Below are 115,343 nucleotides of genomic sequence, written 5' to 3'. Positions count from 1 at the left end.
GGTGTATTGGGCATCACCCGAACCAGACCGGGCCAGGGTTTGCCATCAGCTCCCAGCCAATCACACAGCGATTGCGTATTCAGACCTGCGGCAATACTGATCACCAGCGTACCTGGCTGCAAATGAATTTTGCTGCCCTCAATGGCTTCATGCATGTTTTGCGGCTTAACCGCGTAAATCCATATATTGCATTGCGCAAGTTCTGAGGTTGCCTGACTGCTTACCTGAACACCTTTGCCAAGCCAGCGCTCATGCCCCGCGGTGTTGATATCTATCACCAGAATATCTTTGGCCTGACACACAGTGCCAATCATGCCACTGGCCATGGCCATGGCCATATTGCCTCCGCCAATAAAGGCGATTTTGGTATTTTGTTTCATGAAAAATTTTATTTAATGAGAAAAGCCCGGTTTAAAAAGAGACCAAACCTGAACCAAAACAGTGACCGAGCATGGGAAGATGCCGTGATTTTATTACCAATTCAGGAAGGAATTCACAATCCTGCCATTTTAGTTTGATTTTATAAGGGTTGCAAAACTTCCATATTGGTTATATAAATTCACAATACCGTAATAAACAGGTCATAATATCTTTGCTTTACTTCAGAAGTAACTATTCCAAAAGAATGCAGTTATAACAACCGGAGAAAGTAACATGCAAATCAAGAAATCTGCAATGATCCTGGGCAGTATTTTTGCCCTGACCAGTTTTAGCACCCATGCCGCAACCGAAATCACTTTCTGGCACTCTATGGAAGGTCCCCTTGGGGAGCGGGTTAACGAAATCGTCAATGATTTCAACCAAAAACAAACCGACTACAAAATAAAACCCACCTACAAAGGCGCATACGGCGAATCCATGAATGCAGGTATTGCCGCATACCGTGCCGGCCAGGCTCCGGATATCATTCAAGTCTTCGAGGTGGGTACAGCCACCATGATGTTCTCCAAAGGCGCCATCAAACCCATCCAGGAAATGTCTGAAGAGGCAGGCAATCCGATTGACCCGAAAAACTTTGTGCCCGGCATTGCAGGTTATTACTCCGAGCCAAACGGTAAACTGGCTTCCATGCCCTTTAACAGCTCTACACCGGTATTTTATTACAACAAGGACATGTTTGAAAAAGCCGGACTTGACCCTAATTCTCCTCCTAAAACCTATGCCCAAATTCATGAGGCAGCCAAAAAACTCAAGGAAGCCGGCATTGAATGTGGCTATACAACCGCCTGGCCATCATGGGTATTGGTTGAAAACTTCTCTGCCCTGCATAATTTGCCCTATGCCACCAAAAACAACGGCTTTGATGGCCTTGACGCCCGCATTGAGTTAAACAAAGAAGGCTTTGTTAAACATTTCAAATTCCTCAACGAAATGGCTAAAGACGGTACATTTACTTACGGTGGCCGTGGTGATGCCGCCAACGCCCTGTTTTCTTCAGGCAAATGTGCCATGTTTACCGGCTCAAGCGGTTCACGCGCCAACTTCAGCAAAAACGCACCCTTCAAGTTTGGTATTTCCACCCTGCCTTACTATGACGACGTACCCGGTGCACCTCAAAACAGCGTTATTGGTGGTGCCTCACTGTGGGTCTTCAATAACAAATCACCCGAGGTCAATAAAGGCATTACCGAATTTTTCCAATATATCTCCTCACCTGAAGTGGCTGCCAAATGGCACCAGGACACCGGTTATGTGCCTGTGGTCAAGGCAGCCTATGACCTTACCAAAGAGTCCGGTTTTTATGACAAGAACCCAGGTACCGACGTGCCTTTCATTCAGTTAAACGTTGAAACCACTGATGAATCCCGTGGTGTGCGCTTGGGCTTCCTGCCGCAAATCCGCGATATCCAGGACGCTGAGATGGAAAACATCTTTGCCCAGAAAGTGTCTGTGGAAGAAGGCTTGGAAAACATGCAAAAACGCGCCAATGAACTGCTGCAGCGTTTCGAAAACAGCAATAAGTAATCCATACTTACCCGCGTAAACAGCGAGCAGACAAAGTCCGGATGCTCGCTGTTCTTCACTCCCATAAATGTTAAGACCAAGAGGCATAATGGAAAAACGCGTCGTTTTCAATCATAAGATATTGCCCTATCTCCTGCTTGCCCCCCAACTTCTCATTACGGTGATATTTTTTTTCCTGCCTGCCGGCCAGGCAATCTGGCAATCATTTTTCATAGAATCCGCTTTCGGTGGAGACCGGCAATTTGTCGGTCTCGACAATTACACAGCGCTCTTTGATAACCCTTATTACTTTGACTCTTTTAAGGTCACCTTTGTTTTTTCAATAGCGGTTGCCGTTACCGGTTTATCTGTTTCGCTGCTGCTGGCCATTATGGCCGACCGGGTCATTAAAGGGGCTATGCTTTATAAAACCATGCTGATCTGGCCTTATGCCGTCGCACCTGCTGTAGTGGGCGTGCTTTGGGCATTCCTGTTTTCACCCGCTGTCGGCACACTGGCGGTTTATCTGACGCAAATGGGACTGGACTGGAACCCGCGACTGGACTCGACGGATGCAATGATCCTGGTCGTCATGGCGGCTGTGTGGAAACAGATTTCCTACAATTTCCTGTTCTTCCTGGCCGGCCTGCAATCCATTCCCAAATCACTCATTGAGGCAGCCGCCATTGATGGCGCCTCACCTGCCAGACGCTTCTGGACAATTATTTTCCCACTACTGTCGCCAACGACCTTTTTTCTATTGGTCATTAACATGGTTTACGCATTTTTTGAAACCTTCGCCATTATTGACACCACCACACAAGGCGGCCCCGGCAGCTCAACCAACATTCTGGTCTACAACGTCTACAAAACGGCTTTCAAATCATTTGATTACGGCTCTTCCGGCGCGCAATCCGTCATTCTTATGTTTATTGTCATTTTGCTGACGATCGTTCAATTTCGATACGTTGACCGCAAGGTGCAATACTAATCAAGCCCAATAAAGGAATTCATCATGATTGAACGTCGCCCCTGGCTTGATCTACTGGCACATCTGATCCTGGTTTTGGGTTTGGTTATTGTTGCCTTTCCGCTTTACGTTGCCTTTGTGGCTTCTACCCAGACAGCCCGTGAAGTGGCCAATGCACCGATTTCCCTGCTTCCTGGCACACATTTTATTGAAAACTACACCCAGGTGCTCTTTACCGGCAGCTCGGTGCAAACCACCCCTGTTGGCAATATGTTATGGGTGTCTTTTGTCATTGCCATGATCATCTCCATTGGCAAAATCAGCATTTCCATGTTATCGGCGTTTGCCGTGGTGTATTTTCGTTTCCCTTTTAGAATGCTTTGTTTCTGGATGATTTTCATCACCCTGATGCTCCCCGTGGAAGTACGTATTTCCCCCACCTTCGAAGTAGTTGCCGGCTTGGGGCTGACCAACTCATACGCAGGACTTACCCTGCCCCTTATTGCCTCCGCAACCGCCACATTTCTGTTCAGGCAATTTTTTCTTACTGTCCCTGACGAGCTGGTAGAGGCTGCCCGTATTGATGGGGCAGGCCCCATCCGTTTTTTCAAGGATATTCTGTTTCCCTTATCCAAAACCAGTATTGCCGCCCTTTTTGTGATTCAGTTCACCTATGGCTGGAACCAGTATTTATGGCCACTGGTCATGAAAACCTCTGAAAACATGACGCCAATTGTGGTGGGTATTAAAACCATGATTGGAGGTGGTGACAGCGTCACCGAATGGAACCTGGTCATGGCAACTGCCCTGCTCGCCATGATCCCTCCCGGACTGGTGGTTGTACTCATGCAAAAATGGTTTGTCAAAGGCCTGGTAGACTCGGAAAAATAAATAAGGATTATTCACCATGGCAACACTCTGCTTTAAAAATGTCAAAAAAACCTATCCGGGCAACGTCGCGGTTATCCACGGTATCAGCATGGATATCAAAGATGGAGAGTTTATTGTTATTGTCGGCCCCTCCGGATGCGGAAAATCAACCCTGATGCGCATGGTGGCAGGTCTTGAGACCGTTACCGAAGGTGATATTCAGATCGATGCACAAAGCATCAACCATCTTGAACCGGCACAACGGGATATTGCCATGGTGTTTCAAAACTACGCGCTTTATCCGCATATGTCGGTATTTGACAATATGGCCTATGGTCTGAAAATACGTAAAATGACCAAAGAGCAAATCAGGGAACGGGTTCAGCAAACAGCGGAAACACTCGAGCTTTCCCACTTACTTGACCGCCGCCCCAAACAATTATCAGGCGGACAGCGTCAACGGGTTGCCATGGGCAGGGCCATTGTGCGAGAACCAAAGGTTTTCCTGTTTGATGAACCCCTGTCCAACCTGGATGCCAAATTGCGTGTCCAGATGCGGCTTGAAATCCAAAAGCTGCACCGCCGCCTTGAAACCACGAGCCTGTATGTCACGCACGACCAGGTGGAAGCCATGACCCTGGCGCAACGCATGATTGTCATGAACAAAGGCATTGCTGAGCAAATCGGCACCCCCATGGAAGTCTTCGAACGCCCTGCCTCAACCTTTGTGGCCAGTTTCATTGGCTCTCCTCCCATGAATCTGCTTAATGTCGCGATCAGTCACGACGGGAAAATAACCACGGAAGAAGGTCATGTTTTACCCATCAATCCCGACTGGATTCCTGCTTCGCTAAAAGGCAAGACACAGGCCATCATGGGTTTCAGACCTGAAAATTGCCAGCTTCAGGAGACCGGCATACCCGTCAATATTGAAATGGTTGAAATCCTGGGATCCGAACAACTGATTCATGGACTGATCGGACAGACAAATATTGTTATCCGGCAAAACATTCATGGAAATGCGCAAGAACAGGCACATTTAAAGCCAGGCCAAGTTATTCATATAGCCCCTGATGGAAATCATGCGCTCCATTGGTTTGACACTGAAACCACACGTCGCCTGAATTGAACAAACCGGCAGCTTTATAAAAACCAACGCAAAAATAGTATTAATTTCAAAAAACGCTTTAAATCCATAGCCTGTCATTAAAAAACGCTACCTTTTCGGGTAGCGTTTTTTATGATTAAAGTGAAAAATCCGGATTATTGAACCGCGGTTTTGCTGCCGTCTTTATGCCAGGTATAAATGTCAAATTTAAAATCTTTAAGGTCGCCCTGATCATTCCAGCTCAGATCACCAATAACGGTTGGCACCGAATTGGCATGCAGATATTCAGCCACTTTTTCTGGATCGGTACTTTTGGTTGCAAGCATGGCGTTGATAATAGCCTGTGTAGCTGCATAAGAAGTCAACTGGAACGCACCGGAAGCATTACGACCTTTTTCTGTAAAGGCTTTCACGATTTCCTGGTTTTCTGGCAGGCTGGAGTAATCAGCAGGCAAGGTTAACAGCATGCCCTCAACGGCATCACCGGCAATCGCGTTAATTTCAGGGTTACCGGCACCTTCCGGTCCCATAAACTTGACATTCAGACCCTGTTCAGCTGCCTGGCGCATTAACAGACCCATCTCGGGATGGTAACCACCATAATAAACAAAATCAACCCCTTGGGATTTCATTTTGGTAATAATTGAAGAGTAATCGGACTCACCGGCATTGATGCCCTCAAACAGGACAACGTCTATACCGGCCTTTTTAAGATTATCCTGAACCGCGCTGGCAATACCCTGACCATATGATTGCTTGTCATGCAACACAGCCACTTTTTTGGGTTTGACCGAGTCAATAATGTATTTGGCTGCCGCAGGACCTTGCTGATCGTCGCGTCCGATAGTACGGAAAACAAATGTGAAATTTTTGCCATCCGTTACGTTGGGAGCAGTAGCTGAAGGCGTAACCATCACCACGCCCTGCTCATCATAAACTGCAGCTCCGCCTACTGTTGCACCCGAGCAAACCGGACCAACCACAAAACCGATTTTCTGGTTAACAACACTGTTTGCAGCAATAGGGCCCTGCTTGGGCTCGCAGGCATCATCAACCTCAACCAGTTCAATTTGTTTGCCATCAACACCACCTGCGGCATTGGTCATTTCAACTGCAGTTCTGACACCCTCACGCACCATATCACCGTATTGTGTAACAGGACCGGTTAGTGGCCCCACCACGGCAATCTTGATGTTTTCTGCCTGAGCAACACCCATACCCATTGCAATACCCATGGCGCTTGCCAACAAAGTAAAACGGAATGATTTATTCATTTCTTTAATCTCCAATTAACAGAATAATCGCCTGTAAAGCATACACTGAACCAGGTGGTTTTGTATATGGCATAAACCCGCAAAATCCAGACCAAAAAACGGCAGATAAAAAATCACCCCCTTAACAAACAGGGGGTGATTCCAAAGCGGCTGTCAGAAACGGAAACTTGAAACGTCAAGCACCTACAACGCCACCATCTTCACGCCAGATCACAACAGTTGCGGCACGAGGACGGCCACCGCCACCTTCTTTGTCCTCATTGTCATCCATAGGCCACTTGGAAAATGCCAGTGGATCCTCCTGAGGCGTCACCTTTGGTGCCCGTGGATGTTTGCCGTACTCACCAGGGTGCTGTATGTTAACAAAAACAGTTTTGTAATCAGGTGTCCAGGTAATACCGGTCACTTCGCTGCCTGAAGGTCCCACCAGGAAACGACGGATTTCACCTTTACCCGTTTCTGTTTCAGGGATGGCAACCAGCATCTGGTTGTTTCCATTACCGGCAAAGTTGCCCGCATCGGAAAAGTTGCCGTCTGTCTGGATCCACAAACGGCCATCCTTGTCAAAAGCCAGTCCATCGGGGCTATTAAACAGATTCTTGGCTGACACGTTTTGCGTACCGGCCATTAAGTTACCCGGCTCTTTGTGCACCTCAGGGTTGCCAGCCAATACAAACACGTCCCAGTCAAATTCACTGGCAGCTGCATCCTTGCCTGACTCATTCCAGCGAACAATCTGGCCATACGGATTTTTTGCACGCGGATTGGCATCGTCAATACCTGGATGTTTCAGGCCATTGGTTCCTTTGCGCTCTTTGTCACTGCCGCGATCCGAGTTATTGGTTAAGGTAACGTACACTGCCTGGGTATGAGGATTAACGGCAATCCACTCGGGGCGATCCATTGGGGTTGCACCCACGGCATCTGCGGCAAGGCGGGTTTTAACCAGCAACTCGCCCTGATCCTTGAACAGCTCTCCCAATTTTTTGCCATCCAGGCCTACCGTATCAAGGGTTAAGGGAATCCATTTGCCTTTTCCTTTCAGGTCACCCACCTGTTCGCCATCAGTAAACCGGGCAACATACAAAGTGCCATTATCCAGCAAAGAACGGTTGGCGGCTTTGTTGGCCGGGTCAAACTTGCCGTCAGAGACAAATTTATAAATATATTCACTGCGCTGGTCATCGCCCATATAAACTACAACACGCTTGTCGGCAGCCAAGGTCATGGCGGCGTTTTCATGTTTGAAGTGACCCAGGGCAGTCAGTTTGCGCGGCTTTGATTGCGGATCAAAAGGATCAATTTCAACGATCCAGCCGTGACGCATCCATTCGTTGGGCTCTTCAGCCACATCAAAGCGTTTGTCATGAGTCTCCCAGCGATAGCTCTCGTCTGACGCTTTGGTTGTAACGCCATAACGCTGCATCAGGGTATTGCTTTCAACACCTTCTTTCAGGCTACCAAAGTAATCGGTAACGTTTTCCTCACAGGTAAGATAGGTATCCCACAAGGTATAACCGTTACCACAGTTGCCAAAAGTACCAAACACCACTGTACCGCTTGGGTCCGCGTTGGTTTTCAACAAATCATGGCCGGCAGCGGGCCCTGTAAAAACCATTTCCGTATCAAGGGCATTAATGCTGCGGTTAAAGTTGGAGTCAAGGACTGTTTTCCAGTTCTGCCCATCATAACGAATATGTTTTACGCTAACACCTTGTGCCCGCTGTGATTTTTTAACCCAGTCCTCATTCCAGTTTTCACCGGCAACGCGAACATTGGCAGGAAAAAAATAGTCTGGGTTGATGTATTCGTGATTGGTAACTAAAAGACCTTCGGTGTTGCTGCCATCAATGGGAAAATAATGCATGCCATCATGATTGTCACCCGTTTGCATGGCTTGTGCAGCAGAATCATCAGTGGCATCGCCCTTCCATTTTGGGGAATTGGCAAATAAAGGGTCACCCCAGCGGTTAATAACCGCATAACGGTAGCCTTCCGGAACCACGATTTTATCACCTGTGCTTGCAGCAACGGCCTTGAAACTCATGGAGGGAACTGCAGCGGCTGAACCCGGGACCGAAGGCTGCGCGCTGGCAGCAGTCGTCTTAAGGGAAAGTCCAAAAAACGCCATGGTACTGGCACCCGCACTGGCTTTTAAAAAACCACGGCGGGCCTGCTGTTTTCCTAATATCTCATTAAATGATTCAACTTTGCTGTTGTTACTTGGAATATCGTCACGATCCAGATCGCTCATCGGGTAAATCCTTTATTGACAAGTTACATAAAAATATGTCACTAGCGTAATAAAGAACTATGTCAGGCATTTGACAAACCCGGCAATCGTTGACAAAACTGTATTAATTATGCTGAAAATTCAGACAATTTCTGTGTTTTTTCATCGGGCAACATGGTGACGCCCGGCAAATCACAAGAAAAAACAGCCTTTGCCAGGGCTTCAATCGCTGCTGCCCGTGTAAAACTTTTACGCCATGCCAGCACAATACGACGATTGGGAACCGGTTTTTTGATGGGAATATATTTAACCAGGTCTTTTTCCGTTACCGGTTGACTGATTACGGCACTAATGGGCAATAAGGTAATCCCAAGGCCAGCGGCCACCATATGCCGGATGGTTTCCAGCGATGAACCTTCAAAAGAGCGCTGTATCCCATCATCTGCCGCAGAAAAGCGGGACATTTCAGGACAAACCTCAAGAACCTGATCACGAAAACAATGACCAGACCCGAGCAAAAGCATGGTTTCCTGTTTAAGGTCATCGGTCGCCAGTGCTTTTTCATTGGCCCATTTATGGTTGGCAGGTACCGCAACGACAAAATCCTCATCATACAAGGGTTTCATTTCAAGCCCGGCATCGGGTAGCGGCAATGCCATAATGGCACAATCGAGTTCTCCCTGGCGTAACAGTTCCAGCAGGCGAACTGTGAAGTTTTCCTGAAGAATAAGTGGCATTTGTGGTGTTTGCCGGATTTGCAAAGGAATAAGCCTGGGCAAAAGATAAGGGCCAATGGTATGAATAATGCCCACTTTAAGCGGACCCGCCAAAGGATCATGACCCTGTCTGGCAATTTCTTTTAAATTGGCGCTTTCCTCGAGCACTTTTTGTGCCTGGGAAATAATACGCATGCCAATTGGCGTAATCCCCACCTCACTGCCACCACGCTCGAAAATGGTAACGCCCAGTTCCTCTTCCAGCTTTTTAATGGCTACCGAAAGAGTAGGCTGACTTACGAAACATGCTTCAGCAGCACGTCCAAAATGTCGCTCTCTTGCAACCGCAATGATGTATTTCAGTTCAGTAAGTGTCACGCGCAGATCCCTGGTAATAGATTTTGACTATTATTTTATCAAATAAAAACTATCGGCAATGTCATAAAACTGAAACCCTCCAAAACCAAATACTAAAATTCCATAAATCAATGCAATAAGCACTTATCTATTAGGTTCTAATATAATCTTCTTTTCCTCGCATCCAGCGATGAAGGTGACGGGCCACGGCATCCGGGTAGTTTTCACGCAATTCCCTGGCTGCCTCCCTGGCTTTTTCCACAATCAGGTAATCGGCCTCTATATCGGCAAATCGCATCAGGGCCAATCCCGACTGCTTCACCCCCAGAAACTCGCCCGGGCCTCTTTGTTCAAGATCGCGCCGGGCAATTTCAAACCCATCGGTCGTTTCATACATGGCTTTAAGTCGCTGCGCGGCAACCTTGGATAAGGGCTGTTGATATAACAATACACAAACGGAATTGGCCTGGCCTCTTCCCACCCTGCCCCGTAACTGATGCAACTGGGCCAAACCGAAACGCTCGGCATGCTCAATAATCATTAAAGATGCGTTGGGCACATCCACACCCACTTCAATAACTGTGGTGGCCACCAACAGATCAAGATCGTGTCGGACAAAATCTCCCATCACCTTGGCTTTTTCCTGGGTATTCAACCTGCCATGCAGCAGACCACTGCGCACATCAGTCAACTCTTCCTGCAAACGAGCATGCGTGTCTACCGCCGTTTGCAACTGCAACACCTCACTTTCTTCAACCAGGGGGCAAACCCAATATACCTGCCGGCCTTTTTTAACTTCATGCCTGACATGCGCAAGCAATTCATCCCGCCGGTTATCGGAAAACAGCTTGGTAATGACCGGCGTACGACCAGGGGGAAGTTCGTCAATCACCGACACTTCAAGATCGGCCAGAAAAGTCATGGCCAATGAGCGCGGAATGGGTGTTGCACTCATATTAAGTTGATGAGGCACCATATATTGGTTTTGCAGCAAGTGCTCACCTTTGCGACTTAAGCTTAAGCGCTGGCCAACCCCGAAACGGTGCTGTTCATCGACAATCATCAAACCCAGAAGCTGAAAATCAACGTTTTTCTGGATTAAGGCCTGGGTTCCAATGACCAGTCGCGCTTTGCCATTGGCAATACTATCAACCGCTTCCTGCTTGGCTTTAGCCCGCAAACTGCCACTTAACCAGGCCACTTCAATACCCAGCGGATCGAACCACTTTTTCATCTTGATGAAATGCTGTTCAGCCAGGATCTCGGTCGGTGCCATAATCGCCACCTGAAAACCGTTTTCCAGTGCGGTGGCCGCCGCCATGGCCGCCACAACTGTTTTCCCACTACCCACATCCCCCTGCAGCAAGCGATGCATGGGATAAGCCTGCTGCAAATCATGATTGATTTCCTCAATGACTTTTTTTTGGGCAGCCGTTAATGAAAACTCAAGCCCTGCCAGCAGGCTGGCCGCCAGTTTGTCCGGCTTAAGCGACATGGGAAAGGATTTTTTCTGTTGTCTGGCCGCCCTTGCCGCAGCCAGCGCCAGTTGCTGGGCCAGGAGCTCATCAAACTTGATTCTCAACCAGGCCGGATGCAATTTTTGGGTTAAGGACTCGGGATCGGTACCGACAGCCGGATGATGCAACGCCTGAATGGCCTGCGCAAAATCGGGCAATTGATATTTTTGTTGGATAACCTCGGGCAAAGTGTCGTCAAGAACGGTTCGTGACAACGCTGCCAGAACCGCCTTCCTGATACTGGGCTGGGCCAATCCTTCGGTAGTGGGATAAACCGGTGTGAGGGTTTTTGGCAAGGCTTCACCGGCCTTGCTTATTTTGGGATGAATTAATTCAAAGCCCCACATGCTACTGCCGCGTACTTCACCGCGAATACGGATAAGCCCGCCTTTTTCAAGCATTTTTTGCTGGCTTGGATAGAAGTGTATCCAACGCAGGGAGATTTGCCCGGTATCATCCTTGAACGTGGCCAGCAGTTGTTTTCTGGGCTTGAAAATCACTTCGGAATGGGTTACCACTCCTTCAAGCTGCACGCTCATGCCGGGATAAATCTGGCTTATTTTATGTATAGCGGTTTCATCTTCATAGCGCAATGGCAAATGAAGGACAAAATCAAAATCATACTCCAGGCCCAATGACTTGAATTTCTTATCCAATAGCCCGGGCCTGGATGATTGGGAAACTACGTTTGCAGGCACCTTGACTACTTACCCATTCTGAAAAGCGGGATTACACAATAATAATGGCTTCAACTTCAAATTGGGCATTTTTTGGCAAGGCACTGACCTCTACCGTAGAGCGGGCAGGAAAAGGCTGTGGAATAAGTTCGGACATAACTGAATTGACAATACCGAAATTACGGATGTCGGTCACAAACAGGGTGAGTTTGACAATACTGTTCAGGGAGCCACCCGCTGCATGAATGATGGCAGTCATATTGGCAAAGGCCTGTCTGACCTGCTCTTCGCAATTTTCAGACACCAGATCACCTGTTGCCGGATCCAGGCCGATTTGACCTGATAAATAAACCGTGCTGCCAACCGGAACAACAACCGCTTGGGAATATGGGCCAATCGCGGCAGGTGCTTTATCTGTTTGAATAATTTGCTTACTCATGTAAACCCCTTTCTTTTATTAAACCAATGACTTATTTCTTACTTAAAACAGGTACCAATAAATAATACTGTAAATATATCAGCAAGGATAGAAATTATTTACTTTAAAAAAAATTGAATGTATGGTTTAATTTTTAGCCAATCTATTTAATAATCATTCTCATTAATATTCAGGGATTATCTCTTATGATTTCCAGAAAAAACCTAGTGAAAAAAAGCTTATTCACAATGAGCGCACTGACAGTCAGCCTGTCAGCCTTTGCCTCCGGTGAAGTCAATCTCTATACCACCCGTGAACCCCGGCTCATTCAACCTCTTCTGGAAGCCTTTGAAAAGGATACAGGCATTAAAACCAACACGGTTTTCATCAAGGATGGATTGCCCGAACGCATCAAGTCTGAAGGCGAGCGTTCACCTGCCGATGTCCTGATGACCGTAGACATTGGAAAGCTGCTGGATGTCGTAGACCAGGATCTGGTGCAGCCGGTCGATTCCAAAACACTCAAAGAAATCATCCCTGAAAACCTGCGAGCCGCTGATGACAGATGGTTTGCCTTTTCATTACGTGACCGGGTTCTTTATGCCGCCAAAGAGCTGGATCTGGACACCTTCACCTATGAGGACCTGGCTGATCCAAAATGGAAAAACAGAGTCTGCATCCGCTCTGGTCAACATCCTTACAACACCAGCCTGATTGCCGCCATGATTGCCCATAACGGCCCTGAAAAAACAGAAGAATGGCTTAAAGGCGTAAAAAACAACCTGGCCCGCAAAGCTGCTGGCGGTGATCGTGAAGTCGCCCGTGACATTCTGGGTGGCATTTGTGATATTGGCATTGGTAACGCCTACTATGTCGGACGCATGAAAAACGCCGAACCCGGCAGTGAGCAATACCAATGGGGTGAGGCCATCAAAGTTATTCGTCCTACTTTTGCAAATCCTGAAGGCAGCGGCACTCACGTGAACATTACCGGTGCAGCGATTGCCAAACACTCACCCAACCATGACAATGCAGTCAAACTGCTCGAATACCTGGTTTCCGACCAGGCGCAGCAACTTTACTCAAAAACCAACTACGAATATCCCATCCGCGAAGGGGTTGAAATGGATCCGGTCATGACAGCGATTGGTGAACTCAAGGTAGACAGCCTTCCAGTCACTGAAATTGCCAAATTCCGCAAGCAGGCCAGCGAACTCGTTGATAAAGTAGGTTTTGACAACTAAACCCATAACTGTTTTACAATAAGGGCGATGCGTTGCATACGTATCGCCCTTTACTATTATTTAAAGCATGTCAGAAAACACCCTGCAACAACCGCCCTTAAAAAAAACACAATCAATCAATGCTTCGACCTATCTTGCTCTTGGTGTTGCTTTCTGTGTGCTTGCTCCCGTGCTCACCCTCTTATGGCATGCCTTTTCCGGTGACTTCCAGCACTGGAGCGGTCTGCTGCAAAACGTGATCCCCAACTCACTGGGTAACACGCTGGTTCTGCTGGCAGGTGTTGCCTTCATGGTAGCCTGCCTGGGCACCGGCAGTGCCTGGCTGACCACCGCGTACCAGTTCCCTACCCGCAATATACTCATGTGGGCGCTGCTGCTGCCACTGGCGGTTCCTACCTACATCATGGCGTTTGCCTACCTGGATGTAATGCATCCGCTGGGGCCCATACAATCTGTTATTCGCGATCTGCTGGGTTATACCTCGCCACGCCAATTCCGGCTGCCAGACATCCGCTCCATGGGGGGAGCCATTATTTTGCTTGGCTTTGTACTGTACCCCTATGTCTATTTAAGTACCCGCGTCATGTTCATGACGCAGGCGGCCAACCTGATAGAAGCGGCCAGAACACTGGGATGCAGCCGTCGCGAAGCTTTCTTCAGGGTGGTCATTCCGATGGCACGTCCGGCCATTGCCGTGGGCATCAGCCTGGCGCTGCTTGAGACCCTGAATGATATCGGTGCTTCCGAGTTTCTAGGGATACAAACCCTGACTGTTTCAGTCTACACTACCTGGATATCGCGCTCCAATCTTGCCGGGGCCGCGCAAATTGCCATTTTCATGCTAATTGTGGTCACCACATTAATATGGCTGGAACGTCATGGCCGCCAGCGTCAGCGCTATGCAAACACACAACGCATGCACCCTATCCAGCCGCAAAAACTGCGAGGCATCCAGGCACTTATCGCCATGGCATTAGGTTGGTTTCCCGTCATTTGCGGTTTCATCATACCTGCCATTTATCTGGTTGCGGAAAGCGTAGAGCGCCTGGAAGCGACAGGAACCGTCTCCAACGACCTGATCAGAGGCACCATCAATACCATTACCGTGGCCGCTATCGCCACCTTTATTACCGTAGTCTGTGGTCTGTTAATTGCATGGGTGGTAAGAAACCCCCGCTTTAAAATGGGCAAATTCATTGTGCGTGCCAGCAGCCTGGGTTACGCCATTCCCGGCACAGTGCTGGCCATTGGCCTGCTTACTCCTTACGCCTTAATAGATACCTTCATTTCAGACAGCCTGTCATTTTTGTTTCAGTTACCCCCCCAACTCTATATCATGGGCAGCATGAGCGGCATTATTATTGCCTATGTCATCCGCTTTCTGGCCATTTCCGTTGGCGGCATAGAAGCCGGTCTTTCACGCATTCCTCCCTCACTGGAAAATGCTTCCCGCATACTGGGACAGACATCACGGCAAACCTTCTTTAAAATTCATCTTCCCCTGCTAAAGCCTGCCATTGGTGCCGCTTCCTTGCTTATTTTTGTCGATGCCATGAAAGAGCTTTCCGCCACCTTGCTGCTGCGCCCGCTGAATTTTGAAACGCTTTCTACCTGGCTTTATGCTGAGGCTGCCAGGGGCACCTATGAGGAAGGGGCTATTGCCGCACTCATTATCGTTCTGGCAGGTCTGTTGCCAGTGATCATACTGGCCAAATCACAAACAAAATCCAACTATTAACCCTATGAATCAGCTTCTCGAACTGGATAAGATCAAACTGGCCTATCCACAACAAAAACAGTTAAAGGTCGTTGTTGAAAATTTTTCCCTTTCCCTGCAGGAAGGCGAGATTGGTTGCCTGCTGGGGCCTTCCGGCTGCGGAAAAACCACAGTCTTGAGATCGATTGCCGGCTTTGAACCGGTTTATGCAGGTGAAATAAAACTGGCTAATGTGGTGTTATCCGCCCCTGGCAAGATGGTAGAGCCGGAAAATCGCCATATCGGCATGATGTTCCAGGACTATGCCTTATTTCCGCATTTAACCATTGAACAAAACATTGCTTTTGGCCTGAAGAAAAAAGACAAGGCTTACATTAAAAGCCGCACGGCTGAAATGCTCAGCCTGATCAATCTGGCTGATACCCGCAAACGTTACCCACACGAACTGTCTGGCGGGCAGCAACAGCGGGTAGCGCTGGCGCGTGCGATTGCGCCCTCCCCAAAAATCCTCTTGCTTGATGAACCATTCTCAAACCTGGATACCGACAGCCGTGAAAAACTGGCCTTTGAGGTGCGGGAAATTCTTAAGGAAAACAAGCTGAGTGCCATCCTGGTTACCCATAATCAAGCCGAAGCCTTTGCGATTGCAGATAAAATCGGCATCATGAGCCATGGCAAACTGCTTCAATGGTCCAGTCCCAACGAGATCATGCATAACCCGAACAGCAAGGAAGTCAGTGACTTCATTCGCCGGGACAGCCTGTCCGCCTTGCGTGAGCAGGCTTTCATGCGCTAGCGCATACGATTATTCGTCAGCAAAACCCAGCAATTTCAGCTTGCGTGTAACCGTATTACGACCAATGCCCAATCGGGTGGCGGCCTCAGAGCGATGTCCTCTGCAATAGGCAAGCGTGGTACTCAACACCTTCTTTTCGAACTCGGTAGTCAGATTATCCATAATGCCCGAGGTGCCGAGCATGAGCTGTCTAAGCACTTCTTTTTCCAAAAGCATCAACCAGCCTTCGCTGCCCTGCTCGGACACGGATGAAGCCATGGTTGGCGTATTGTCTGCGAAACGCTGTGATTCAGCGTATTGTAACTGAGCCTCAGACTCACTCATGAAAGACTGATTGACCGGCTGCGCTGCTTGAGATGCGGAAGCGGGTACAGATGAAAAGCTTATATCTTCCGCCACATTGGATTGTCCCGCACCGGCATCAGCAGGTAAATAATGAGTCAGACTGCTTAACAGCTCTGGCGGCAAATCCGACTTTCCAATGACATTGGCCGGTGACATGACGGTTAGCCAATGACAGAAATTCTCCAATTGCCTGACATTGCCCGGAAAATCAAAATCCTGCAACACCTGCATGGCATCCGGACTAAGACGTTTGGTTGCAACCCCCAAGCCTGCAGCAGAAAGCTGCAGGAAATGCCTGACCAGACGAGGAATATCTTCTTTTCGTTCACGTAAAGGCGGTACCCTTAATCGAATAACGTTCAGTCGATGAAACAAATCCTCACGAAAACTGCCTTGTGCCACTCTGGTTTCCAACGGCTGATGAGTCGCGGCAATAATTCGCACATCCACATTAACGGGCTGGGTACCACCAATCCGGTAAAAACTGCCCTCGGCCAGCACCCGCAACAAACGGGTTTGCAAATCCAAAGGCATGTCCCCGATCTCATCTAAAAACAGGGTGCCTCCATTGGCTTCTTCAAACCGCCCCTTACGCAAATGACTGGCGCCGGTAAAAGCCCCCCGTTCATGACCAAACAATTCCGCTTCCAGCAAATCCTTGGGGATCGCAGCGGCATTCAGTGCCACAAAGGGCTTATTGACACGCGCCCCATGCTTATGCAAGGCCCGTGCAATCAACTCTTTACCTGTCCCGGATTCGCCAGTAATCAGAACCGTCACTTTGGATGGTGCCAGCCTGCCAATGGCCCGAAAAATATCCTGCATCGCGCGTGACGATGACTTGCTCATCATCTTATCGACAGAATCATTGTCAATGCTTGAGATAGCCGTATCGGCACCAGCCGTGTTCTGGCTTTGTTCGAGAGCCCTTGTAATGAGGGCCAAGGCCTCATTAAGGTCAAAAGGCTTGACCAGATAATCAAAAGCCCCCTCCTGAAATGCAATCACCGTGCTATCCAGATCGGTAAACGCCGTCATGACAATCACGTTAAGATCGGGGTACTGCATCTTGACCTGCCGCAGCAACTCAAGGCCCGAAATATCAGGCATCCGGATATCTGTTACCAGCACATCGGGGCGTTCGGCCTGTAAAGCCTGCCACAGATCACCCACCCGCTCAAAACAACGGGGCTGCATGCCTGCTTTTTGCAAGGCCTTGTCCAATACCCAACGAATGGCCTGATCGTCATCAATGACCCAAATTTTTTTCATGTGGCATCCAATGGTAGCAATATCCTGAATTCTGTTCTGCCCGGCACCGAATCAAACTCGATAAGTCCACCATGCTGGCGAACATACTCTTGTGCCAGGCTAAGTCCCAGTCCTGTTCCATCCGGCCGGCCGGTTACCAGGGGATGAAAAACACGATCATGCAATGCTTCCGGTACGCCCGCACCATTATCAATCACAGACACCACCACAACCAGACGATGCATTTTATTCAACAATAAATGCCTGTTAAGGACACGGGTTCTTAACGTAATACGTGGACTGTCTTTAATATTGCTCGACAATAGGGACTGAGCGGCATTTTTACCAATATTGAGATAGGCCTGAAGCAACTTGGCCATATCCGCATTCATGTCAGGAACCGACGCATCGTAATCACGTGCAATCGTGATCTGGTCACGATACTCGGCTTTCAGCAAGGCGTGCACACGCTCACAAACCTCATGAATATTAATCAGGGATAGGTTCAGGTTAGTTTGCCCTGGCCTGATCAAGCGATCAACCAGTTCCTGCAAACGATCCGCCTCGGCAATAATGACCCGTGTGTACTCCTGCAAGGCAGGATCAGACAATTCCATTTCAAGCAGTTGTGCGGCCCCTCTTAGCCCTCCCAGCGGGTTTTTGACTTCGTGACCCAGATTACGGAAAGTTTCCTGATGAATTTCAAGCTCTTTAATCAGGCGTTCATTACGCTCGGCCAGTGTGTGCTGTTCAATTTCACGCACCTCGAGAATCACACTCCAGGCCTGCTGTTCAAGTCGTTGCATGGTCGCACTCACCAGCAATTTTTCCTGACCCAGGTTTTGGATAATGCACCCCATCAAGCCAAATGAGCTGAACTCCTCATGTAAAATGGCTTCAAAGGCATGTTCAAATGCACGAACATCCTCAAACAGGTTCTTGACAGCCATACCCTCCAAAGATCGGCTTGAACGCTTTAACAGATGTTGACCGGCATTATTTACCCACCGAATCAGACCATCCTGGTCTAACATGAAAACAGTAGTTGCCAGCAGATCAAGCGCCTTGCAATCCTGAAGGGTGACAGGAAAAGATCCGTTTTTGTTCATCAACTTCTCCTGTCATGGCCTGTTTACTATCGTTGAATTACAGCGAATAATACAAATCATACTCAACAGGGTGCGTAGTCATGCGCAAACGAGTCACTTCCTGCATTTTCAATTCCAGATAGGCATCCAGCATTTCATTGCTGAACACTCCACCCCGTGTCAGGAACTCACGATCTGCATCCAGGGCTTCCAAAGCTTCTTCCAGTGACGCGGCCACGGTTGGAATTTTTTTATCCTCTTCCGGTGGCAGATCGTACAGGTTTTTATCTGCAGGATCACCAGGGTGGATCTTGTTTTGAACACCGTCCAGGCCTGCCATCATCAGGGCAGAAAACGCCAGGTAAGGATTGGCCAAAGGATCGGGGAAACGGGCCTCTACACGACGGGCCTTGGGATTGCCCACATAAGGAATACGGATGGAAGCCGAACGGTTACGTGCGGAGTATGCCAGTTTGACCGGTGCCTCGAAGTGAGGAACCAGACGTTTGTACGAGTTGGTGCCTGGATTGGTAATCGCATTCAAAGCACGTGCATGCTTGATGATACCGCCAATGTAGTACAGGGCAAACTCGGACAGACCTGCGTAACCATTACCGGCAAACAAGTTTTGACCATCTTTCCAGATAGACTGGTGAACGTGCATGCCAGAACCGTTATCACCTACGACTGGTTTGGGCATGAAGGTTGCGGTTTTACCATAAACGTGGGCAACGTTATGAACGGTATATTTAAGGATCTGGTTCCAGTCGGCACGCTCTACCAGGGTGCTGAATTTAGTACCAATTTCAAGCTGACCGGCACCGGCCACTTCATGGTGATGGATTTCCACCGGCACACCTTGCTGCTCCAGCAAAAGACACATTTCAGAACGCATGTCAGCAAAAGAATCCACGGGTGAAACAGGCACATAACCGCCTTTAACGCGAGGACGATGACCATGATTGCCCTGCTCGGAATCTTCACTGCGAGACCAGTAAGCCTCATCAGATTTGATTTTGTATGAACAGCCGGACATGTCATCAGACCAGGTAATGCCATCAAACACGAAAAATTCAGGTTCCGGACCAAAATAAGCGGTATCGCCCAAGCCACTGGCTTTCAGATAGGCTTCGGCGCGTTTGGCCAGGGAGCGGGGATCACGATCATAGCCTTTCAGATCGGAAGGCTCAACCACATCACAAGTCAGAATCAGGGTGGGTTCTTCACGGAACGGATCAAGACGGGCTGTATTGGCATCGGGAATCAGCAACATATCCGATGCTTCAATTCCTTTCCAGCCGGCAATGGAAGAACCATCAAAGGCCTGGCCTGACTCAAACTTGTCTTCATCAACCATTTTGGAAGGAACAGTCATGTGATGTTCTTTACCAAGCGTATCGGTAAAACGAAAATCAACAAAAGTGACTTCACGTTCACTCATCAACTTCAGAATATCTTGTGGGGTTGTCATGTTTTCTCCAGGAAAAGCGTAATAGCAAGCCATTCAGGCCGTTCGATATAAGTAAAGCAATAATCATGCCAACTATTTTTGCACGAAAATCTGTCACTATGGTCATGATTGCTGCATTTTGGTGCGGCAATCATGAATTATTTTGCACCCGATTGGTGCGCTTAAAATAAAACGCGCCAGTATGGTGCATTATAAAAACAAACCTTGTAAATCATTCAGAAAACGCCAGCCAAGCGGTGACGCCTTGATGCGCATGGGATCGGCATCTAACAGACCCTTTTTAAGTGCCTCTTCCAGCGGTCGGCTAATACCTGCCAAAGAAAGACTGGTGCGCTCTTCGTAACGGGATACGGGCACCCCCTCTTTCAATCGAAGTGCATTAAGCATGAATTCAAATGGCAAATCACTGCTTTGCAGTTCACGTTCTTCAGCCAGATGAGAACCATCATGTAATACGGCCTTTTCCATCCAGGACTCGGGGTTACGTACTTTGGCAGTTCGCACAATACGATCATGAAAACTGAGCTTGCCATGCGCACCGGGACCAATGCCAATGTAATCGCCAAACTCCCAGTAATTCACATTATGTTTTGCCCTTGCACCGGGTCGCGCATAAGCCGAAACCTCGTACTGTTCCAACCCATGCAAAGCCGTCAGCTCTATCAGCATGTCCTGCAAGGCGGCACTGGTATCGTCATCGGGCAGATCGGAGGGTGGATACTTGGCAAAAACGGTATTAGGCTCCATGGTCAAGTGGTACAAAGACAAATGCTCGGTGCCAAAAGACAAGGCGGTTTCTATCTCCTTCTGACAAGACGCCAGCGTTTGACCTGGCAAAGCATACATCAAGTCAAGATTGATGCGACTCACCGCCTTTTGGGCCATTTCAATCGCTTCAATGGCCTGGCTGCTGTCATGAATACGCCCCAAAATGCCCAAAGCCCTATCATCAAAACTTTGTATGCCCAATGAAATGCGATTAATACCGGATTCTGCATACTGTTTGAAACGCAAAGCCTCTGCCGTGCCCGGATTGGCTTCCAGGGTGACTTCGGTATCGGGCCAGAGATTTAAATAATTGCGCAGCATGGCCATTAGGCGCTCCACCGCTTGCGCGGAAAGCAGGCTGGGCGTCCCTCCACCAATAAACACCGTATGAATTTGCCGCCCCCATATAAGCGGCAGGGTTTGTTCCAGATCGGCCGCCAAGGCGTTCAGATAACGCTCTTCGGGCAACTCGCCTTTTTGTGCATGGGAGTTGAAATCACAATACGGACATTTTTTTACGCACCAGGGTACATGGATATATAAAGACAGTGGCGGCAAGCCATGGGTAAATGAAACAGCCCGGTTGACCATTCCACCCACCTGTTTTTTGCTACGGGAAAGCGCTGGAAAAACAGGGATAATTTCTTTCATGATGGTTTAATTGGCCTGTAAATCGGCAAGCAGTTTTTTCAGGGCAATTGCCCGGTGACTTTGACGGTTCTTTACCTCGGGGGCGAGCTCGGCGGCGGTACAGCCCAATTCGGGCAAATAAAAATACGGATCGTAGCCAAAGCCATTGCTGCCTGCCGCCTGCATGGCAATTTCACCTTTCCAGACCCCTTGGGCAATAATGGGACATGGGTCAGCGGCGGACCTTACAAACACCAGCAAAGCGATATAGGCGGCAGAACGGTCGGTTTCATTTTCCAGTTGTTTTAACAAACGCAGATTATTGTTCTGGTCTGATTTTTCTTCACCGAACAAAGTGGCGTAACGCGCTGACAATACGCCTGGCGCGCCAGCCAGTGCATTAACGGTCAGACCGGAATCATCGGCAATCGCAGGCAGTCCGGTATACTTGCTGGCATGACGCGCCTTGGCCAGGGCATTTTCCACAAACGTGTCAAAAGGCTCTTCGGCCTCGGGCACAGCCAGCTCTCCCTGGGGAACCAGCTCTATGCCCAGAGGCTCGAACAATGCCTTGAACTCTTTCAGCTTACCCTGGTTATTGGAAGCCAGTACCACTTTTCCCTTGAAACTCACCACATTACGTCCTGATTGTTGTTACTTGATAATGATTAAACCGGCCATGCATCTTGTTGAACGCGCAACAAACCGGCAATTCCCTTTTCAGCCAGCATCAGCAGGCTATCCAGCTCCTGACGACTGAAAGGATGCCCTTCCGCGGTACCCTGAACCTCGACAAACTGGCCGCTACCCGTCATGACAACATTCATGTCGGCATCGCAGTTGGAGTCCTCTTCGTAATCAAGATCCAGAACCGGATAGCCCTTGTACATGCCTACGGAAATAGCCGCCACCCGGTCTTTAAGCGGGTTTTCGGTAATTTGCCCGGTTTTGAGCAGGTGTGAAACCGCATCAGCCAGGGCAATCCAGGCTCCGGTGATACTGGCACAACGGGTACCGCCATCAGCCTGGATCACGTCGCAATCAAGATGAATGGTGCGTTCTCCCAGTTTTTCAAGATCTATAATGGCACGCAGGCTGCGACCAATAAGACGCTGGATTTCCTGGGTGCGGCCACTTTGCTTGCCACGCGCCGCTTCGCGATCACTGCGGGTATGGGTAGACCGGGGTAACATGCCATATTCAGCCGTTACCCAACCTTTTCCCTGCCCCTTTAAAAAGGGCGGCACTTTGTCCAAGACGCTGGCATTGCACAACACATGCGTGTTACCCATCTTGATTAATACAGACCCTTCTGCATAAGGAGTGTAAGAACGCTCAACCTGCACTTTTCGCAAGCCATTGGGTTCTCTGTCTGAAGGTCGTTTGAAGTCTATTGTCAGATCATTGCCTGGCATGCTTTCACCTATGTAATTAACGTTGGTAACATTGTAGTATGAGGACATTGAAAAATGGAGTTTTCCTTATTTTCCGATGTGGATTAACATACCACAGCAACAAAATTCACCAACATATACTTTGGAAATATTTATGATTCAAAGCATGACTGCTTTTGGCAGCGCCCAGACCGAATCGGAATTGGGCACGATTACCGTCGAACTTAAAAGTGTTAACAGCCGCTATCTGGATTTGAATTTTCGCATTCCCGATGAATTGCGACAAACGGAAAACGGCCTGCGTGAACTGCTAACCGGTAAAATCAACCGTGGAAAACTGGAAGCCCGGGTTTCCTTCATAAAAAACCAGGATGCAGCTACGCTTTCAGTTGATCCCGCCCTGCTTCAGGCTATTGCCACCCTGCTGGCAGACGTGCGTGCCGTTATTCCCGACACCGAGGCCCCCAAACTGTCCGAACTGGTAAGCTGGCCCAGCCAGAAAGCCAAACCCGATGCCAACACCGAATGGCACAAACAGTGCCTGGAAACCGCCCGGCTGGCCATTGAAGAATTTATTACTGCGCGTAATCGCGAAGGCGAACGTCTTGCCAGCGCCATGCGATCCTACGCCACAGCCATGACCGGGATTGTTGACACGGTTGAAGCCCTTTTGCCCGAAGTACATGCCGAGTACCGCACAAAACTGGCCACCAAACTGCAGGAAACCCTGGAAGCGGCCTGCCCCAATGGCCTGCAACACCTGAGTGCAGAAGAACTGTCTGCCCGCATCGCCAGCGAATCGGCGCTATTTTCATTACGCATTGATGTGGAAGAAGAAATCACCCGCCTGCGTTCCCATATCAAAGAACTGCAATTGTTGCTGGATGGCAAAACCAACAGCAAACAAAGCACCGGCAAACGGCTGGATTTCCTGTTTCAGGAAATGAACCGGGAAGTAAATACCCTGGGTTCAAAATCCAGCTCGCTCGACGTTACCCAGGCTGTGATAAACCTGAAGCTTTATGTAGAACAGCTGCGCGAACAGTCGCAGAATATTGAATAGGCCCGATCAGCGCCTGCATGCCCTGCCAAACCAAAACATCACCCCATAATTGGCAGGGTTAATATTCCTTCAAAATTCAACAGATATTCAATTTAACAAAAAATTGATACACTCTAACCGACTGCCTGATCGATACCGATTCTGGCTTTACAACAAAGACATCTCAATCATCAATCACAATTAAAACATCCATCAAAAAAAGGGGCTGGATTCGTAAGGGGGCTGAATTCGTGAAAAAGAAACTACTTGCCATGACACTCATCATGGGTGTTTCAGGTGTCGCACAGGCACAACTCTCCGTAACTCTATATGGAACTTTAGATAGTGGCTTCGGGTACAAATCCGTAAAGAACAAAAACACCGGCACCAGAGACAAACAAGACGGCATGTTTAGCGGTGTATGGTCCAGCAACTCCTGGGGAATGAAAGGCAGTGAGGATCTGGGGAATGGCCTGCACGCCACCTTCAAACTGGAAAGCGGCTTTAACCTGGAAAATGGTGAAGGCTCCAGCAATCATTTCTTCAAAACCACCACCCTGGGACTGAGCAGTGAAAAATGGGGCAGCCTGACGTTTGGCCGTATAGGCAATTCCGTACAGGGTTATGCCGGCTTTATAGCCGGCCCGGATGATGAAGAAGGCTTGTCCGACATCAGCAACACCTTCAGTGCAGCGGGTTCAAATAAAGCAAACAACACGATCGTTTACACCTCGCCCAATTTCAATGGCCTTGACTTCTCGATTGGCTATTCCTCCAATACGCAAGGCGAACAAAGCACGGATAGTGACGATGACATCAAACTGATAACCTCGGCACTGGGCTACAACAAAGGTCCCTTGTCGCTGGCCCTGGGTTACGACCGCCTGAAAGCGGATAGCTGGCAAAAACCCGTGCATTCCTGGATCGTGGCCGGCAGCTATGACTTTAATGTACTGACACTTGCCGTGGCAGTCGGCCAGGATATCAATGGTCGTCAGTCCGGGTTGGGTTCTTTTGCGACCTCACCGGATTTCAAATACTGGAATTCCGGCTATACCAAAAACTTCAAAACAACAGGTTTTACCATCAACGCAACCGTGCCTGTCAACGCTGCTTCCAGTGCAATCGTGGGCTGGAGCACATCGCGCGCCAGCAAGGCTTTCAACGATACGTATAACCTGGATAAACGACAGCAAAACATCTATAGCGCAGGCTATAGCTATAACCTGTCCAAACGTACGTCACTGTATGCACTGGGTGCCTATGTCACCGGTTTCTCATACCAAAACGTAAGTGGAAAACAAATCATGGTGGGTCTGGACCATAGTTTTTAATTTTCCAGCTGTCGGTTCAATATATTTTTCAGGGGTTGGCCCAAAAAAACAAACCGACCCCCAATCAAGATCAGGAGCAGGCTGTGTCGAGATCGAATCAAAATAGTTTTTCCCGTCGGGACTTTATCAAACTGGGCACAGCAGGAGGTATTACCCTTCTTCTGGGCCGTTTACCAACAGCCCAGGCGCTAGAGGTGAACTCTGGACCAAGCACGACCGAATGGATAGGTCGTAATGGCAAACCCAAATTCCGCTGGGACGCCATACGCAAAGTCACGGGTCAAAAAAACTTTTCATTTGACTACCGTTCATGGGATTTGCCGGGCTGGCCCAAAGAACAGGGCTATGCGTTTATGCTGAAAGCCAGCGATGCCGAACATCGTTTTGAAGGCATAGACCTTAGCGTACTGGGCGATACCCTGCAGCCCGACACCCTGTTAATGCAAAAAGATTTGGCCAGCAAGGAACTGGAAGCCCCCACCAGCATGGGCAGCGGTTTCTATGGCAAACATATTTTGCTGCCGGTTGGTGAAACGGCTCCCCTGCTGGGACATCCGGTTGCCATTTTATTTTACAAAGACTTTGACCGCTTTGAGCAAGCCAAACGCAAACTCAGCTTTGAGAAAAACGCCGTCAAATACGGAGAGTTCACCGGCCCCAAACCCCCAGCCAATTACGGTGCCGGCCGATTCGTTCGAATAGGAGGCAAAAGCCCCTACGATCCCCCATTGTTCGCCCCTTTCCAGAATGGTTCCATCAAGGGTGGCTTTCATGGCAATGAGGTGATATGGCCCCCCTTTGAACCCGATCCTGAACTGTTCATCCCCGAGGTCATTAAAAGAAAACGGGGTAGCGGTTTCGAGGACTCCCTTCATGCATCCACACTGGACCCAAGCATACCGGCCCAGGCCATGGATGCCGCCATGGTAATTGCCGATGAAATTGAAAAAGCTCGCAGCAATCCGGATAAAATCGTATTGGAACGTCATGGCTTTTCGCAATCCATCGATCCCTGTGCCATGGAGCCCGACAACTGTACCGCCTGGTATGATGCAAGCACCCGCAGCCTGCACATCATTACCGCCACGCAATCACCGGCAGGTGTGGCCAGTGCGGCAGCGGCCATGGTCAAAGACAATACCCAGGCGCCGGTTGAACGCATCATCCTGTTAACGGGTTCTACCGTGGGCTATGGTTCCAAAGACTATTCAGTCTTCCCGTACTACGCCATTGCCGCGTGCCTGTACAGCGCAGGCATGCCCGTTCGTGTCGCCAATAATCGCTATGAGCAATTCCAGCTTGGTATGAAACGCCATTCTTTCGACATGAACGTCACCATTACGGCAGACCGCAAGACCGGTAAGTTCGACATCCTGAAAGGCCTGTATACATGTAATGGTGGCGGTCGCGAAAACCTGTCAGTGGCCGTTTCACACGTTGGCGCACGCGGCGCACAGTCTATTTACTATTTCCCCAAATCCGACCTGGCAACGGTAGCCATGGCATCCCGGGCCGTTGAAGCTGGCTCCATGCGTGGTTTTGGCTCTTTGCAAACCATGAGCATTACCGAAATCATGGTGGATGAAATCGCCAATGAATTAAAGATTGACCCCATTGAACTGCGCCGCCGCAATGCCCTGCTTGAAGGCGTACAAAACACACAAGGTGGTGTACAGGCCGGAGACCCACGCCTTTTGGAAATGCTGGACCTGGCCGCCAAACATCCCTTATGGACCAACCGCGACAAAACCAAGGCTGAATTTGATGCTGCCAACCCCGGCAAGCGATATGGCGTGGGCTTTGCCCAGGTGCAACAAGTGTATGGTTCAAGCGGTGATCCCAGCATCCTGGTGCTGGAATTTGACAGCAATGGCAAATTAAGCATGCGCCATTGCGCCCAGGAAATCGGTACCGGTGCAACCACTGCACAACAAGTCATGGTGTGGCAGGCCTTGGGCAAGGCACCCGATGACGTTGAATTTGGGGTGACGGAATTTCCGGAGCTGCCACTCAGGAGTGCCTGGGCCGACCAAAAACTGCAGGACGAATTTTCTAAAAACGACCCTTACTGGGTGCCATCCATCATCCCTGACATGAGTTCATCGGCCAGTGTTTATTACATTGGCTTTGCAACACGCCAGGCGGCCCGCTTCTTGCTGGAATTCACTCTCTGGCCGGCAGCACGCGCCATCTGGAGCCAAGGTGCCGGTGGCGGACCCATTTCCAGTTTTAATGTAGAGTTTTCCGACCTGCGCATCGGACCCGATGGTCTGGGCGGTGGCGGCATGAAGCCCATCCCCTTCGAAGTGCTGGCCCGCAAAGCCCATGAAATGGGCCTGATCACCGGAGTGGCGGTGCATACTTTCAGCCGTTGGGAGTGGGCACGTGCCGAATTTGACATTCCGGGCGTGGGCGTACGTAATCTCCCCATCGATGCACTGGCATTACGCTATGGTGATGGTGCGCCCGAACCCCTGAAAAAACGCATGACAACAGCGGGCTATGACTTCATCAAACGCATCAGTGCCACTTACCCCCCCGCCAAACGCAGCAGCGCCGGACCCACCACCTATACACCCGCCGCCTGCCTGGTTGAACTCAATGTGAACACATTTGACGGTCGGGTGCAAATCATGCGCCACCATTCACTGATGGATCCGGGCACCATGATTGTGCCCGAGCTGGTATCGGGTCAATTACAAGGTGGAACCGCCATGGGCATCGGTCATGCCTTAATGGAAGAACTGCCGCTTTATGAGGACGGTCCCGGTAACGGCACCTGGAACTTCAACCGGTATACATTGCCACGCGCCAAAGATGTGGCAGTATGGACCCAAACAGCCGACTACCTGCCACCTTTATCGGAAACTTCGCCTCCCAAAGGTCTGGCCGAACTGGGCATGATTCCCATCGTTGCCGCCATCAGCAATGCCATTACACATGCCATTGACAAACGTTTTTACGAATTTCCCATTACCCCTGACAAAATCAAGGAAGCGCTGGTATGAGCCTAGAAAAACGCCCCCTCACGCTCACGATCAATGGCAAAAAAATCGGGCCGGTTGAGGTACCGCTGGATATGCCCATGATCGACTTTCTACATGAGTACTTAAACCTGACGGGCACCCGGTTTGGTTGCGGCCAAGGCGTATGTCATGCCTGCACGGTCATGGAGGTCCATCCCGATGGCGCTTTATCAGAAACCCGCACTTGTGTATTCAGCGCCCACTACTTCAATAATAAATCCATTACCACCATTGAAGGCCAGGCCAAATACGATCCGCAAGGCAATCTGGAATCCCTCAGCCCCGTACAGCAAGCCTTTATCGACCATTTTTCTTTCCAATGCGGTTACTGCGCGCCCGGTTTTGTAGCAGGTGCCACCGTATTTATAGAAGGCCTCAAACGCCAGCCCGTCAAGCGGGCCAATTTGGAAAGCGCCATCGAAGAGGCCTTAAACGAGCATATCTGTCGTTGTACAGGCTATGTACGCTACTACGAAGCCGTCAAGGAAGTTGCCCTGGCAACGCCCGGCTGCGTCAAGGACTAAGGAGACACCATGCTACGCAAAATCATTCTCGCCATGATTCTCATCGTGGCCGTTGTTTGCATCGCTATTTTGTTGGGGACGTTTCGCAGCACCAGCGTTGCACCAGGTGTGGACACACCGCTTAGCGCAGAAAAGATGCAACAATTGATTCCACGTGGCCGTGAGCTGGCGATGGCCGGTGACTGTTTCGGCTGCCACTCACAACCCGAAGGACCTAAAGCGGCAGGAGGCGTTGCCATTGACACACCTTTTGGCACATTGTATTCCACCAATATCACCCCCGACCCCATCCACGGGATAGGCAAATACACGCGTGCTGACTTCCATCGCGTTTTACGTGACGGTCTTGCCCCTGACAACCGCAATCTGTATCCGGCCATGCCTTATATTTTCACGCATATCACCACGCCTGAAGATATTGATGCCCTGTATGCCTACTTCATGAGCATCCCTCCCATCGCTGTGGCCAATAAAAGCAATAGCGGAGTATTCTCCTTGCCTGTTCGCCCTTTCATGAACTTCTGGAACTTGCTGAACTTCCCTGACCGGAGTGTACCCGAACACCCCGGACGCTCGGATCAATGGCTGCGTGGCGCCTATTTGGTACAAGGCGTCGGGCACTGCGCCAGCTGTCACACCCCGCAAAATTTCATGATGGGCGTTGACTTTTCCCGTGATTTCCAGGGCGGTGAAATTAACGGCTGGGCCATTCCCAACATCACGCCCAACGCCCTGGCCAAGCACGGCTTTGATGTACCGACGCTCACGCAGTATTTAAGTACCGGCATCGCGCCGCAAGGCACCTCATTTGCCGACATGCAGACGGTCACGCACTTTTCCACCAGCGCCATGGACATCAATGATGTTCAGGCTATTGCGGTTTACCTGCTTACCGGCCCTGATGGCAAAATAGTACCTGCATCTGCACCTCCCCAACCTTTGGCCCAGGCAGAGCACCCCACACCTGAAAGTGAGATGGCAATCGGTAAGCGCACCTATCTGGCAGCCTGCGCCGGCTGTCATGGCAGTAACGGTGAAGGCATTCCCAATGTGACCCCTGCCATGCACGGCAATGCCACGCTGGCCATGGAGTCGGCCCGGGATCTTATTCGCGTCGTCCTTAATGGCATTCCCACCCGGACTTTCACAGGCAACCAGCGCATGTATGCCATGCCACCGTTTGCACATGAACTGGATGATAAAGAAATTGCGGACTTGGCTACCTGGATGCGTGCCGAATGGGGTGGCCAGGCCACTGCTGTCAATGTAGAAGAGATTCAGAAAATTTCACGCGCTGTTGACTGACACCGCACCCAACACTTGGGCAGTAAGCTGCCCTATCCGCAAAACCAACGTCGCCAGTGGTTGATATCCGCCACTGGCGACTTTTTTCTGCCATATACTTTTTGTTATGACAAGCAATAAGATTTCATTTCAAATTGAATCGCTACTCATTCATAATAGCGTTTGATAAAAATCAACTTACAACAACAGGCAGACATACTCCACCTCAAGACAGGCGTTCCAGCAAACCCGGATAGCTATAAAGCAACTTACAAAAAAACAAAATCATGTCGCCACATTAAAACCCACATTAAAAAATCCACTTTAAAGACAAGCATTTATACATTTTGGCATCAGGAGACCCCATGTTATTTTTCAAGAAAACCACATTCATCGCCGCAGCATTATCTTTTGCCTGCCTGGGCAATGCCGCCCAGGCCAACAGCGATTTCCCACAAAAAACAGTGACCCTGTACAGTGCGTTTTCGGTAGGCAGTGGCCCGGATGTTGTCTTGCGCATACTAAGCCAGGAGCTGGGCAAAATCTGGGGCCAACCGGTAATTGTAGAAAACCGTCCCGGTGGTGGTGGCTTCATTGCGCTGGAAGCCGTTAGCAAGCGCCCTGCCGATGGTTATTCTTTACTGCAACTGGACAGCGAGCATGTTTCTGCCCTGCCACACCTGTACAAATCGCGCAACTACTACCCACGTGAAAAGTTTGAACTGGTCGCCCCCTTGTTTTACACGCCTTTCATGATTGCCGTAAGCGACAAATCACCCTGGAAAAACATGACAGACCTTATTGAGGCTGCCAAAACCAAACCCGACAGCGTCACCTACGGTTCCTGGTTTGTAGGCAGCCCCGGTCACCTGGGTGGTGAATGGATAGACTCACTTACCGGCACAAAAATGCTGCATATTCCCTACAAGGAAGTCAGCCAGCTGTATACGGCCGTTGCCAACAGCGAAGTGGACTGGGCCTATGGCACAATTCCTTCCACCCGTCCGGTCTATGACAGCGGCAAACTGCGTTACCTTGCCATTGCCGCGCCCAAGCGACACCCCCTGTTCCCAGATGTCCCTACCGTTGCTGAAGCCGGTGGCCCCGCCGAACTGGATGTCAATTCAATTGTTTCTCTGCTGGCCCCCAAAGGCATTCCAGAAGAGGTACGTGACAAAATCCAGACCGATGTGGCCAAGGTGCTGTCCGATCCTGAAGTGATCAAACGCTTTGACTCTTTCGCTTTTGACCCGCTGACCTGGCCATTGAGCGAATTGGGACAACGCCTGGATCAGAAAGAGGAGACTTATAAGGGATTAATTCAAAAAGCGAATATCAGTTTGGATTGATACAAAGCCAAAATTGCCATCAGTCCGTTGTATATAAAAAGCATGATTTCGTGAGTTTTGTGATAATGTTATACCAAATGACAGCCATGCTTATGAAAGCTTCAATCAAAGCATTTATTCAATACCGAAGCACGAAATCTGCTTAATAACAATGAGAGTGATGTCGTATGTTACGTCGATTCATGATTGCTTTAACCCTGAGTTTATGTGCTTCGCCAGGAAACAGCGCTACAGCACAACCAAAGTCAGACTATCAAGCCATTTTCCAGAAAGCCAATCAAGGCAATGTAGAAGCCCAGTTTAACCTGGGTACCATGTACTACCAAGGTAACGGTGTCCCTCAGGATTATGAAAAAGCGCTCCATTGGTATCTAAAAGCCGCCGCACAAGGCGACGAAGATGCCCAGTATAATCTGGGCCTCATGTACACTTTTGGTAAAGGCGCCCCTCAAAATTATCCCAACGCCTATTACTGGTATAAAAAAGCTGCTGACAAAGGCTTGGCACCTGCCCAGGCAAATCTGGGCACCCTGTACGCCAATGGTCATGGTGTCCGTAAAAACCATACCAAGGCAAAAGAGTGGTTTGCCAAATCGTGTAACGAAGGTTTGCAAGATGGCTGTGATGCTTATCGAAACCTAAATTAAAAAAGGTCATTGAATGCTGGGCATTCCTTGCCCGTATTCCACCTAACCCACAGCTAACTTAGCAGCCTGATGCCACATAAATGGTGGCATGGGTGTTTTTAAACGCCAAGTAATGTTCATGGGCTGAGACCCGATGTGTGAAACATACTCGACCTCACCAAAATTCACGAACCCCATTGTTCGATTGTATTCATCTTTGGTTTGTTCTCGAACAAATAAAAATAACCGTTTTTTTAGTTGCCTGTGCTGAATATATGCCGCTCCCTTTCCACGATCTGGTCGTGCACTGTTTTGTGATTGCCAATGGAAAAGATGCTGATTAATTGCATAATCATGGTACATCGTTGTTGGCGAGAATTGTTTTTCATTTTTATTCAACGTCACAAACAATAATTCTATATTCTGATCTTTTAACTCAAGCACCCCTTCTCTGGCGGGTGCCTGCCGATCAAAGGTAGAGGCACCAAAAGCCACTAATATTTGTTCTCGCGCATATCGAGCATGAAGACTTAAAGGGATCCCGGGCAAACCAGGCATCTTATTTTGTTCATACTGAATTTTATTAAGTAAAAGCGTTAAAAAATCTGATAACTCATTTTTTAATGCTGGAATATTAAATACTTGCAAACTTTCTTGTAATTCTGAAAAGCCAATTTCAGCACCCGCTTTCTGCCAAAAATCATAGTGGCACATTAAAGCCATACGCGGGTTCATTTCTTCTTTCAACTTAAAGTCATGCTGACACAAGGTTCTTAAAAAATACAAATACTCATAAGCATCAGTACATAAAAACCGCGTTTTAATTGCTCTTTCAAAATGATTTAAAACAGATTGATTGATATTTTCGTCTGCATCAAGTTGATTTGACTTCAGTAATAAACCTGTAAAGCTTCCTAATTTATACAAATCATTCAGATCAATAAAAGGATAGATCTTTAAAAAATTAGCTAATGTTAATGGCAATGTTGTTTGCGATGGATACTGTCGGATCAAGCCCAAGAATCTGTTGGCGTTTAAACTAGCTTGACGGATATTTTTTAATACAATTTCCTGAGTGCGTTTAGTTAGCTCAATGCTACAGCCCAATGGAACATGTGGGAAACCGTGTTTGATTTCCTCTACAATCGACTTATTTGTTTTCCCCACCAAGGCACGAAACTTATTTGAGAAATCGTATTCAGGCCTTGAGTTCCCAATAAAATCCAGTACCGTGCAGCACTCTTTATCATCAGCCAATCGCAATCCACGCCCTAACTGCTGTAGAAAAACAGTCAAACTTTCAGTCGGACGTAAAAACAGTAAGGTATCAATTTCAGGTATATCTACCCCCTCATTAAAAATATCGATAACACAAAGTACATTAATTTGTCCAGATCGAAGTGCTTGTTGTTTCTGCTGGCGCTCATGACGATTATCACTGGTGAGTACATCACTAGGAATGCCTTTTAGCAAGAATTGTTGACACATATAATTAGCATGCTCTTTACTCACACAAAAAGCCAATGCTTTCATCTTGCTTGTGTCAGTAATAATTTCCCGCAAACTCCTGACAATCATATTCACGCGTTGTTGATTATGAGTATAAACATTGCTTAATTGTGCAATATCATACCGACCGCGACTCCAACTGATATTTCTTAAGTCGGTATCATCATCCACCGCAAAATATTGAAAGGGACTAAGATGACGTTGATTAATGGCTTCTGGCAATCGAATTTCGGCCGCAATCACACCACAAAAATCAGACAATATATCTATGCCATCATGTCTTTCTGGTGTCGCCGTTAAGCCAAGTAAAATATCTGGTTTAAAGTAGTCAATGACAGATCGATAACTACTAGCGGCAATATGATGAACTTCATCAATCACAATATAGTCGTAATAATCAGAGCTTAAGCATAAAGTAGATATCTGATTGTTTAATGTCTGAATCGAAGCAAATAGTTGGTGATAGTGCGCAGGTTGATAACCACCTACCCATATTTCTCCAAAATGACTGTTTTTAAGTATACCTCTATAAGCCTGTCTGGCTTGCTTCAAAATTTCTTCACGATGTGCAATAAACAAAAACTTCGCCTCAGGTTTTTGTTTTAAAAATCGCGCAAAGTCAAAGGCAGAAATCAATGTTTTTCCGGTGCCCGTTGCCGCTACAACCAAGTTCCTAAATCGTTGATGAAGCTTACGTTCCACCGACAACTGTTCTAAAATTTCTTGTTGATGTACAAAAGGTTTTATATCAAAAAAATGCTGCTCAACGTTACTCTGTATTCCACGAGCTTGTGTTAAGGCCTGCTTTAATTTACCAATACTTTCAGCTTGCCCATCAAACACCTCAAAGTCATTAGATGCCCAATACGTTTCAAACGTGCTGATTGACTTATTAATAATATGTGGAATTTCCTGAGAGGTAATCTTTAGATTCCATTCAAGGCCATTGGTTAACGCTGAGTGTGATAAGTTTGAAGAGCCTATATATCCCGTATTGAAGCCCGTCTCCCTTAAAAAAAGATAACTTTTAGCGTGCAAACGCTCACGCTGGGTGTTGTAGCTAAGCTTAACCTCGGTATTGGGCAAACTGGCCAAAAATTCAACTGCCTTGGCATCGGTGGCACCCATATAAGAAGTCGTGATTACTTTCAATTCTCGACCACTTCTCGTGAATGCCTCCAACTCCTTGCTAAAAATACGGATACCCGTCCACTTTATAAATGAAACAAGCCAATAAATCTTATCTGAAGACAGGATTTCTCTTTTGATTTCAGACTCTAACGACAATCCTGCATTACTACCGCTAAACAACTCACTTTGACTTAAACCTGTCAAAGGGAATATATCATCGATATATTTTTTATAATCTGCAGCAATCGGGTTCTCTTTCTCAAATAGCGCAGTAAGGATTTTTCCCTGACAATCAAGCAAATTATCCTCAATGAAGTCATCATCATTAAGCTTTTCTTTCAACCAAAGCAACAGCTCATTGGATAATAAAACTTGCTGCTGCACTTGATTTTCACCAGCAGGAATTGACGAAATAGCATACTCAAAAATATGACATAAAAACCGGGAAAGCCACATTGACGCTTCAGCAGGCTCAAGCGCTCGCTCCCCAATATAAAATCTGTCTCGATTTAAACGTCTTGTAATAAGTTGGGTAATAAGCTGCTCATAAATCCCGATCTGTTGCATATTATGTTTTGCTCTTTGCTAAAAGAAATCCATTGGAGTAAATCAAACAGTATATTCACCGCAAGCCATCATGTTTTCAGACCTCAGTGGCTTGCTTATGCCACAACTGTTCGATTCACCAAACGGCTTAAAGTCTACCCACGCCCCACAAACGGCATCTTCGTGGCCATAATCGTCACAAACTGCACGTTGGTTTCCAGCGGGAAATCAGCCATGGTACGAACGGTTTGGGCCACATGCGCCACGTCCATAATCGGCTCGGGCATGATTTCACCATTGGCCTGCAAAATGCCTTTCTTCATTCTTTCCGTCATATCGGTGCCGGCATTGCCAATATCTATCTGGCCGCAGGCAATATTATAGGCACGGCCGTCCAGCGAAATGCTTTTGGTCAGGCCGGTAACGGCATGCTTGGTGGCTGTATAAGCGATAGACATGGGGCGTGGTGCCGTGGCTGAGATAGAACCGTTATTAATGATCCGGCCCCCTTGCGGCTCCTGGTAGCGCATCACATGAAAAGCGGCCTGGGCACACAGGAACATGCCGGTCAGGTTCACATCCACAATCTCACGCCATTCCTGGGCCGAAAACTCGTCAATGGGTACCGCTGCACCACTTTTTCCAGCGTTATTGAACAATACATCCACCCGGCCATATTCGCGCTGGGTTTGTTCAAACAAGGCTTTTACTTCGTTTTCTTTGGTCACGTCGGTGGGGACTACCAGGGCCCTTACCGCATCCAGTCCGGCTGCGGTACGTGTTTGCTCCAGAACCTCCTGTCGTCTTCCTGCCAACACCACCCGATAACCCGCACTTAGCAATTCCAGAGCAACCGCCCTGCCAATACCGGAGCCCGCTCCCGTTACCACCGCCACTTTATGGTTTGAAATGCTCATTGTTATATTCTCCAATGTGTTTTATTTGGCATATGCTACCAAGAATGAAGCGGGCTGGCACCACTTGAGGGTATTTAACGCGGACTTTTTTCTGTTTATTTATTAATAGCACTTAATTTTTTGTTATCCTTGCTACTTCTAAAAAAATGGACTCGTCACCATGAAGAAATATCCCGGTAATGTATTTATGATTATCGCTCCCAGCGGTGCCGGAAAATCCAGCCTGGTCAATGCCCTTCTGAAAGAAGATACCGGTATTGAACTATCTGTTTCCTGCACAACCCGTCCCCCCAGACCGGGTGAGGAAAACGGGCGTGAATATCATTTCATCAGTGTGGAAGAATTCCAGGCACTTAAAGAAAACGATGACTTGTTGGAATGGGCAGAGGTGCACGGCAACTTTTACGGCACACCCAAAACCCTGATCAAGAAGGCCATAGCAGATGGCAAGGATATTTTGCTGGAAATCGACTGGCAAGGCGCCCGTCAGGTAAGACAGCAGTTTTCCGATGTCACCGACATCTTTATTTTGCCCCCCTCGATTGAAGAACTGAGAGTCAGGTTAACCCGTCGCGGTCAAGATGAACCAGACGTGATTGCCCGTCGCTTATTAGCGGCCGGCAGCGAAATTGCGCACGCGCCAGAGTGTGAATATGTTATCATTAACAATGATTTCGAGGTCGCCCTTCATGAGCTGAAGCAAATTATTGCTACGGCTCGTTTGCGCTATACAGCGCAAGCTGCAAGACACGAAAAGCTATTCGCCGATCTGGGTATTTCAAAAGCCTCTTCCCAGTAGGCCCACTATCATTTTTTCCAATATTTTTCAGGTTATCAAATGGCACGAATTACCGTTGAAGACTGTTTAAAACAAATTCCAAACCGCTTTAGCCTGACGCTGGCGGCCACTTACCGTGCACGCGAACTGGCCCAGGGTCATGAGCCTCGCCTGGAAAGCAACAAAGACAAACCCACCGTACTCGCATTGCGTGAAATCGCAAGCGGTGTCACCGGTCTTGAAATGTTGCGTAAAGTACCTACCTGAATCAACAACTGGCAAGGATCCACACTATGACTTTAAAAGGGATTAAAGGCGCATCCTCAACGATATTGCATGCGTTGCGTGCCGGGTCTCCCTTTAAAAGAAAACAGAAAGAATCCACCCAGTCAGCTGAATCAACTCAACTGACCACAGGCAAGGCCACACCGGCCAATGATCCGACCATAGCTTCATTGGCCACGCTTACCGAAATGCTGTCCAGCTACATGGACAGTAAAGACATTGAAAAAGTCCGCGAGGCTTACCGCTTTGCAGACCAGGCCCACTTGGGTCAATTCCGTTCCAGTGGTGCTCCCTACATTACCCATCCCATTGCAGTCACCGAAATATGTGCCGGATGGAAGCTTGACGTCAATGCCCTTATGGCTGCCCTGTTACACGATGTCATCGAAGATCAGGGGGTTCTGAAGTCAGAACTGGCTGAAAAATTCAACCCCGATGTGGCCAATCTGGTCGATGGCCTTACCAAACTTGAAAAGCTCAATTTTGCCACCAAGGCCGAACAGCAGGCGGAAAGTTTCCGCAAAATGCTGTTGGCCATGGCCAAAGACGTCCGGGTTATTTTAATCAAGCTGGCCGACCGCCTGCACAATATGCGAACCCTGGATGCGGTAGATCCAGCCAAACGCCGGCGGGTGGCCAACGAAACCCTGGAAATTTATACGCCTATTGCACATCGCCTGGGCCTTAACTCCCTGGTTCGTGAACTGCAAGACCTGTGTTTTGAGGCCAGCTCGCCCAACCGTTATTCCGTCCTGCACAAAGCCGTCATGGCAGCCCGGGGTAATCGCCGTGAGGTGCTTACCAAAATCACCGACAACATCACTACCGCCCTGCCAGCTCAAGGTATCGAAGCCGAAATTTCCGGTCGTGAGAAATCCCTGTTCAGTATTTATAAAAAAATGCGTGAACAAAAAAAATCCTTTTCCGATGTCTTGGATATCTACGGCTTCCGTATTATTGTTCATACCCTGCCTGAATGTTATTTGGCCTTGGGCGTGATTCATCAGCTGTATCGGCCGGTACCCGGTAAATTCAAAGATTACATTGCCATTCCCAAGCTTAATGGCTACCAATCTTTGCACACCACCTTGGTGGGCCCTTATGGCACCCCCATCGAATTCCAGATTCGTACCCGTGATATGGACCACATTGCCGAAAAAGGTGTGGCTTCTCACTGGATATACAAAAATGATGATCTCTCTCTCAACGACCTGCAAAAGCAAACCCATCGCTGGCTACAGTCGCTGCTGGATATCCAAAGTCAAACCGGTGACTCAGGTGAATTCCTTGAACACGTCAAGGTAGACCTGTTCCCCGATGCCGTTTATGTGCTAACGCCCAAAGGTAAAATCATCTCATTGCCACGTGGCGCAACACCTATTGATTTTGCCTATCTTATTCATACCGATATTGGCAATCATGCGGTTTCAGCCAAAATCAATGGTGAATTTGTACCTCTCAAGACTGAACTCAGCAGTGGCGACAGGATTGAAATCATCACTTCTCCGGCCTCTGTACCCAGCGCCCAATGGCTTAACTATGTACGTACCGGCAAAGCCCGTTCTGAAATTCGCCATTTCCTGAAAACGGTCAAATACAGCGAATCCATTCAGTTTGGTGAAAAGCAGCTTTTGCATGCCTTGCAAGAACTGAATATCCCCATGCCCCCCAAAGATGATCCGCAATGGGAAAAACTGGCCAAAAGTACCGGTGCCAGCTCGGTTGATGAAATTCTGGCCGATATCGGCCTGGGACGTCGTCTGGCTGCGGTTGTTGCACGTCGGTTCATTATCGATAACGAAATCCTGGCAACCAGTGCCGCCGTTATTGATGAAATGTCCGTTGCCAAAACAGGCACTATTTTCATTCAGGGTAACGAAGGTCAGGCGGCTCAACTTTCAAGCTGCTGCTGCCCCATACCTGGTGACCCTCTCATCGCCTGTATTCGTCCCGGTCATGGCTTGGTCGTTCATACCGAAGACTGTCCTACGGCCCTTCGCCAGCGCACCCGCGAACCCGAACGCTGGGTCTCTTCGGTCAACTGGGACAAGGAAACCGCCAAGCACTTGCCCACCCGTCTTGAAGTTACTCTCAAGAGTGAAAAAGGCGTATTGGGACGTATCGCGGCTCAAATCGCCACGGCTGACTCCAACATTATCCAGATGTCCATGAATGAAGAGGCCCTTGAAACCGCCACCATCCAAATTACCATTCAGGTCGATGACCGCAAGCATCTGGCCCGTGTAATCCGGCTGATACGGCACGTCCCACAGGTTACCAAGATCGTCAGGGTCAAAAGCTAGGCAACCACCTTGCCCGCCTGCAATACCAGCTGTTGCTGACAACGGCTGGCCAGCACCCCATCATGGGTGACCAAAACCAGGGTGCTTCTTTTTTCCTGATGCAACGCAAACATCAAATCCATAATATGGGTGCCGGTTGCAGCATCCAGGCTACCGGTAGGCTCATCGGCAAATAATATGGCCGGTTCAACCACAAAGGCCCGTGCCAGAGCCACACGCTGACGCTCTCCGCCAGACAACGTTTTGGGATAGTGATGAGAACGCCCGGAAAGGCCCACACGCTCTAACATGGCCCATGCCGGCTCTTTGGCCCGTTTGCCTTGCAGCTCCAAAGGAAGCATGACATTTTCCAGCGCTGTCAGATTAGGCAGCAACTGAAAAGACTGAAACACAAATCCCACATGATACGCCCGCAACTGGGCACGCTGATCCTCATCAAGTGAAAACAGGTCCTGTCCCATCAAGTGCACACTACCCTGACTGGGCACATCGAGCCCGGCCAGAATGCCCAGCAGGGTAGATTTGCCAGAACCAGAACTTCCGGTAATGGCCAGTGTCTTACCTTTTTCAAGCGAAAAGGAAATATCCTCTAAAATACGAAGCTGGCCATTGGCATCTTCCACTACTTTATTCAGACCATCAACTTCCAGGGCAAATATGTTTTTCATAAATCAACTACTCAAATTATGTCTGACGCTATTCATGTGTACCGCTGCTTTTCAAATGGCGAATGCACAAAACACCAGCAACAAAACGCTACTGGTTATAGGAGACAGTTTATCAGCAGAATATGGCATTGAAAGGGGCAAAGGTTGGGTGGAAATAATTAAATCCGATTTTCTGGGCGATGATGACAATTATGAAGTCGTCAATGCCAGTATAAGCGGCGATACAACCAGCGGTGGCCTTGCCCGTCTTCCCGCCCTGCTGGCGCAACACACACCCTCTGTGGTAGTTGTGGAATTGGGCTCAAATGATGCGCTGCGCGGTCTGTCACTGGAAGCGTCCAAAAGCAATCTGGCTAAAATGAGCGAATTGAGCAGGCAGGCACAGGCCAAAGTAATCATAGTCGGCATGCAAATTCCGCCCAACTTCGGACCTGTGTATTCACAACAGTTCAAGGAAATGTTTGCCCAGGTGGCGCAGGAACAGGATGCCCTGCTGGTGCCCTTCCTGTTTGAACATTTTGCGCTGGATAAAAACATGTTTCAGGACGATGGCATCCACCCGAACGAAGCCGCACAAAAAACCATGGCGGAAAATGTGTGGGCCGTATTGCAACAGGCCATTAACTGAGCAAGGTGAACCAGAAAACGCCCACCATCACTTGGAGGGGCTTGCAACACCCCTCACCAATACTTGATGACCCACAATAGAAAAACCCCATAAAACCGGAATACATCCAGCTTTATGGGGTTTATTCATGACAGCCCGGATTAAAGGCCTATGCTTTAAAAAAGCGCCTGACCGGTTTATTCACCCAAAATCACCTTCTCGGCTTCAGGGAAGATCTGTACCTCATGGTCTGCACGCAGAATACTGGTCACACCTTGGGCAATCTCGGCTGCCACACCTGTTTCCAGACCGGGTTGCAAGAATTGCGTAAAAAGCGTTTTCATTTCAGAGTTGCCTTCGGACACCTTTTCAATTTGTGCAATGACAAAACCATTAGGCGTAGTGGTACCCACAAAGGAAGGCAATTTATCGGTAGGTGCATTCATGATGGTATTGAGCATTGTCTCGGGCAATTGATTGCCCATCAAACGACTGATTGTTGTCTCGGCACCAAAGCCAACCGATGAAGGTTCACCGTTTTCCTGAAGCATTTTAAGCGCTTGCTCACCGGCCAGTTTGGCCTGCTCAAAGGCTTTTTCATCCCTTACCATTTTTTCCACCTCGGCCCTAACGGCATCCAGTGGGGGGATCGCGGCAGGCACTTCCTGCACTGCACGAACCACCAGCAACTCAGAGGGTGAAATTTCTATCACGCCAGAATTGAGTTTTTGTTTCAACACCTCATCGGAGAACAGGACCTCACGCACCCTGGGGGCCTCGAAGTATTTGGCATCGGGACTGGCTGAAGCAGCATTCTCTCCCACTTGCTCTGCGGTCAGCAGCAGGTCACGGGCCACACCATTGACCGTTTTCAGTTCCAGCTGAAGATTATCGGCAACGCCTTGCAATGATGAACGATCATCATTGACCTGCTGGACCAGGCCGGTAGCCAGATCGGCAAATTTTTCCGATGCCAGCTGCAAGCGGATTTCTTCCAGCACCTGACTCTTGACAGCAGACAATGGCTGAACAGAGCCTGCATCGATACTGGCTACCTGAATAATATGATAAGAATTGCCCACTTTGACCGGATCGGTCACGCCTGGTGCTGTCAATGAGAAAATGGCCTCATCAAGAACGGGAATATCACCCCTGGCCAACAGACCCAGGCTGCCGTCCAGGTTTTTAGTACCTGCGTCATCTGAATACTGTTTTGCCAATGCTGAAAATTTTGCGGGCTCTGCCTTGGCCTGTGCCGCCACATCCTGGGCTTTTTTCAGGATTTCTTCCTGGGTCGCGGCATCAGCCCCTTCAGGCACCTTGATTTGAATATGATTAACGACCCGACGTTCCTGTTTAGTGTACTTGCCAATATTGGATTGATAGTAGGATTCAATATCAGCTTCTGAAACTTCGGGTACCGATTTTAATGCCGCATCCTGGTTAAGGATAATGTACTGGGCATCCACATAGCGGGGAACTTCGAGGGTTTTACTGTTTTTATCGTACCACTGTTTGATGTCCTCATCGGAAACCGTGACATCTGGCAGGTATGTGGAAATCTCAAATTCTTTCAGGCGAACGGCACGCTCCTGAACCATGGCCGATTGTAATAGCTCAAGCGTTTTTTCAGGCATCGACACCGATTGCGCAATAGGCTCAAGCACCTGTGCATAAGCCAGATTCTGACGGACATAAGCTTCATAATCGATGTCTCTGATGCCGTTTCTGACTAAAAATTCGGTGTATTTTTGAGGAGAGTACACACCGTTCTCATGGAACTGGGGATTGGAGCCAATGGCATTGCGAACCATATTGTCAGTGGCGTTGAAATGACCGTCGATCATTTCCTGCTGCAGCACCTGGGCATTGATAAGCTGATTCAGCCAGGCTCTCCGGTTGGCAGGCGTATCTACCTTGGCAACATCAAAATTTGCACCAGACTGCATTCTCATTTCGTCCAAACGATTGCGCCAGGATTGGTTAAACTGCTCTTGGGTAATATTGGCTTCTTTAATAGCTACCAGTTTTACATCGTTGGAAACGAAACTTTGGTAATCGGCCACGCCAAAAAAAACAAATGACGGAACCACCAAAATAATTAACGCGGCCAATACGATACGTTGGTGTGTACGGATAAATTCAAACATTAAGCTCTCAACTCAGACTGCGAAAATCAGAATATACATTATAAATGTCGCGGTTGGAAAAAGGGGTTTCCCATTTTAGTCTTTTTCACTTTTAAAATAGACAATTCAGCCCTATTTTATAAAAAGTCGCTTTCAAAGCGACTTATATCTTCCTACAATACAACAATAAACTTTATTCTTGAAATCCACCCTTTTATTCCAATGCCAGCAAAAAATACTTTCGAGTGGTGCTATCCGCGCCTGATTGCCCATCGTGGCGGTGGCTTCCTGGCCCCTGAAAACACCCTTGCGGCCATGCGCTGCGGCCATGAACACGGTTTTTCCATGGTTGAGTTCGATGTCAAGCTCAGCCAGGACAACGTACTTGTCTTAATGCATGATGATACGGTCAACCGCACCTCAAACGGAAGAGGACTGGCGGCCAGCAAAACGTTCAGGGAGTTGTCCGAACTGGATTTCGGTGGATGGCATTCGTCTTTTTATACCGGAGAGCCCATCCCCACGTTTCGTTCTGTTGCCCGTTTCACCCAGGAAAACAATATTTTCTGCAACATAGAAATCAAGCCCTGCCCGAACCGTGAAACCGAAACCGGAACCCTGGCAGCCCAAGCGGCACAACAATGGTGGCATCATTCCGATCTGCCCCCACTAATTTCGTCTTTCTCCCTGGAAGCACTGGCTGCCGCAAAACAGGCCGCCCCCGAATTGCCACGCGCCTTTTTAACCGAAGACCTGCCTGATAATTTCACCGAGATTCTGGAAGAACTGGACTGCGTCGCCATTAACCTGAAGCAAAGCCTGCTGAACCAGGAAAAAATAGAACGCATTCATCAGGCCGGCTACCGGGTTTGCGCCTGGACCGTGAATGACTATCAACGTGCCAAACAACTATTGCATTGGGGTTGCGATGCCCTGTTTACCGATGAACTGCTTCGCATAAACCCCAATTTGGCTTAACCGCCCGTACTCACCACAAGGATATATTTTGTTCAGTTACCGCCACGCCTTTCATGCAGGCAATCATGCTGATGTTTTAAAGCACTCCGTTTTGTTGCATATTTTGCACTATCTTAACAAAAAGGAAACGCCTTACTGGATCATTGACACCCACGCCGGTGCCGGCATTTACGATCTTGAAGATGCCTGGGCAGAGAAAACCGCGGAATTCAAAGAAGGTATCGCCCGTCTGTGGGACAACACCGACTTGCCTGAGGATCTGCAGCTCTATATTGACCATATCCGCAACCTGAACGATGACCAGGATCTGGTGTATTACCCCGGATCCCCCTGGATTTCCCTGGAATTGATGCGACCCAAAGATCGCCTGCATTTGTTTGAGTTACACCCGACTGAAATTGAAGTACTGAGCGACAACATTGAGCAGCAAGGCCGGGAAATTACACGGCAAGTGACGATTTTCGAAAAGGACGGTTTTTCGGGTCTGAAATCACAACTGCCGCCCGTACCCAGACGAGGCCTGATCCTGATTGATCCTTCCTATGAGGACAAAGCCGATTACCGACATACATTAATGGCTGTTAAAGATGGCCTTAAACGCTTTGCCACCGGCTGTTATGCAATTTGGTACCCGCTGGTCAACCGCAAGGAAGTGCATGACATGATCAGGCAGCTTGAAAAACTGCCCGGCATCCAATGGCTTAACGCCTCGCTAACCGTCAAAAAACCGGCTGCGGATGGTTACGGCCTGCACGGCAGTGGCATGTTTATTATCAACCCGCCATATACCCTGCATGCCGCCCTGGAAAAAAGCCTGCCCTATCTGGCCAAACATCTTGCCCAGGACAGCTCGGCAACCTTCAGCCTTACTCGTCAGGGTAATTAACCTCAAGAATTTCCAGCTCATCCATGCCTGAAGGCGTACGCAAGCTGACCGTATCGCCTTCCCTGGCCTTGATCAGGGCCCTTGCAACAGGGGAAATCCAACTGATTTTCCCCTGCAATGGCTCTGCCTCATCCACCCCAACAATAGTGACCGTGTGCACTTCGCCGGCCTTGTCGATATAGACAACCGTGGCGCCTAAAAACACCTGGTCTTTATTGGGCTGGATGGAAGGGTCCACGACTTCGGCAATTTCCAGCCTTTTGGTCAGAAAGCGGATGCGACGGTCTATCTCGCGCAGTCTTTTTTTACCATACAGGTAATCTCCGTTTTCAGAACGGTCACCATTGGCCGCCGCCCATGAAACGATTTGTACCACATCGGGCCTTTCGGTATTGACCAGATGTGCCAACTCTTCACGCAAAGCGGCATAACCATATTTGGTGATATAGTTTTTGGTGCCGGCCGGCAAGGCAACGGCCTGGCCATCAACACCATCGTCATCATCGTCCTGATCGGATTCTTTAACAAAAGCCTTGTTCATGATTTAAATTAATTCCTCCCAGACAGGGGTAAGACCACTTGGCAAAGGCGGAAGTTTACCAAGATCCATACTGCTTTCCGACGGACTGTGAAAATCAGAGCCACAAGAAGCCAGAAAACCGTACTGGCGGGCAATATGTGCGTACTGGTGATACTGGTCAACAGTATGGGAACCGGTCACCACTTCAATTCCCCTACCCCCCATTAACTTGAAAGTCTTGTATAAAGTGACAAACTCACTGCGGGAGTATTTATACCGTCCAGGGTGGGCAATCACGGCAATCCCGCCAGCCTGGGTGATCCAGTTGATGGCCTCTTCAAGACTTGCCCAGTCACCCGCTATGTAAGCAGGTTTGCCATCGGCCAGGTATTTGTCGAAAACCTCTTGCATGTGCTTGCAATGGCCGGTCTCCACAATATAACGGGCAAAGTGCGTCCGGCTCAGCAAATTGGGGTTATCGGCATATTTCAAGGCCCCCTCGTAGGCATTCATAATGCCAAATTCCGCCAGCTTGTCTGACATTACCCGTGCCCGCTGCTCACGGTCATTACGGATACGCTCCAGACCGGCATTCATGGCTGCGTTTTCAGGGTCGATACCCAGGCCAACAATATGCAGGGTGTGTTCTGCCCAAGTCACGGATATTTCAATACCCGGAATATAAGTCATACCCAGTTCACGGGCGACCCGCGCAGCCTCTTGTTGCCCTCCCACCTCATCGTGGTCGGTAAGGCTCCAGACTTGCACGCCATTGCCGGCCGCACGTGTGGCCACCTCGGTGGGGCTTAACACACCATCCGAAACGGTTGAGTGACAATGCAGGTCTACGTTCAATCTGACCAAGCTATCCATGGTACTTTCCTACTGGCAAAAATGTTTCAAGAGAGCAAAAACTCGCGCACTGTCTGGATTTGTTCGTTGGGCATCAGGGTTGGCGCATGACCCACCTCGGGTATTTCGACCATTTGGCTGTTTTTATTCTGTTCCAGCATTTGGGCAACCGATTCACGACTTAACAAATCGGAGTTTTCACCCCGCAATATCAAAATGGGGCAATCAATGGATGTATAAGAGCGCCACAGATAGGCTTCTGCCGCGGCAAGCGCTTCTTCACTTTCCTGCTCTTTAAATGTTTGGGCGATACGTACATCGTAATGACTTTTCCAGACATTGTCCTTAAATTTAATCACACTTTTGGTAAATTCAAGCCATTGCCTGTCATTAAGTGGCCCAAAAGAGGCCGCGTTGACCTTCATATATGCCACCGCACTTTCAAGGCTGTCAAATTCCAGGGCATTGCCCACATAGGCGCCAATACGACGAATAGCCTCAAGCTCTATTTTAGGGCCCACATCATTCAAAACCAGACGATTCAGGGCAAGCCCGGTTTTAGCTGGCATATTTTCATCACGAGGCACCTGGTTGACAATAGACAAGTCTGCCTTGCGCACCAGCCCGGCAAACACCATGCCAATCAGCCCACCCATTGAGGTCCCGATCCAATCCAGGGTTTTCGGATTAACGCGCGCCAACAAGGTGAATATATCGGACACGTACTGCGGCACGGCATAAAGGGATGGGTTAAACAAAAAGTCAGAGGCCCCCCTGCCCACAATATCAGGACAAATCACACGATACTCACCCGACATGGCACGTGCCATATCATCAAAATCACGTCCGGTACGGGTCAGGCCATGCACGCACATCAACACCCGGTCATTATCCGGGTCACCCCATTCCCAGTAAGCCATGCGATGTACGCCTGCCGTACTGACGCAATTGACATAATTCAAACGTGGTGATTGCATGACCTTCCTCCAGGATATACATATAATGATTATCACTAGTATATGCCGAGGCTAGCGGGCATGCCAATAGCGTTTTTTCTCGCGACGCGAGGCAAGCAGGTCGAGCCCCTGCATTGAGGAGCGCACGGTTACGGCGCCATCCCTGTCGGTACGCCAGAAAAGACTGCCTGCGTCTTCCCAGCGCTGCTGCACCAGCCTGTGCGGGTGACCATAACGATTCAGGTAACCGCTCTGGACAATGGCATGACCGGCTTTCAGGGCCTGAATAAACGGCAATGAAGAAGACGTGCTGGCCCCATGATGCGGTACCACCACGACATTGACCTTTTCCAGTCCCTGTTGAACCAGGCCGATTTCCTGCTCGACATGAATATCACCCGTTAACAAGGCATTATGCTGACGGCCCTGCACCAGCAACACACAACTTTGCGCATTGCCACTTTCATTGGACAAGGGCAATTGCCCATTATTCAAAAAAGTAAAACTGACCCCATCCAGGCTAAAAGACTGTCCCTGCCCGCAAGGCAGATAGGCCAGATCCCGGTTTGATAAAGCATAATCGTGTTCAAGCCGTTTTTCTTCCTCTGCCAGGAACCGATCAAGCCCAAAGGACGCATATGCCATGCCGGTATGCATACCGGCAATCACTTCAGCAAAACCACCCGCATGATCCACATCGGAATGGGATACCACCACAACATCAAGCTGCTTGATACCCACTGATCTTAAATAGGGCAGAATTGTCCGGCTACCCGCTTCATTGGCATGACTGGTTCTAGGTCCGGCATCAAACAACACCGCATGCTTTTGCGTTAACACGACTACTGCTGTTCCCTGCCCCACATCCAAGGCAATCAAATTCCAGTAACCCGGTAAAGGTCGGTCTGTTTTCCCCAGAAAAACCGGTACCATAAAGCACCAGGCCAGGTTCTTATAAGGCAGCCCCCGGGCCTGGCACACGATGAAAACACCCGCCAGGGCAAGCAGCAAGCCCCATAAAGCGGGCGTTGCGATATAGACGCTGGCCCACGGTAACTGGGCAAACCACTGGGTTAGATCAAGGATACCCTGTAAAATATCATGCGTAAAATGACCCAGCCACCGAGTGGCAGACGTGTGCAGGTTTAACAGGGCCAGCAAGGCAAACAATAGTGAAAATGGCGTAATCACCCAGCCAATCAAGGGAATGGCATAGGCATTGACCAACGGTGAGACCAATGAAAGCTGGCTGAAAAGCAATATTAAAAACGGTGCCAGCGCCAGCGTGATCATTAATTGAAATCTGGCTGCCAACGCAAAGGCAGACAGCATTTTCTGGCTCCTGCTTTGCACATAGCCCCTGCCCTGCTGCGCCTGATGGCGTCCCAACCAGATTAAAACGGCCACAGCAGAAAAAGACAACCAAAACCCGCTGGACAACATGGCCCACGGATCCAGCAACAAAACACCCAGACAAGTAAGCAAAAGAATAAAGAAAATGGACAGGCGCCAACGAAACAGGATCAGGCCATAGCCAATAGCCAGCATCAGCAACGTTCTTTGCGCAGGCACTCCCCAGCCTGCCAGCAAACAATAGGCCCATGCCACCAGCAAACCAAAAAAAGCGGCCAGGACATGAACAGAGCGATGGTCTGACAGCAACTTCCCTTTAAACTTGATTCTTTGACAACCCCACAAAACCAGAAAATGGCCTAACACGGCCAGCATCGTAATATGAGACCCGCTAATGGACACCAGATGTGTTACCCCTGACAGGTTGAACAGTTTCCAGTCATCCTGGGCAATCCCGTTCTGGTCCCCCATAACCAGCGCCACCATCACGGGACCATAACGTTTATCTTTCAGATAAGGCAGCATGGCCGAGCGCACCTGGTCACGCAATCGCTCAACAGCGATGGCAAAGCTGCCGAACGGTTCATCAGCCAACAATTTTGGTTGACCTTTTACAGCTCCCATGGCCCGGATGTTATTGGCAAAAGCATGGGTTTCATAATCAAACCCGTTGGGATTCATGGCACCATGAACACGTTTAAGTTTCAAGGACATTTCCCATACCTGGCCCGGCCTGATGAGCGGCAATTTATCATTGATATCCCTGGGTTTGCCATAAATGCCTGGCCATTGCCCAACCTGCCAGCGCACCTGTATATGTACCGGAATTCCCTTGATGGAAAAACTGTCCAGCACCTTGGCCTTGAACTGCACATAGTCGGGCCCATACAGGGCGATTTCACTAACACGCAAAACGACCCGGTTTGTTTTGTTTTCATGAATGGAAGCCAGGCTGTCCGCCAATCGCAACTGGGCCCTATAAGTGGAATAAGCCATGCCCAGCAAAACACATAGTAATCCCATCAAAATGGTTTTAAGTACAGACAATTTTATGGGCAATAAACATAGCCACCCGGCCACCATCAAACCTGCCCATACACCAATAATGGTGAGTGAGGGCAACGCTGGCAATAATTGAACACAGGCAATCCCCAGGCATGCACCTGCCAGGCAAATCCAGTAAACCCGCATGACCTTCTTTCTGCTGCTAAAAAGCAGATTCTAGTCAAGTGATCTGGCTAAAAATCCTGTTCAGGACAATATCATCCGTGGCAAAACCCGTTTGGCCGTATGGGTCGTGCTTTCGCAAATGGTTTCAAAACTTTCCTGACGCAAGTCTGCCAGCTCCCGGGCAATACGGCCAATTTGTCCGGGCGTGTTGCGCCGGTTGGGCTCATGCAGCCAGGCCGGAGGAATATCCGGTGAATCGGTTTCCAGCACCAGACTGGACAGATCGAGTTCACTGGCCAGGCGACGTATTTGCAAAGAACGGGTATAGGTCATGGCCCCCCCTACCCCCAAGGCAAAGCCCAAGTCAGTAAATGCCTGCGCCTGCTGGAAACTGCCATTAAAAGCATGGGCAATACCGCCAGACAAGGAACACCGGCGCAAGTATTTCAGCAAGGTATCCTGTGATTTGCGCACATGCAAAATCACCGGCAAATTGAATTGTTTGGCCAGACTTAACTGGGCCGAGTAAAAATATTCCTGCCGCTCCCGCTGCACGCCACTGGCAATGTCGGTCACAAAAAAATCCAGTCCGACTTCACCCACCCCGACAAAACGCGGATCCTCCATGGAACGGGCGATTTCCTGCTCCAGCAAGTCCAGATCTTCATCTTGCGCCTTATGCACATACATGGGATGGATACCCAAGGCATAAAAGCCCCCGTCAATGCGGTGCGCCAGGTTTCTGACCGTAGCAAAATTGCTTTGCTCCACGGCCGGAATCACCATAATCCTGACCCCTTGCGCCCGGGCATCGGCAATCACTTCTTCGCGATCATGATCAAATTCGGCCGCATCCAAGTGGCAATGTGTATCAATCAGCATGGCTACACCTGTTTATATCCGGGTTGAACAATGAATCCCTGTCTGCGCACTTTGCATTAAACGTTGGACAAATATCAGGCCAATGAATGTTTAAACGGGAATATCGTTTTTTTGATTCAGTCGGCCTTTTTCCATGACCAACTGGCGGTCTGCCAGCTCGGCCAGCTTGGGATCGTGGGTCACAATTACAAAAGCCGTATTGAATTCCTTATTGACCGATTTTAACAGGGCAAACATATTCTGGGCCGTTTCCCTGTCAAGGTTGCCGGTGGGCTCATCGGCCAGCACACAGACCGGATTGGCCACCAGCGCACGGGCCAGGGCCACACGTTGACGCTCGCCCCCGGAAAGCTGGCTGGGTTTATGCGTGACCCGCTCAGCCAACCCTACTTTAGCCAACACCTGTTCAGCCATTTTACGTGCCACGCCGCGATCCATCCTTCTGACAATCAAAGGCATGGCCACGTTATCCAGCGCACTGAATTCGGGCAACAAATGATGAAACTGATACACAAACCCCAGACTCTGGTTGCGGATCTGGCTGCGTTGCTTCTCGGACAAGCCGGCTGTACGGGTTCCGTTCACCAGCACCTCGCCAGACGTGGGCTCATCAAGCAGGCCCAGGGTATGCAGCAAGGTGCTTTTACCAGAGCCCGAAGCACCAATAATGGCCACCATTTCACCCTGCGCGACATCCAGATCGATGCCTTTGAGGATATCCAGCCGGCTATTGCCGTCTTCGTAATATTTAACAATCGACTTTGCCTGCAAAGCATATTTTTTCTCATCAGTCATGGCGCAATACCTCGGCAGGTTGCAAACGGGAGGCTCTCCAGCTTGGATATAGAGTAGCCAGTATGGACAGCACCAGGGATGTCAGGCCCACCGCGGTAATATCGCTGACTTCAGGATGAGACGGCAATTGGCTGACAAAATAAATGCTGGGGTCCAGGAAATGAATACCGAACAGGTTTTCAATAAACGGGATGATGACATCAATATTGTAGGCCACCACACAACCCAGGAAAACGCCCATAAAAGTGCCCACCACCCCAATCAAAGAACCCTGTACCAAAAATATCCGGGCCACTTCTGCCGGACTGGCACCCAGTGTTCTTAAAATCGCGATGTCCGATTGCTTGTCCTTGACCGCCATCACCAGTGAGGACAGCAGATTGAAGGCAGCCACGGCAATAATCAGGGCCAGAATCAGGAACATCATTCTTTTTTCCGTCTTGACCGCGGCAAACCAGGTCCGGTTATCTTGCGTCCAGTCACGCGCAACAATACCCTGGGGCAAGCTGAACATTAATTGATTGGCCACTTCCGGGGCATCAAGCATATCATTGACTTTAAGCCTGACACCGGCCAGGCCCATATTACGGAACAGTACGGCACCATCGCGGGCGGCAATAAAAGCCAGGCTGGAGTCATATTCATAATGACCGGAAGAAAATATGCCGGAAATCGTGAATTGCCGCATGCGCGGTGTAAAACCGGCCGGGTTGATGGAGCCCTGCGGAGACATCACCAGCAGGGTATCTCCCACATTAACACCCATCTGATTGGCCAGTGTCTGGCCAATCACCATATTGAACGTACCAGGCTGCAAGGAATCCAGGGAACCACGAATGATTTGATCGGGCAACTCGGACACCTTGCCTTCATTGGCCGGGTCAAGACCGCGAATTTCCACCCCTTTGAGCACATTGCCACGTGCCAGCATGCCTGAGGAGGCGACAAAAGCGGACGCGCCAACGACTTCAGGGTTTTTTTCAGCCTCGCTGGCCAGGTTTTGCCAGTCTTCCAGGGCACTTACCGCATCAATTTGCGGGTTGAACAGTTGAATGTGTGGCAAAACCGACAACATGCGATCGCGTACATCCACCTGAAATCCGTTCATCACGGACATGACAATAATGAGAGCGGCAACCCCCAGCGCAATACCCGCCATCGAGCTGCCCGCAATAAAAGACACAAAGCGGTCGCGCTTTTTTCCGCGCCCTTTTGCTCTTGTCAATCCCGCATAACGGGAACCAATCCATAGTTCGTAAGGTATTTTCACAAGCGTAAATGATTCACAAAGATTACAATTCCAACATGGATATTGTTATTTCAGGGATACTTCCCCACTCATCGATTGCTTCTGAACTGGCCAGGCAGGCGGCCAAAGCCGCGCCGAGCCTGTTTCAAAAACTGGAAAACAGCAAGGGTACCGTGCATTTGCTCGACCCCAACGAAACCGGCTGTACGCCTTTTGAATACTGGCAACTGGAACAGCGCCAATTCACGCCTGTTGGGCAACAAAATCATGCTGCAGGACTTGGACCGCTTTATTCCACCCACTCACCCAACCGGGATCAACCCGTTTGGTTGCTGGAGCTGGCGCACATCGCGTTAGGCGCGTCCAATGCCTCTTTACTTACTGCCGATGATCTGGTCATATCGGAATCGGAAAGCTTAGCATTATTTGAAAGTGCACAGGTTGTTTTTTCCGAGAGCCCTTTCAAATTACTGCAACATGATACACACCGCTGGCTCATCGAGGTACCACCCGATATGGTTTTACCCTCCTTAAGCCCCAATGTCATTGCCAGCGGAACTCTTAATAACTGGTGGCCGCAAGATGCACAAAGCCGTCTATTGCGCAAACTATTAAATGCGCTCCAGGTGGAATGGCATGAACATCCCGTAAACCAGGCCCGGCAACAAAAAGGCATGCCTCTCATTAATGGCGCCTGGGTCTTTGGCGGTGCCACGCCTTCACAACTGCAGGCGGCCCCTGTCTCAGAGCCGCCGCGCATCCTTCGGCAACTTGAAATCGCTCACCGCAAGCAGGATTGGGGCCAATGGCTGGCCATCCTGGGCAAACTTGAGCAAGATGTTTTCCGCTTCCCTGTCAATAAAAGCGACAGGCTGGTGCTAACCGGCTATGATCGACTGGTTGTCATCACACCGGGCCGCCTGCCTGGCTGGCTGAGTAAACTATTAAATCGCAATCAACAATGGAAGGACTGGTGGTGTCAGTAAAAATAAGTGACCGGACGCAAAACCCCGGCTATCAGCAACAATTGGAAAACGCGGGCATTCATGCCCTGCTGGCACGACTCTGGGCATCACGCGGTGTCAATGATCCGGCCCAAACACAGGCGCAATGGCAAAACATGCTGGCCCCTTCCCTGCTTTCCGAAGTGAACCGGGCGGCCAACCTGCTGGCCGATGCCATCGAGCAAAGAAAAAAACTCCTGATTATTGCCGACTATGATTGTGACGGTGCCACGGCCTGCGCAACCGGTGTACGTGCCCTGCGCCAGATGGGGGCCGATATTGATTTTCTGGTCCCCAACCGCTTTGAAACCGGCTATGGTTTATCTCCTGCCGTGGTTAAACTGGCTTGCCAGCACCCCAATGGCAAACCCGATATCCTGATTACGGTTGATAATGGCATTGCCAGTGTTGAAGGTGTGCAGGCGGCACGAGACGAAGGCATGGCGGTGATCGTGACCGACCACCACCTGCCTGGTGACACCCTGCCCGATGCCCTGTGCATCGTCAATCCCAACAAGCCCGGCTGCACCTTCCCGTCCAAGAACCTGGCTGGTGTGGGAGTGATTTTCTATGTCATGCTGGCCCTGCGAGCTCAAATGCGTCAACGCGGACACTTCCCCCCCAACGGTGGGCCCAGGCTTGACAACCTTGCCGACCTGTTGGCGCTGGGCACCGTTGCGGATGTTGTTCGCCTGGACAGCAATAACCGCCTGCTGGTTACCCAAGGACTCAACAAAATCCGCAGGGGCCACTTGCAGCCCGGCATCAAGGCCCTGTTCATGGTGGCGGGGGGCAATTTCAAAGAAGCCAGTGCCACCGACCTGGGTTTTAAAATCGGCCCGCGCATCAATGCTGCCGGTCGTCTGGCAGACATGAGCCTGGGCATCCGCTGCTTAATCACCGATGATGAAACCGAAGCCCTGCATTTAGCCCGCCAACTGGATGAAATCAATCATCAGCGCCGCTCTATTGAACACGAAATGAGCGAACAGGCCCTGGCTACGCTGGCATCTCCTGAAAACACCCAGTCGGCCAGCATCTGCGTCTTTAATGACAGCTGGCACCAGGGCGTCGTGGGCATTGTGGCCTCCCGCCTGAAAGAAAAATTCTGGAAGCCCACCCTGGCCTTTGCCCCTGCCGACAATGATGAGTTACGCGGATCGGGTCGCTCCATACCCGAACTGCACCTGCGTGATGCGCTTGATTTGGTATCCAAACGTCACCCTGGCATGATCCTGAAATTTGGTGGCCATGCCATGGCGGCCGGACTTTCCCTGAAAAGCATGCAGTTTGACGCGTTTGCCAGCGCCTTTAACGAAGCGGTGCAGGAAATGACGGGCACCAGCAGCTTTGAGCCCCTGCTTGAAACCGATGGCTCACTGGATCCTGTTTTTGCCAACGCCGAAACTGCTTTACTGCTGCAAAACCAGGTTTGGGGAGCCGGTTTTCCCGCCCCGCTTTTCAGGGATGTGTACCGCATCCGCAACCAAAAACTGCTCAAAGACAAACACCTTAAATTAAAAGTTGAACGTAACCAAGTGCTGTATGATGCCATCTGGTTCAATCAGCAGGAATCACTGCCCGAATACGCTGAACTGGTGTATGAACTGGTACCCAATCACTGGAATGGCGTGGTCTCGGCACAACTGCTTGTCAAACACGCCCGGGATGCCTGAGCTAATGAAAAAACTTTCCTGCCTGACCGGCTTGCTCGCCTTTGTCTTTTCCCTGGCTGCCTGCACAAACATGAACTCCCCCAGTGCCCCCATTGATAACGTCATCAATACCGTTGGTGATGCCTTCGGCAATATATCCGGCAAAAAACCGGGCAGACCATAAAATCTTTTCAATAAGCAAAGCCCTTTTCAGGGCTTTTTTACTGCTATGCGTTAAAATGTAGGGTTAGCAAAAATAAAATTTGATCTTAGGAAATATAATGGAAGCCGAGCGCCAGAATCAAATCTTAGCAAACCTTGAAGATTACGCTGAACGCGAATCCGACCTTCGGAGGTATCTTTGACTACGAGGCAAAATCAGAACGCCTGCAAGTAGTCAATCTGGAACTTGAAAATCCGGATATCTGGAACGATCCCGAACACGCCCAGGAGTTGGGCAAAGAAAAGAAAAGCCTTGAAAAAATCGTACTGGTGTTAAGCGAGTTACGGCAAAACATCAAAGATTCAATCGATCTTTACGAACTGGCCGAGATGGACGACGATGAGGCAACTTTACTGGCTATCGAAGAAGACGCCAAAAAATACGCTGAAATCCTGCAAGGCCTTGAGTTCCACCGTATGTTCTCCAATCCGGCCGACCCCCTGAACTGCTTTATGGACATCCAGGCAGGCGCCGGTGGCACCGAAGCCCAGGATTGGGCATCCATGCTGCTGCGCCAATACCTGCGCTATTGTGAAAACAAAGACTTCAAAACCGAGATCCTTGAAATTTCCGATGGTGATGTTGCCGGCATCAAATCCGCCACCATCAAAATCGAAGGTGATTACGCTTTTGGCTTTTTACGTACCGAAAGTGGTGTTCACCGCCTGGTCCGTAAAAGTCCGTTCGACTCCTCCAATGGCCGTCACACGTCTTTTGCCAGTGTCTATGTATACCCTGAAATCGACGATTCCATCGAAATTGAGATTAACCCGGCAGATTTGCGCATAGATACTTACCGTGCCAGCGGTGCCGGTGGTCAGCACATTAACAAAACCGACTCGGCCGTCCGGATTACCCACGCCCCCACCGGTATTGTTGTCCAGTGTCAGAATGACCGCTCACAGCACCGTAACCGTGCCGAAGCCATGTCCATGCTGCGCTCCAAACTGTATGAACTGGAAATGCGTAACCGCATGGCCGAACAGCAAAAACTCGAAGACGCCAAAACCGAAGTAGGCTGGGGCCATCAAATCCGCTCTTACGTGCTGGACCAAAGCCGTATCAAAGACTTGCGTACCAATGTCGAGGTTTCCAATACCCAAAAAGTACTGGATGGCGACCTGGACATGTTCATTGAAGCAAGTCTGAAACAGGGTATTTAAATGAGCCAAACCGTTGCCATCGTTACCGGTTCTTCCAGGGGGCTGGGGGCCGCACTGGCTGGCCAGCTTGCCACGCAGGTCAACCAGCTGATTACCGTGGCCCGAACCGATAACCGGCAATTGCACAAGCTTGCCCGGCAACATGGTTGCGAGCATATCCACCATGAAGCCGATCTTGCCGATCCGGCACAAATCGAGCAGGCTTCCCGGGCCATTTTTTCGCAGTTCGATCTCTCGGCCAGCCAATATATCCTGATTAATAACGCAGGCACACTGGGGCCCGTTGGCCAATATAACAGTCTTGGCCACAACAAGGCCGCTGACATAACCAGCGCCTTCAATTTAAACATCAATAGTGTTATTGTGCTAACGTCGGCTTTTTTAACGGCCACCCGCTCTACCGGGGCCGACATCCGGGTCATTAACATTTCCTCGGGTGCCGGTCGCTCTCCCTATCCTGGCTGGGGTGTTTATTGTGCCACCAAGGCCGCCCTTGACATGTACACCCGTGTGGCAAAACAGGAAGCCCCCCATGCCAAACTGGTGTCATTGGCGCCTGGTGTCATCGATACCGCCATGCAAAAACAAATTCGCGAACTGGATCCTAACGATTTTCCCAATCGGTCCCGTTTTACCCAGCTCCATGACAAAGGCGAACTGTCAAATCCCGAACAGCTCGCTCATAAAATCCTGAATTATTTACATCGTGATGATTTCGGCCAAACCGAAATTGATGATATTCGTCACTATTCATAAACCACAACCATGACAGAACAACATAACCCTATCGCTCCCGAACAAGATGAAAACCGCCTGATTGCCGAACGTCGTGCCAAGCTGGATAAAATCCGTGAAGAAGGGATTGCCTTTCCGAATGATTTTGTACCCGAACACAAGGCATTGAAACTGCACGAACAGTACGATGCACTTGACAAAGAAACCCTGGATCCGCAAAAAATACCCGCCAAGGTCGCCGGCCGCATGATGCTCAAGCGAGTCATGGGCAAGGCCAGTTTTGCCACCATTCAGGACGGCAGCGGCCGCATTCAGATTTATCTGGATAAAAATTCGGTAGGCGAAGACACTTACAACCAGTTCAAGCAATGGGATATTGGTGACATTATTGCCGTAGAAGGCCGTGTATTCAAAACCAACAAGGGTGAGCTGTCGATTCACGCAGAAAGCATTCGTCTGCTTGCCAAGTCCCTGCGTCCTTTACCCGATAAATTCCACGGCATTGCCGATCAGGAACTGCGTTACCGCCAGCGTTATGTTGACCTGATCATGACTGAAGAAACGCGCAACACGTTCAAAACGCGCAGCAAGGCGATCAATGCCATTCGTTCATACATGCTTGATGCCGACTTCCTTGAAGTTGAAACCCCCATGCTGCACCCCATTCCAGGTGGTGCTGCCGCCAAGCCATTTGTGACCCATCACAATGCCCTGGACATGGAAATGTACTTGCGTATTGCCCCCGAGCTGTATCTGAAACGCCTGGTTGTGGGCGGCTTTGAACGCGTATTTGAAATTAACCGAAACTTCCGCAATGAAGGGGTTAGCCCACGCCACAACCCTGAATTTACCATGATGGAGTTCTATGCCGCTTACACCGATTACCAGTGGCTGATGAACTTTACCGAAAAACTGCTGCGTGATGTTGCCATTCAAGCCACCGGCAGTGCCGTGCTTACCCACCAGGGCCGTGAGCTTGACCTAAGCAAACCCTTTGACCGTCTAACAATTGTTCAGGCCATTACCAAATACGCGCCCGAGTACACCGAAGAACAATTGGGCAATGAAGAGTTTTTACGCAACGAACTGAAGAAATTCGGCGTTGATGCCTATGATGCAGTCATGTCCCGCGCAGGCATTGGTGCCCTGCAACTGGCCCTGTTTGAAGAAACCGCCGAAGCCAAATTGTGGAACCCGACTTTCATCATCGACTATCCCGTCGAGGTCTCACCGCTGGCACGCGAGTCCGATACCGTTCCTGGCATTACCGAACGCTTCGAACTGTTTATTACCGGCCGTGAAATTGCCAATGGTTTTTCTGAATTGAATGACCCTGAAGACCAGGCAGCCCGCTTCCTGGCCCAGGTAGAAGCCAAAGATGCCGGTGATGAAGAAGCCATGTTCTATGATGCCGACTACATCCGGGCGCTGGAATACGGCATGCCTCCGGCAGGCGGTTGTGGTATTGGCATAGACCGCCTGGTCATGCTGCTGACAGACAGCCCCAGTATTCGTGACGTCTTGCTCTTCCCGCATTTGCGTAAAGAAGGCTGATGGCTATTTTAAATACCGCTTAAGCGGTGTTGATAGGAAAATGCCTGCATTAATTAAACAATGCAGGCATTTTTTATACACAAAATATTTATTGAAGCATTAAAAAAAACCAGCTTCATGGTTTGGCATTTTTCTGTGCCACATAACGGGCCAGCAGTTTATCCAGCTGATTGGCAAATGCTTTCTGGTCTGCGTGGTTAAAGGCTTTAGGCCCACCGGTTTCAATGCCACTGCTACGCAATTCTTCCATCATGTCGCGAATCGCCAACCTTTCCCGAATATTTTCTGGTGAATACAGCTCACCGCGCGGATTCAAGGCGGTTGCTTTTTTATCAATGACTTCGGCGGCCAACGGGATATCGGCCGTGATCACCAAGTCACCTGCCTGTGCCTGAGCAACAATATAGGCATCTGCCACATCAAATCCTTTGGGCACCTGTCGGGCCTGAATAAAAACAGAAGGCGGTACCATTAACATCTGATTCGCCACCAGGGTTGTATGGATTTCCCAGCGCTTGGCTGCCCGAAACAGAATTTGTTTGATAACAACAGGACAGGCATCAGCATCCACCCAGATTTTCATCATTTATTATATTTTTCCACTATTATTGAATTTAAAAATCGATTCACGCGGTTTTCCACACCAAAAGGTTGCAGCACCCTTATACGTAATGCATAACCAGCTTATGATTCTGAACTGGTACAATTTTGGCATCCACACCAAACAAACGCTGCAGGTTTTGAGGTGTTATAACATCATTTGGCTTTCCGTGCAGCACCAATTCGCCCTGCTTCATGCCCATGATGCTATCGGCATAGGCCGAAGCATAATTGATGTCGTGCAATACAATAATAATCGTCCGCTTGTACTCATCGGCAATCTGACGCAACAAACCCATTAAATGACGGGCATGGAACATATCCAGATTATTCAAGGGCTCATCCAGTAGCAGGTAATCGGTCGACTGGCAAAACACCATCGCCACTAAAGCACGTTGCCGTTGTCCTCCCGATAAATCCGCCACAAACCGTGATGCCAGCTCTGCAAGATTGAACTGCGTCAGGGTTTGTTCCACAATTTCATGATCCTCTTGGCCCGGGTTGCCTTTATGATAGGGAAATCGTCCAAACATTAACAGTTCCCGCACGGTAATGCGGCTGGTGATACTATTGTCCTGCCGCATAATAGCCAATTTTTTGGCAATCTCACCATTAGGTGTTTTGGACAAGTCTATCCCATCAAAACTGATACGGCCCGCTTTCAGGGGAGTCAAGCGCGCCATCAACGATAGCAAGGTGGATTTGCCTGCCCCGTTAGGACCAACCAAAGCGGTAATGCCCCCTTTTTCAATCGTTGCACATATGTTTTTCAGAATAGGTAAACGGCCCACCTGATAACTGACCTGATCCAATACAATCATAATGCCTTTCTCTTCAAGAGGAATACCAGAAATACAATCCCGCCCAGAAACTCAACCACCACGCTTAGCACGGCTTTCATGCCCAACACATGCTCAAACAGCATTTGTCCTGACACCAAACACAAAGCACCCACCAGGAAAGCAGCCGGTATTAATATTGCATGACGGTGCGTTTTCATTAACACATAGGTAATACCCGATACCAGCAAACCGAAAAAACTCACCGGGCCCACCAGGGCAGTGGACACCGACACCAAAATGGCAATCAGGAATAAAACAAGCATATTGCAGCGACGGTATGGAATACCCAGATTAATGGCATGTTCACGGCCCAATGCCATAACATCCAGAATGTATCGCAAGCGCCAGATCACAAAACTGACTCCCACAATAAGCACCAAACTGATTTGCAGCAATGAGGTGTTCACCACATTGAATTGGGCAAAGCTGGCATTTTGCACCACGGCAAAATCATCGGGATCAATAATCCGCTGGATAAAACTGGCCAGGCTGCGAAACAGCACCCCTAAAATGACTCCAACAAGAATCATGCGATATAAGTCTCCCGTATTGCTAAAAAGCAATGAAGAAAATATCAACAGGGAGGCGATCAGCATAATGCCGATTTCAATCGAGAACTTAAACGAAGGGTCGAGCATGGCGTAGCCAAGCCCGCCGAGCAACAGCACCAGCGCACTTTGAATTAATAAATACAGGGAGTCAAATCCCATTATATAAGGCGTTAATATACGATTGGCCGTGAGTGTCTGGAACAATACCGTGGAAATGGAAATGGCATAAGCAACCAGCAACAAGGCAAGCAGTTTGCCGCCACGAAAAGGCAGCACAAAATCCCAGTTGCCCGAACTGTTAACCGTCATGAACAAGACCATGGATACAAGCAGGCCACATGACATTATGATTAGTTTTTTAGCGTACATGAGCGGGCTTTACAAATAGCAGATAAAGGAAAACCAGGGTGCCCACAATACCAATAATGGTGCCTACCGGAATTTCATACGGGTAATTGGCCAGACGCCCGATTAAATCACAGGCCAGAACAAGGCCTGCCCCCATAATGGCAATCCATGGCAAGGTAACGCGCAGATTATCGCCCATCAGGCGGCTGATAATGTTGGGAACCACCAGACCAATAAAGGGAATAGCACCCACCGTGACAACCACAATCGCTGTAATAATGGCCACAATACCCAAACCAATAGAAACAATGGTGCCATAATCCAAACCCAGATTGGTGCTCATTTCCTTGCCAAGGCCGGCAATCGTAAACTGGTTGGCGAATAGATAGGCAATCACACCCAGAATACCGGTTAGCCACAACAGTTCATAACGCCCTGCCAGTACACTGGAAAAATCACCGTTGATCCAGGCTGCCAGAAACTGCATCATATCCATTTCAAAGGCAATGAATGTAGCCACCGCTCCAATTACACCACCATAAATGATACCCAGCAGCGGTACCATCAGGTACGCAGTAGGCGGCAAACGACGGGCTATCAGCATGAACCCATATAAACCGATCAGAGCTGTGATACAGGAGACGAGCATTTTAAACATCAGCGAAGCACCGGGATACAGTAAAGTAACGGCAATAAGCCCCAGTGTTGCGCTTTGCGTGGTCCCTACCATAGACGGCTCAACAAAGCGGTTTTTCATGATCATTTGCATGATCAGACCGGCAATGGACATGGATGCCCCGGTAAGGATAATAGCCAGGGTACGGGGAAAACGGCTGGTGAGGAAAACGTTTAATGCCTGCGGATCATTGAATAATGATCCCAGGCTAACATCACTGACGCCAACAAACAAACTGGCCACCACCAGAAAAAAAATAGTGGCCAGTACAAGAATTTTTATTTTCATGCTGAAGATTCAGGAATTTATTTACTACCCTTGAAGGCTTGGGTCAGCAACTCGAGTTCAGCCATCAGTTGATGATAACCGCCGGAAGCAAGATATGAAGAAGCATCCAGATAAATGACCTGGTTCTTGCTAAAAGCGGTTGTGTTTTTCAACAAGGGATTGTCCAGCACCACTTTGGCATTCTCACCTTTGGCATTAATGGCAGAGGTACGATCCATGACAATAATCCAGTCCGGATTGAGTTTTTGTATAAATTCAAATGAAACCGGTTGACCATGGTTCGCATCATTTTTATTCAAATCAGCCGGCTCAATGCCAATCTCATTAAACAAATAGCCAAACCGTGACTCAGCGCCAAACGAGGCAATTTTTGGACCATTGACCATAATCATCAGGGCCTTGCCCTTGCCTTTGACCGCTTCCTGTGCCTGCTTCAGGGCATTTTCAAGATTGGCGATTAATGTGGCCGCCTCTTTTTCTTTCTTGAAGATTTTTCCATACGTGGCGATACGCTCAAATCCTTGTTTAAACGCTTCCTTGCCATTCAGGGTCATGTCCAGCGTTGTACCCACTTTGGAAAGTACGTCATAATTGGGGGCCATGCGGCCACCAACCACAATCAAGTCAGGCCCCATGCCACTTAAAGCTTCAAGATCAGGGTCTTTGACAGTGCCAATATGTACATCCGCTTTTTCAGACATATCAGCCAGGTAGTCCACATAGACATCCTTGATGACGCCTTTGGGCTGAATACCCAAAGCTTTCAAGCTATCCAGCGCGGCAATATCATATACAGCCAACGATTCAAGCGAATCAGGAACCTTGACGGTACCTCGGGCAGTTTCCACTTCAGTGGCATGCACCAATGAAAAAGCGGCGCTTGCCAAACAGACAAAAGACTTAAGAAAAAACGATTTCATGTGTTCACCAGTGATACAAATCCACATCACAGCACATGAGATTTCTTTATCAGACCAAAATACAACAAGAAAATCGGCAACATGGTTTCACTGAAAGCATGTGCTGTGAGACATTATTTTCGCACAAATAAATGCGAATCATTCTTATTATCTTATTTTTTACAATAGAACACAAGCAAAAATGATTAATGTTTCATCTTTAATGGATTCATTACAATTACTCAGGGCAAATGAGATGGCTTATTTCATCCACACCTGAAATAATATTTACGGCTGAAAGGCACCCACGAAAATGGCCGGATCCACCCGGGTATCATTAAGACTTACGTTCCAGTGTAAATGCGGACCGGTAGAGCGGCCTGTTGTGCCCACCTTTCCAAGCTGCTCGCCTCTTTTAATGGTTTGTCCTTTTTTGACATCAATGCTTGAAAGATGACAATACATGGTGACCATGCCCTGCCCGTGATCAATAAAAACTGTTTTACCATTGAAATAATAATCATCCACGATAGTCACTACCCCATCGGCCGGGGCTTTGACAGGCGTACCGGCCGGCACGGCAATATCCAGCCCGGAATGAGGATTACGCTCTTGTCCATTAAAGAAACGGCGCAGTCCAAACGGACTGGAGTAGCGACCACCTTCTACAGGACGGTCAAGAATGACATTGCTGGGACTGCCCGGCCTGAAATTGGCGTAAGCATTGGTTTGGGCTGCCAATTCACGCTTGATGCGGGCCAGATGCTCTTCGGAAGGCGTGACATATTTATTGGACTGCAACTTGATATGCTGCTCTTTATATTTCTTTGCCTGGACCTGAAACGGCACCTGTTGTGAACGGTTTGATGTTTTAAGCTGAAGCTGGTGCTGGCCCGATTTGCTTTTAAGCGGAATACCAACAATAGCCAGATACTCGGACGTATTGCCATTGGCCACTACCATTACCGGCTTGTTGCGGTAATGAACGCTGGGCGATTGCTGATGTTCGCCAAGACTGACGACTGCAATTCCTCCTGGAACCGGATGATGCAATTTATCCTTGATGTAACTGCTGGCCAGAGAAAGGCCAGACATGAAAAAAAGCACGACCCCCCCAATTATTCCAATCGTTGATTTCATGCTTTTCACACTGCTTCCTTGCTAATATCTAGTGATTCTCTTTGGCGTGGTTGATTGTATACTTCGGAATCTCGATGACAAGATCGTTATTGGCTATTTTAGCCTGGCAAGACAATCGGGAGGTGGATTTCAATCCCCACGCCCTATCCAGCAAATCCTCTTCATCATCGGTCGCCTCTTCCAAAGAAGAAAAGCCTTCCTTGATCACAACGTGACAAGTCGTACAGGCACATGACAGTTCACAGGCATGTTCAATTTCAATATGATTGTCCAACAAAACACGGCAAATGGACTCCCCCACAGGAGCATTTTCAATCACGGCCCCCTCTGGGCACAGTGACTCATGTGGCAATATGGTTATCTTGGGCATTTATTTTCCAATTATGCTATTTGATCTAAGGTTTTACCTGAAAGCGCCTGACGAATACTGCGATCCATGCGGCGGGCCGCGAAATCATCAGTCGCCTGGGACAAAGCTTGTACGGCCTCACGAATATCATCGGTTGCGCCACTCTCTGAGCACTTTACGGCTTCAGCCAACAAACGCTGAATATGTGCCAGTTCATCAACCTGCAACAAATCTCCATCTTTTTCGATCGCCGCCTCAATGGACTCCACCAATTGGCGGACTTCAACCTGCTGTTCACGATGCATGCGCATTTTGGCATCTTCATCAGATTTTTCAATACTGTCCTGCAGCATTAAGGAAATCTCATCATCAGACAAACCATACGAAGGTTTAACAGTTACTGCCGCTTCTATACCGGTGCTTTGCTCACGGGCAGTCACGCTAAGCAGGCCATCCGCATCAACCTGAAAGGTTACCCGGATACGTGCGGCACCCGCCACCATGGACGGAATACCGCGCAATTCGAAACGCGCCAATGAACGGCAATGATCAACCAGCTCACGTTCCCCCTGAACCACATGTATGCTCATGGCGGTTTGACCGTCTTTGAATGTCGTGAACTCCTGGGCGCGGGCAACAGGAATGGTACTGTTTCGCGGAATCACTTTTTCCACCAGACCACCCATGGTTTCAAGACCCAATGACAGCGGCGTGACATCAAGCAACAACCAGTCATCATCGGCACCACGATTGCCTGCCAGTAAATTGGCCTGCAATGCGGCACCCAGGGCCACCACTTCATCAGGGTTCAGGTTGATCAAAGGTTCCTGTTTAAAGAAATCAGCCACCATGTTGCGAATCACCGGCATGCGGGTAGCACCGCCCACCATGACAACCCCCTTGATATCCTTCACATCGAGTGAGGCATCTTTCAAGGTTTGCTTGATCCGATCCAATGAACGATTTACCAGGTCTTTGGCAATATTCTCAAAATGATTGCGGGGGAAATTCTGGTCGATGTGCAAGCCATCAGACAGGGATATCTGAAAAACGGCACGTGAATGATCGGTGAGTTTTTCACGTACTTGCTTGGCCAGGGTACGCAAGGCCCGCTTGTCACCAGCAGTGAGCTTGCTTTTATCATGATGCTTCATGACATCGTTGATGATCAGCTCATCAAAGTCATCACCCCCCAATTGCGTATCGCCACTGGTGGCGATAACCTCGAACACACCCTTGCTGAGCTTGAGGATGGAGATATCAAAGGTGCCACCACCCAGATCATAGACCGCATAAATACCTTCAGCGGCGTTATCCAGGCCATAAGCAATGGCGGCTGCAGTGGGCTCATTGATCAGCCGCAACACGTTAAGACCGGCCAAACGCGCGGCATCACGGGTAGCCTGACGCTGGGCATCATCAAAATAAGCCGGTACGGTAATGACTGCACCCACCAATTCGTCACCCAGCACATCTTCTGCCTGCTGACGCAATTTGGCCAGAATTTGCGCTGAAACCTCGACGGGGCTTACCGGTCCCTGAACCGTTCCAAGACGAACCATTCCAGGTTCATCGATAAGCGTATAAGGTAGTGCGTATGTCGAGGCTTCATCAAATGAACGGCCCATCAGACGCTTGACAGAAACAATGGTGTTCAGCGGATCTGAATCCTGCTTTTTAACTGCAGGATAACCAATTTCAACATCACCGTTTTGCAGATAACGCACCACAGAAGGCAGAAGTTTTTTTCCGTTTTTATCGGTCAGGATATCGGCAACACTGTTGCGTACCGAAGCAACCAGAGAATGGGTTGTACCCAAGTCTATACCAACCGCCAGACGACGTTGGTGGGGTGCGGGTGAAGCGCCAGGTTCTGAAATTTGTAAGAGGGCCATATTGTACTTCGTAATTAATAAGTTAAAGTTTACAGTGCCTTAACTTCCTGATGCATTTTATTGACAAACATCCATTCGCGAACCCTTTTGGTCGCGCCGGCATAATCTTGTCGGGCATCGATTAAATGTTTCATTTCATCAAACAGTTCAAGCTGTTTTGCCTGAATTTCCAGCAGGAGCGCATCCAACCCATGACGCTGTGAATCGTTACGAACATCATCAAGCTGCTCGCGCCACTGCATCTGGGTCATCAGAAATTCCGTCCCCATTGCCGTATTGCTTTCTGCCTCAATGGGAAAACCTGCAAGCTCACACATGTAAGCAGCCCTGCTTAAAGGATTTTTCAGGGTTTGGTAGGCATCGTTCACACGCGCTGCCCACTGCACAGCAACCCTTTTTTCAGCCGCCGATGCCGTGGCAAAACGATCAGGATGAACCCTGGACGAAGCCTGTTTCCAGGCCTGTTCCAGGGCCTCCTGAGAAAGGTCGAACTGCTTGGGTAAATTCAATAAACTGAAATGATTATCCAAAGAAATTCCACCTATACTGTGAATGATTCACCGCAACCGCAGCTGGCTTTCTCGTTGGGGTTTGAAAACTTGAAGCCTTCATTCAAACCCTCACGCGCGTAATCCAGTTCGGTGCCGTCAATATAAGCAAGACTTTTCGGATCGACAAAAATTTTCACACCAAAACTCTCGAACAGAACGTCGCTATCATCAGGTGTATCGACATACTCAAGCTTGTATGCCATGCCTGAACAACCTGTCGTTCTCACACCCAGGCGCAAGCCAACGCCCTTGCCTCGTCTATTCAGGTAGTCCTGAATGTGATTTGCCGCTTTTTGAGTTAATGTAATTGCCATAATCAGCTCGTATGTTTTTCCTTGTAATCCTGGACGGCTGCCTTGATCGCATCCTCAGCCAGAATTGAACAGTGAATTTTTACCGGTGGCAAGGCAAGCTCTTCGGCAATTTGGGTATTGCGAATATCCAATGCCTGATCCAGCGTTTTGCCTTTGACCCATTCGGTGACCAGTGAACTGGAAGCAATGGCAGAGCCACAACCATAGGTTTTAAATTTGGCATCTTCAATAACACCTTCTTTATTAACCTTGATTTGCAGTTTCATTACGTCACCACAGGCAGGTGCACCTACCATGCCGGTACCCACCGCATCATCGTCTTTGTCAAAAGAACCAACGTTACGCGGGTTTTCATAGTGGTCTAAAACTTTATTACTGTAAGCCATGATAATACTCCTGCTTTAAATTAGTGAGCGGCCCATTGAACCGTATCAAGATCAATGCCCTCTTTGGCCATTTCCCACAAGGGAGACATGTCACGCAGTTTGCCTACGCGTGATTTGATCAGTTCAACAGCGAAATCAATTTCTTCTTCGGTGGTAAAACGGCCAATGGTGAAACGGATTGAGCTGTGTGCCAATTCATCGTTCCTGCCCAGTGCTCGCAATACATAAGAAGGCTCCAGACTGGCAGAGGTACAGGCTGATCCACTTGAGACCGCCAATTCCTTGATGGCCATAATCAGGGACTCACCTTCCACATAGTTGAAGCTGACATTCAGGTTGTGAGGCACACGCTGATCCATATCGCCATTCAGGTAGACCTCTTCAATTTCTGACAGGCCATTCCACAAACGGTCACGCAATGCGCGAATACGTTCGTTTTCTTCCTGCATATGCAATTTAGCCAAATGGAAAGCCTCTCCCATGCCCACAATCTGGTGAGTTGCCAGGGTACCCGAACGGAAACCGCGCTCATGACCGCCACCGTGCATTTGCGCTTCGATGCGGATACGTGGTTTACGACGGATATACAAGGCACCAATACCTTTGGGACCATATGTCTTGTGGGCCGAGAACGACATCAGATCAACCTTGAGCGTTTGCAGATCGATATCTACTTTACCGGTTGCCTGGGCCGCATCAACGTGAAACACGATACCTTTTTCACGGCATAGCTCACCAATTGAGGCAATATCCTGTACAACACCAATTTCATTATTTACAAACATGACGGAAATCAGGATGGTGTCGGGACGAATAGCCGCTTTCAGCACGTCAAGATCAATCAGACCATTTTCCTGAACGTCAAGATAAGTAACTTCAAAACCCTGACGCTCCAGTTCACGTGTCGTATCCAGGACGGCCTTGTGTTCGGTTTTGATCGTGATGATGTGCTTGCCACGCTCTGCATAGAAATGAGCGGCACCTTTGATCGCAAGGTTGTTTGATTCAGTAGCACCCGACGTCCAGACAATTTCCCTTGGGTCTGCGTTGACCAGCTCAGCCACCTGTTTACGGGCATTTTCAACGGCTTCTTCCGCTTCCCAGCCAAAAGCATGGCTACGTGAAGCCGGATTACCAAAATGCTCATATAACCAGGGCACCATTTTTTCCACAACTTCGGGATCGACCGGGGTCGTGGCGGAATAATCTAAATATATCGGGCGCTTTGCCATAACATCAAACTCCAAAATTTATACAATGACGGAAGACAGGGAATCGGTTTTTCTTTGCATCATGACACTGCTTGTTTGCGGTGCCTGGTTCAACTGACGCATACGCTGCTGGTCGACTAAATCCTGAAGCGTTACTGAATCCAGGTAATCAACCATTTTTCGGTTCAGGTTAGTCCAGAGATCGTGTGTCATGCATTTCCCTGATAAATGTCCGTCTTTACCAGAGGAACACTCGGATTTATTGCCACAACTGGTCGCATCCAAGGGTTCATCCACAGCAAAAATAATATCGGCGATTGTAATTTCTCTTGCGAATCGGGCCAGAATATAACCACCGCCTGGTCCACGAATACTTTCCACCAACTCGTGACGACGCAACTTCCCGAACAGCTGTTCAAGATATGAAAGAGAAATATTTTGTCTTTCGCTGACTGTTGATAAAGTTATGGGGCCGCTGTTCTGGCGTAAGGCCAGATCAATCATTGCCGTGACAGCAAATCGACCTTTCGTAGTTAATCGCATAATAAATTCCTTGCCACAATAGCCGAGTAATTTACTCAAGTATATCAAATAGTCGACTAATTTACTAGGATTTATTATTGATACAGGAAATTTTGCACAAATATTGTCATATTTGTGCAAAAGTCAGATTTTAAAGGGATTATGCAGCTTGATATTGTTTGACACGCTTGCTGACTATCTCAAAAACCCCCTGGCAGGCATCTTCAAGGTAATCCAGCATTTTGAAGAAACCGTCCAGACCACCGTAATAAGGATCAGGCACGGTTGCTTCTTCGTAATCATTGGCGAAACGCATTAACAGCATGAGTTTATGTCGCAGGGGCTTGGGACAGATTTGCTGCATGTAGGAAAGATTATCCCAGTCCATGGCCAGAATCAGATCATATTCGGTAAAATCCTCTACCGTAACCTGACGGGCGCGGTGCTGGGAAATATCATAGCCACGCTTGCGGGCTGCCAGTTGTGCTCGACCATCGGGCGCATCACCAATATGGTAGTTATGAGTACCTGCCGAATCAACCTGAATTGAGTTTTGCAGGCCTGCCTCTTGGACGAGACGACGCAATACCCCCTCGGCACTCGGCGAGCGACAGATATTGCCCATACAGACGAAAAGTACTTTAGTAACCATAGCCCTATAGTTTGAGGGAAAACCCCAGTAATGGCAAGCTATTTTTAATCATGCTCAATAAGTGAGCATTTTTAAAAATATTTTTTGCCTTAAAAAACAACAAGTTAAAGAACGACAAATTTTACAAGCAATTTTCTTAAATCATACACACTTTAAAATCAAGTGAAAATAGATATTTGACAAAATTAAATAAGCCTTAAGAAAACAGCAGCACAATACCCGCTCAAAAGACCGCACTAACCAACTCGATCGATTTGAGTCTTGCCTCGACATCATAAATCCGCGCCGTCATCATCAACTCATCCACACCCGTCATTTCCACAAACCTTGAAATCCCATGAGCTACTGTTTGTGGGCTGCCCACCATGGAGTAAGCAAGCTTGCGCTCAACACTGAGACGCTCTGCTGGCGAAACATGATCATCCAGATTTTCAACCGGCGGCTGAAGTTTTCCGGGGACATTTCTCAGAAGCTGCACTGATGCCATCTGATGAGAGGTAAAGTAGTACCGGGCAAGCTCATCGGTGGATGCCGCCACAACATTCACACAGGCACTTGCATAGGGCTTGTCAAGATAAGCCGAAGGCCTGAATGAAGAACGGTAAACTGACAAGGCATTCATCAGATCGGCAGGCGCAAAGTGTGACGCAAAAGAAAAAGGCAAACCCAGATAAGCCGCCAATTGCGCACTGTATAAACTGGACCCCAGCAACCACACCGGCACCCGAACACCTGCCGCAGGAACCGCCACTATTTGCTGCCCCTCTTCAGGCTGGCGAAAATAATACTGAAGCTCCTGAACATCTTGCGGGAAATTTTCCGCACTGGCCTGCAAGTCCCGTCGCAGCGCCCGGGCTGTATTCATATCCGTGCCTGGCGCCCTGCCCAGCCCCAAATCAATCCGGTCAGGATACAAAGAAGCCAAAGTGCCAAATTGTTCCGCAATAATCAGGGGTGAATGATTAGGCAACATGACACCACCCGACCCGACGCGAATGTGACTGGTTCCGGCAGCTATATAGCCAACAGCCACCGCAGTGGCAGAACTGGCGATACCCGGTATATTATGGTGCTCGGCAAGCCAAAAACGTGTAAAACCACATTCTTCGGCTTTTTTTGCCAGCAACAAAGAATTTCGAAGTGCATCGCCCACCGTCTCTTTTTGATTGATCGGTGATAAATCCAGGATAGAAAAGGGAACCAAAGCAATACCTAATTTTCAAAATAAACAAAGCAATAACTTACACTATTTACCTGAAAGCGTCTTTAAAAACTTTTCATCATCAGGGCTTAACAAGCCTTGACGTCTTGCCTGGACAATCAGCTCAGGACGACGCTCAAGCGTCAGCTTAAGAGACATCTGACGACGCCAGGTGGATATATTCTTATGATGTCCCGACAACAAGATATCGGGAACCGACTCACCCTCGAACACCTCGGGACGCGTATAGTGCGGACTATCAAGCAGGCCGGACAAAGACTCATGAAAAGAATCCTGCAAAGCCGAGGCCGCATCATTGAGCACTGACGGCAATAACCTGACCGCTGCATCAATCATGGCCAAGGCCGCGATTTCCCCACCTGACAGGACAAAATCACCCAGTGAAATTTCCTCATCAACATAATGATCGATAAAACGCTGGTCTATCCCCTCATAACGTCCGCAAACAAAGGTAACACCACCCGAATTTGCCAACTCCTGGGCCTTATGCTGATTAAAGGGTTTGCCAGTTGGACTAAGCAGAACCACTTTTGCAGGCGAGGCATTTTCCTGCTGACGATCCTGACGGATATCCTGTACCGCCCTTTTTAATGGCTCGGCCAGCATGACCATGCCAGGCCCCCCACCGTAAGGACGATCATCAACCGTCTGGTGAATATCCGAAGTATAAACACGGGGATTCCACGTTTTAAGTTGCCAGATAGCCTGCCGGTGCGCCCTTCCCGTTACCCCCAGGTCACGGACCACGGAGAAAATTTCGGGAAACAGGGTAATGACATCAATTCGCATCAAAAATCTACCGGCCAATCTGTCTCGATTCGCTTTTGCTTGATATCCACAAACGGCACATGCGCCTGCACAAACGGCACCAGGAGTTCTTTTACCCGACCCTTGTCATCTTTCAGGAAAACCGGATTACCCTGCTCATCAATACCTTGTCTGCCAATATGAAGCACGGCATGCGCGCCATTATCGGAAACGTCCTGCACAAGGCCCAATAAAACGGGTTCAGGGGCATCGGCCGTACTGTAAACAGAACAGCCAATCAAATCAACCCAGTAAAACTCATCATCTGACGCGCTTGGAAAACACGCACGTGACACAAAGATAGAGGTTCCCTTAAGTGCCTCGGCCTGATCCCTGTCATCGCACCCCGCAAGAAGTGCCACAATAGCACCCCCATGTTCACGAGCACGTGAAACACTGACAAGACGATACGGTTCTTGCTGCACACCCGTTCGGGAAAAACGGGCCAGCCACCATTCTTTTACATTAAGCAAAATGCTTTCCTGGGCGGAATGCGGCTGAACCTTCACCATGCCACGCACACCATAAGCCGATACAATACGGCCCAGTTCTACTAGATCATCTGGAGTTGCCATTAACCCACCACACCCATTTACGCAAAAAAACAGAAGCCAGCTCACAAAAAACAAAACGACCGCCAGCCATCGCAAACGGTCGAATCATTTTGTCTGACAGAAAAACTATCAGGCAGCTGCTTTGGCAGAAAACTCTTTAACCAAACGCTGTACAACAGGTGACAGTTGCGCACCATTACCAACCCAGTGGTTCAAACGATCAAGTTCGATACGCAGGGCCTCTGCACCTTCTTTGGCAACAGGATTGTAAAAACCAACGCGCTCGATGAAGCGACCATCACGACGATTGCGTGAATCAGCGGCAACAATGTTGTAAAATGGGCGTTTTTTTGAGCCACCACGGGCTAGACGAATCACCACCATAGGTAGTCCTTTCTTGTAAAATTAAATAAATATGAAACGAGTGATTATATCAACAGATGAAGACAGAATGCAATCTTAATTTATAAAGCCAGTCAAAAGCAAGAGACTAACACCCCGCTTTTGACATATAGGCAACATACACTATCTTCGTTTAAGGTAATGCACCGCGCTGGCATCAAGAACCTCTTGGGCCACCAGCTCATTTTTGGTCTGGGTCGCAAAAGCCTGGAAATCCTTAATGGCATTTTTATCAGTCGTAATGACCTTCAGGACCTGTCCACTTTCTATGGTAGCCAGAGCCTTTTTAGCCTTAAGGATTGGAAGTGGACAAACCAAACCACTGGTATCCACCTCCAAAACATAAGAATATTTCTCAGACATGTTTATACTTTGGCCTCAACCCAGGCACGAACTCCGGCAATCGCAGCATCCAAAGCCTGAAGGTCGGTACCGCCACCCATTGCCATATCGGGGCGGCCACCGCCTTTGCCTCCGATTTGCGTGGAAACATGAGACACCAGATCGCCAGCCTTGACTTTACCGGTAGTATCGGCCGTGACACCGGCCGCAACACTGATTTTGCCATCGGCCTCTGCCGCCAGCACAATCACCGCAGTCTTCAGCTTGTCTTTCAGCTGATCGATCATACCGCGCAGTGATTTAGGGTCAGCCCCTTTAATGACTGCCGCCAACACCTTGATACCATTCACATCCACCGCCTGGGATGACAGATCGGCACTGGCTGCGGAAGCGACTTTGGCCTTGAGCTGATCCACCTCTTTTTCAAGAGAACGGATATGTTCTTGTGCCTGACGGGCCTTTTCAACCAGTTCGGCTGGATTAGCCTTCAGGTGAGCCGCTGCTTGCTGAACCGATTTGTTAAGGTTACGAACCCAGGCCAGTGCATTGCTGCCGGTAATGGCCTCGATTCGACGAATCCCCGCTGCCACACCGCCCTCGGACACAATCTTGAACAGACCGATATCACCGGTACGATGCACATGAGTACCCCCACACAACTCACGGGAAAAGCCAATGTCCAGCACACGAACCTCGTCACCATACTTCTCGCCAAACAGGGCCATCGCACCACCAGCCACAGCATCATCAAAAGACATCAGCTGCGCGGTAACGTCAGTATTGTTAAGGATTTCAGCATTGACAATATCTTCCACCCGGCTGATTTCTTCGGCGGTAACAGGTGCATCATGCGCAAAGTCAAAACGGGTTTTATCAGGATCCACCAAAGAGCCGCGCTGCTGCACGTGCTCGCCCAGCACCTGACGCAACGCCTTATGCATGAGATGAGTCACCGAGTGATTGCGCATGGTGCGCTGGCGACGCTCGACATCGACATGCGCATCAAGCAAATCACCGGTCTTGATCGTTCCCAAGGTAACGGTACCATGATGACCAAAAACATTGGATTGGATTTTTTGGGTGTCATGAACATTGAATTGACTGCCAAAACCGGCCAGAATGCCGGTATCACCCACCTGGCCACCCGATTCCGCATAGAATGGCGTGTTATCAAGGACAATAACAGCATCCTGCCCTTCGGCAGCAGACTCAACCAATGCGCCATCCACATAAACAGCCAGCACCTTGGCATTGGTTTGCAAATGCTCATACCCCTCAAAACGGGTTTGCTCACCAGAATAGCTCAAGGCCTGCGCCATTTTGAACTTGCCACTTGCCCTGGCCATTTCACGCTGACGATTCATGGCCTCTTCATAGCCCCGCTCATCCACCTCATAGCCCCGCTCACGACAAATATCTGCCGTCAGATCAAAGGGAAAACCAAAGGTATCATAAAGCGTAAAGGCCGTTTCACCATTAAGGGCGCCACCTTTAGCTGTGGATTCCAATTCGGCGTCCAGGATTTTCATGCCTTTTTCAAGGGTTTCCTGGAAGCGCTCCTCTTCTTGCTTAAGCACCTGGGTTACACGCTCCTGATGCTGGACCAGTTCTGGATAGGCTTCGCCCATTTCCTTGACCAGGTCGGCCACCAGTTTATGGAAGAACGGCTTGGCCTGACCCAATTGATAACCATGACGCAATGCACGGCGAATAATGCGACGCAATACATAACCACGGCCTTCATTGCCGGGAATAACACCATCAACAATCATGAAACTGCAGGCACGAATATGATCGGCAATGACTTTAAGGGAGTTGTTCTCAAGATCGGCCACACCCGTTTCACGGGCAGCCGCCTTGATCAGGTTCTGGAACAGATCGATTTGATAGTTGGAATGCACATGCTGCAAAACAGCAGAAACACGCTCCAGGCCCATACCGGTATCCACACAAGGACGAGGCAGCGGATGCATGACACCGGCCGCATCGCGATCGAACTGCATGAACACCAGGTTCCAGATTTCGATATAACGATCCCCGTCTTCCTCGGGAGAGCCCGGTGGGCCACCCCAGACATCGGGACCATGATCATAGAAAATTTCCGAGCAGGGCCCACAAGGACCGGTATCGGCCATTTGCCAGAAGTTGTCGGACGCATAGCGCGCGCCCTTGTTGTCGCCAATACGAATGATTTGCTCTACCGGAACACCTACCTCTTTGTTCCAGATTTCATACGCCTCGTCATCTTCATGATAAACCGTTACCCAAAGCTTTTCAGCAGGCAGATGGTAAACCTGCGTAAGCAGTTCCCATGCGTTCTTGATGGCTTCCCGTTTGAAGTAGTCACCAAAGCTGAAATTGCCAAGCATTTCAAAGAAGGTGTGATGGCGAGCGGTATAACCCACATTTTCAAGGTCATTATGCTTGCCACCTGCACGCAGGCATCGCTGTGAAGAGGTTGCCCGTTTGTACGGACGGGTTTCTTTACCGGTAAAGACATCCTTGAATTGCACCATGCCTGAGTTGGTAAACAACAGGGTTGGATCATTTCCGGGCACCAATGACGAAGATGGAACAATGGTGTGGCCTTTAGACTCAAAGAACTGTAGAAACTTTTGTCTTATTTCTGCTGATTTCATCGTGTAAAAGTGGCTGAATAAATTTGATTTAACCGCCAATTATAAGGGGTGTTTAGCAAATAAGTGCATTTTTGACACTTGAGCATGCTAAATGCCCCCTCCAAGGCCACATAAAAACGCCTGCTCACATTCTAAAGACAGGTTTATTGGATGTTGTTTTCTTGCCAGTGACGTGCCCGCACCACCCGGTTTCCCGCCCTTAAGGACAGCTCAGCCCAGTTTCCCTTGATAATGATGTAAGGATCATTGCGATAATAAGGCAAGGGTTTCTCGCCTTTGGCCTGAACGGCAAAGATTGCCGGTATGGCGGCCTCTGGCTCAAATTGCAACCATATTTCATTGCCCGTGCTAAAAACCTGCAAAGGTGCAATCTCGGGATCGCCGCTTAAAGACCAATCAAAGGAATATTGGTTAACACTGCGATTGGATACTTCCCATTGGGGATAAAGACGTTTACGGACCAACCATTCGGGTTGTGTTGCACAGCCCGTGAGCATGCCTGCCACCAGCACACAGGCAAAAGGACGAATTATTCCTGCCATGATTAACCTGACTCAAGTTACGAAACCCAATCATCATGCAACGCAGGACACCACCCGACAAGCTGCGACATTTACGGACGGACAAAAACGCAGCGTGACGGGAAGGTGGTTTCAGGCCAAGAATCAGGCCTTGGCCGCATCCAGCCGGGCCACATCGGCTTCGGAAGTGAACGAGTCGGCATAAAACTCGTTTTCGGGAAGACTGCAATTGGCCACAAATTCCTTGCGCGCACTGCTGACCATGATTGGCGCACCACAGGCATAAACCTGATGCGATGACAAATCAGGGAAATCCTCGATAATGGCCTTGTGTACAAACCCTGTCCGGCCTGTCCAGTTGTCTTCGGGCAAGGCGTCTGAAATAACCGGCACAAAGGTAAAGAATGGTAACTGCGCTTCCCACTGGCTAACCAGTTCGCTCATGTACAAGTCTTTGGGTCTGCGGCCACCCCAATACAGAGTTACGGGTCGGGTAATGCCCTTTTCAATAATGACTTCCATCATGGCTTTTACAGGCGCAAAACCGGTTCCACTTACTACAAACACAATGGGTTTGTCCGAGTCTTCACGCAAAAAGAACGAGCCCAGCGGACCTTCCGCACGCAAAATCTCACGCACCTTCATTTGTGTTTCACCAGCACCAAAAACATGATCGGTAAATACGCCACCCGGCATATGACGGATATGCAACTCTACCGGCTCGTTACCGTTAGGGGCAGAAGCCATGGAATAACTGCGACGACGTCCATCCTTAAGAATGAATTCCACATATTGGCCGGCATAGTAACGAAATGGCTCAGCGGCGGGCATTTGCAATTTCAGTACCATGACATCATCGGCCACTTTTTCCATATCTACCACTCGAACAGGCATTTTCCTGACCTGAATATCGCTGGCCATGCGGATTTCGCGACTTTCAATTTCAAGATGACTGGTTGCCGTTGCCTGGCAGAACAGGGTTAAACCCTGTTCCCGCTCTTCTTCGCCAACCACCTGGGAAACGGCAGGAGACTGCTCTATGGTGCCTGACAGAACCTTGCCTTTACATGAGCCGCAGGAACCGCTTTTACAGCTGTATGGAAGAATAATGCCAGCCTCAAGAGCTGCATCAAGAATGGTTTGCCCTTCTTTGGCAATAAATTGATGGTTACTTGGGTGAACCGTGATATTAAAGCTCATAATATATTCAAAATTCGTTTAAATCTTTCAAATAAAAGGAATCGTGTCATAACTGACTGCAATTATGACACGATCAGATATCGGCAAAATTGCTTCCCGTTAAATTACCGGAAAAAGAACCGCCTGCTTCATGCGCACATCAAGCTGTTTTCCCTTGCGGGCACGCTTTCCTATATATTCCTGCAAATCACCCAAGGCCAGGATTTCATCCACCTGTTTGTTCCGGTAGATGCCCGAAACCGTCAACCCTTGTTCACTGATGGGAATCAATTGATCGAGCTGATCGTTTTTATCCAGCGACATCAGGATTGTACCCCGTCCGCCCCCCGACAAAGATTTGACCTCGCCCAATTCAATAACCAGAAAACGCCCCCCTTTTGTCAGCATGGCCAGATATTTGGCCTCTTCAAACAAAGGAACCGGCCGCATCAGGACATCTCCCTTTTCAAGCGTAATGAACTGTTTACCCGCCTTTTGCCGGCTGCTCATATCGGAAATCCGGGCACTGAAACCAAGGCCGCCGGTTTGTGCCAACAGCCAGCGACTGTCAGAAGCCCCTGCCATGATATGAATAATATGCGTACCGCTTTCAAGATCCACCATCGAAGTAATGGGCTGGCCATCGCCTCGCGCAGAAGGCAGACTACCCACTGCCACCGAGTACACCCGACCGTTATCTCCAACACCAATCAGCGTGTCAGTACTGCGACATTCATAGGCGGCATACAACTTGTCGCCCGACTTGAAATTGAATTGATTGGTATCATGACCATGCCCCTGACGGGAACGCAGCCAGCCTTTTTCAGAAACAATCACCGTTACCGGCTCATCAACCACTTTGGTTTCAATAATCGCCCGTTCAGCTTCTTCAATCACCGTTCGGCGATCGTCACCATATTTTTTGGCATCCGCTTCAATTTCTTTGATAATCAGTCGTTTCAGAACACCCGGATTATCCAGCAAGTCCTGCAGCTTGAGCTGCTCCTGTCGCTTGTCTTCCAGTTCTTGCTCTATTTTGATGCCTTCAAGCCGTGCCAATTGGCGCAATCGCATTTCAAGAATATCTTCGGCCTGACGCTCGGTCAGGTTAAAGCGCGTCATTAATGCGGTTCTTGGCTCATCGGAATCACGAATGGTTTGCACAACCTCGTCAATGTTAAGGTAAACCAGCATCCTGCCTTCAAGCACGTGAATCCGATCCAGCACCTTGTCAAGGCGATGGCGGCTGCGACGCGTGACGGTTTGTGTCCTGAACGCCAGCCATTCTTCCAAAATGGTACGCAAATCACGTTGTCGCGGACGGCCATCAATACCAATACACACCAGGTTAACGGGAACGCTGCTTTCCATGCAGGTATGCGCCAGCAACAAATTCACAAACTCATCACGGTCCACGCGAGAGGATTTGGGCTCGAATACCAACCTTACGGCAGCATCCTTACCCGACTCATCACGCACGGCATCCAGCATGGCCAACATGCTGGCCTTATTATTTTGCTGGTCGGCTGTTAAAGACTTTTTGCCTGACTTGACTTTGGGATTGGTCAGCTCCTCTATTTCTTCCAATACTTTTTGCCCGGAAGCATTAGGCGGCAATTCAGTGACCACCAATTGCCACTGGCCACGCGCCATTTCCTCAAAAACCCAACGGGCACGCGCTTTCAGGGAACCTTTGCCGCTGGCATAAATAGCCGCAATTTCCTCACGGGAAGAAATGATTTGTGCCCCACCCGAGAAATCCGGCCCGGGAATAATCGCATGAAGTTCTTCATTGCTGATTTTGGGCTGTTTAAGCAAAGCAACGCAGGCCTGGGCCACCTCACGCAAATTATGCGATGGAATTTCGGTAGCCATACCCACCGCAATGCCCGAAGCCCCGTTAAGCAGCATCACCGGCAGGCGAGCCGGCAACATTTGTGGCTCCTGCTGACTACCATCATAGTTAGGTGCAAAATCCACCGTACCTTCATCAAGCTCATCCAGCAACAGGGCCGCAATAGGTGTCAGCCTTGCCTCGGTATAACGCATGGCGGCCGCACCATCACCATCGCGCGAGCCAAAATTGCCCTGCCCGTCCACCAGCGGATATCGCAGGGAAAAACTTTGCGCCATGCGTACAAGCGCATCATAGGCTGCCTGATCACCATGGGGATGGTATTTACCCAGCACATCACCCACAACCCGGGCCGACTTCACCGGCTTGGCACCGGCACGCAATCCCATCTCGCTCATCGCATACAAGATACGGCGCTGCACGGGCTTTTGTCCATCGCCCACATCGGGCAAAGCCCTTCCTTTTACGACTGAAACCGCATAATCAAGATAGGCCTGTTCAGCATAATGTCCCAGCGTGATGGTCTCATCATCACCAGGCTCGTTATTCAATATCGTATCCAATTCACTCATTACACATCCAATTCGGCCAGATTACCTTTTTCTTCAATCCAGGCACGTCGTTGCGACGACTCACCCTTACCCATTAGCATTTCAAACATTTTTTTGGTCTCTTCCGGCGTTAGTTCACCATAGCCCACCGGCAGTAAACGACGGGTATCCGGGTTCATGGTGGTTTCCCACAGCTGCTCGGGACTCATTTCACCCAAGCCTTTAAAACGGCTGATTGACAAGGCGAACGGCTTGACGCCTTCGGCATTCACCAGCTTGTCCTGAACCGCATCCAGCTCGGCCTGGTCAAGACAATAAATTTTTCTGGCGGGACGCTTGCCTTGTGCAGGCACATCCACCCTGAACAGCGGTGGCTTGGCAATAAACACAAAGCCGTTTTCCACCAAACGGGGAAAATGCCGGTAAAACAGGGTCAGCAATAAAACCTGAATATGGGACCCGTCAACGTCCGCATCGGAAAGAATGCAAATGCGACGATAACGCAAACCGGACAAATCCGGGTTATCTTTGGGACCATGGGGATCTACACCGATCGCCACCGAAATATCATGAATTTCATTATTGGCAAAGAGGCGATCACGATCCACTTCCCAGGCATTCAACACTTTACCCCGCAAGGGCAAGATCGCCTGAAATTCTTTATCCCTGCCCATTTTGGCCGAACCACCGGCCGAGTCACCTTCGACCAGAAACACCTCGGTACGGGTATTGTCATGTGACTCACAATCGGTCAGTTTTCCTGGCAACACCGCAACACCCGAACTTTTGCGTTTTTCTATCTTCTGGTTTGAGCGGGTACGGGCCTGCGCCTGACGAATAGCCAGTTCCGCCAGTTTTTTACCATATTCAACATTACTGTTTAACCACAGCTCCAGGGCACTCTTTGAAAAACCGCCCACCAACCTGACGGCATCCCGACTATTGAGCCGTTCTTTGATTTGTCCCTGAAACTGAGGATCGAGCACTTTGGCTGACAACACAAAACTGGCCCGGGAAAAAACGTCTTCAGGCAACAGCTTGATCCCCTTGGGCAATAAGCTGTGCAAATCGGCAAAATTCTTTAAGGCGTTGAAAAGCCCCTCACGCAGGCCCGACTCATGGGTGCCCCCGGCTGAGGTAGGAATCAGGTTGACATAAGACTCGCGAATCACCGGACCTTCTGTTGTCCAGCACACCACCCATTCGGCCCCTTCCCCCGGGGCAAAGGTTTCATGGTTTTTTCCGGCATATTCCTTACCCGCAAACATGGGAATCAACAATTCCGTATCAGCCAGGGCCTCTTTCAAATATCCCTGCAGACCGTCTTCATAATGCCACTCACGTGATTCACCCGTTTTTTCAAGGGTTAAAGACACTTTAATACCAGGCATCAAGACAGCCTTGCTGCGCAGCAAATGCGCCAACTCCGCCACTGGAATGGTGGGCGAATCAAAATACTTATTGTCTGGCCAGACACGAACCCGCGTACCGGTTTTTTTACGTGGCACCGAACCGGCCGCCACATGCAAAGGCGTCAGGACATCACCACCATTGGCAAAAACCAGTTCATTGATTTTTCCGTCGCGCCATACCTGCACTTCAAGTCGCTGAGACAGTGCGTTAGTGACCGACACCCCCACACCATGCAAACCACCTGAAAACGCATAAGCGCCACCGGCCTTTTTATCAAATTTGCCCCCTGCATGCAGGCGGGTAAATACAATTTCAACCACGGGCACTTTTTCTTCAGGATGCAAACCGATCGGAATACCTCGTCCGTCATCTTCAACCGTCACACTATGATCAGCATGCAAAATAACCTGAATATGTTTTCCGTAACCGGCCAGCGCCTCATCGGCCGCATTATCAATGACTTCCTGAATGATATGAAGCGGATTTTCAGTCCGCGTATACATGCCAGGTCGCTCACGAACAGGTTCAAGACCTTTCAGAACCCGGATGGAAGCCTCGTCATAACTTGTTTTGATCGCCACGTTAGTCTCTATACTGTGCAAAAAAACAGACATTTTAAAGTCTGATTAGTGATTTTGTCGTGCCATTCGGGCATTTCCATACAATCTTTAGATATAAATGTTATTCTTACAGGAGTGGCAATACACATTGTGTTCCTGAAACAAGCGAACAATTTTCCAAGCCAGTGTACTTGGCTATTACAATTTCACCAATATAAAATTTAATTCGTATGAGCGATACTATCAAACACGCGACAGAATCCAGCTTTAACGCTGACGTTCTCAAGTCTGACAAACCCGTACTGGTTGACTATTGGGCCCCTTGGTGTGGTCCCTGTAAAGCCATTGCTCCTGTCCTTGAAGAGGTTGCCAAAGAATACGAAGGACGCCTGCAAGTCGTCAAGGTAGATGTTCAGGATCATCCTGAAGTGGCAGCGCAATTTGGCATCCGCGGCATTCCTACCCTGATGGTTTTCAAAAATGGCGAAGCCGTTGCCACCAAAGTGGGTGCGGTCAACAAGGCACAACTTACAAGCTTTATCGATAGCGCCATCTAAAATCACCCAACGTATTTTATTCGTCGCGCGGGCTCATCCGTAGCCCGCCAATGTTCTCACTCTCTAATTTATTCTCATTAAAAATAATGCATCTTAACGAACTCAAGGCACTGCATGTGTCGCAGCTGCTTGAAATGGCAGCCACCCTGGAAATAGACAACGCAAACCGTTTTCGCAAGCAGGAACTCATGTTTGCCATCATGAAGCGACGGGCAAAACAAGGCGAACAAATTTTCGGTGATGGTGTCCTGGAGGTTCTTCCCGACGGTTTTGGTTTCCTGCGTTCTCCAGAAACTTCTTATCTGGCCAGCACCGACGACATTTATATTTCCCCCTCGCAAATTCGTCGTTTCAACCTGCACACTGGCGACTCTATCGAAGGTGAAGTTCGCGTTCCCAAAGACGGAGAACGTTATTTTGCATTAGTCAAGGTTGAAAAAGTGAATGGTGTGGCACCAGAACTGATGAAACACCGCATCATGTTCGAAAACCTCACACCCCTGCATCCAAACAAACCGATGATTTTCGAGCGCGACATCAAAAGCGAAGAAAACTATACCGGTCGTATTCTGGATATTTTCGCCCCCATGGGTAAAGGCCAGCGCGCTTTAATTGTCGCCAGCCCCAAATCCGGTAAAACCGTCATGATGCAGCACATTGCGCACTCCATTTCGGCCAACTACCCGGAAGCCGTTTTAATCGTTTTGCTGGTTGATGAACGCCCCGAAGAAGTGACCGAAATGCAACGCACCGTTCGTGGTGAGGTGGTTGCCTCTACCTTTGACGAACCTGCAACCCGCCACGTACAGGTTGCCGAGATGGTCATTGAAAAAGCCAAGCGTCTGGTTGAGCTGAAAAAAGACGTGGTCATTTTGCTTGACTCCATTACCCGTCTTGCCCGTGCCTACAATACGGTTGTACCCGCTTCAGGCAAAGTATTGACCGGCGGTGTGGATGCCAACGCCCTGCAACGCCCCAAACGTTTCTTTGGCGCCGCACGTAACCTTGAAGAAGGTGGCTCACTGACCATTATTGGTACGGCCCTGATTGAAACCGGCAGTCGCATGGATGAGGTGATTTACGAAGAATTCAAAGGCACCGGTAACTCCGAGGTTCACCTTGAGCGCCGTTTGGCTGAAAAACGCCTGTACCCGGCCATCAACCTGAACAAAACGGGCACTCGTCGCGAAGAGTTGCTGATGAAACCCGAAACCCTGCAAAAAGTATGGGTGCTGCGTAAATTCATTCATGAAATGGATGAAGTTGAAGCAATGGAATTCATTATGGATAAAATCCGCGCAACGAAAAACAATGATCAGTTTTTCGACATGATGAAAAAATAATTCATATCTTCAAGCAAATAAAAAAAAGCCTGTTCATAAACAAACAGGCTTTTTTTGTTGACGACAACCGCTATTATGCGATTGCAGCAACGGACATAAAACCGATATTTGTATTGTGATGAACAATACGTTATGCTTGATACAAGCGTTGACAATAATAACAATAACCCAAATCTGGCTCAGATCACTTTTCAGACCATTTAGGTGTCTAACCACTCAAGGAGATAAAGATGGAAAAGGAAAAAGAGCAAAAATTGATGTTAATGGACCCCGATACCGGTGAGGTCCACTCACTGCAGCACTGGATTGCCACCAAACCCATGTGGGAAGGCTCGCTAACCAACCCCATGGAAGGGCTGATTCAAGTCGTGAAAGACGCCAACGGCAAATGGGTTCCCAAACATGAAAAAGGCATTGGATAATCAACAGACAATTGGCCTGATGAATTAACCTTCAGGCCAATTAAATTGAACGACATAAAACCACACGAATTCTCAAACCTTCTTCTTTGTGCAAAACAACGGTTTTCACACATTAATGCCGGTGCAGCCTTACAATATCGGCTTGTTTAAATCTCCCTCATCAAGACATGTCTGTTCTCGGAATTATTGCCGCCCTGCACCAGGAAATTGCCAGCCTTCTACAGGCCATGGGACCCAATGTGCGCATCCATCGAATTGGCCAGCGCGATTATCACGAGGGCACTATCATGGGTCGCCCCTGTGTAGTTGTACTATCACGTGTTGGCAAAGTCGCCGCTGCAGCAACAACCGTAACGCTCATCCGGGAATTCAAGGTCAACGCAGTACTGTTTACCGGTGTTGCTGGCAGTCTCAATAAAAAGGTCAAGGTGGGGGATGTGGTTGTCGCCACTCAATTATTGCAATATGACATTAATGCAAGCCCGCTTTTCCCCCGGTATGAAGTGCCCTTGCTCGGCGTCAGCCATTTTGATGCTGACAGCAGCCTTTCCGCACAGCTGCAACAATGTGCGCAGGATTACATTTACCAAGACCTGGCCATAGACGTTGATAGCGCTTCCCGGGAAACATTCAAGCTTTATAAGCCGCAATGCCATACCGGCATTATCATCAGCGGTGACTGTTTTGTCAGTGATATCAACCATTCCCTGCAATTGCAACAAGACCTGCCCGCTGCCTTATGCGTAGAAATGGAAGGAGCCTCGGTCGCTCAGGTATGTTATGAATATGAGATACCTTTTGCCATCGCACGTATCATATCGGACCATGCCAATGGCTCGGCACACATTGACTTTAATGCTTTTCTGGAGCAAGTCGCCCGGTTTTATTCAGCCGGCATTCTGAGACGCTTCTTAAACCATGAAGCACCTCAGGGGCGAGCGGCTTTCTAAAGGCATTCAAATATTTCCACAAGCCATATACAAGTCTATAACTCTGATCTCAGGCGCCTAAGCGCTTCCTGAAATCGCCTGCTTCTGTCTTGCTTCATGGAAAGACAACTATCCTGTTTGACTGCACTGTTAATCGCATTGAACTGCTCAACCCGATGGGAAATGGCCTGCCCATACTCATCATTATCCGACACAAATTCAGTATAACTGCTGATAAAATCCGCCACGAAAATGTAAGCTTTTTGTTTGCTCAGCTGTAAAATCTGCCGGGCATCTTCCTGCATTTTCTGTTCAAGACTGTCTGCTGAAAGCGTTGGGTCATAGGGCGCGCAAAACTCATGCAAAAAATAATAATCAAAAGCGGCAGCAAAAACCATCTCCTGGGTTGTTTCTGACACCTGTTGCGAACCAGCCATACATGGCCATATCAAAAAAAACAGGACAAGCCATTTGTTTGCATTCATTTTCATGACTTCCTTTTATGAAAAAAATTCTGTACAGCCCGTTCCAGTCCATATAAAATCATTTCCCGGATTTATTTTTGTTCATTTTTTCCAGTATAAAAATACTGAAAAACAACGGCAATACCGTTTAATCAAAAAAACCTTTTGGAGATTGCGATTCGAGTCGATCCTGTTTTTAATATAGAAGCTTCATCATGAATGCAATAAATGACATTTTATCAGCACTGGAAACCCATGGCTGGGCGGTTTGTGATGCACTCATCCCGGCCTCCCTTACACACCGTCTATTTACAGAGGGGCAGCAACGCTGGGAACAGGGCCAGTTCCATGATGCCCGTATTGGACGCGAACAGCAACTGGCACGGGTAACATCCATTCGCGGTGATTCTATTCTTTGGCTTGAACCAGAAAGTCAATACCCAGCCAGCCAGGAAATATTTCAATTAACCGGTTTAATGCAACAGGCATTAAACCGGTATTTTTTTCTGGGCCTGAAACAAATGGAATTGCACTATGCCCGTTATGCGTCGGGCACCGGCTATGCCCGTCATCTGGACCAACACAAAAACACCACCTTCCGGAAAATCACCCTGGTCAGCTACCTGAATCCGGAATGGAGCCAAGCGGACGGTGGAGAGCTGGTCTTGTATGATCCTGAAAATCCCCGATTAGAAATTCAACGTATACTTCCCGTTGCAGGCAGAACAGTCATTTTCAGAAGCGACCTGATTGAGCACGAAGTCTTGCCCTGCCAAAAACCCCGCTGGAGCATCACCGGCTGGTTCAGGGATGACGAAAGACTGTATGATATGGCCGCATAACAATCATTACCCATTTTTCGCATTATTTACTTATTAAAAACTTACAATCCTCCTGTAAATCCTTACTCATGCTAAAAATAAAAAAACATCTTCACACTCTACAAAAAACATATAAAAACACTTCTGAACAAACCGCAACATGTACGATTTGATTGGCGATATTCACGGCCATGCCCAACCCCTGAAGCAACTGCTTGCAAAGCTGGACTACACTGAGGAAAATGGATATTGGCAACACCCCGAGCGTAAAGTTGTTTTTTTGGGTGATTTTATCGACCGGGGCCCTGAACAGGTAGAGGCTGTCCTGATCGCCAAAGCCATGGTTGAAAACAATGCCGCCCTGGCGGTCATGGGCAACCATGAATTTAACGCTGTTGCCTGGACAATCCCCAACCCTGATAAACCAGGCGAATTTCTTCGCCCCCATACCGAAAGATATTTACGTCAACATCAGGCTTTTTTAGAACAGGTTATTGAAGGCTCCGCCCTTCACCAGGAAATCACCACCTGGTTCGCAACGCTGCCCCTATTCCTGGAATTTCCAGGCTTCAGGGTGATTCATGCCTGCTGGCACTTACCCTCACTGAAAATACTGGCACCCTTTCTGGATACCCAAAACCGCATACAACCGCAGGCCTGGCCAATACTTGGAACAAAAGGAACGGAAATTTTCGAAGCCATGGAAACCGTTCTGAAAGGACTGAATATTGAACTGCCTTCAGGCTACGGTTTTGATGACAAAGACGGCAATTTTCGCAATGAAATCCGTGCCCAATGGTGGGAGCTTAATGGATTGACGTATCGTGAACTGGCCATGGTTCCCCCCAGCGCCATCGAGCAAATTCCACACATCCCCGTTCCCAATGACATTGTACCGGGCTATCAAAGTGACAAGCCTCTGTTTGTCGGCCATTACTGGATGACTGGAGAGCCCGAACCTCTCACACCTTATATTGCCTGCCTTGACTATAGCATTGCAGCCAGGAACACGAAATCGCTCACCAAGGGAAAACTTTGCGCCTATCGGTGGCAGGGAGAAACCGAATTACTGCGTGACCGGTTTATCTGGGTCAGCTAAGGCACTTAAACCCAGCCCCAACGCAACGGGCCCGACAAATAAGGTCAGGCCCAGTTTCAAAAAACAAGAAATACCGCCCACAGGCTGCGATCGGAAACTGATATTAAAGACGATCAATTCTGCCTTAAATTATTTTCCTCAATCACCCCGGACCAAATGGCGGAATCCCTGGCAATGGTATCCTGCATGGTTTGCGAATTAGTGTAATAAGGATACGCACCGACCGCCTTGAGCCTGGTCTGGGTATCCGGATCATTAACAACGCTTGCCAAGGCATCCGACAGAATTTTTACCGTAGCGTCAGGCGTATCTTTGGGAACCACTAAACCGGACCATGACACCGCTTTACTTGCCTGAATGTCCTGTTCTTTCAGTGTTGGCACATCCGGCAACTCCTCAAGCCGCACATCAGTATTGACCGCGATAGGACGCAAATTACCCGCCTTGATCTGAGGAAGTACGGCTACCAGATCAGAATACATGACGGGCACATCACCTGCCAGCAATGCGGTTACCGCTGGTGCACTACCCCGATAAGGGATGTGCGTCATTTTGATGCCCAAATCTTTTTTAATCAATTCCATGGCAAGATTGGCCGTACTGCCAATGGCGGCTGACGTATAGTTGATGCCATCTTTACTGTTTTTGGCTGCCTGTGCCAATGACTTCATATCGGTAATGTCAGGATGTTTTTTAGCATTTACCACAATAACCAATGGCGTGATATAGGCAGTACCCACTGACTTGATATCCTTCTCCAGATCATAGGGCGCTTGTGCCAGTATGAATGGTGCGGTCAAACTGGGGGCGGCCAGACCCGCTACCGTGTATCCATCTGGTTTGCTTCTGATCAGTTGGCTAATACCAATGGATCCGGAGGCTCCTGATTTATTTTCCACCACAACGGTCTGGTTCAGTTTTTTACCCAAAGCATCAGCCAGCACACGACCAGCTACATCAGTCGGCCCCCCCGGCGGGAAAGGAACAATAAAATTCAATGGTTTATTGGGAAAATCATTTTTTTGTGCGCTGGCAACTGGTGCAACCAGACATTGACTTAGCATCAAGGCACCAAGAACGGTCAATTTATTCAATAACTTCACGGTAATCTCCTATCCTTTTTTAATAATTTAATTGATCGAAGCGTACCCTGAAAATCAATTCAAAAATATTGGTATATGTCCTCGTTCAGCAATTTGGAAAGTCGGGTTCAATAAAATAAAAGGACACTTCGGACACACATTTTATTAGGCCTGTTAATCATGCCTTTTAAGCAAGCCTTCAAGCACCAACCGATAAAACTGCTCAAAAGCATCACCAATGCGCATGCCGGTTTCCTCTAGAAAAACAGGATTTCTAAGCCGATGGGCAGCACCCAAAATGGCTTCCGATACCAATCTGGGATGCTGTGGAGCAAACACCTGCTGTTTAATCCCTTCCTCAATAATGCCCTCCAGTCCCCTGACCCGTGCCAATTGATAGTCGTCAAACAATTTTCTGCCCTGCTCTGTCGCTTCCAGATCAATCAGGCACGCTTTGCTGATACCCGAGGTATTTAAGGTTGCCGTCAAATAAGCCTTAATAATCCTGACGGGTTCACTTTCTTTATTGGCCTTGGCAAAACCCTGCTCAAGTTTCGAATTGAAAACCTCACGACAAATATGAAGAAACAATTCTTCTTTGCCCGGTGCAATCTGATAGATTCGTCTTTTTGAGCACTTCAAACGGGCGGCAATATCGGCAATGGTCAATTTGGAAATACCTTCCGTGATAAGCAGCGCTGTCAATTGCTGCATGAATACCGCTTCTGTTCGTCGTGCCATCGTTTTCATCGCCTTAAAAGTTTCCCATTATAACTGCTTGAGTATTTTTGGTACTTTCCCTATTGACTTGGTACCACAATATCAATAATACTCATAAAAACGGTACCGTAATAACCAAATTAGTACCACAATCAATAGAGACAACTCATGCAGCCGAAAACCTCAGCCCTTTACAGCACCACCACAGTGCCCGAACTATTCCTTTCCGCCTTCAAGGCTTTTCCAGAGCGCCTTGCCCTGGCAGATTCAAATCAGCAACTCACTTACCGGGAAGTGGCAGCCAAATCCTTTCAAATTGCCCATCTGTTAAAACTTAAAGGCATGAAACGCCAGGATACCGTTGCCTTGCTCTTAAGCAACAACATTGATTCCCTGGTGACACTCATTGCCGTGCAATTATTGGGTTTACGGTATATTTCCCTGCACCCCATGGCATCGGAAAGCGATCATTGTTTTGTTTTACAAGACGCCCAAGCACGCATGCTGATTGCCGACGGCATTAAATTTCCTGAACGCGTGCAAGCCCTGTATCAAAAAAACACGGTTGAGCAAGTACTGACCCTGGCACCATCTTCAATTGATGCTGGTTTATTGCAACAGGCTTTAACCATGAGCACCGAACCAATCAGTATTGAATCCCTGCCTGATGACTTCACAAAAATTTCATATTCGGGTGGAACAACCGGTCGTTCAAAAGGCATTTTACAAACTCACCGCACGGCGATCACCATGGTTACTTACCAGCTCGCTTACTATGAATGGCCACAAAACATACGCTTTTTGGCAACCACGCCCATTTCGCACGCTGCCGGCTCTTTCGTGCTGCCTATTTTCCTGCGTGGTGGCACCATGCACTTGCTGGACAAATACGCTGCGAACAGCTTCATGGAATATGTCGCGCAGCACCAGATCAATGCAAGTTTTATGGTGCCAACCCAAATTTATACATTGCTGGATTATCCACAACTGGATCAGACCAAATTGTCCAGTCTTGAATATATCTTATATGGTGCTTCTCCCATGGCGCCTTCCCGTCTACTTGAGGCTTTACAGAAAATTGGTCCGGTTTTTGGACAACTTTATGGCCAGGCTGAAGCCCCCATGATGATCAGCTACTTGCGCAAAGAAGATCATGACCCCTCCCGCCCCCATTTACTTCGTTCCTGCGGTCGCGTTATTCCTGGCAATACGGTCAAGTTACTGGATACAGAATTGAATGAAGTTCCAACAGGAGAAATTGGTGAGATTTGTGTCCGTGGTCCGCTTGTCATGGAAGGCTATCTGAACCGCCACGAAGAAAATGAAAAAGTCTTTGTCGGTCAATGGTTGCATACCGGAGACATGGCCCGACAGGACGAACAAGGTTATCTGTACATTGTTGACCGGGCCAAAGACATGATTATTTCTGGCGGTTTTAATGTTTACCCCAGTGAAATTGAAAATTGCCTTGCCACACACCCTGCCATTGCCATGTCTGCCGTCATTGGTGTACCACACGAAAAATGGGGAGAAGAAGTCACTGCCATTGTTGTGTTAAAACCAGGCACCAAACCAAGTGAAAAAGAACTGATTGATTTTGTACTGAAGGAAAAAGGACCGGTAAATACTCCTAAAGCCATCTTCTTTGAAGAACAGCTTCCCTTAACGTCACTGGGAAAGATTGATAAAAAAACCATTCGCAGCAAGTTCTGGAACCAGCAGGACAGAATGGTTAGCTAGGCCTGTAAGACGATAAAAATGCAGACAGTCATTCGACATGCATAACACAAGGAGACAATGATGATGTTAAAAAAACTTTTAATCGTAGCCGGTTGCATTTCCATGGGAGCCTTAAGCGCCACCACCCATGCGGCCTCTGAATACCCCAACAAATCAATCCATTTAACCGTTCCATTTGCAGCAGGTGGTGTTACTGACCTGACCGCCCGCACTTTTGCCAAACAACTCTCCGGTTCCCTTAAACAACCTGTTATTGTAGAAAATCGGCCAGGAGCCGGGGCCACCATTGGTGCCAATCATGTAGCCAAATCAAGCCCAGATGGCTACACCCTATTGCTTGGGACCAATGTTACCCATGCCATTACACCCCAAATGATGCAAAAAGCACCTTACAATCCACTTGAGGATTTTCAGCCGATTGCCATGTTTAGCCTGAACGGGAATGTGCTGCTTGTAAAACAGGATTTCCCGGCAAATACCTTTGAAGAATTTATTGACTACATCAGAAACAGCAAAAACGAACTGAATTATGCATCGGGCAGCATTGGCAGTTCTGCGCATCTTGCCGCTGAATTACTCAAAATTGAGGTCAAGGACATTCAATACACGCATATCCCGTTCGGTGGTCCTTCTGAAGCCATGTCAGCCTTAATCGGTGGCCACGTTGATTTCATGTTTACCAATATCGGCGCTGCGGTCAGCCAGACAAAATCGGGCAAGGTAAAAGCCCTGGCCGTGACAACATCCAAACGCACCACTGAATTACCCAATGTTCCCACCATCGCAGAATCGGGTGTACCCGGGTTCGAGGTAGTGGGCTGGCTGGCAGCCTTTGCACCTAAAAACACCCCTTCTGCCACCACACAAAAACTTAACGCACTCATCAATGCTGCCCAGAAAAACCCTGAATTGCGTAAAACAATGGATACTGCATCGGTCATTCCTGTTATTTATACACCGGAAGAAACGGCAACTTTTGTGAAAAATGAATATGAAAAATGGGGAAATGTCATTCGCGCAGCCAACATCCCCAAAATGTAAACACCCAGTTTCCCGGAGTTTGTAATGACGATCAAAAACAAGGCCTATATTATTGGCGCTTATGAGCACCCTACCCGGTTTGCTCCCGATAAATCAGTTGCCCAGCTTCACGCAGAAAGCGCGTTGGGTGCCTTGCAGGATGCAGGGCTGGAATTAAAGGATATAGACGGCTACTTTTGTGCCGGTGACGTTCCCGGTGGCAGCCCGATTTCCATGGCTGAATACCTTAACCTTAATCTAAGCTGGCTGGACGGTACGGAAATTGGGGGGTGTTCTTATATTGCCCATGTGGAACGCGCGGCACAGGCCATTGCCGCAGGTAAATGCCGTGTTGCCCTGATTACCCTGGCCGGCAAACCCAAAAGCACGGGGGTGGCCACTGGCACCGCCCCCCGTATACTCGGGCCGGAACGCCCGGAAACCCCATGGGATTTACCGTACAAACCGACCATTACCGGCATTTATGGCATGATTACCCAGCGGCATATGCATGAGTATGGTACCACCGCCGAACAACTGGCCGCCATCAAGGTCGCTGCCTCACATCATGCCCAATATAATGAAAATGCCCTGCTAAAAAAAGTGGTCACGGTTGAGGACGTCATTAATTCACCCATTATTGCGCCTCCCCTGCACAGGCTTGACTGCTGCGTCATTACCGATGGTGGTGGTGCACTTATTGTTACCACGCCTGAGATAGCAAAGTCACTCAAGCGTCCTTTGGTCAAAGTCATGGGTGCCAGCCACACCATTAAAACCAGCCATGGTGGCTATATTGCACCAACAGAAACAGGCGCCATCAAGACCGGCCCTGAGGCCTTTGCCGAGGCAGGCGTTACCCCCAATGATATTAAATACGCCTCTATTTACGACAACTTTACGATCATGGTTCTTATGCAGCTTGAAGACCTGGGTTTCTGCAAAAAAGGCCAGGCAGGCCAGTTTGTGGCCGAAGGCAATTTAATTTCCGGCACGGGCAAACTGCCATGGAACACTGATGGCGGTGGCTTGTGCAACAATCACCCCTCCAATCGCGGCGGCATTACCAAAGTTATTGAAGCGGTTCGCCAGCTGCGCGAAGAAGCCCACCCTGCTGTACAAGTGAAAAACTGTGATATTGCACTGGCTGCCGGCCCAGGCCTTGTGGTTGGCGAAGGCCATGCCCATGCCACCCTGATTTTAGGAAGAGAATAAACATGGATAACCTGGATAATAAACCCACAGACTTTCTTGCCGATGCCTATGCCAATGCCTATCCCGAAACCAGACCCTTTTGGGAAGCAGCGGAAAAAGATGAGCTCTTGCTGAAAACCTGCCACGACTGCGACAAACCCCATTGGTATCCGCGCATGATTTGCCCCTTGTGCGGCAGTGCCAATACGGGTTGGCTAAATGCAAGCGGTCAGGGCACGCTCTATGCCTTCAGCCATATTGAAAAAGCAGATCCTCCTTACACACTGGCATATGTTCAGTTAAATGAAGGCCCCATCATCATGAGCAATATTATTGATACCGAAGTTAGCCAGTTAAAAATTGGCGCCCCCGTAACAGTGACCTTCCAACGCATGAAAGAAGGCAGGAAAATGCCTGTTTTCAGGTTGAGTAAATAAAGGAAATTTTTCATAACCCATAAAGACGTCTTGCCTCTAGACGTCTTTAAATATTAATGAACCGCGGATTTTCAGGGCCAGCGCTTCTGCAATTCGCCTCAAAGCCCCCACCATTTTGTCGTGATTCTGTTCTACGCGAACCGTCAGTGTTGATACACTCAAGGCACAGACGCCATTACCATAAGCATCCCTGACCGGCATTGATAATGAGCGAACCGGCAAATCAGGGGCATCCTTGGTGGCGTACCCCTGCGTTCTTGCCTGGGCAATAATTTGCATGAACTCATTGATGGACGGTTCTGCACGTGCGGCCAGCAAAGCGGCATTTTTCAACAGGATTTTTTCCACTTGCTCATCGCTCATGGTGCTGAGCAAAGCGATGCTACCAGCACCGCAACCCAACGGACGCCGCTGCCCTACGCCCAGGTTCAACACACGAATGGGAAAGTGGCCTTCAGCGCGATCAAGACAAACCACATCATAACCACTTTTGACCGTTAAAAAAGCGCTGTCTCCGGTAATTCCCGACAGCTCCTGCAACGCTTCTTTACACAGTTGCTGGGCAGGCACCGATGAACTGGCGGCAAGGCCAAGTTCATACAATAGTGGCCCCAGATGATAGTTTCGGGTCAATGGATTCTGCACCAGCATGGACTCAGCCGTTAAACGTCGCAATATTCGATGAACGGTAGGTCTTTCAATACCAGACCTTTCTGCTATTTCTCCCAGTCCAAACCCCAACCCGTCCGAGGCGGCAATGACGCGCAGGATTTCGGTTGCACGGCCAATACTTTGCGTTCCCCCCACCTCTTTTTTATTATCACTATAGTCCATATTGTGGATTCCTTATGTTTACTAGTTCATCTTTTAGCATAATAATACATTCAAACAATACAAAACAAGACCTTGCACTTACAACACCAACACTGAGGAGACCTACATGAACTTTCCCAAACAGCTAAAAAACTGTTTTGTTATCGCCGGAATGATTTCCCTTACAGGCACGTCAATGGCTGCCTACCCTGAAAAACCGGTCAGCACGATTGTGACCTTCCCACCCGGCAACTCTGCCGATCTGGTGGGCCGCACCATGGCCCAGCAACTTGAGCAGGCATTTGGCCAAACATTCATTATTGAAAACAAAGGCGGTGCCGGCGGCACGATTGGGGTTGAACAACTCATCCGAAGCAAACCCGACGGTTACACCATTACCATTACGTCACTGTCTCCCATCAGCATTATTCCAGTCACCAAAAAACTGCCTTATGATCCACTGAAAGATCTGGTGCCCATCTCCTTGCTTGCCCAGGGCCCTATGGTCGTCCTTGTCAACAAGGATGCACCTTTCAATACCATGCAGGAGCTGATTGATTATGCAAAAGCCAATCCGGGAAAACTGAACTACGGCTCACTGGGTGCCGGTACGATCAGCCAATTGACTACAGAACTTTTCAAGGAAGCTGCCGACATTGACATCAAGGAAATTCCGTACAAAGGCAGTACCCAGGCTATTCAAGACCTGATTGGCGGCAGGATACAAATTCTTTTTGATGGCAACGCTTCAGCTATCCGGCAAATTGAAGCCGGCGCGGCAAAAGGCCTGGCCGTCACTATCCCACAGCGTTCCCCTCTGATGCCCGACACCCCCTCCATTGCTGAAACCAATGTAGAAGGATTGAAAAACTTTACCTCCCAGGGCTGGATGGGTGCTTTTGCACCGGCAAACACACCACCGGAAGTCATCAAAGCCTTACACGAGAAAATGCAGGTTGCACTTAAAGCCCAACCCGTTATTGAACGCTTTAATGCATCTGGATTACAGGCAATTGGCTCGGAAACACCTGAAAAATTTGAAGAGTTCGTCCAGGAAGATCTCAATCGCTGGAAATCAGCCGCAAAAATGCTGGGTATCAGCCCCGATCAATAAGGATAAATCATGAACAAAACCTACGAAACCATAAAAGTCGAAGAACCGTTTCCCGGGATTCTGCTGGTCACCCTGAACCGTCCGGAAGTCTCCAATGCCTTCAACACCCAAGCCGGACATGAACTATATGATGTGTTTCACCCCCTGGAGCTTGAGCACCGCAAATATCGCTGCGTTGTTATCACTGGTGCTGGTGACAAGGCGTTCTGCGCAGGCGGAGACTTAAAAGAGCGCAAAACCCTGACTGAAGAGCAATGGGTATTACAGCACGAACTTTTTGAGCGCACCTTCCGCTCAATTCTCAACTGCCCACTACCCATTCTGGCTGCCGTCAATGGCCATGCTTTTGGTGGCGGCTTTGAATTGATGCTGCAGTGTGATTTTGCCTATGCATCGCGCAACGCCCGCTTTGCCCTGACAGAAGTATCCCTGGGTATCATGCCTGGCGGAGGCGGTACACAAACCTTGCCAAGGGCTGTTGGCGAACGTCGCGCAAAGGAAATCATTCTGACCGCAAGTCCTTTCAGTGCCGATGAAGCTTGCGAATGGGGAGTCGTCAACCGTGTATTCGAACCGGATGAAGTCCTGGAAAAAACACTTGAAGCCGCACAAAAAATTGCCACCAATGCCCCGCTTTCAATCAGGCAGGCAAAACACTCAATCCACTACGGTTTACAAATGGATCTGAACTCCGGCATGATGTTTGAACTTGAAGCGTATCAACGCATGGTTCACAGCCAGGATCGCAAGGAAGGCATTCTGGCCTTCAATGAAAAGCGCAAACCCAATTTCAAGGGCTGGTAAGAATGAAAATGAACACCATGAACACCATTAAACCATTGCCATTGCAAGGCTACACCGTTTTTGAAATTGGGCAGAATGTTGCTGCCCCATTTGCCGCCCAAATCCTGGCTGATTTAGGTGCCACGGTGATTAAGATTGAAAAACCGGCGGGTGACGATGCCCGTCACTGGGGCCCGCCAGACTGGGAAGGTGCTTCGGCCATGTTCCAGACCTTAAACCGGAACAAACAATCCCAAATTTGCAATTTCAGGGATCCACAACAGGTTGAACAACTCAGAAAACAATTCATCGCGCAGGCGGATGTCATTATCCAGAACTTCAGACCGGGTGTCCTGGAAGGCCTGGGTCTTGATGAAAAAACCCTGCGTGCCACTAAACCCGAGCTGATTTACTGTGATATGGGTGCCTTTGGCAGTGGTGGTCCGTTATCTGAGCTGCCTGGTTACGACCCGCTGATGCAAGCCTACGGTGGCCTAATGAGCGTGACTGGTGAGCCGGGTCAGCCCCCGGTCAGGACGGGCTATTCAGTCATTGACTGTGGTACTGGCATGTGGGCCGCCATTGGCATTCTGTCTGCCCTGTTACAACGCGAGAAAATGCAGGAAGGTGCTCATGTTGAGGTTTCCCTTTTCGAAACTTCCTTAAGCTGGATGCAGGTTGCCAGCGCCCAGCATATGTCCAGCGGCCAGGTTCCAGGCAGACATGGATCAGGGGCGGCAACCATTGTACCTTACCGCGCCTACCAGACGGCTGACGGACACCTGGTGGTGGCCGCAGGCAATAACGGCCTGTTTGCCAGGCTGTGCAAAGTGCTGGCCCACAGCGAATGGACTGAAGATGAACGTTTTGCCAATAACCCGCAACGCGTCATCCACCGAAACATCCTTGATGAGTTGATCCAGAATGAATTAAGCCAGCAAACACGCGAATATTGGACTGCCAAATTGCGTGAAGCCAACGTGCCTTGTGCTCCGGTACAGGACACGGCTGAAGCCTTTGGCTGCGAACAGGCGCAAGCCTTGGGTGTTATGCAGGATGTCCCCGATTCAGCCATGAAATTCATGGGTCTGCCCATTCGCCTTGACGGACAAAGGCCTGCCATCCGGCTTGCGCCCCCTGCCCTGCAACCCTTGACTGAAGAGAGCTTGTCATGACTGATAACAATCAGGTCTTCGTGCGGGAAGTCGGTTTGCGTGATGGCATTCAGAGCCTGGATACCATTGCCACCCAAGACAAAATAGAATGGCTCAAGGTTGAGTCTGAAGCCGGTGTTCGCGCCTTTGAAATCACCTCGTTTGTTCCCGCGCATGTGATCCCCCAATTCTTTGATGCCCAAACAATGGTCGAGCAGGGGCAACTGAACCCCAGGCTGGTGCTTTCAGCACTGGTGCTGAATGAAAAAGGCGCCATGCGCGCCCTGGAGGCCGGTGCAAAAAATATTGTATTTGTCCTTTCAGCCAGTGCCACGCATTCACAAAAAAATGCCCGCACCACACTTGAAAATGCGCTGGCTACAGTGGCAAGATTAATTGAAATGGTCAAGCAACAGCCCGAACCGCCACACATCACCGGTGCCATTGCCACTTCTTTTGGCTGCACCTATGAGGGCCATATTGAAAGCAAGACAGTTCTGAACATTGCAGACAGAATGGCACAAGCCGGTGTTGACCATATCGCATTGGGAGACACGGTTGGTTTTGCGGGCCCCAGACAAGTCAGAAACCTGTTTACCCAACTGCGTCAACTACTCGGCAAGCTGCCGGTTGGCGCTCATTTTCATGACACGCGCGGCATGGGTATGGCTAACGTACTGGCTGCCCTGGACGCTGGTGTCAGACACTTTGATGCCTCTTTGGGAGGCTTGGGTGGTTGCCCGTTTGCCCCCGGCGCAACCGGTAACATCGCTACCGAAGATCTTTGTTTCCTGCTGGAAGAGTATGGCCTGCAAACCGGTATTAACCTTGAAAAACTGCTTGAGGCCCGGCGCTGGCTGGCCCACCTGCTTCCTGACGAGCCATTACAGGGTGCTTTGTCACGTGCAGGACTGCCCACCATCATTACACATTAATTCTTAAGATCAGGAAAAGAACCATGGATACATTAAGCACACAAAACACTCCCGTTTCCATTGAATTGGGAAATGACTATCAAGACATCCGTGAAAGTGTTCGCCGCATTTGCGAGGACTTTCCCGGCTCATACTGGAGAAACCTGGACGAGCAGCAAGGCTACCCCTCTGAATTTGTCAATGCCCTGACCGAAGCCGGTTATCTGGGTGCTCTGATTCCCGAAGAATATGGTGGCAGTGGCCTGCCCCTGCGTGCAGCATCGGTTATTCTGGAAGAAATTCATGCGGCCGGCTGCAATGCAGGTGCCTGCCACGCACAAATGTATATCATGGGTACGCTTTTGCGTCACGGCAGCGAAGAGCAAAAAAGAAAATACCTGCCCGATATCGCCAGTGGCAAACTGCGCCTGCAGGCCTTTGGTATTACGGAACCCACCACCGGCTCAGACACCACCCAAATCAAGACCCGGGCCGTGCGTGATGGTGACAACTATATTATCAACGGCCAGAAAGTATGGACCTCACGTGCCCGTTATTCCGACCTTATGCTATTACTGGCCCGAACCACGCCTGCCGATCAGGTCAAGAAAAAAACCGATGGCATTTCCGTGTTCCTGGTGGATTTGCGTGAAGCCCGTGGCAATGGCGTTGAAATCCAACCGATTCGTGCCATGATCAACCATAATACAACCGAGGTGTTTATTGAAAACCTGGTGGTTCCCGCCTCCAGTCTGGTTGGTGAAGAAGGCAAGGGATTCCGATATATTCTTGACGGCATGAATGCAGAACGTATTCTGTGTGCCTCGGAAGCGATTGGTGATGCAAAATGGTTTACCAAGACAGCCGCCGCCTATGGTAATGAGCGTGTTGTATTCGGTCGTCCGATTGGCCAGAACCAGGGGATTCAGTTCCCTATCGCCCGTGCTTATGCCGAGACTGAAGCTGCCGAGATGATGGTACGCAAAGCGACCGCCATTTTTGCCGCAGGCCTGGATTGTGGTGAAGCCGCCAACATTGCCAAACTGCTCGCGTCCGAAGCGGCCTGGCATGCTGCCGAGGCCTGCATGCAAACACACGGTGGATTTGGCTATGCCGCTGAATATGATGTTGAACGTAAATGGCGTGAATGCCGGGTCATGCAAATTGCCCCCATTTCTTCCAACCTCATTCTTTCCTTCATTGGACAACACGTCCTGGGTATGCCACGTTCATTCTAGGAGACGTAATGAAAACACTGTCACGGCAAATGGCCGACTTCATCACCAGTGATATTGCAGGACAAATCACCCCCGAGGTTTGCCAAACCGTGCAGCTGGCCTTTCTTGACACTGCCGGCTGCATTCTTTCCGGGCGTGATGAGGAAGTAACCCGCCTGTTTGCATCCTGGGTAAACAGATGCTACCAGAATGAGCAGGAAGCCAGCGTATTTTTTTCACCGCAAAAACATACCGCAATGGTTGCCGCCATGCTTAACGCCGTTTCAGGCCATGCACTGGACTTTGATGATGTTGCCCTGGCCGGACACCCCAGTGTTGTCCTGGTTCCGGTTCTGCTTGCCGAGTCAGACCGCAGTGGTCTGACCGGGCAGGACCTCATCAGCGCCTACTTGAAAGGTTATGAGATTTGGGCGGATTTACTTAACCGGATACCCGACCCTTTACATGAAAAAGGATGGCACCCCACTGCCGTGCTGGGTACGATGGGTGCCACCGCCGCACTTTGCGCGGCGCGTCAAATTGATAGTGAAAAAACCACCCATGCACTGGGCATAGCTGCCAGCCGCGCCTCTGGATTGGTCGCCAATTTTGGTTCGATGTGCAAACCCCTGCATGCGGGTTGGGCGATCGAATATGCTTACGGGGCTGTTGAAATGGCCGCCATGGGTGTAACGGCTTCAGCCGATGCTCTGGAAGGATCAACCGGTTTCCTGACTGCTTTTTCAGACCGGCATGCGCCGGATCGCGAACGACCTTTCGAAAAGCAGCAGGCATTAAGCATCAACACGGTTAAACCAAGTATCAAAAAATATCCAGTCTGCTATGCTTCACACCGTGTGATTGACGGTGTATTGCAATTAAGGCAACAGCATAATATTCCCATTGAACACATACAAACCATTACGGCAACCGTCAGTGAAACCAATGCCAGAGTGCTTAAATACCAGCACCCAGGCACGCCTCTTCAGGCGAAATTCAGCATGCCTTTTGCCTGTGCCTCGGCGCTGGTTTATGGTGAAGTAAGCCTGCAAAAAATGACTGAAGATGACATTACCAACCCAGCCATCCGGACATTGATGGAAAAAGTTAAGGTTTCAATCAATAATGAAGCCTGCCCGCTTGAACCCAGCTTTGCCCTTCACGATGACGTTACCATTACTCTCAAGGATAACACCCGCCTTGAAAGTGGCCCGATCCGTTTTGCATTGGGTCATGCCCATTTTCCGCTTGCACCGGCACAATTGGAAGCTAAAATCCTGTCCTGTGTCAAACCGGCCGAACGGGAAAGCACAATGGCATTAATTGCAAAGTTAAACAACCATTTCACTGCAATGGCAATATGATGCAACTAAAACCATGTCATTGACCACCACAACACAGATAAAAGAGACGACAATGAATACACTGGCTGATTCCATTACACTTGAAGAAAACATCACTGAAACCGAACAGGCCCTGCGGGCCGAGTTGGCTGCCTGCTACCGGATTTTTGCGATGCTGGGCTGGACAGAACTGATCTACAATCATATTACCGTTCGCATTCCAGGCCCGGAAAAGCATTTCCTGATCAACCCGTTTGGCCTGCACTACACCGAAGTGACCGCAAGCAATCTGGTCAAGATAGATCTTGATGGCAATGTTATCGGCGCCTCCAAATGGAAAGCCAATCCAGCCGGTTTCATCCTGCACTCAGCCATTCACAGCGGTATTGAAAACGCCCACTGTGTCATGCATACCCACACCACAGCTGGCTGCGCCGTTGCCTGCTCGGCTGCGGGATTGTCGCGAGATAATTTTTATGCTGCCCAATTGCATAATCGCGTTGCCTACCATGATTTTGAAGGCATAACCATCCATGCCGATGAGCAACCAAGGGTACAGCGTTCCATCGGCAACCGGCAGGCCGTGATCCTGAAAAATCACGGCTTGCTGTCATGGGGAAGCACCATTCCCGAGGCCTTTGCCTACCTGTGGACCTTACAGCGTGCCTGCGAAATCCAGGTGGCTGGCGCGGCACTTGGCCCAACTACCCCCATCCCTGAAGAAATACAAATCCAATCCAGTATTGACGCCCTGCAATTTGATCCTCGATATGGTGCTGGTCGCGATGTTTTTGAAGCGTTAAGACGCCAAGTCGATACCATTGACACCAACTATAAAAACTAACGACCTTAAAGGAATTTATCTATGAAAATCTGTATTTATGGAATCGGTGCAATAGGTGGTTTAATGGCGGCACGGCTAGTACAGGCCGGTTATGACGTCAGTGCTGTAGCACGTGGCGCCACGCTTGAATCATTACAAAAAAACGGGCTTCAATTCTATCCAGCGGGCAGCGATACGGCGCAAAGCCACCCGATTAAGGCAAGCCAGTCTCCAGCAGAGCTGGGTGTACAGGACATTGTCATTATCGCTGTAAAAACCACCGGACTGCAGTCCATAGCCAAAAATATTGCGCCCTTAATAGGACCAGACACCACCATTCTGTCTGCCATGAACGGGATTCCATGGTGGTTCTTTCATGGGCTTGAACATGAAAACGGTCATCTGAAACTGGACTCGGTTGACCCGCAGGAAATTATTTCCAGACACATCCCGGCCAATCAGGTCATCGGTTGTGTCACCCACCTTTCCGCCACCACGCCCGCCCCAGGTTCGGTTAAACATATCGCAGGCAACCACTTGATCATCGGAGAGCCCAACGGCACCCAAACCCCAAGGCTGAAGCAGCTTTGCGCAATACTGGAAAAAGCCGGATTTGATGTGGAAAATACGTCATGCATCCAGAAAGACATCTGGTTCAAACTATGGGGAAACATGACCATGAATCCTGTTTCAGCCATCACGGGTGCAAAAAGCGATCACATTCTGGATGATCGCTATGTCCGCGATTTCATGTCACGTATCATGCAGGAAGCTGCCGCAGTCGGAGCACGAATTGGCTTGCCAATAGAGGCCGACCCTGAACAAAGGCACCAGGTTACCTATAAGCTTGGATCCTTCAAGACATCCATGCTGCAGGATGCGGAAGCTGGCAAACCGCTTGAACTGGATGCTCTGGTAACATCAGTCACCGAAATTGCCCACCAGCTGGAAATCTCTATCCCCTGGACTGAGTCATTGCTGGGCATCAGCCGATTACAGGCCAAAACACGTGGGCTCTATCAATACTGATCACTCACAACGCTACCAAACGGGACATATTCCGCACCAGGATTTTATATATTTCATGGGAAAAGTTCTGCTTTTCCTGTGATAATGTTTGACTGATCTCTTCTGCGTTATGAACTGTACCCAGGTACTGCCAATGCCAAAACACATGCTTCAGATTGTTTTCAGGCAAAACTGCATAACCCCTGAAAGGCCATTGCGCCAAATCACCTGTCTTTCTGCGCCTTGGTTGTTTGTTTTTTTCCGGTTGACACTGCTTAATCAATTTTTCTTCGGTCAAAAAAGCATCCAGTTCACCGGCACACTCAATATAATCCACCCGCCTCACACGATCAGAAAATGACTTTTCGGCGGGCAAGGCCCGATCTTTGGCAAAAAAAGTCAGCACCCGCTGGCGAAGCTTATTGCCTTTACCCACAAAAAGAAGCCTGTCATCATCGCCATAGAGCAAGTACACACCAAACCGGTTGGGAATGGACTCAATTTCTTCTGGGTCAATATGCTCAGGCAAATGGGGAATAGTCATCAGTTCTTGAACGACCTGTTGCAAATAAGCGCCCTCAAACTGCCGGTTGACCAATTGCCAGAATTGCAATAACACATGCGCATCGCCATATGCCCGGTGCCGGTGTTTGATTTCAAGCTGGTGTCGCTGAACCAGATAATCAAGCCCATGCCTTTCGTAAGCAGGATATAGCCTGCGGGACAGCTTAACCGTGCACAATTTGGGCGTTTTGAAATCAATACCCACCCGTTTGAATTCACTTTTGATGAAACTGTAGTCAAACCGCGCATTATGTGCAACAAAGACATGCCCCTCGAGCAGTGCGCGAATTTTTTCTGCCACCTCAGAAAAAAGAGGTGCTTTTGCCACCATTTCATTACTGATACCCGTCAGGTTTTCAATGAAACCGGAAATACGACAGGTTGGATTGATCAGGGACTGATAAGTAGAAACTTCTTGACCGTCATAACGGATAATAGCGATTTCGGTCAGTCTATCTTGCCCAATCACCCCCCCCGTAGTTTCAACGTCCACAAAAGCGAAGGGGGATTCATAAGTAAAAATCATGGGGGGTCGGTTTTGATTGTTTCAGGCAGCAGAATAAGGCACCCTGCCAATGACGGGATGCCCTGGATCATTATACCCGAGTGTAGAATTATGCCCTGTTACCACCAACTCATCTACCAGCGCCTCATCATCAGCTGTCAGTTGATAATCAAGGGCCCGCTGATAAGCCTGCCATTGTTCAAATGTACGGGGCCCTACAATAACGGAGCTGATCAGTTGATTATTCAGCACCCATGCCAGGGAGAAATCTGCGGCTGAAATGCCTTTTGATTCGGCATGCTGCCTGATACGCTGCGCAACCAATAATGACTCCCGACGCCATTCTGTTTGCATGATACGACGGTCGTTGCGACCGGCACGCGAATCGGCCGGTGGCGCAGTATCCGGGTCATATTTACCGGTTAAAACACCCCGTGCCAGAGGACTGTATGACACAACACCAATACCGTAATGGGCAGCGGCAGGCAATTGCTCAACCTCGGCAACACGGGAGACCAGATTGTACAAAGGCTGACTGGCCACTGGTCGATCAATACCAGCCTGATCAGCCAACCTGACAGTTTCGGCAATACGCCACCCCCTGAAATTGGACACCCCGAAATACCGGATTTTTCCTTGCCTGATCAGATCAGCAAGCGCACGGATGGCCTCCTCCAATGGCGCATCGGGTATTTCCCGGTGCAAATACAGAATATCCAAGTAATCGGTTCCCAAGCGTTTCAGGCTGGCTTCAACCGCCTGAAAAATCCATTTGCGAGAAATGCCACGCTGGTTAACCCCTTCGCCAAACACATTGCCCAGTTTGGTTGCAAGAACCCAGTCATCACGGTTACTGGCAATGGCCCGCCCAACCACCGCTTCAGATTCCCCATTGTTATAAACATCGGCCGTATCAATAAAATTGATGCCCCGGTCTTTGGCATCGGCAATAATCCGATGTGATTCCGCTTCGCTGGTTTGCCCGCCAAACATCATGGTTCCCAGTACCAGTGGGGATACTTTTAAACCACTTTTGCCAAGATTCCGGTATTTCATGACTGCTCCACATTGAGTTCTTAATTGAAATAAATTCAAATTTATCGACAACGGGCACCTACGTCAAGCTGAAGTTTTTTATTTCTCAAAAACACCTTGCAATGAAAAGATTCATGATTTTTTTGGGGCCATTATTGCTTTACGCTTGCCATGGTTGACCTTTTTTACCATAGTTCGTCCTATTGCCGACATTATCTGCCTGATACTGCAAGTAACCCCTATTGGCTGGGTTCCCGCCAGCATATGGGCAGTCTATTCCCTCAGCCAATACAAAACTGATCAAAAAATCAAAGAAGCACTGGGTTCCCGCCAGTTTTGATTAACTCGACTCCACCAAAATAAAACCGCAATCTGTGAATCAGTTTTTTTGTACAGGATTCACAGACCGCGGTTAATATTTATTAAAACCTTATTTCTTAAACCCTGCTTTTAAAGGGTTAATCAACCCGGTCAGGAACAGGCAGACCCAACCAGTTTTTATAGAACGATTCAATATCCGGCTCAAAATCATGAATGACCGGATACCATGGTGTGGGCGCTTCCACGTCATGCAACACCCCACATTCCGGACAGTAATACTCCCGATATACCTGCCAGTCTGTATCGGGCGCCATCAACTCAGGGTAAATTTCCTGCATGGCTTCGGGGGTATCCCGCACATAAATGGCCGCATCCATTTTCCAGTTATGGCGGTAATCACCAAACTCATGACCACAGCTGCACTTGTTCACCCATTGTCCGGTAGACTGGGATTGCGCAATATATAGATGAGGCCCCAATGGTAGGATGATCCTGTCTTTCCAGGAAACCTTGTCTTGCAGTACGCTCAGGTACAGTTCAAAACGTTCTTTGTCCTTGGGGGTTTGCAGCATACGAAGGGTGGTGTCCCAATCAAGCTTGCCATCCACCAGATTATTAACCTGTTCTCTTGTAAATACTGACATAACTTATCTCCTTGATCTTTTTTATTTCATGGCCTTACGATTCGCAAGGCCATGATCCTGCTTTATTCGTCAACCAGAACAACGGTACTGACGCCCGGCATTTCTGAAATGTCATTGCGATAGGTTGATCCAAATGAAGGAACTCCCAACTCGGATTCCGGCAATGACCACGCTTCGGGCAAGTCCCAGAATTGCTTGAACTCATTGGTGAATTTCTCACTCAAGGCAAAACTGGTTGAGTACATATGACGTACCTGAACTGAAGCACTCTTGGTCAGGATCCGCTCACGCTCTTCCTTCATCCATTCACGGGTAGGTACCGCACGCTGCAACCGTTCCTTGCGAATTTCAGCACGTCGTACCGTTGTTTTCTCAGAATCAACCACCCAGTTGCCTTCGGCATCTTTGTCAATAACCGCACCATAAACCTTCCGGGCAAATTCAGGTAACACGAAACGGTTGTTAAGGTCACGGGCAATGGCTGCCGGCTCACGATCCAGCGGATCACCAAAGCCCGGACCGCCACGGATATAGTTCAGGTACAGGTCATGATCCTCAAAAATGGTTTCCGTGGTCATGCATTGCTTATCACGTTTAATCTGGGCAGTCGCACTGATATGACGCTCATAATCCGGTTCACTCGGGTTACTGTCTGCTCCCAGTGGAATAGAAAGTTTCTGTTCAATCCGGGCTTTAAGATCGGTATTATGTGCTTCAAAACGGTAACCGGTGGCTGCCGGATAACCTCCCATTAGTCCCCAGTCACTGTTCATATAACCGTTACCCGAAAAGAACATGGTCCAGTCCTGGGCATGCCAGACCATACGCAGGGTTTCCAGTCCACATCCACCCCGGTATTTGCCATAACCACCCGAATTGGCTTTTACGTTACGTCCCATAAACAACAAGGGTTCGGCCATTTCCCAAATTTCAATATCACCCATATCTCCTTCAGGATTCCAAACAGCTGCGGCATGATTCAGGCCATCCTTGACCGCGCAGGCACCGGTACCGGTTGCCGCCGTTTCAAAACTGTTAACTGCATGAATTTCCCCATCCTGGTTGATACCCCCACCCTGTAGCCAGTTACTGGTATTACCATTACCGGCATTTACCTCTTCCAGATAACCGCGGCTGAAATAAGATTGGCTCATTGCCCGCCACATACCTGTCCAGGCGGAAACCAGATAATGCCAGGCATCCGAGTGGGCCGTCCGGCGATCATCCGGGTTCATCCAGGTGCCTTTGGGAATATTGAATTCCGTTGCATAATAAGCACCATCGTTAATCCGTTGGGTTGGCACCAGTGTTTGCGTTAGCATGACCCAGATACCGCTGGTAAAAGCCACCTGGTTGGCATTGAAGCTGTGCCAGCACCAGCGACTTCCGCCTTCAAAGTTCATGCGCCAGCTGGCATCTGGCCGGATGGTCAACTCGGTGGGAGCATGCATGATGGTATTCATTTTGGCGTAAGAAGCCGTTAACTGAACATCCTCATGGTTATAGGGAACATCAACAAAGGCCACTTTGCGATAAACGCCTGGAATGGTCATGTCTTTCAGGCGGGATTGCAGGCCACGGCGACCTTCCTCAATAATTTCATAGGCAAACTTCTCAAAAGCCTCCACCCCTTCGGACTCAACCACCTCTTCAACCAGTTGACGAATCATATGACAGCCGGCAATCCGGGTACGTTCGTCCAGAATCAGATATTTGGGTGTACGGGTTGAGCGCTGGCTTTCATGCAGCCAGTCACGTAATGGCTCATCATTCACACCCGTTTTGCGGCAGGTCGTCATGTAGCCATCCCCAAAACGGGAGGTTTGCCCGGTGGACATCGAGCCCGGAGAGATCGCGCCCGTATCAATCACGTGAGTGACTCCACCCACCCAGCCAATCAGTTTGCCTTCCCAGAAAATGGGTACGATCGTGGCAATATCACAAGGGTGCACATTACCGATAGAACAGTCATTATTGGTAAACATGTCACCCGGATTAATGCCTGGATTGGTTTCCCAATCATTCTCGATCATGTACTTAATGGCTGCACCCATGGTGCCCACGTGAATGATAATACCGGTCGAAGTCAGAATACAGTCACCGGCGGCGTTATACAGGGTAAAGCACAATTCGCCTTCCTGCTCCACGATAGGTGAAGCGGCAATTTTCTTGGCGGTTTCACGGGCATGCACCAGCCCCCCACGTAACCTTGAAAACATTTTTTCATAACTGATCGGATCGCTTTCCTTGAACGCCAGTGTTTCAAGCGCGTTGTAATAACCGCTCTCTTTAGTTCTGGCCAAAACGGCATCACGATGTGCTTTCAGCGTCATGCCATTACCCAATAAGTTCCCCAGCCCGACTTGTTTCATTGACATCATATTCATGTTGTGTCTCCTTAACTTTATTTATTTCACTTCTTTCAAATGAAACAGGCGATGTTTGTCCAGTGTGGTTTCAAACCCTTTTGGTACCACAAAAGTGGTGGCATCAGATTCAATCACCGCGGGGCCAACAATATGATTACCCGCCTTCAGGGCCTCCATTGACCATACATCCGCGTCATGCCATTTTTTATGCCGGTAAAACGGACGCTTACCAATCAGGGCCTCTTTGGGCGGCTCTTTACCTGACAGCTCCTCCTCGGGCAACTCAGGCTTTTGTGATATAACGCTACCACGCATAATGACTTTGGTAACACCAAAACCAAGCTCTGGCGAACTGGCGGAAGTGGCATACACCCGACCATAAGTTTCATCAAAAGCGGCCACCATTTTTTCCCAGTCTTCAACGCTTGATGCCGCACTGATGGGAGAGTCAATTTCAAGATCATTCAACTGGCCCAGGAACTGCATGCTATAGGCCGGACGAAGCATGACGTCCTCAGGCTTGAAGCCATTGATCACAAACTCTTCAATCACTTTTTCAGCCAATTCATTCCAGCCCTTTGTAAGCGTAATACCCGCTTGTTGCTTGACCTCATCTGAAGACCCGGGAGGTACGGCAACGTCCACACTCATGTCATAGCGATACTCGTACTCGGCACAGGCACAGCCAAACGCTGAAAATCCGGCAGCCCAGGCAGGCACGACCACATCCTCAAATCCCAGACCTTCGGTATAGCCATAGGTATGTACAGGACCGGCACCGCCATAAGAAAAGCAAACAAAATCGGCCGGGTTATACCCTTTGGCGCTAATCGTGGAGCGCATGTATTCTCGCAACTGCAAATCCAGCAATTCAATCACCCCTGCCGCCGCATCTTCGACAGACAATCCCAGAGGATCTGCAATTTGTACTTTAAGATAATGCCGTGCCCTCTCCACATCCAGCTTGATCGCCCCACCCAGGAAGTTTTCCGTATTCAGATAACCCAGCACAACGTGACAATCGGAAACAGACACGGTATCCAGACCGCTTTCCGGCCAACACATGCCCACACGATAACCGGCACTGTCCGGACCCAGCTTGATGGAGCCGCTGTATGGGTCAATCCGCACAAAACTGCCCGCACCCGCCCCCACCGAATCCATGGCGACCAGTGGCAATGACAGAACCAGGCGAGCCATGTCCGGATCTGATTTAATGGCAAAACTGCCTTTGGTAATCATGGCCATATCAAAGCTGGTGCCACCAATATCACTACAGGCAATATTGTCGTAACCCAGCAACTCACCTAAAAACTTGGAACCAATAACGCCGCCAATAGGACCCGATACAATGGTACGCGCCAGCTCTTTGGCTTTCCAGCCAATCGTGCCACCATGAGTGGCCATCACACGCAAGTCAAATTTACCGCCATGTTGCTTGAATCGGTCACTTACACCTTTAAGCGTTTTACGGGAAGGTTCGGCAGCATAAGCTTCCAGAACAGTGGTATTAGTACGATGACTTTCCTTGCGTGACGGGTAATAATCTACCGTTGCAAAAACTGGAATATCCGAACCCAGTTTTGCAAGTTCTTCCAGACAAATATCCCTGGCCCTGCGTTCATTGTCCCCATTTTTATGCGATTGCAACAAGCTGATGACAATTGCCTGCGAACCCTTTGCAAGCAGCTCACGGGTTGCTTTGCGGACATCATCCTCATTAAGTGGAATAACCACCTTGCCTTGCACATCAGTACGTTCGGTAACACCGCGGGTACGGGACAACGGAACCAATGGTTCATCATAGCGGTGTGTATTCAGATGAATACGATCTTCCAGTGCGTAGCCCAAATAACTTTGCAAGGCGCGTCCCATCGAGTGCACGTCCTCAAACCCCTTGTTGCACATCAAGCCCACATCAAGCCCTTTACGCTGCACCACCCGGTTCAGCATGGCCGTACCGGAATAAACGCAGGTTAACAGCTCGGGATAAACATCCTCAACCCTTCGATTCCATGCAGCCAGCGCATCATTGGAAGACTCATAAATGGCTTGGGCCTCATCGGCCGGATTACTTTGCGCCTTGCCAACGACAAACCGACCGTCACTGCTGACAAAGAATGTATCGGTCATCGTACCGCCTGCATCAATACCCATAACCTGTACGGGAGTGGATTCAGTCCGCATAACACATCTCCTGAATAATTATTCTCTTTTGCTCTGGAATTCCTTTCATTACTTCCTCAAGGATTCCGCTCCTTTGATAACAGAATCATCTGTCACATCGATGTATGAGCAAAACCCGTGCCAATTATGCTTTTGAAATCCCAATCAATTGATTCATATATGAAAAATTTAAAAAACCATCTAGCATAAAAAACAATCAATTTCATTAAAATGAAATTCGTACGTTCGATTTCCGTACGCTCATACTCATTTCAACCAATATCCGGACAATAGGGTTAATACTGAATATAATTAAATCAGCATAAATAAATGGACAGCACCCCCTCTTTAACACAACCTCCAGGTTGCGTCTGAAGATGGAAAAAGCTATAGTCGAGAAAGAATTAAAAACGATGCGTAATATGTATTTTTTGAAGTCAAAACAAGCAGTACGACCAAGGCAATAAAAACAAAAAACGCATCATTGAGCTGTAACTAACTATCAAGCATATAGCATCAAGTTCAGCCGGAGACAATATGACAGGCTCAATCAAAAGTCAGCGTTTATCTAACCCTGACAACGATAATCGTGTGATTTCCGCATGGGAAAGTGTGATGAATGGTCATTCTCCCGCACCCAATGCCCTAAGACGTTTAATCAATGATTCCTGGAGACGATGTCTTGATGCCAGAATTGACCCTGTGCACCTGCACCCACCTTCAGTGCTGGAAGATAATCAACTGCTAATACTTCAGCAACGGCATTCAGAACTGGTCACAGCCAGCCAACCGGTCATGATGATGGCCAGGGATTTTTTAGCTGAAACAGGGAGCGTAATGATTCTGACTGATCCGGAAGGCGTCATTTTATCCATTGAAGGTGATCCTCGTGGTCTTGATGCTGCTGCATCCATCCAGCTAACAACCGGTTATAACTGGAATGAATTACGTACTGGTACCAATGCCATTGGCACGGCCCTTATGACAGGACAAGCTGTCCAGGTCCATGCCGCTGAACATTTCTGTTCCGGTGTCCGGGAGTGGACTTGCACAGCTGCTATCATTCGTGACCCCTATGATGGACAAACACTGGGAGCCATTGATATTTCGGGCCTGAAACATACATTCAGCCCCCATAGCCTGGCCCTGGTGGCCACGACTGCCAGCCGTATTGAAAGCGCACTAGCCAAAAGAGAGCTCAGGTTTCGTTATCAATTACTGGAACAAAGCGTTGCCAGATTCTCTGGCAGTAATGACGGTATTATCATTTGTGACCGAAGAGGTCGCCCGATTAAGCTGAATGAACAAGTTAACTCAGCCTTGCTGGCACAAAATATCAAATTGGATCTGAATAAATCCGAATCTCTTTTTTCCCTGGATTTGAATCAAATCAGTAACGTTCATCCAACACAAAAACCAGAATGGCTACAAGACGACTGGATCGAACCCGTTATCAATGAAGGTGAACGCATTGGTACTGTCCTGACTATCCCCAGTCCTATCCGAAGCAATAAACCGGAAGCCCCATCCAGGCAACTTTCTGCTCACCGTTCTGATAAGCCCACTGAAGACAGAGGATTTAACCAGATCATCGGTCAGTCTCCCCCCTTAAAAAAAGCCATAGAAAAAGCACAATTATTGGCAAAAACCAATGTCCCGGTCTTGATTCATGGTGAAACCGGTGTCGGCAAAGAAAACTTCGTAAGAGGAATGCATCAGGCTAACGATACAGAAACCGCAGATAAAAGACCTTTTGTTGCCTTGAATTGTGGCGGCTTAACTCCGGATCTACTGGCCAGCGAATTATTTGGTTACTGTGAAGGCGCTTTTACCGGGGCTCGAAAAGGAGGAATGATCGGCAAAGTGGAAGCAGCAAATGGCGGTACCTTGTTTTTAGATGAAATTGGTGAAATGCCACTTGATTTACAACCGCATTTTTTAAGGGTTCTGGAAGAAGGTGAGATTTATAGGATCGGAGAAAACAAGCCCAGAAAAATCAACTTCAAATTAATCACAGCCACCAACCGGGATTTACAGGAGGAAGTATCACAAGGACGTTTTCGAATGGATCTTTATTACCGTATTTCTGTCACAAGTATCCATATACCGGTACTAAGAGAAATTAAAGAGGATATCCCCATCCTGGTTGATTACTTCCTGGGCATACTAGAACATAAATATGGCTATGGATCCAAAAAGATAAACCCCGAAACCTTAAAAATACTGGATGAATATAATTGGCCGGGCAATATCAGGGAATTAAGGAACACCATTGAAAACATGTACTTGATGAGTCAAAGCAATGACTTATTACCTGCAGATATTCCTGAACAGATCCTCTCAACCATCAGGAAAATCGATATCCCTTCCACTTATGCAACTTCTATGCCCGATACGGGACTGCTTCAGCAGGCAGAACTTATCTCAATTGAAAAAGCACTGGCATTACATCATGGCAACATGACATTAACCGCAAAACATTTGGGTATCGCCAAAAGCACCCTATATATGAAAATCAAAAAGTATGGTATTGAAACAAAAATTGCACAAATCAGGAATGAGCCCATCTAATTGACAAGAATCATCACCCAATAATTTCCATTAGCTTTTCAAGTTCCGCCTTGCAAAGCAATCAGCTAAAGCGTATGTGATCAAAATCAAGTCTTTCAACCAACTCCCTGGCAAGTTCGTCCGAGATTTTCTTTTCCCGGGCTAATTGATAAATACTGATACGGGCACGATCAATCAAAGCCAGGCGCAGCATACGTTCAACCTGGTATTTATCATATTCAAGATTTTGCTCTTCGCTCTCGGGTTGAAACCCATTCACGAAATCAGTCATTAATCTGGTTTTAACATCTTCATAAAACTTGGCATCAAAATTATCATTTTTCTCCAGATTGGCAATGACTGAATCAAGATGCATGTTCACTTGCTCACTGGCAACCTTGATGGCCATTTTCTTTTGATTGGAATGACTGATCATAAATTCTTTACTGGGTGATATATCTTTCAATAACAAGGGTAACGCAATACTTGCAGCGATAAGAGAAATAATAATGACCGTAGCAGCCAGAAAAACAGCCAGGTCACGCCCGGGAAATTCGGATTCATCGGGCAATAAAAAAGGAAGCGTCATTACACCTGCCAATGTCACAGCACCACGCACACCGGCAAAAGACAAAATTAAAATATGACGCCACTGCGGTAAAGAGGAAGGCTTTCCAGTTCGTGCCCACAAATAGGGGACATAAATACAGACAGTGACCCAAATAAATCGAAAACCTGTCAGGGAAAGGCAAATAACAATGGCATACATCAACAACCACCAAGGATTGTAATGTCCTGTTTGAGTTACCAAATCAATGGCCTCATTAAAAATGGTCGGTAATTGCTCCCCCAATAATATGAACATGAACCCGTTTAGCGTAAACTGCAAAAGATCCCACATAGCAGTACGCCGCATTCGGGTCATGGGTGAAATCCGACCCGACAACTCAAAAGAACTCATGGCCAAACCCGCTGCCACCGATGACAAAATACCTGAACCACCGATAGCTTCCGCAAGCACATAAGCGGCAAAAGGTGTCAGCAAGCTTAAAAGAATTTCTGCTCCTTGATCTTCACTCAAAAAATAATAAATACGTTGGTGCATTAGGAAAAGTAACCAGGTAGTGATAAGACCCATCGAAATACCGGCTGCCGCTACCCAAATAAAAGAGGTCACCACCTGTGAAATTGAAAATACCCCCGTCATCGCTGCCAAAACAGCCATTCTGAAGGCCACTAAACCACTGGCATCATTAAAAAGTGCTTCTCCTTCAAGAATTGACATTAAACGTCTGGGCACAGGCAAACGCCTGGTAATACCTTGAACAGCTACAGGATCAGTGGGAGATACAATGGCAGCAAGCGCAAATGCAACAGGCAATGGCATTGCAGGAATCATCCAGTGGATGATATAACCCAAGCCAAAAACAGTAAGAATAACCAACCCAAAAGCAAGTTGAAAAATCCCCGCCTTATCGCGCCATAATTCATCTTTAGGTATTCTCCAGCCATCAAGAAACAAAAGCGGTGGTATAAGCAGCAGGAAGAAAACTTCAGGATTTAAAAGGATACCTTCATCAAAGACGCCGGAAATAATGAAGCCAAGACCTATTTGTATTAATGGTAAAGGAAGCCCCCATGGCAAAACCCTGCCAATTAGGCCACTGACAAGAATAGCAACGAGTATGGTAAATACCAGCTCTATGCTTTCCATATTAATCTCCAGAAATATAAATTCTTTGAAGTTTACAGTAGTAAATAATTTTTTGAAAAAAATTATTCTTTTTTGACTTAATTTATATTTAATCTATTGTTATGTTAGATCTGCTTGATAAGCATAGCTGCTGTTTGCTGTTTGCTGTTTGCTGTTTGCTGTTTGCTGTTTGCTGTTTGCTGTTTGCTGTTTGCTGTTTGCTGTTTGCTGGCAATGATAATAAACGAAAAATAACAGATACAAGAAATTTTATCATTTTTGACCGGCAATAAAAAAACCCCTTCAGTAGTGCTGAAGGGGTTTTTTGGAATAAAGAGCCTGACGATGACCTACTTTCACGGATGTCCATCCACTATCATCGGCGCGAAGGCGTTTCACTGTCCTGTTC

104 protein-coding genes (1 of these 104 running past the window's edge) are annotated in these 115,343 nt (G+C 48.8%); 46 read left to right on the top strand and 58 right to left on the bottom strand.

The genetic code is table 11. From position 1 onward, the window contains the following. On the bottom strand, positions 1-380 hold the 5' portion of the coding sequence (gene proC, locus HCX92_RS07840) for a pyrroline-5-carboxylate reductase (RefSeq protein ID WP_169294394.1). The gene continues 457 nt to the left of window position 1, outside the view; the window shows 380 of its 837 coding nt (coding positions 1-380); the start codon lies at positions 378-380; its stop codon lies off the left edge, out of view. Between the two features lie 274 nt (positions 381-654). On the opposite strand from proC, the gene ugpB reads away from it, so the two are divergent. The 4 genes from ugpB (at position 655) to HCX92_RS07820 (ending at position 4,913) form a co-directional block, all read left to right on the top strand. Continuing rightward, on the top strand, positions 655-1,965 hold the full coding sequence (gene ugpB / locus HCX92_RS07835; protein WP_169294393.1) for a sn-glycerol-3-phosphate ABC transporter substrate-binding protein UgpB: 1,311 nt from the start codon (positions 655-657) through the stop codon (positions 1,963-1,965). An 88-nt stretch (positions 1,966-2,053) separates the two neighbouring features. Next, complete coding sequence (ugpA, locus tag HCX92_RS07830; protein WP_169294392.1) at positions 2,054-2,935, top strand: sn-glycerol-3-phosphate ABC transporter permease UgpA; 882 nt, start codon at positions 2,054-2,056, stop codon at positions 2,933-2,935. Between the two features lie 24 nt (positions 2,936-2,959). Beyond that, positions 2,960-3,805 carry a sn-glycerol-3-phosphate ABC transporter permease UgpE gene (gene ugpE / locus HCX92_RS07825; protein WP_169294391.1) on the top strand — a complete coding sequence of 282 codons (846 nt, stop codon included), beginning with the start codon at positions 2,960-2,962 and terminating at the stop codon, positions 3,803-3,805. A gap of 16 nt (positions 3,806-3,821) precedes the next feature. After that, positions 3,822-4,913, top strand: coding sequence for a sn-glycerol-3-phosphate import ATP-binding protein UgpC (locus HCX92_RS07820; protein ID WP_169294390.1), 1,092 nt, complete (start codon positions 3,822-3,824; stop codon positions 4,911-4,913). A 134-nt stretch (positions 4,914-5,047) separates the two neighbouring features. Here HCX92_RS07820 and HCX92_RS07815 read toward each other — a convergent pair whose 3' ends face one another. The 5 genes from HCX92_RS07815 to HCX92_RS07795 all read right to left on the bottom strand — a co-directional run bounded on the left by HCX92_RS07815 (position 5,048) and on the right by HCX92_RS07795 (position 12,105). After that, positions 5,048-6,166 (bottom strand): branched-chain amino acid ABC transporter substrate-binding protein, encoded by a 1,119-nt coding sequence (locus HCX92_RS07815; RefSeq protein WP_169294389.1) that lies wholly within the window; start codon positions 6,164-6,166, stop codon positions 5,048-5,050. A 175-nt stretch (positions 6,167-6,341) separates the two neighbouring features. After that, positions 6,342-8,420, bottom strand: a complete 2,079-nt coding sequence (locus tag HCX92_RS07810) for a PhoX family phosphatase (RefSeq protein WP_169294388.1) — start codon at positions 8,418-8,420, stop codon at positions 6,342-6,344. A 107-nt stretch (positions 8,421-8,527) separates the two neighbouring features. Then, positions 8,528-9,493, bottom strand: coding sequence for a LysR substrate-binding domain-containing protein (locus HCX92_RS07805; protein ID WP_169294387.1), 966 nt, complete (start codon positions 9,491-9,493; stop codon positions 8,528-8,530). Between the two features lie 130 nt (positions 9,494-9,623). After that, entirely contained in the window at positions 9,624-11,645 is a 2,022-nt protein-coding gene (gene recG, locus HCX92_RS07800) for an ATP-dependent DNA helicase RecG (protein WP_211182318.1), read from the bottom strand. Between the two features lie 73 nt (positions 11,646-11,718). Beyond that, complete coding sequence (locus tag HCX92_RS07795; protein ID WP_169294385.1) at positions 11,719-12,105, bottom strand: Rid family detoxifying hydrolase; 387 nt, start codon at positions 12,103-12,105, stop codon at positions 11,719-11,721. A gap of 227 nt (positions 12,106-12,332) precedes the next feature. Between HCX92_RS07795 and HCX92_RS07790 the strand changes: the two genes are divergently transcribed. The 3 genes from HCX92_RS07790 (at position 12,333) to HCX92_RS07780 (ending at position 15,841) form a co-directional block, all read left to right on the top strand. Beyond that, positions 12,333-13,328: a Fe(3+) ABC transporter substrate-binding protein gene (locus tag HCX92_RS07790; protein ID WP_246587390.1), complete on the top strand. Its 996-nt coding sequence runs from the start codon at positions 12,333-12,335 to the stop codon at positions 13,326-13,328. A gap of 67 nt (positions 13,329-13,395) precedes the next feature. Next, on the top strand, positions 13,396-15,066 hold the full coding sequence (locus tag HCX92_RS07785) for an iron ABC transporter permease (protein ID WP_169294383.1): 1,671 nt from the start codon (positions 13,396-13,398) through the stop codon (positions 15,064-15,066). A gap of 4 nt (positions 15,067-15,070) precedes the next feature. Then, the gene (locus HCX92_RS07780; RefSeq protein ID WP_169294382.1) at positions 15,071-15,841 is read left to right on the top strand and encodes an ABC transporter ATP-binding protein; all 771 of its coding nucleotides are present in this window, start codon (positions 15,071-15,073) and stop codon (positions 15,839-15,841) included. A gap of 9 nt (positions 15,842-15,850) precedes the next feature. Here the strand turns inward: HCX92_RS07780 and ntrC are convergent, their stop codons facing one another. From ntrC to rph, 6 genes are all read right to left on the bottom strand, one after another. Continuing rightward, positions 15,851-17,458: a nitrogen regulation protein NR(I) gene (gene ntrC, locus HCX92_RS07775; RefSeq protein ID WP_169294381.1), complete on the bottom strand. Its 1,608-nt coding sequence runs from the start codon at positions 17,456-17,458 to the stop codon at positions 15,851-15,853. Next, entirely contained in the window at positions 17,455-18,546 is a 1,092-nt protein-coding gene (glnL, locus tag HCX92_RS07770; protein WP_169294380.1) for a nitrogen regulation protein NR(II), read from the bottom strand. Before glnL ends, ntrC begins: the two co-directional genes overlap by 4 nt. A 37-nt stretch (positions 18,547-18,583) precedes the next feature. Then, positions 18,584-19,996: a type I glutamate--ammonia ligase gene (gene glnA / locus HCX92_RS07765; protein WP_169294379.1), complete on the bottom strand. Its 1,413-nt coding sequence runs from the start codon at positions 19,994-19,996 to the stop codon at positions 18,584-18,586. A 189-nt stretch (positions 19,997-20,185) separates the two neighbouring features. Then, on the bottom strand, positions 20,186-21,355 hold the full coding sequence (gene hemW, locus HCX92_RS07760) for a radical SAM family heme chaperone HemW (RefSeq protein ID WP_246587403.1): 1,170 nt from the start codon (positions 21,353-21,355) through the stop codon (positions 20,186-20,188). Positions 21,356-21,421: 66 nt separating this feature from the next. After that, positions 21,422-22,027 carry an RdgB/HAM1 family non-canonical purine NTP pyrophosphatase gene (gene rdgB, locus HCX92_RS07755; RefSeq protein WP_287811607.1) on the bottom strand — a complete coding sequence of 202 codons (606 nt, stop codon included), beginning with the start codon at positions 22,025-22,027 and terminating at the stop codon, positions 21,422-21,424. Positions 22,028-22,062: 35 nt separating this feature from the next. Continuing rightward, positions 22,063-22,809, bottom strand: a complete 747-nt coding sequence (gene rph, locus HCX92_RS07750) for a ribonuclease PH (RefSeq protein WP_169294376.1) — start codon at positions 22,807-22,809, stop codon at positions 22,063-22,065. 133 nt (positions 22,810-22,942) lie between these two features. Between rph and HCX92_RS07745 the strand changes: the two genes are divergently transcribed. The 7 genes from HCX92_RS07745 to HCX92_RS07715 all read left to right on the top strand — a co-directional run bounded on the left by HCX92_RS07745 (position 22,943) and on the right by HCX92_RS07715 (position 31,994). Next, positions 22,943-23,851, top strand: coding sequence for a YicC/YloC family endoribonuclease (locus HCX92_RS07745; protein WP_169294375.1), 909 nt, complete (start codon positions 22,943-22,945; stop codon positions 23,849-23,851). A gap of 230 nt (positions 23,852-24,081) precedes the next feature. Continuing rightward, positions 24,082-25,164: a porin gene (locus tag HCX92_RS07740; protein WP_169294374.1), complete on the top strand. Its 1,083-nt coding sequence runs from the start codon at positions 24,082-24,084 to the stop codon at positions 25,162-25,164. Positions 25,165-25,247: 83 nt separating this feature from the next. Further along, positions 25,248-28,172 carry a molybdopterin cofactor-binding domain-containing protein gene (locus HCX92_RS07735; RefSeq protein ID WP_169294373.1) on the top strand — a complete coding sequence of 975 codons (2,925 nt, stop codon included), beginning with the start codon at positions 25,248-25,250 and terminating at the stop codon, positions 28,170-28,172. Further along, on the top strand, positions 28,169-28,714 hold the full coding sequence (locus tag HCX92_RS07730; RefSeq protein ID WP_169294372.1) for a (2Fe-2S)-binding protein: 546 nt from the start codon (positions 28,169-28,171) through the stop codon (positions 28,712-28,714). Before HCX92_RS07735 ends, HCX92_RS07730 begins: the two co-directional genes overlap by 4 nt. Positions 28,715-28,723: 9 nt before the next feature. Next, positions 28,724-30,019: a cytochrome c gene (locus HCX92_RS07725; RefSeq protein ID WP_169294371.1), complete on the top strand. Its 1,296-nt coding sequence runs from the start codon at positions 28,724-28,726 to the stop codon at positions 30,017-30,019. Between the two features lie 344 nt (positions 30,020-30,363). Further along, on the top strand, positions 30,364-31,347 hold the full coding sequence (locus tag HCX92_RS07720) for a tripartite tricarboxylate transporter substrate binding protein (protein ID WP_169294370.1): 984 nt from the start codon (positions 30,364-30,366) through the stop codon (positions 31,345-31,347). A gap of 167 nt (positions 31,348-31,514) precedes the next feature. Continuing rightward, on the top strand, positions 31,515-31,994 hold the full coding sequence (locus HCX92_RS07715) for a tetratricopeptide repeat protein (protein WP_169294369.1): 480 nt from the start codon (positions 31,515-31,517) through the stop codon (positions 31,992-31,994). A 42-nt stretch (positions 31,995-32,036) separates the two neighbouring features. On the opposite strand, the gene HCX92_RS07710 is transcribed toward HCX92_RS07715, so the two are convergent. Both HCX92_RS07710 and HCX92_RS07705 read right to left on the bottom strand, forming a co-directional pair. Continuing rightward, entirely contained in the window at positions 32,037-35,180 is a 3,144-nt protein-coding gene (locus HCX92_RS07710; RefSeq protein WP_169294368.1) for a DUF3427 domain-containing protein, read from the bottom strand. A 134-nt stretch (positions 35,181-35,314) separates the two neighbouring features. Then, positions 35,315-36,076 (bottom strand): SDR family oxidoreductase, encoded by a 762-nt coding sequence (locus HCX92_RS07705; RefSeq protein WP_169294367.1) that lies wholly within the window; start codon positions 36,074-36,076, stop codon positions 35,315-35,317. Positions 36,077-36,236: 160 nt separating this feature from the next. On the opposite strand from HCX92_RS07705, the gene gmk reads away from it, so the two are divergent. The 3 genes from gmk to HCX92_RS07690 all read left to right on the top strand — a co-directional run bounded on the left by gmk (position 36,237) and on the right by HCX92_RS07690 (position 39,442). Then, positions 36,237-36,875 carry a guanylate kinase gene (gene gmk, locus HCX92_RS07700; RefSeq protein ID WP_169294366.1) on the top strand — a complete coding sequence of 213 codons (639 nt, stop codon included), beginning with the start codon at positions 36,237-36,239 and terminating at the stop codon, positions 36,873-36,875. 39 nt (positions 36,876-36,914) lie between these two features. Beyond that, on the top strand, positions 36,915-37,121 hold the full coding sequence (rpoZ, locus tag HCX92_RS07695; RefSeq protein WP_169294365.1) for a DNA-directed RNA polymerase subunit omega: 207 nt from the start codon (positions 36,915-36,917) through the stop codon (positions 37,119-37,121). Positions 37,122-37,327: 206 nt separating this feature from the next. Next, positions 37,328-39,442: a bifunctional (p)ppGpp synthetase/guanosine-3',5'-bis(diphosphate) 3'-pyrophosphohydrolase gene (locus HCX92_RS07690; RefSeq protein ID WP_371808406.1), complete on the top strand. Its 2,115-nt coding sequence runs from the start codon at positions 37,328-37,330 to the stop codon at positions 39,440-39,442. Here the strand turns inward: HCX92_RS07690 and HCX92_RS07685 are convergent. Next, positions 39,439-40,110, bottom strand: coding sequence for an ABC transporter ATP-binding protein (locus tag HCX92_RS07685; protein WP_169294363.1), 672 nt, complete (start codon positions 40,108-40,110; stop codon positions 39,439-39,441). The two genes, HCX92_RS07690 and HCX92_RS07685, sit on opposite strands and share 4 nt — an antisense overlap. A 55-nt stretch (positions 40,111-40,165) precedes the next feature. Here HCX92_RS07685 and HCX92_RS07680 point away from each other — a divergent pair, with 55 nt between their 5' ends. Beyond that, a complete protein-coding gene (locus HCX92_RS07680) occupies positions 40,166-40,738 on the top strand; it encodes an arylesterase (protein ID WP_248290022.1) in 573 nt (190 codons plus the stop codon). A gap of 176 nt (positions 40,739-40,914) precedes the next feature. On the opposite strand, the gene HCX92_RS07675 is transcribed toward HCX92_RS07680, so the two are convergent. Then, on the bottom strand, positions 40,915-42,867 hold the full coding sequence (locus HCX92_RS07675; protein ID WP_169294361.1) for a SurA N-terminal domain-containing protein: 1,953 nt from the start codon (positions 42,865-42,867) through the stop codon (positions 40,915-40,917). 201 nt (positions 42,868-43,068) lie between these two features. On the opposite strand from HCX92_RS07675, the gene ugpQ reads away from it, so the two are divergent. Both ugpQ and HCX92_RS07665 read left to right on the top strand, forming a co-directional pair. Next, positions 43,069-43,824: a glycerophosphodiester phosphodiesterase gene (gene ugpQ, locus HCX92_RS07670; protein WP_169294360.1), complete on the top strand. Its 756-nt coding sequence runs from the start codon at positions 43,069-43,071 to the stop codon at positions 43,822-43,824. 28 nt (positions 43,825-43,852) lie between these two features. After that, a complete protein-coding gene (locus tag HCX92_RS07665; protein WP_169294359.1) occupies positions 43,853-44,710 on the top strand; it encodes a 23S rRNA (adenine(2030)-N(6))-methyltransferase RlmJ in 858 nt (285 codons plus the stop codon). On the opposite strand, the gene greB is transcribed toward HCX92_RS07665, so the two are convergent. The 7 genes from greB to HCX92_RS07630 form a co-directional block, all read right to left on the bottom strand. Then, positions 44,691-45,251, bottom strand: a complete 561-nt coding sequence (greB, locus tag HCX92_RS07660; RefSeq protein ID WP_169294358.1) for a transcription elongation factor GreB — start codon at positions 45,249-45,251, stop codon at positions 44,691-44,693. The genes HCX92_RS07665 and greB overlap by 20 nt on opposite strands. 3 nt (positions 45,252-45,254) lie before the next feature. Continuing rightward, positions 45,255-46,103: a 3',5'-nucleoside bisphosphate phosphatase gene (locus tag HCX92_RS07655; RefSeq protein WP_169294357.1), complete on the bottom strand. Its 849-nt coding sequence runs from the start codon at positions 46,101-46,103 to the stop codon at positions 45,255-45,257. 26 nt (positions 46,104-46,129) lie between these two features. Next, complete coding sequence (locus HCX92_RS07650) at positions 46,130-47,059, bottom strand: alpha/beta fold hydrolase (RefSeq protein ID WP_169294356.1); 930 nt, start codon at positions 47,057-47,059, stop codon at positions 46,130-46,132. A gap of 51 nt (positions 47,060-47,110) precedes the next feature. Beyond that, positions 47,111-49,582, bottom strand: a complete 2,472-nt coding sequence (locus HCX92_RS07645; protein ID WP_169294355.1) for a DNA internalization-related competence protein ComEC/Rec2 — start codon at positions 49,580-49,582, stop codon at positions 47,111-47,113. 60 nt (positions 49,583-49,642) lie between these two features. Further along, on the bottom strand, positions 49,643-50,443 hold the full coding sequence (locus HCX92_RS07640; protein WP_169294354.1) for a TatD family hydrolase: 801 nt from the start codon (positions 50,441-50,443) through the stop codon (positions 49,643-49,645). Positions 50,444-50,533: 90 nt separating this feature from the next. Further along, positions 50,534-51,238 (bottom strand): lipoprotein-releasing ABC transporter ATP-binding protein LolD, encoded by a 705-nt coding sequence (lolD, locus tag HCX92_RS07635; RefSeq protein WP_169294353.1) that lies wholly within the window; start codon positions 51,236-51,238, stop codon positions 50,534-50,536. After that, the gene (locus tag HCX92_RS07630; protein WP_211182335.1) at positions 51,231-52,463 is read right to left on the bottom strand and encodes a lipoprotein-releasing ABC transporter permease subunit; all 1,233 of its coding nucleotides are present in this window, start codon (positions 52,461-52,463) and stop codon (positions 51,231-51,233) included. The genes lolD and HCX92_RS07630 overlap by 8 nt, the downstream gene beginning before the upstream one ends. Before the next feature lie 80 nt (positions 52,464-52,543). Between HCX92_RS07630 and HCX92_RS07625 the strand changes: the two genes are divergently transcribed. The 6 genes from HCX92_RS07625 to lysS all read left to right on the top strand — a co-directional run bounded on the left by HCX92_RS07625 (position 52,544) and on the right by lysS (position 58,821). Continuing rightward, complete coding sequence (locus HCX92_RS07625; RefSeq protein ID WP_169294351.1) at positions 52,544-53,473, top strand: hypothetical protein; 930 nt, start codon at positions 52,544-52,546, stop codon at positions 53,471-53,473. After that, positions 53,461-55,167 carry a single-stranded-DNA-specific exonuclease RecJ gene (gene recJ / locus HCX92_RS07620; RefSeq protein WP_371808405.1) on the top strand — a complete coding sequence of 569 codons (1,707 nt, stop codon included), beginning with the start codon at positions 53,461-53,463 and terminating at the stop codon, positions 55,165-55,167. The genes HCX92_RS07625 and recJ overlap by 13 nt, the downstream gene beginning before the upstream one ends. Before the next feature lie 4 nt (positions 55,168-55,171). Then, positions 55,172-55,330, top strand: coding sequence for a hypothetical protein (locus HCX92_RS07615; protein ID WP_169294349.1), 159 nt, complete (start codon positions 55,172-55,174; stop codon positions 55,328-55,330). Between the two features lie 97 nt (positions 55,331-55,427). Then, positions 55,428-56,532, top strand: a protein-coding gene (gene prfB / locus HCX92_RS07610; RefSeq protein ID WP_169294348.1) for a peptide chain release factor 2 whose coding sequence is annotated in 2 segments (ribosomal slippage) — positions 55,428-55,508 and positions 55,510-56,532 — 1,104 coding nt in all. Because the reading frame shifts where the segments join, the coding sequence is not laid out codon by codon here. Further along, on the top strand, positions 56,533-57,288 hold the full coding sequence (locus tag HCX92_RS07605) for an SDR family NAD(P)-dependent oxidoreductase (RefSeq protein WP_169294347.1): 756 nt from the start codon (positions 56,533-56,535) through the stop codon (positions 57,286-57,288). A gap of 9 nt (positions 57,289-57,297) precedes the next feature. Continuing rightward, positions 57,298-58,821, top strand: coding sequence for a lysine--tRNA ligase (gene lysS / locus HCX92_RS07600; protein WP_169294346.1), 1,524 nt, complete (start codon positions 57,298-57,300; stop codon positions 58,819-58,821). 115 nt (positions 58,822-58,936) lie between these two features. On the opposite strand, the gene HCX92_RS07595 is transcribed toward lysS, so the two are convergent. The 24 genes from HCX92_RS07595 to parE all read right to left on the bottom strand — a co-directional run bounded on the left by HCX92_RS07595 (position 58,937) and on the right by parE (position 82,144). After that, the gene (locus tag HCX92_RS07595; protein ID WP_169294693.1) at positions 58,937-59,404 is read right to left on the bottom strand and encodes a YaiI/YqxD family protein; all 468 of its coding nucleotides are present in this window, start codon (positions 59,402-59,404) and stop codon (positions 58,937-58,939) included. 79 nt (positions 59,405-59,483) lie between these two features. Further along, complete coding sequence (locus HCX92_RS07590; RefSeq protein WP_169294345.1) at positions 59,484-60,242, bottom strand: ABC transporter ATP-binding protein; 759 nt, start codon at positions 60,240-60,242, stop codon at positions 59,484-59,486. Further along, a complete protein-coding gene (locus HCX92_RS07585; protein WP_211182317.1) occupies positions 60,239-61,123 on the bottom strand; it encodes an iron chelate uptake ABC transporter family permease subunit in 885 nt (294 codons plus the stop codon). The genes HCX92_RS07590 and HCX92_RS07585 overlap by 4 nt, the downstream gene beginning before the upstream one ends. Before the next feature lie 49 nt (positions 61,124-61,172). Then, on the bottom strand, positions 61,173-62,126 hold the full coding sequence (locus HCX92_RS07580) for an ABC transporter permease (RefSeq protein WP_169294343.1): 954 nt from the start codon (positions 62,124-62,126) through the stop codon (positions 61,173-61,175). Positions 62,127-62,143: 17 nt separating this feature from the next. Beyond that, on the bottom strand, positions 62,144-63,046 hold the full coding sequence (locus HCX92_RS07575; RefSeq protein WP_169294342.1) for a siderophore ABC transporter substrate-binding protein: 903 nt from the start codon (positions 63,044-63,046) through the stop codon (positions 62,144-62,146). A gap of 267 nt (positions 63,047-63,313) precedes the next feature. Further along, positions 63,314-64,120: a peptidoglycan DD-metalloendopeptidase family protein gene (locus HCX92_RS07570; RefSeq protein WP_169294341.1), complete on the bottom strand. Its 807-nt coding sequence runs from the start codon at positions 64,118-64,120 to the stop codon at positions 63,314-63,316. Between the two features lie 73 nt (positions 64,121-64,193). Continuing rightward, positions 64,194-64,535 carry an ISC system 2Fe-2S type ferredoxin gene (fdx, locus tag HCX92_RS07565; RefSeq protein WP_169294340.1) on the bottom strand — a complete coding sequence of 114 codons (342 nt, stop codon included), beginning with the start codon at positions 64,533-64,535 and terminating at the stop codon, positions 64,194-64,196. A gap of 11 nt (positions 64,536-64,546) precedes the next feature. Then, the gene (gene hscA, locus HCX92_RS07560) at positions 64,547-66,409 is read right to left on the bottom strand and encodes a Fe-S protein assembly chaperone HscA (protein WP_169294339.1); all 1,863 of its coding nucleotides are present in this window, start codon (positions 66,407-66,409) and stop codon (positions 64,547-64,549) included. A 29-nt stretch (positions 66,410-66,438) separates the two neighbouring features. Further along, on the bottom strand, positions 66,439-66,945 hold the full coding sequence (hscB, locus tag HCX92_RS07555) for a Fe-S protein assembly co-chaperone HscB (RefSeq protein ID WP_169294692.1): 507 nt from the start codon (positions 66,943-66,945) through the stop codon (positions 66,439-66,441). A 5-nt stretch (positions 66,946-66,950) separates the two neighbouring features. Further along, a complete protein-coding gene (gene iscA / locus HCX92_RS07550; protein WP_169294338.1) occupies positions 66,951-67,274 on the bottom strand; it encodes an iron-sulfur cluster assembly protein IscA in 324 nt (107 codons plus the stop codon). Between the two features lie 2 nt (positions 67,275-67,276). Next, entirely contained in the window at positions 67,277-67,660 is a 384-nt protein-coding gene (gene iscU, locus HCX92_RS07545) for a Fe-S cluster assembly scaffold IscU (protein WP_169294337.1), read from the bottom strand. Between the two features lie 20 nt (positions 67,661-67,680). Next, the gene (locus HCX92_RS07540; RefSeq protein ID WP_169294336.1) at positions 67,681-68,892 is read right to left on the bottom strand and encodes an IscS subfamily cysteine desulfurase; all 1,212 of its coding nucleotides are present in this window, start codon (positions 68,890-68,892) and stop codon (positions 67,681-67,683) included. Between the two features lie 18 nt (positions 68,893-68,910). Next, positions 68,911-69,414, bottom strand: a complete 504-nt coding sequence (locus HCX92_RS07535; protein WP_169294335.1) for a Fe-S cluster assembly transcription factor — start codon at positions 69,412-69,414, stop codon at positions 68,911-68,913. 139 nt (positions 69,415-69,553) lie between these two features. Then, entirely contained in the window at positions 69,554-70,045 is a 492-nt protein-coding gene (locus tag HCX92_RS07530) for a low molecular weight protein-tyrosine-phosphatase (protein WP_169294334.1), read from the bottom strand. Between the two features lie 223 nt (positions 70,046-70,268). Further along, complete coding sequence (locus HCX92_RS07525; RefSeq protein ID WP_169294333.1) at positions 70,269-71,249, bottom strand: LLM class flavin-dependent oxidoreductase; 981 nt, start codon at positions 71,247-71,249, stop codon at positions 70,269-70,271. Positions 71,250-71,291: 42 nt separating this feature from the next. Further along, positions 71,292-72,056 (bottom strand): tRNA (guanosine(37)-N1)-methyltransferase TrmD, encoded by a 765-nt coding sequence (trmD, locus tag HCX92_RS07520; RefSeq protein ID WP_169294691.1) that lies wholly within the window; start codon positions 72,054-72,056, stop codon positions 71,292-71,294. Further along, entirely contained in the window at positions 72,056-72,649 is a 594-nt protein-coding gene (rimM, locus tag HCX92_RS07515) for a ribosome maturation factor RimM (protein WP_169294332.1), read from the bottom strand. Before rimM ends, trmD begins: the two co-directional genes overlap by 1 nt. Positions 72,650-72,757: 108 nt before the next feature. Beyond that, the gene (gene rpsP, locus HCX92_RS07510; RefSeq protein ID WP_169294331.1) at positions 72,758-73,012 is read right to left on the bottom strand and encodes a 30S ribosomal protein S16; all 255 of its coding nucleotides are present in this window, start codon (positions 73,010-73,012) and stop codon (positions 72,758-72,760) included. A gap of 141 nt (positions 73,013-73,153) precedes the next feature. Continuing rightward, entirely contained in the window at positions 73,154-73,393 is a 240-nt protein-coding gene (locus HCX92_RS07505) for a sulfurtransferase TusA family protein (RefSeq protein ID WP_169294330.1), read from the bottom strand. 2 nt (positions 73,394-73,395) lie between these two features. Then, complete coding sequence (gene alaS, locus HCX92_RS07500; RefSeq protein WP_169294329.1) at positions 73,396-76,011, bottom strand: alanine--tRNA ligase; 2,616 nt, start codon at positions 76,009-76,011, stop codon at positions 73,396-73,398. Positions 76,012-76,154: 143 nt separating this feature from the next. Then, positions 76,155-76,553 (bottom strand): TrbG/VirB9 family P-type conjugative transfer protein, encoded by a 399-nt coding sequence (locus tag HCX92_RS07495; protein WP_246587482.1) that lies wholly within the window; start codon positions 76,551-76,553, stop codon positions 76,155-76,157. Positions 76,554-76,676: 123 nt separating this feature from the next. Continuing rightward, positions 76,677-77,732: a CDP-6-deoxy-delta-3,4-glucoseen reductase gene (locus HCX92_RS07490; protein ID WP_169294328.1), complete on the bottom strand. Its 1,056-nt coding sequence runs from the start codon at positions 77,730-77,732 to the stop codon at positions 76,677-76,679. Positions 77,733-77,831: 99 nt separating this feature from the next. After that, a complete protein-coding gene (parC, locus tag HCX92_RS07485) occupies positions 77,832-80,138 on the bottom strand; it encodes a DNA topoisomerase IV subunit A (protein ID WP_169294327.1) in 2,307 nt (768 codons plus the stop codon). Then, positions 80,138-82,144: a DNA topoisomerase IV subunit B gene (gene parE, locus HCX92_RS07480; RefSeq protein WP_169294326.1), complete on the bottom strand. Its 2,007-nt coding sequence runs from the start codon at positions 82,142-82,144 to the stop codon at positions 80,138-80,140. Before parE ends, parC begins: the two co-directional genes overlap by 1 nt. A gap of 176 nt (positions 82,145-82,320) precedes the next feature. Between parE and trxA the strand changes: the two genes are divergently transcribed. The 4 genes from trxA (at position 82,321) to HCX92_RS07460 (ending at position 85,362) form a co-directional block, all read left to right on the top strand. Beyond that, on the top strand, positions 82,321-82,647 hold the full coding sequence (trxA, locus tag HCX92_RS07475; RefSeq protein WP_169294325.1) for a thioredoxin TrxA: 327 nt from the start codon (positions 82,321-82,323) through the stop codon (positions 82,645-82,647). Positions 82,648-82,733: 86 nt separating this feature from the next. Continuing rightward, complete coding sequence (gene rho, locus HCX92_RS07470) at positions 82,734-83,990, top strand: transcription termination factor Rho (protein WP_169294324.1); 1,257 nt, start codon at positions 82,734-82,736, stop codon at positions 83,988-83,990. Positions 83,991-84,220: 230 nt separating this feature from the next. Next, entirely contained in the window at positions 84,221-84,412 is a 192-nt protein-coding gene (locus HCX92_RS07465; protein ID WP_169294323.1) for a hypothetical protein, read from the top strand. Positions 84,413-84,579: 167 nt separating this feature from the next. Next, positions 84,580-85,362 carry a 5'-methylthioadenosine/adenosylhomocysteine nucleosidase gene (locus HCX92_RS07460; protein WP_169294322.1) on the top strand — a complete coding sequence of 261 codons (783 nt, stop codon included), beginning with the start codon at positions 84,580-84,582 and terminating at the stop codon, positions 85,360-85,362. Positions 85,363-85,397: 35 nt separating this feature from the next. Here the strand turns inward: HCX92_RS07460 and HCX92_RS07455 are convergent, their stop codons facing one another. Next, positions 85,398-85,778: a hypothetical protein gene (locus HCX92_RS07455; RefSeq protein ID WP_169294321.1), complete on the bottom strand. Its 381-nt coding sequence runs from the start codon at positions 85,776-85,778 to the stop codon at positions 85,398-85,400. A 242-nt stretch (positions 85,779-86,020) separates the two neighbouring features. On the opposite strand from HCX92_RS07455, the gene HCX92_RS07450 reads away from it, so the two are divergent. After that, entirely contained in the window at positions 86,021-86,647 is a 627-nt protein-coding gene (locus HCX92_RS07450) for a 2OG-Fe(II) oxygenase (RefSeq protein WP_169294320.1), read from the top strand. 139 nt (positions 86,648-86,786) lie between these two features. Next, on the top strand, positions 86,787-87,725 hold the full coding sequence (locus HCX92_RS07445; protein ID WP_169294319.1) for a metallophosphoesterase: 939 nt from the start codon (positions 86,787-86,789) through the stop codon (positions 87,723-87,725). Between the two features lie 113 nt (positions 87,726-87,838). Here the strand turns inward: HCX92_RS07445 and HCX92_RS07440 are convergent, their stop codons facing one another. Continuing rightward, complete coding sequence (locus tag HCX92_RS07440; RefSeq protein WP_169294318.1) at positions 87,839-88,828, bottom strand: tripartite tricarboxylate transporter substrate binding protein; 990 nt, start codon at positions 88,826-88,828, stop codon at positions 87,839-87,841. 153 nt (positions 88,829-88,981) lie between these two features. Next, positions 88,982-89,548 carry a TetR/AcrR family transcriptional regulator gene (locus tag HCX92_RS07435; protein ID WP_169294317.1) on the bottom strand — a complete coding sequence of 189 codons (567 nt, stop codon included), beginning with the start codon at positions 89,546-89,548 and terminating at the stop codon, positions 88,982-88,984. A 147-nt stretch (positions 89,549-89,695) separates the two neighbouring features. On the opposite strand from HCX92_RS07435, the gene HCX92_RS07430 reads away from it, so the two are divergent. Genes HCX92_RS07430 through HCX92_RS07415 form a run of 4 tightly spaced genes read left to right on the top strand, consistent with a single transcriptional unit; the run spans position 89,696 to position 93,918 of the window. Further along, a complete protein-coding gene (locus tag HCX92_RS07430) occupies positions 89,696-91,267 on the top strand; it encodes an AMP-binding protein (RefSeq protein ID WP_169294316.1) in 1,572 nt (523 codons plus the stop codon). A gap of 60 nt (positions 91,268-91,327) precedes the next feature. Beyond that, positions 91,328-92,308 carry a tripartite tricarboxylate transporter substrate binding protein gene (locus HCX92_RS07425; protein ID WP_169294315.1) on the top strand — a complete coding sequence of 327 codons (981 nt, stop codon included), beginning with the start codon at positions 91,328-91,330 and terminating at the stop codon, positions 92,306-92,308. Positions 92,309-92,332: 24 nt separating this feature from the next. Then, a complete protein-coding gene (locus tag HCX92_RS07420; protein WP_169294314.1) occupies positions 92,333-93,502 on the top strand; it encodes a thiolase domain-containing protein in 1,170 nt (389 codons plus the stop codon). A gap of 2 nt (positions 93,503-93,504) precedes the next feature. Continuing rightward, entirely contained in the window at positions 93,505-93,918 is a 414-nt protein-coding gene (locus tag HCX92_RS07415; protein ID WP_169294313.1) for a Zn-ribbon domain-containing OB-fold protein, read from the top strand. A gap of 36 nt (positions 93,919-93,954) precedes the next feature. Here HCX92_RS07415 and HCX92_RS07410 read toward each other — a convergent pair whose 3' ends face one another. Then, positions 93,955-94,752 (bottom strand): IclR family transcriptional regulator, encoded by a 798-nt coding sequence (locus HCX92_RS07410; RefSeq protein WP_169294312.1) that lies wholly within the window; start codon positions 94,750-94,752, stop codon positions 93,955-93,957. A 106-nt stretch (positions 94,753-94,858) separates the two neighbouring features. On the opposite strand from HCX92_RS07410, the gene HCX92_RS07405 reads away from it, so the two are divergent. The 8 genes from HCX92_RS07405 to HCX92_RS07370 are packed head-to-tail and all read left to right on the top strand — an operon-like array spanning position 94,859 to position 103,108. Then, positions 94,859-95,845: a tripartite tricarboxylate transporter substrate binding protein gene (locus HCX92_RS07405; protein WP_169294311.1), complete on the top strand. Its 987-nt coding sequence runs from the start codon at positions 94,859-94,861 to the stop codon at positions 95,843-95,845. A 9-nt stretch (positions 95,846-95,854) separates the two neighbouring features. Continuing rightward, entirely contained in the window at positions 95,855-96,649 is a 795-nt protein-coding gene (locus tag HCX92_RS07400) for an enoyl-CoA hydratase/isomerase family protein (protein WP_169294310.1), read from the top strand. 8 nt (positions 96,650-96,657) lie between these two features. Continuing rightward, entirely contained in the window at positions 96,658-97,803 is a 1,146-nt protein-coding gene (locus tag HCX92_RS07395) for a CaiB/BaiF CoA-transferase family protein (RefSeq protein WP_169294309.1), read from the top strand. Next, positions 97,800-98,717, top strand: a complete 918-nt coding sequence (locus tag HCX92_RS07390) for a hydroxymethylglutaryl-CoA lyase (RefSeq protein WP_169294308.1) — start codon at positions 97,800-97,802, stop codon at positions 98,715-98,717. The genes HCX92_RS07395 and HCX92_RS07390 overlap by 4 nt, the downstream gene beginning before the upstream one ends. Positions 98,718-98,740: 23 nt before the next feature. Then, on the top strand, positions 98,741-99,934 hold the full coding sequence (locus tag HCX92_RS07385) for an acyl-CoA dehydrogenase family protein (RefSeq protein WP_169294307.1): 1,194 nt from the start codon (positions 98,741-98,743) through the stop codon (positions 99,932-99,934). An 8-nt stretch (positions 99,935-99,942) separates the two neighbouring features. After that, positions 99,943-101,277, top strand: a complete 1,335-nt coding sequence (locus HCX92_RS07380; protein WP_169294306.1) for an MmgE/PrpD family protein — start codon at positions 99,943-99,945, stop codon at positions 101,275-101,277. 52 nt (positions 101,278-101,329) lie between these two features. After that, positions 101,330-102,100: a class II aldolase/adducin family protein gene (locus tag HCX92_RS07375; protein WP_169294305.1), complete on the top strand. Its 771-nt coding sequence runs from the start codon at positions 101,330-101,332 to the stop codon at positions 102,098-102,100. 21 nt (positions 102,101-102,121) lie between these two features. After that, entirely contained in the window at positions 102,122-103,108 is a 987-nt protein-coding gene (locus tag HCX92_RS07370) for a 2-dehydropantoate 2-reductase (RefSeq protein ID WP_169294304.1), read from the top strand. A gap of 4 nt (positions 103,109-103,112) precedes the next feature. Here HCX92_RS07370 and HCX92_RS07365 read toward each other — a convergent pair whose 3' ends face one another. Both HCX92_RS07365 and HCX92_RS07360 read right to left on the bottom strand, forming a co-directional pair. Continuing rightward, positions 103,113-104,177, bottom strand: a complete 1,065-nt coding sequence (locus HCX92_RS07365) for an exonuclease domain-containing protein (RefSeq protein WP_169294303.1) — start codon at positions 104,175-104,177, stop codon at positions 103,113-103,115. A gap of 21 nt (positions 104,178-104,198) precedes the next feature. After that, positions 104,199-105,212: an aldo/keto reductase gene (locus HCX92_RS07360; RefSeq protein ID WP_169294302.1), complete on the bottom strand. Its 1,014-nt coding sequence runs from the start codon at positions 105,210-105,212 to the stop codon at positions 104,199-104,201. A gap of 109 nt (positions 105,213-105,321) precedes the next feature. On the opposite strand from HCX92_RS07360, the gene HCX92_RS14875 reads away from it, so the two are divergent. Further along, positions 105,322-105,531, top strand: coding sequence for a YqaE/Pmp3 family membrane protein (locus HCX92_RS14875; RefSeq protein WP_371808404.1), 210 nt, complete (start codon positions 105,322-105,324; stop codon positions 105,529-105,531). A gap of 118 nt (positions 105,532-105,649) precedes the next feature. Here HCX92_RS14875 and HCX92_RS07350 read toward each other — a convergent pair whose 3' ends face one another. From HCX92_RS07350 to HCX92_RS07340, 3 genes are all read right to left on the bottom strand, one after another. Further along, on the bottom strand, positions 105,650-106,156 hold the full coding sequence (locus tag HCX92_RS07350) for an acetone carboxylase subunit gamma (RefSeq protein ID WP_169294301.1): 507 nt from the start codon (positions 106,154-106,156) through the stop codon (positions 105,650-105,652). Between the two features lie 62 nt (positions 106,157-106,218). Continuing rightward, a complete protein-coding gene (locus HCX92_RS07345) occupies positions 106,219-108,543 on the bottom strand; it encodes a hydantoinase B/oxoprolinase family protein (protein ID WP_169294300.1) in 2,325 nt (774 codons plus the stop codon). 21 nt (positions 108,544-108,564) lie between these two features. Further along, positions 108,565-110,712 carry a hydantoinase/oxoprolinase family protein gene (locus tag HCX92_RS07340; RefSeq protein WP_169294299.1) on the bottom strand — a complete coding sequence of 716 codons (2,148 nt, stop codon included), beginning with the start codon at positions 110,710-110,712 and terminating at the stop codon, positions 108,565-108,567. A 516-nt stretch (positions 110,713-111,228) separates the two neighbouring features. Here HCX92_RS07340 and HCX92_RS07335 point away from each other — a divergent pair. Beyond that, complete coding sequence (locus tag HCX92_RS07335) at positions 111,229-113,262, top strand: sigma-54-dependent Fis family transcriptional regulator (RefSeq protein ID WP_169294298.1); 2,034 nt, start codon at positions 111,229-111,231, stop codon at positions 113,260-113,262. Between the two features lie 61 nt (positions 113,263-113,323). Here the strand turns inward: HCX92_RS07335 and HCX92_RS07330 are convergent, their stop codons facing one another. After that, positions 113,324-114,955, bottom strand: coding sequence for a Na+/H+ antiporter (locus HCX92_RS07330; RefSeq protein WP_169294297.1), 1,632 nt, complete (start codon positions 114,953-114,955; stop codon positions 113,324-113,326). Positions 114,956-115,059: 104 nt separating this feature from the next. Then, complete coding sequence (locus HCX92_RS07325) at positions 115,060-115,224, bottom strand: hypothetical protein (protein ID WP_169294296.1); 165 nt, start codon at positions 115,222-115,224, stop codon at positions 115,060-115,062. Between the last annotated feature and the right edge of the window lie 119 nt (positions 115,225-115,343).

Source organism: Advenella sp. EE-W14 (assembly GCF_012923605.1).
Lineage (GTDB): Bacteria > Pseudomonadota > Gammaproteobacteria > Burkholderiales > Burkholderiaceae_B > Advenella > Advenella alkanexedens.
Note: the sequence above shows the minus strand (reverse complement) of the source record. Positions and strands in the feature narration are given on the sequence as shown.

Excerpts from the sequence above, each read along its gene's own strand:
- ugpB (WP_169294393.1), top strand. The coding sequence starts at position 655 with ATGCAAATCAAGAAATCTGCAATGATCCTGGGCAGTATTTTTGCCCTG.
- ugpA (WP_169294392.1), top strand. The coding sequence starts at position 2,054 with ATGGAAAAACGCGTCGTTTTCAATCATAAGATATTGCCCTATCTCCTG.
- ugpE (WP_169294391.1), top strand. The coding sequence starts at position 2,960 with ATGATTGAACGTCGCCCCTGGCTTGATCTACTGGCACATCTGATCCTG.
- HCX92_RS07820 (WP_169294390.1), top strand. The coding sequence starts at position 3,822 with ATGGCAACACTCTGCTTTAAAAATGTCAAAAAAACCTATCCGGGCAAC.
- HCX92_RS07815 (WP_169294389.1), bottom strand. The coding sequence starts at position 6,166 with ATGAATAAATCATTCCGTTTTACTTTGTTGGCAAGCGCCATGGGTATT.
- HCX92_RS07810 (WP_169294388.1), bottom strand. The coding sequence starts at position 8,420 with ATGAGCGATCTGGATCGTGACGATATTCCAAGTAACAACAGCAAAGTT.
- HCX92_RS07795 (WP_169294385.1), bottom strand. The coding sequence starts at position 12,105 with ATGAGTAAGCAAATTATTCAAACAGATAAAGCACCTGCCGCGATTGGC.
- HCX92_RS07790 (WP_246587390.1), top strand. The coding sequence starts at position 12,333 with ATGAGCGCACTGACAGTCAGCCTGTCAGCCTTTGCCTCCGGTGAAGTC.
- HCX92_RS07785 (WP_169294383.1), top strand. The coding sequence starts at position 13,396 with ATGTCAGAAAACACCCTGCAACAACCGCCCTTAAAAAAAACACAATCA.
- HCX92_RS07780 (WP_169294382.1), top strand. The coding sequence starts at position 15,071 with ATGAATCAGCTTCTCGAACTGGATAAGATCAAACTGGCCTATCCACAA.
- ntrC (WP_169294381.1), bottom strand. The coding sequence starts at position 17,458 with ATGAAAAAAATTTGGGTCATTGATGACGATCAGGCCATTCGTTGGGTA.
- glnL (WP_169294380.1), bottom strand. The coding sequence starts at position 18,546 with ATGAACAAAAACGGATCTTTTCCTGTCACCCTTCAGGATTGCAAGGCG.
- glnA (WP_169294379.1), bottom strand. The coding sequence starts at position 19,996 with ATGACAACCCCACAAGATATTCTGAAGTTGATGAGTGAACGTGAAGTC.
- hemW (WP_246587403.1), bottom strand. The coding sequence starts at position 21,355 with ATGGTCAACCGGGCTGTTTCATTTACCCATGGCTTGCCGCCACTGTCT.
- rph (WP_169294376.1), bottom strand. The coding sequence starts at position 22,809 with ATGCCAGGCAATGATCTGACAATAGACTTCAAACGACCTTCAGACAGA.
- HCX92_RS07745 (WP_169294375.1), top strand. The coding sequence starts at position 22,943 with ATGATTCAAAGCATGACTGCTTTTGGCAGCGCCCAGACCGAATCGGAA.
- HCX92_RS07730 (WP_169294372.1), top strand. The coding sequence starts at position 28,169 with ATGAGCCTAGAAAAACGCCCCCTCACGCTCACGATCAATGGCAAAAAA.
- HCX92_RS07725 (WP_169294371.1), top strand. The coding sequence starts at position 28,724 with ATGCTACGCAAAATCATTCTCGCCATGATTCTCATCGTGGCCGTTGTT.
- HCX92_RS07720 (WP_169294370.1), top strand. The coding sequence starts at position 30,364 with ATGTTATTTTTCAAGAAAACCACATTCATCGCCGCAGCATTATCTTTT.
- HCX92_RS07715 (WP_169294369.1), top strand. The coding sequence starts at position 31,515 with ATGTTACGTCGATTCATGATTGCTTTAACCCTGAGTTTATGTGCTTCG.
- HCX92_RS07710 (WP_169294368.1), bottom strand. The coding sequence starts at position 35,180 with ATGCAACAGATCGGGATTTATGAGCAGCTTATTACCCAACTTATTACA.
- HCX92_RS07705 (WP_169294367.1), bottom strand. The coding sequence starts at position 36,076 with ATGAGCATTTCAAACCATAAAGTGGCGGTGGTAACGGGAGCGGGCTCC.
- gmk (WP_169294366.1), top strand. The coding sequence starts at position 36,237 with ATGAAGAAATATCCCGGTAATGTATTTATGATTATCGCTCCCAGCGGT.
- rpoZ (WP_169294365.1), top strand. The coding sequence starts at position 36,915 with ATGGCACGAATTACCGTTGAAGACTGTTTAAAACAAATTCCAAACCGC.
- HCX92_RS07690 (WP_371808406.1), top strand. The coding sequence starts at position 37,328 with ATGCTGTCCAGCTACATGGACAGTAAAGACATTGAAAAAGTCCGCGAG.
- HCX92_RS07685 (WP_169294363.1), bottom strand. The coding sequence starts at position 40,110 with ATGAAAAACATATTTGCCCTGGAAGTTGATGGTCTGAATAAAGTAGTG.
- HCX92_RS07680 (WP_248290022.1), top strand. The coding sequence starts at position 40,166 with ATGGCGAATGCACAAAACACCAGCAACAAAACGCTACTGGTTATAGGA.
- HCX92_RS07675 (WP_169294361.1), bottom strand. The coding sequence starts at position 42,867 with ATGTTTGAATTTATCCGTACACACCAACGTATCGTATTGGCCGCGTTA.
- ugpQ (WP_169294360.1), top strand. The coding sequence starts at position 43,069 with ATGCCAGCAAAAAATACTTTCGAGTGGTGCTATCCGCGCCTGATTGCC.
- greB (WP_169294358.1), bottom strand. The coding sequence starts at position 45,251 with ATGAACAAGGCTTTTGTTAAAGAATCCGATCAGGACGATGATGACGAT.
- HCX92_RS07655 (WP_169294357.1), bottom strand. The coding sequence starts at position 46,103 with ATGGATAGCTTGGTCAGATTGAACGTAGACCTGCATTGTCACTCAACC.
- HCX92_RS07650 (WP_169294356.1), bottom strand. The coding sequence starts at position 47,059 with ATGCAATCACCACGTTTGAATTATGTCAATTGCGTCAGTACGGCAGGC.
- HCX92_RS07645 (WP_169294355.1), bottom strand. The coding sequence starts at position 49,582 with ATGCGGGTTTACTGGATTTGCCTGGCAGGTGCATGCCTGGGGATTGCC.
- HCX92_RS07640 (WP_169294354.1), bottom strand. The coding sequence starts at position 50,443 with ATGCTGATTGATACACATTGCCACTTGGATGCGGCCGAATTTGATCAT.
- lolD (WP_169294353.1), bottom strand. The coding sequence starts at position 51,238 with ATGACTGATGAGAAAAAATATGCTTTGCAGGCAAAGTCGATTGTTAAA.
- HCX92_RS07625 (WP_169294351.1), top strand. The coding sequence starts at position 52,544 with ATGGATATTGTTATTTCAGGGATACTTCCCCACTCATCGATTGCTTCT.
- HCX92_RS07615 (WP_169294349.1), top strand. The coding sequence starts at position 55,172 with ATGAAAAAACTTTCCTGCCTGACCGGCTTGCTCGCCTTTGTCTTTTCC.
- HCX92_RS07605 (WP_169294347.1), top strand. The coding sequence starts at position 56,533 with ATGAGCCAAACCGTTGCCATCGTTACCGGTTCTTCCAGGGGGCTGGGG.
- lysS (WP_169294346.1), top strand. The coding sequence starts at position 57,298 with ATGACAGAACAACATAACCCTATCGCTCCCGAACAAGATGAAAACCGC.
- HCX92_RS07595 (WP_169294693.1), bottom strand. The coding sequence starts at position 59,404 with ATGAAAATCTGGGTGGATGCTGATGCCTGTCCTGTTGTTATCAAACAA.
- HCX92_RS07590 (WP_169294345.1), bottom strand. The coding sequence starts at position 60,242 with ATGATTGTATTGGATCAGGTCAGTTATCAGGTGGGCCGTTTACCTATT.
- HCX92_RS07585 (WP_211182317.1), bottom strand. The coding sequence starts at position 61,123 with ATGACGGTTAACAGTTCGGGCAACTGGGATTTTGTGCTGCCTTTTCGT.
- HCX92_RS07580 (WP_169294343.1), bottom strand. The coding sequence starts at position 62,126 with ATGAAAATAAAAATTCTTGTACTGGCCACTATTTTTTTTCTGGTGGTG.
- HCX92_RS07575 (WP_169294342.1), bottom strand. The coding sequence starts at position 63,046 with ATGAAATCGTTTTTTCTTAAGTCTTTTGTCTGTTTGGCAAGCGCCGCT.
- HCX92_RS07570 (WP_169294341.1), bottom strand. The coding sequence starts at position 64,120 with ATGTCTGGCCTTTCTCTGGCCAGCAGTTACATCAAGGATAAATTGCAT.
- fdx (WP_169294340.1), bottom strand. The coding sequence starts at position 64,535 with ATGCCCAAGATAACCATATTGCCACATGAGTCACTGTGCCCAGAGGGG.
- hscA (WP_169294339.1), bottom strand. The coding sequence starts at position 66,409 with ATGGCCCTCTTACAAATTTCAGAACCTGGCGCTTCACCCGCACCCCAC.
- iscA (WP_169294338.1), bottom strand. The coding sequence starts at position 67,274 with ATGGCAATTACATTAACTCAAAAAGCGGCAAATCACATTCAGGACTAC.
- iscU (WP_169294337.1), bottom strand. The coding sequence starts at position 67,660 with ATGGCTTACAGTAATAAAGTTTTAGACCACTATGAAAACCCGCGTAAC.
- HCX92_RS07540 (WP_169294336.1), bottom strand. The coding sequence starts at position 68,892 with ATGGCAAAGCGCCCGATATATTTAGATTATTCCGCCACGACCCCGGTC.
- HCX92_RS07535 (WP_169294335.1), bottom strand. The coding sequence starts at position 69,414 with ATGCGATTAACTACGAAAGGTCGATTTGCTGTCACGGCAATGATTGAT.
- HCX92_RS07530 (WP_169294334.1), bottom strand. The coding sequence starts at position 70,045 with ATGGTTACTAAAGTACTTTTCGTCTGTATGGGCAATATCTGTCGCTCG.
- trmD (WP_169294691.1), bottom strand. The coding sequence starts at position 72,056 with ATGCGAATTGATGTCATTACCCTGTTTCCCGAAATTTTCTCCGTGGTC.
- rimM (WP_169294332.1), bottom strand. The coding sequence starts at position 72,649 with ATGGCAACTCCAGATGATCTAGTAGAACTGGGCCGTATTGTATCGGCT.
- rpsP (WP_169294331.1), bottom strand. The coding sequence starts at position 73,012 with ATGGTGGTGATTCGTCTAGCCCGTGGTGGCTCAAAAAAACGCCCATTT.
- HCX92_RS07505 (WP_169294330.1), bottom strand. The coding sequence starts at position 73,393 with ATGTCTGAGAAATATTCTTATGTTTTGGAGGTGGATACCAGTGGTTTG.
- alaS (WP_169294329.1), bottom strand. The coding sequence starts at position 76,011 with ATGAAATCAGCAGAAATAAGACAAAAGTTTCTACAGTTCTTTGAGTCT.
- HCX92_RS07495 (WP_246587482.1), bottom strand. The coding sequence starts at position 76,553 with ATGGCAGGAATAATTCGTCCTTTTGCCTGTGTGCTGGTGGCAGGCATG.
- HCX92_RS07490 (WP_169294328.1), bottom strand. The coding sequence starts at position 77,732 with ATGAGCTTTAATATCACGGTTCACCCAAGTAACCATCAATTTATTGCC.
- parC (WP_169294327.1), bottom strand. The coding sequence starts at position 80,138 with ATGAGTGAATTGGATACGATATTGAATAACGAGCCTGGTGATGATGAG.
- parE (WP_169294326.1), bottom strand. The coding sequence starts at position 82,144 with ATGTCTGTTTTTTTGCACAGTATAGAGACTAACGTGGCGATCAAAACA.
- trxA (WP_169294325.1), top strand. The coding sequence starts at position 82,321 with ATGAGCGATACTATCAAACACGCGACAGAATCCAGCTTTAACGCTGAC.
- rho (WP_169294324.1), top strand. The coding sequence starts at position 82,734 with ATGCATCTTAACGAACTCAAGGCACTGCATGTGTCGCAGCTGCTTGAA.
- HCX92_RS07465 (WP_169294323.1), top strand. The coding sequence starts at position 84,221 with ATGGAAAAGGAAAAAGAGCAAAAATTGATGTTAATGGACCCCGATACC.
- HCX92_RS07460 (WP_169294322.1), top strand. The coding sequence starts at position 84,580 with ATGTCTGTTCTCGGAATTATTGCCGCCCTGCACCAGGAAATTGCCAGC.
- HCX92_RS07455 (WP_169294321.1), bottom strand. The coding sequence starts at position 85,778 with ATGGCTGGTTCGCAACAGGTGTCAGAAACAACCCAGGAGATGGTTTTT.
- HCX92_RS07450 (WP_169294320.1), top strand. The coding sequence starts at position 86,021 with ATGAATGCAATAAATGACATTTTATCAGCACTGGAAACCCATGGCTGG.
- HCX92_RS07445 (WP_169294319.1), top strand. The coding sequence starts at position 86,787 with ATGTACGATTTGATTGGCGATATTCACGGCCATGCCCAACCCCTGAAG.
- HCX92_RS07435 (WP_169294317.1), bottom strand. The coding sequence starts at position 89,548 with ATGGCACGACGAACAGAAGCGGTATTCATGCAGCAATTGACAGCGCTG.
- HCX92_RS07430 (WP_169294316.1), top strand. The coding sequence starts at position 89,696 with ATGCAGCCGAAAACCTCAGCCCTTTACAGCACCACCACAGTGCCCGAA.
- HCX92_RS07425 (WP_169294315.1), top strand. The coding sequence starts at position 91,328 with ATGATGTTAAAAAAACTTTTAATCGTAGCCGGTTGCATTTCCATGGGA.
- HCX92_RS07420 (WP_169294314.1), top strand. The coding sequence starts at position 92,333 with ATGACGATCAAAAACAAGGCCTATATTATTGGCGCTTATGAGCACCCT.
- HCX92_RS07415 (WP_169294313.1), top strand. The coding sequence starts at position 93,505 with ATGGATAACCTGGATAATAAACCCACAGACTTTCTTGCCGATGCCTAT.
- HCX92_RS07410 (WP_169294312.1), bottom strand. The coding sequence starts at position 94,752 with ATGGACTATAGTGATAATAAAAAAGAGGTGGGGGGAACGCAAAGTATT.
- HCX92_RS07405 (WP_169294311.1), top strand. The coding sequence starts at position 94,859 with ATGAACTTTCCCAAACAGCTAAAAAACTGTTTTGTTATCGCCGGAATG.
- HCX92_RS07400 (WP_169294310.1), top strand. The coding sequence starts at position 95,855 with ATGAACAAAACCTACGAAACCATAAAAGTCGAAGAACCGTTTCCCGGG.
- HCX92_RS07395 (WP_169294309.1), top strand. The coding sequence starts at position 96,658 with ATGAACACCATGAACACCATTAAACCATTGCCATTGCAAGGCTACACC.
- HCX92_RS07390 (WP_169294308.1), top strand. The coding sequence starts at position 97,800 with ATGACTGATAACAATCAGGTCTTCGTGCGGGAAGTCGGTTTGCGTGAT.
- HCX92_RS07385 (WP_169294307.1), top strand. The coding sequence starts at position 98,741 with ATGGATACATTAAGCACACAAAACACTCCCGTTTCCATTGAATTGGGA.
- HCX92_RS07380 (WP_169294306.1), top strand. The coding sequence starts at position 99,943 with ATGAAAACACTGTCACGGCAAATGGCCGACTTCATCACCAGTGATATT.
- HCX92_RS07375 (WP_169294305.1), top strand. The coding sequence starts at position 101,330 with ATGAATACACTGGCTGATTCCATTACACTTGAAGAAAACATCACTGAA.
- HCX92_RS07370 (WP_169294304.1), top strand. The coding sequence starts at position 102,122 with ATGAAAATCTGTATTTATGGAATCGGTGCAATAGGTGGTTTAATGGCG.
- HCX92_RS07365 (WP_169294303.1), bottom strand. The coding sequence starts at position 104,177 with ATGATTTTTACTTATGAATCCCCCTTCGCTTTTGTGGACGTTGAAACT.
- HCX92_RS07360 (WP_169294302.1), bottom strand. The coding sequence starts at position 105,212 with ATGAAATACCGGAATCTTGGCAAAAGTGGTTTAAAAGTATCCCCACTG.
- HCX92_RS07350 (WP_169294301.1), bottom strand. The coding sequence starts at position 106,156 with ATGTCAGTATTTACAAGAGAACAGGTTAATAATCTGGTGGATGGCAAG.
- HCX92_RS07345 (WP_169294300.1), bottom strand. The coding sequence starts at position 108,543 with ATGAATATGATGTCAATGAAACAAGTCGGGCTGGGGAACTTATTGGGT.
- HCX92_RS07340 (WP_169294299.1), bottom strand. The coding sequence starts at position 110,712 with ATGCGGACTGAATCCACTCCCGTACAGGTTATGGGTATTGATGCAGGC.
- HCX92_RS07335 (WP_169294298.1), top strand. The coding sequence starts at position 111,229 with ATGACAGGCTCAATCAAAAGTCAGCGTTTATCTAACCCTGACAACGAT.
- HCX92_RS07330 (WP_169294297.1), bottom strand. The coding sequence starts at position 114,955 with ATGGAAAGCATAGAGCTGGTATTTACCATACTCGTTGCTATTCTTGTC.